Annotated in this window: 108 protein-coding genes, 1 tRNA gene and 1 riboswitch (2 of these 110 only partly in view); of the genes, 67 read left to right on the top strand and 42 right to left on the bottom strand. The window is 66.0% G+C overall.

Annotated elements, in window-relative coordinates; genetic code table 11:
- The 3 genes from AC07PZ_RS19200 to uvrA form a co-directional block, all read left to right on the top strand.
- Positions 1-1,015 carry the 3' portion of an MFS transporter gene (locus tag AC07PZ_RS19200; protein ID WP_495296727.1) on the top strand. It extends 680 nt beyond the left edge of the window, so the window shows 1,015 of its 1,695 coding nt (coding positions 681-1,695); its start codon lies beyond the left edge, outside the window; its stop codon occupies positions 1,013-1,015.
- 109 nt (positions 1,016-1,124) lie between these two features.
- Entirely contained in the window at positions 1,125-1,274 is a 150-nt protein-coding gene (locus AC07PZ_RS19195; protein ID WP_495296726.1) for a hypothetical protein, read from the top strand.
- Between the two features lie 112 nt (positions 1,275-1,386).
- Complete coding sequence (uvrA, locus tag AC07PZ_RS19190) at positions 1,387-7,269, top strand: excinuclease ABC subunit UvrA (RefSeq protein ID WP_495296725.1); 5,883 nt, start codon at positions 1,387-1,389, stop codon at positions 7,267-7,269.
- A gap of 151 nt (positions 7,270-7,420) precedes the next feature.
- Here the strand turns inward: uvrA and AC07PZ_RS19185 are convergent, their stop codons facing one another.
- Positions 7,421-8,113 (bottom strand): Crp/Fnr family transcriptional regulator, encoded by a 693-nt coding sequence (locus AC07PZ_RS19185; protein WP_495296724.1) that lies wholly within the window; start codon positions 8,111-8,113, stop codon positions 7,421-7,423.
- A 35-nt stretch (positions 8,114-8,148) separates the two neighbouring features.
- Here AC07PZ_RS19185 and AC07PZ_RS19180 point away from each other — a divergent pair, with 35 nt between their 5' ends.
- From AC07PZ_RS19180 to AC07PZ_RS19160, 5 genes are all read left to right on the top strand, one after another.
- Positions 8,149-9,294 (top strand): aminotransferase class V-fold PLP-dependent enzyme, encoded by a 1,146-nt coding sequence (locus AC07PZ_RS19180; RefSeq protein ID WP_495296723.1) that lies wholly within the window; start codon positions 8,149-8,151, stop codon positions 9,292-9,294.
- A gap of 8 nt (positions 9,295-9,302) precedes the next feature.
- On the top strand, positions 9,303-9,821 hold the full coding sequence (locus AC07PZ_RS19175; RefSeq protein WP_495296722.1) for a hypothetical protein: 519 nt from the start codon (positions 9,303-9,305) through the stop codon (positions 9,819-9,821).
- Positions 9,818-10,801, top strand: a complete 984-nt coding sequence (locus tag AC07PZ_RS19170; protein WP_495296721.1) for a Bug family tripartite tricarboxylate transporter substrate binding protein — start codon at positions 9,818-9,820, stop codon at positions 10,799-10,801. Before AC07PZ_RS19175 ends, AC07PZ_RS19170 begins: the two co-directional genes overlap by 4 nt.
- A gap of 19 nt (positions 10,802-10,820) precedes the next feature.
- Entirely contained in the window at positions 10,821-11,219 is a 399-nt protein-coding gene (locus AC07PZ_RS19165) for a RidA family protein (RefSeq protein WP_495296720.1), read from the top strand.
- Between the two features lie 159 nt (positions 11,220-11,378).
- Complete coding sequence (locus AC07PZ_RS19160; protein ID WP_495296719.1) at positions 11,379-11,879, top strand: hypothetical protein; 501 nt, start codon at positions 11,379-11,381, stop codon at positions 11,877-11,879.
- A gap of 21 nt (positions 11,880-11,900) precedes the next feature.
- Here the strand turns inward: AC07PZ_RS19160 and AC07PZ_RS19155 are convergent, their stop codons facing one another.
- Positions 11,901-12,479, bottom strand: coding sequence for a TetR/AcrR family transcriptional regulator (locus AC07PZ_RS19155; RefSeq protein WP_495296718.1), 579 nt, complete (start codon positions 12,477-12,479; stop codon positions 11,901-11,903).
- A 141-nt stretch (positions 12,480-12,620) separates the two neighbouring features.
- On the opposite strand from AC07PZ_RS19155, the gene AC07PZ_RS19150 reads away from it, so the two are divergent.
- Positions 12,621-13,814 (top strand): MFS transporter, encoded by a 1,194-nt coding sequence (locus tag AC07PZ_RS19150; protein WP_495296717.1) that lies wholly within the window; start codon positions 12,621-12,623, stop codon positions 13,812-13,814.
- Positions 13,815-13,938: 124 nt separating this feature from the next.
- On the opposite strand, the gene AC07PZ_RS19145 is transcribed toward AC07PZ_RS19150, so the two are convergent.
- Positions 13,939-16,149 (bottom strand): hypothetical protein, encoded by a 2,211-nt coding sequence (locus AC07PZ_RS19145; protein ID WP_495296716.1) that lies wholly within the window; start codon positions 16,147-16,149, stop codon positions 13,939-13,941.
- Positions 16,150-16,401: 252 nt separating this feature from the next.
- Here AC07PZ_RS19145 and AC07PZ_RS19140 point away from each other — a divergent pair, with 252 nt between their 5' ends.
- The 7 genes from AC07PZ_RS19140 (at position 16,402) to AC07PZ_RS19110 (ending at position 23,563) form a co-directional block, all read left to right on the top strand.
- Positions 16,402-17,055 carry a TetR/AcrR family transcriptional regulator gene (locus tag AC07PZ_RS19140; protein ID WP_495296715.1) on the top strand — a complete coding sequence of 218 codons (654 nt, stop codon included), beginning with the start codon at positions 16,402-16,404 and terminating at the stop codon, positions 17,053-17,055.
- Positions 17,056-17,196: 141 nt separating this feature from the next.
- Positions 17,197-18,273, top strand: a complete 1,077-nt coding sequence (locus AC07PZ_RS19135) for an NAD-dependent epimerase/dehydratase family protein (protein WP_495296714.1) — start codon at positions 17,197-17,199, stop codon at positions 18,271-18,273.
- Between the two features lies 1 nt (position 18,274).
- Positions 18,275-19,360, top strand: a complete 1,086-nt coding sequence (locus tag AC07PZ_RS19130; protein WP_495296713.1) for a dihydrodipicolinate synthase family protein — start codon at positions 18,275-18,277, stop codon at positions 19,358-19,360.
- Positions 19,361-19,379: 19 nt separating this feature from the next.
- Positions 19,380-20,150, top strand: a complete 771-nt coding sequence (locus AC07PZ_RS19125; protein WP_495296712.1) for an ABC transporter permease — start codon at positions 19,380-19,382, stop codon at positions 20,148-20,150.
- A gap of 44 nt (positions 20,151-20,194) precedes the next feature.
- Positions 20,195-21,223, top strand: coding sequence for an ABC transporter substrate-binding protein (locus tag AC07PZ_RS19120; protein WP_495296711.1), 1,029 nt, complete (start codon positions 20,195-20,197; stop codon positions 21,221-21,223).
- 56 nt (positions 21,224-21,279) lie between these two features.
- A complete protein-coding gene (locus AC07PZ_RS19115) occupies positions 21,280-22,128 on the top strand; it encodes an ABC transporter ATP-binding protein (RefSeq protein WP_495296710.1) in 849 nt (282 codons plus the stop codon).
- A 7-nt stretch (positions 22,129-22,135) separates the two neighbouring features.
- Positions 22,136-23,563, top strand: coding sequence for an enolase C-terminal domain-like protein (locus AC07PZ_RS19110; protein ID WP_495296709.1), 1,428 nt, complete (start codon positions 22,136-22,138; stop codon positions 23,561-23,563).
- A gap of 15 nt (positions 23,564-23,578) precedes the next feature.
- On the opposite strand, the gene AC07PZ_RS19105 is transcribed toward AC07PZ_RS19110, so the two are convergent.
- Complete coding sequence (locus AC07PZ_RS19105) at positions 23,579-24,310, bottom strand: hypothetical protein (protein ID WP_495296708.1); 732 nt, start codon at positions 24,308-24,310, stop codon at positions 23,579-23,581.
- A 280-nt stretch (positions 24,311-24,590) separates the two neighbouring features.
- Here AC07PZ_RS19105 and AC07PZ_RS19100 point away from each other — a divergent pair, with 280 nt between their 5' ends.
- On the top strand, positions 24,591-26,438 hold the full coding sequence (locus AC07PZ_RS19100; RefSeq protein WP_495296707.1) for a hypothetical protein: 1,848 nt from the start codon (positions 24,591-24,593) through the stop codon (positions 26,436-26,438).
- Here the strand turns inward: AC07PZ_RS19100 and AC07PZ_RS19095 are convergent.
- From AC07PZ_RS19095 to AC07PZ_RS19085, 3 genes are all read right to left on the bottom strand, one after another.
- Complete coding sequence (locus tag AC07PZ_RS19095) at positions 26,404-27,669, bottom strand: HAD-IIB family hydrolase (protein ID WP_495296706.1); 1,266 nt, start codon at positions 27,667-27,669, stop codon at positions 26,404-26,406. The genes AC07PZ_RS19100 and AC07PZ_RS19095 overlap by 35 nt on opposite strands.
- 102 nt (positions 27,670-27,771) lie before the next feature.
- Positions 27,772-29,400 carry a peptide chain release factor 3 gene (locus tag AC07PZ_RS19090; RefSeq protein WP_495296705.1) on the bottom strand — a complete coding sequence of 543 codons (1,629 nt, stop codon included), beginning with the start codon at positions 29,398-29,400 and terminating at the stop codon, positions 27,772-27,774.
- Between the two features lie 117 nt (positions 29,401-29,517).
- Positions 29,518-30,153: a hypothetical protein gene (locus AC07PZ_RS19085; RefSeq protein WP_495296704.1), complete on the bottom strand. Its 636-nt coding sequence runs from the start codon at positions 30,151-30,153 to the stop codon at positions 29,518-29,520.
- Positions 30,154-30,252: 99 nt separating this feature from the next.
- Positions 30,253-30,321: riboswitch (S-adenosyl-L-homocysteine riboswitch) on the top strand.
- A 73-nt stretch (positions 30,322-30,394) separates the two neighbouring features.
- Between AC07PZ_RS19085 and ahcY the strand changes: the two genes are divergently transcribed.
- Genes ahcY through AC07PZ_RS19065 form a run of 4 tightly spaced genes read left to right on the top strand, consistent with a single transcriptional unit; the run spans position 30,395 to position 34,188 of the window.
- On the top strand, positions 30,395-31,834 hold the full coding sequence (gene ahcY / locus AC07PZ_RS19080) for an adenosylhomocysteinase (protein WP_495296703.1): 1,440 nt from the start codon (positions 30,395-30,397) through the stop codon (positions 31,832-31,834).
- Complete coding sequence (locus AC07PZ_RS19075; RefSeq protein WP_495296702.1) at positions 31,834-32,637, top strand: TlyA family RNA methyltransferase; 804 nt, start codon at positions 31,834-31,836, stop codon at positions 32,635-32,637. The genes ahcY and AC07PZ_RS19075 overlap by 1 nt, the downstream gene beginning before the upstream one ends.
- Positions 32,615-33,448 (top strand): methylenetetrahydrofolate reductase [NAD(P)H], encoded by an 834-nt coding sequence (gene metF, locus AC07PZ_RS19070; protein WP_495296701.1) that lies wholly within the window; start codon positions 32,615-32,617, stop codon positions 33,446-33,448. Before AC07PZ_RS19075 ends, metF begins: the two co-directional genes overlap by 23 nt.
- Positions 33,445-34,188: a septal ring lytic transglycosylase RlpA family protein gene (locus AC07PZ_RS19065; protein ID WP_495296700.1), complete on the top strand. Its 744-nt coding sequence runs from the start codon at positions 33,445-33,447 to the stop codon at positions 34,186-34,188. The genes metF and AC07PZ_RS19065 overlap by 4 nt, the downstream gene beginning before the upstream one ends.
- 36 nt (positions 34,189-34,224) lie before the next feature.
- On the opposite strand, the gene AC07PZ_RS19060 is transcribed toward AC07PZ_RS19065, so the two are convergent.
- Complete coding sequence (locus AC07PZ_RS19060) at positions 34,225-35,175, bottom strand: 23S rRNA (adenine(2030)-N(6))-methyltransferase RlmJ (protein WP_495296699.1); 951 nt, start codon at positions 35,173-35,175, stop codon at positions 34,225-34,227.
- Positions 35,176-35,595: 420 nt separating this feature from the next.
- On the opposite strand from AC07PZ_RS19060, the gene rplM reads away from it, so the two are divergent.
- From rplM to mdtD, 4 genes are all read left to right on the top strand, one after another.
- A complete protein-coding gene (rplM, locus tag AC07PZ_RS19055) occupies positions 35,596-36,024 on the top strand; it encodes a 50S ribosomal protein L13 (protein ID WP_495296698.1) in 429 nt (142 codons plus the stop codon).
- A 12-nt stretch (positions 36,025-36,036) separates the two neighbouring features.
- Positions 36,037-36,429: a 30S ribosomal protein S9 gene (gene rpsI / locus AC07PZ_RS19050; RefSeq protein WP_495296697.1), complete on the top strand. Its 393-nt coding sequence runs from the start codon at positions 36,037-36,039 to the stop codon at positions 36,427-36,429.
- Between the two features lie 158 nt (positions 36,430-36,587).
- Entirely contained in the window at positions 36,588-36,959 is a 372-nt protein-coding gene (gene erpA, locus AC07PZ_RS19045; RefSeq protein WP_183027375.1) for an iron-sulfur cluster insertion protein ErpA, read from the top strand.
- A 105-nt stretch (positions 36,960-37,064) separates the two neighbouring features.
- Entirely contained in the window at positions 37,065-38,483 is a 1,419-nt protein-coding gene (gene mdtD, locus AC07PZ_RS19040) for a multidrug transporter subunit MdtD (protein ID WP_495296696.1), read from the top strand.
- Positions 38,484-38,534: 51 nt separating this feature from the next.
- On the opposite strand, the gene AC07PZ_RS19035 is transcribed toward mdtD, so the two are convergent.
- Entirely contained in the window at positions 38,535-39,653 is a 1,119-nt protein-coding gene (locus tag AC07PZ_RS19035; RefSeq protein ID WP_495296695.1) for an anhydro-N-acetylmuramic acid kinase, read from the bottom strand.
- 50 nt (positions 39,654-39,703) lie between these two features.
- A complete protein-coding gene (locus tag AC07PZ_RS19030; RefSeq protein WP_495296694.1) occupies positions 39,704-41,056 on the bottom strand; it encodes a M23 family metallopeptidase in 1,353 nt (450 codons plus the stop codon).
- Between the two features lie 156 nt (positions 41,057-41,212).
- On the opposite strand from AC07PZ_RS19030, the gene tyrS reads away from it, so the two are divergent.
- Together tyrS and AC07PZ_RS19020 are read left to right on the top strand one after the other, a co-directional pair.
- On the top strand, positions 41,213-42,445 hold the full coding sequence (gene tyrS, locus AC07PZ_RS19025; RefSeq protein ID WP_495296693.1) for a tyrosine--tRNA ligase: 1,233 nt from the start codon (positions 41,213-41,215) through the stop codon (positions 42,443-42,445).
- Positions 42,446-42,543: 98 nt separating this feature from the next.
- Positions 42,544-43,413, top strand: coding sequence for a UDP-2,3-diacylglucosamine diphosphatase (locus tag AC07PZ_RS19020; RefSeq protein WP_495296692.1), 870 nt, complete (start codon positions 42,544-42,546; stop codon positions 43,411-43,413).
- A 43-nt stretch (positions 43,414-43,456) separates the two neighbouring features.
- Here AC07PZ_RS19020 and AC07PZ_RS19015 read toward each other — a convergent pair whose 3' ends face one another.
- Both AC07PZ_RS19015 and AC07PZ_RS19010 read right to left on the bottom strand, forming a co-directional pair.
- The gene (locus tag AC07PZ_RS19015) at positions 43,457-44,065 is read right to left on the bottom strand and encodes an OmpA family protein (protein ID WP_495296691.1); all 609 of its coding nucleotides are present in this window, start codon (positions 44,063-44,065) and stop codon (positions 43,457-43,459) included.
- Entirely contained in the window at positions 44,062-44,529 is a 468-nt protein-coding gene (locus AC07PZ_RS19010; RefSeq protein ID WP_495296690.1) for a FecR family protein, read from the bottom strand. Before AC07PZ_RS19010 ends, AC07PZ_RS19015 begins: the two co-directional genes overlap by 4 nt.
- Positions 44,530-44,656: 127 nt before the next feature.
- Between AC07PZ_RS19010 and AC07PZ_RS19005 the strand changes: the two genes are divergently transcribed.
- Together AC07PZ_RS19005 and dtd are read left to right on the top strand one after the other, a co-directional pair.
- Positions 44,657-45,601 carry a cation diffusion facilitator family transporter gene (locus AC07PZ_RS19005; protein WP_495296689.1) on the top strand — a complete coding sequence of 315 codons (945 nt, stop codon included), beginning with the start codon at positions 44,657-44,659 and terminating at the stop codon, positions 45,599-45,601.
- Positions 45,598-46,038 carry a D-aminoacyl-tRNA deacylase gene (gene dtd / locus AC07PZ_RS19000; protein ID WP_495296688.1) on the top strand — a complete coding sequence of 147 codons (441 nt, stop codon included), beginning with the start codon at positions 45,598-45,600 and terminating at the stop codon, positions 46,036-46,038. The genes AC07PZ_RS19005 and dtd overlap by 4 nt, the downstream gene beginning before the upstream one ends.
- 15 nt (positions 46,039-46,053) lie before the next feature.
- On the opposite strand, the gene ybeY is transcribed toward dtd, so the two are convergent.
- Together ybeY and AC07PZ_RS18990 are read right to left on the bottom strand one after the other, a co-directional pair.
- The gene (gene ybeY / locus AC07PZ_RS18995; RefSeq protein ID WP_495296687.1) at positions 46,054-46,506 is read right to left on the bottom strand and encodes an rRNA maturation RNase YbeY; all 453 of its coding nucleotides are present in this window, start codon (positions 46,504-46,506) and stop codon (positions 46,054-46,056) included.
- A gap of 1 nt (position 46,507) precedes the next feature.
- Positions 46,508-47,470 carry a PhoH family protein gene (locus AC07PZ_RS18990; RefSeq protein ID WP_495296686.1) on the bottom strand — a complete coding sequence of 321 codons (963 nt, stop codon included), beginning with the start codon at positions 47,468-47,470 and terminating at the stop codon, positions 46,508-46,510.
- A gap of 30 nt (positions 47,471-47,500) precedes the next feature.
- Between AC07PZ_RS18990 and ruvA the strand changes: the two genes are divergently transcribed.
- Positions 47,501-48,073 carry a Holliday junction branch migration protein RuvA gene (gene ruvA / locus AC07PZ_RS18985; protein WP_495296685.1) on the top strand — a complete coding sequence of 191 codons (573 nt, stop codon included), beginning with the start codon at positions 47,501-47,503 and terminating at the stop codon, positions 48,071-48,073.
- Positions 48,070-49,059 (top strand): hypothetical protein, encoded by a 990-nt coding sequence (locus AC07PZ_RS18980; protein ID WP_495296684.1) that lies wholly within the window; start codon positions 48,070-48,072, stop codon positions 49,057-49,059. Before ruvA ends, AC07PZ_RS18980 begins: the two co-directional genes overlap by 4 nt.
- Positions 49,060-49,093: 34 nt before the next feature.
- On the opposite strand, the gene AC07PZ_RS18975 is transcribed toward AC07PZ_RS18980, so the two are convergent.
- The 6 genes from AC07PZ_RS18975 to AC07PZ_RS18950 are packed head-to-tail and all read right to left on the bottom strand — an operon-like array spanning position 49,094 to position 54,924.
- Positions 49,094-50,032 carry a phosphatidate cytidylyltransferase gene (locus tag AC07PZ_RS18975; protein WP_495296683.1) on the bottom strand — a complete coding sequence of 313 codons (939 nt, stop codon included), beginning with the start codon at positions 50,030-50,032 and terminating at the stop codon, positions 49,094-49,096.
- A 7-nt stretch (positions 50,033-50,039) separates the two neighbouring features.
- Positions 50,040-50,768, bottom strand: coding sequence for a lysophospholipid acyltransferase family protein (locus tag AC07PZ_RS18970; RefSeq protein WP_495296682.1), 729 nt, complete (start codon positions 50,766-50,768; stop codon positions 50,040-50,042).
- Positions 50,765-51,199 carry a hypothetical protein gene (locus AC07PZ_RS18965; RefSeq protein ID WP_495296681.1) on the bottom strand — a complete coding sequence of 145 codons (435 nt, stop codon included), beginning with the start codon at positions 51,197-51,199 and terminating at the stop codon, positions 50,765-50,767. Before AC07PZ_RS18965 ends, AC07PZ_RS18970 begins: the two co-directional genes overlap by 4 nt.
- Positions 51,196-52,536, bottom strand: coding sequence for a phosphatase PAP2/dual specificity phosphatase family protein (locus AC07PZ_RS18960; protein ID WP_495296680.1), 1,341 nt, complete (start codon positions 52,534-52,536; stop codon positions 51,196-51,198). The genes AC07PZ_RS18965 and AC07PZ_RS18960 overlap by 4 nt, the downstream gene beginning before the upstream one ends.
- The gene (locus AC07PZ_RS18955) at positions 52,533-54,290 is read right to left on the bottom strand and encodes a bifunctional alpha/beta hydrolase/class I SAM-dependent methyltransferase (protein WP_495296679.1); all 1,758 of its coding nucleotides are present in this window, start codon (positions 54,288-54,290) and stop codon (positions 52,533-52,535) included. The genes AC07PZ_RS18960 and AC07PZ_RS18955 overlap by 4 nt, the downstream gene beginning before the upstream one ends.
- Positions 54,291-54,318: 28 nt before the next feature.
- A complete protein-coding gene (locus tag AC07PZ_RS18950) occupies positions 54,319-54,924 on the bottom strand; it encodes a CDP-alcohol phosphatidyltransferase family protein (protein ID WP_495296678.1) in 606 nt (201 codons plus the stop codon).
- Positions 54,925-55,062: 138 nt separating this feature from the next.
- Between AC07PZ_RS18950 and ruvB the strand changes: the two genes are divergently transcribed.
- Positions 55,063-56,118 (top strand): Holliday junction branch migration DNA helicase RuvB, encoded by a 1,056-nt coding sequence (ruvB, locus tag AC07PZ_RS18945; RefSeq protein ID WP_495296677.1) that lies wholly within the window; start codon positions 55,063-55,065, stop codon positions 56,116-56,118.
- A 30-nt stretch (positions 56,119-56,148) separates the two neighbouring features.
- On the opposite strand, the gene AC07PZ_RS18940 is transcribed toward ruvB, so the two are convergent.
- The 3 genes from AC07PZ_RS18940 to AC07PZ_RS18930 all read right to left on the bottom strand — a co-directional run bounded on the left by AC07PZ_RS18940 (position 56,149) and on the right by AC07PZ_RS18930 (position 59,514).
- Positions 56,149-57,198, bottom strand: coding sequence for a serine hydrolase (locus tag AC07PZ_RS18940; protein ID WP_495296676.1), 1,050 nt, complete (start codon positions 57,196-57,198; stop codon positions 56,149-56,151).
- Positions 57,137-58,207 (bottom strand): serine hydrolase, encoded by a 1,071-nt coding sequence (locus AC07PZ_RS18935; protein ID WP_495296675.1) that lies wholly within the window; start codon positions 58,205-58,207, stop codon positions 57,137-57,139. The genes AC07PZ_RS18940 and AC07PZ_RS18935 overlap by 62 nt, the downstream gene beginning before the upstream one ends.
- A gap of 575 nt (positions 58,208-58,782) precedes the next feature.
- The gene (locus tag AC07PZ_RS18930) at positions 58,783-59,514 is read right to left on the bottom strand and encodes a hypothetical protein (protein ID WP_495296674.1); all 732 of its coding nucleotides are present in this window, start codon (positions 59,512-59,514) and stop codon (positions 58,783-58,785) included.
- A gap of 92 nt (positions 59,515-59,606) precedes the next feature.
- On the opposite strand from AC07PZ_RS18930, the gene AC07PZ_RS18925 reads away from it, so the two are divergent.
- The 3 genes from AC07PZ_RS18925 to AC07PZ_RS18915 all read left to right on the top strand — a co-directional run bounded on the left by AC07PZ_RS18925 (position 59,607) and on the right by AC07PZ_RS18915 (position 62,213).
- Positions 59,607-61,130, top strand: coding sequence for a DNA primase family protein (locus AC07PZ_RS18925; protein ID WP_495296673.1), 1,524 nt, complete (start codon positions 59,607-59,609; stop codon positions 61,128-61,130).
- A gap of 169 nt (positions 61,131-61,299) precedes the next feature.
- A complete protein-coding gene (locus AC07PZ_RS18920; protein WP_495296672.1) occupies positions 61,300-61,647 on the top strand; it encodes a hypothetical protein in 348 nt (115 codons plus the stop codon).
- Complete coding sequence (locus AC07PZ_RS18915) at positions 61,644-62,213, top strand: hypothetical protein (RefSeq protein WP_495296671.1); 570 nt, start codon at positions 61,644-61,646, stop codon at positions 62,211-62,213. The genes AC07PZ_RS18920 and AC07PZ_RS18915 overlap by 4 nt, the downstream gene beginning before the upstream one ends.
- Before the next feature lie 38 nt (positions 62,214-62,251).
- Here the strand turns inward: AC07PZ_RS18915 and AC07PZ_RS18910 are convergent, their stop codons facing one another.
- Positions 62,252-63,166 carry a reverse transcriptase family protein gene (locus AC07PZ_RS18910; RefSeq protein ID WP_495296670.1) on the bottom strand — a complete coding sequence of 305 codons (915 nt, stop codon included), beginning with the start codon at positions 63,164-63,166 and terminating at the stop codon, positions 62,252-62,254.
- Positions 63,167-63,187: 21 nt separating this feature from the next.
- The gene (locus AC07PZ_RS18905; RefSeq protein WP_495296669.1) at positions 63,188-63,520 is read right to left on the bottom strand and encodes a helix-turn-helix domain-containing protein; all 333 of its coding nucleotides are present in this window, start codon (positions 63,518-63,520) and stop codon (positions 63,188-63,190) included.
- Positions 63,521-64,254: 734 nt separating this feature from the next.
- Between AC07PZ_RS18905 and radC the strand changes: the two genes are divergently transcribed.
- Positions 64,255-64,791 (top strand): RadC family protein, encoded by a 537-nt coding sequence (radC, locus tag AC07PZ_RS18900; RefSeq protein WP_495296668.1) that lies wholly within the window; start codon positions 64,255-64,257, stop codon positions 64,789-64,791.
- 115 nt (positions 64,792-64,906) lie between these two features.
- Here radC and AC07PZ_RS18895 read toward each other — a convergent pair whose 3' ends face one another.
- Positions 64,907-65,596 (bottom strand): hypothetical protein, encoded by a 690-nt coding sequence (locus AC07PZ_RS18895; protein WP_495296667.1) that lies wholly within the window; start codon positions 65,594-65,596, stop codon positions 64,907-64,909.
- Positions 65,597-65,921: 325 nt separating this feature from the next.
- Here AC07PZ_RS18895 and AC07PZ_RS18890 point away from each other — a divergent pair, with 325 nt between their 5' ends.
- The 4 genes from AC07PZ_RS18890 (at position 65,922) to AC07PZ_RS18875 (ending at position 70,573) form a co-directional block, all read left to right on the top strand.
- A complete protein-coding gene (locus tag AC07PZ_RS18890; RefSeq protein ID WP_495296666.1) occupies positions 65,922-67,124 on the top strand; it encodes a TIR domain-containing protein in 1,203 nt (400 codons plus the stop codon).
- A gap of 117 nt (positions 67,125-67,241) precedes the next feature.
- Positions 67,242-68,318: an RES family NAD+ phosphorylase gene (locus AC07PZ_RS18885; protein ID WP_495296665.1), complete on the top strand. Its 1,077-nt coding sequence runs from the start codon at positions 67,242-67,244 to the stop codon at positions 68,316-68,318.
- A gap of 429 nt (positions 68,319-68,747) precedes the next feature.
- Positions 68,748-69,197, top strand: coding sequence for a plasmid mobilization protein (locus AC07PZ_RS18880; protein ID WP_495296664.1), 450 nt, complete (start codon positions 68,748-68,750; stop codon positions 69,195-69,197).
- Positions 69,194-70,573: a relaxase family protein gene (locus tag AC07PZ_RS18875; protein WP_495296663.1), complete on the top strand. Its 1,380-nt coding sequence runs from the start codon at positions 69,194-69,196 to the stop codon at positions 70,571-70,573. The genes AC07PZ_RS18880 and AC07PZ_RS18875 overlap by 4 nt, the downstream gene beginning before the upstream one ends.
- Before the next feature lie 390 nt (positions 70,574-70,963).
- Here AC07PZ_RS18875 and AC07PZ_RS18870 read toward each other — a convergent pair whose 3' ends face one another.
- The 3 genes from AC07PZ_RS18870 to AC07PZ_RS18860 form a co-directional block, all read right to left on the bottom strand.
- Positions 70,964-71,719 carry a hypothetical protein gene (locus tag AC07PZ_RS18870; RefSeq protein WP_495296662.1) on the bottom strand — a complete coding sequence of 252 codons (756 nt, stop codon included), beginning with the start codon at positions 71,717-71,719 and terminating at the stop codon, positions 70,964-70,966.
- A 76-nt stretch (positions 71,720-71,795) separates the two neighbouring features.
- Positions 71,796-72,227, bottom strand: a complete 432-nt coding sequence (locus AC07PZ_RS18865; protein WP_495296661.1) for a hypothetical protein — start codon at positions 72,225-72,227, stop codon at positions 71,796-71,798.
- Positions 72,228-72,274: 47 nt separating this feature from the next.
- Complete coding sequence (locus tag AC07PZ_RS18860) at positions 72,275-72,547, bottom strand: helix-turn-helix domain-containing protein (protein WP_495296660.1); 273 nt, start codon at positions 72,545-72,547, stop codon at positions 72,275-72,277.
- Between the two features lie 129 nt (positions 72,548-72,676).
- On the opposite strand from AC07PZ_RS18860, the gene AC07PZ_RS18855 reads away from it, so the two are divergent.
- The 3 genes from AC07PZ_RS18855 to AC07PZ_RS18845 are packed head-to-tail and all read left to right on the top strand — an operon-like array spanning position 72,677 to position 74,745.
- Entirely contained in the window at positions 72,677-73,462 is a 786-nt protein-coding gene (locus AC07PZ_RS18855; RefSeq protein WP_495296659.1) for a hypothetical protein, read from the top strand.
- Between the two features lie 11 nt (positions 73,463-73,473).
- Complete coding sequence (locus AC07PZ_RS18850; protein ID WP_495296658.1) at positions 73,474-73,893, top strand: hypothetical protein; 420 nt, start codon at positions 73,474-73,476, stop codon at positions 73,891-73,893.
- A 9-nt stretch (positions 73,894-73,902) separates the two neighbouring features.
- Positions 73,903-74,745: a hypothetical protein gene (locus AC07PZ_RS18845; RefSeq protein WP_495296657.1), complete on the top strand. Its 843-nt coding sequence runs from the start codon at positions 73,903-73,905 to the stop codon at positions 74,743-74,745.
- Positions 74,746-74,838: 93 nt separating this feature from the next.
- Here the strand turns inward: AC07PZ_RS18845 and AC07PZ_RS18840 are convergent, their stop codons facing one another.
- The 3 genes from AC07PZ_RS18840 to AC07PZ_RS18830 all read right to left on the bottom strand — a co-directional run bounded on the left by AC07PZ_RS18840 (position 74,839) and on the right by AC07PZ_RS18830 (position 77,173).
- Entirely contained in the window at positions 74,839-76,167 is a 1,329-nt protein-coding gene (locus tag AC07PZ_RS18840) for a site-specific integrase (protein ID WP_495296656.1), read from the bottom strand.
- 80 nt (positions 76,168-76,247) lie between these two features.
- Positions 76,248-76,324: transfer RNA gene (locus tag AC07PZ_RS18835), tRNA-Met, on the bottom strand.
- A gap of 69 nt (positions 76,325-76,393) precedes the next feature.
- On the bottom strand, positions 76,394-77,173 hold the full coding sequence (locus AC07PZ_RS18830) for an enoyl-CoA hydratase (RefSeq protein ID WP_495296655.1): 780 nt from the start codon (positions 77,171-77,173) through the stop codon (positions 76,394-76,396).
- A gap of 127 nt (positions 77,174-77,300) precedes the next feature.
- Here AC07PZ_RS18830 and AC07PZ_RS18825 point away from each other — a divergent pair, with 127 nt between their 5' ends.
- Entirely contained in the window at positions 77,301-77,882 is a 582-nt protein-coding gene (locus AC07PZ_RS18825) for a DUF2325 domain-containing protein (RefSeq protein ID WP_495296654.1), read from the top strand.
- A gap of 6 nt (positions 77,883-77,888) precedes the next feature.
- Here the strand turns inward: AC07PZ_RS18825 and AC07PZ_RS18820 are convergent, their stop codons facing one another.
- Genes AC07PZ_RS18820 through AC07PZ_RS18810 form a run of 3 tightly spaced genes read right to left on the bottom strand, consistent with a single transcriptional unit; the run spans position 77,889 to position 81,610 of the window.
- Positions 77,889-79,727, bottom strand: coding sequence for a M61 family metallopeptidase (locus tag AC07PZ_RS18820; protein WP_495296653.1), 1,839 nt, complete (start codon positions 79,725-79,727; stop codon positions 77,889-77,891).
- Positions 79,727-80,464, bottom strand: coding sequence for a DsbC family protein (locus AC07PZ_RS18815; RefSeq protein WP_495296652.1), 738 nt, complete (start codon positions 80,462-80,464; stop codon positions 79,727-79,729). The genes AC07PZ_RS18820 and AC07PZ_RS18815 overlap by 1 nt, the downstream gene beginning before the upstream one ends.
- A gap of 30 nt (positions 80,465-80,494) precedes the next feature.
- Positions 80,495-81,610: an FAD-dependent monooxygenase gene (locus AC07PZ_RS18810; RefSeq protein ID WP_495296651.1), complete on the bottom strand. Its 1,116-nt coding sequence runs from the start codon at positions 81,608-81,610 to the stop codon at positions 80,495-80,497.
- A gap of 77 nt (positions 81,611-81,687) precedes the next feature.
- Here AC07PZ_RS18810 and AC07PZ_RS18805 point away from each other — a divergent pair, with 77 nt between their 5' ends.
- Positions 81,688-82,569, top strand: coding sequence for an MOSC domain-containing protein (locus tag AC07PZ_RS18805; RefSeq protein ID WP_495296650.1), 882 nt, complete (start codon positions 81,688-81,690; stop codon positions 82,567-82,569).
- Positions 82,570-82,617: 48 nt separating this feature from the next.
- Positions 82,618-83,709 carry a redox-regulated ATPase YchF gene (gene ychF, locus AC07PZ_RS18800; RefSeq protein ID WP_495296649.1) on the top strand — a complete coding sequence of 364 codons (1,092 nt, stop codon included), beginning with the start codon at positions 82,618-82,620 and terminating at the stop codon, positions 83,707-83,709.
- 58 nt (positions 83,710-83,767) lie between these two features.
- Here ychF and AC07PZ_RS18795 read toward each other — a convergent pair whose 3' ends face one another.
- Positions 83,768-85,141, bottom strand: a complete 1,374-nt coding sequence (locus AC07PZ_RS18795) for an MFS transporter (RefSeq protein WP_495296648.1) — start codon at positions 85,139-85,141, stop codon at positions 83,768-83,770.
- Positions 85,142-85,256: 115 nt separating this feature from the next.
- Here AC07PZ_RS18795 and AC07PZ_RS18790 point away from each other — a divergent pair, with 115 nt between their 5' ends.
- The gene (locus tag AC07PZ_RS18790; protein WP_495296647.1) at positions 85,257-85,931 is read left to right on the top strand and encodes a glutathione S-transferase; all 675 of its coding nucleotides are present in this window, start codon (positions 85,257-85,259) and stop codon (positions 85,929-85,931) included.
- Position 85,932: 1 nt separating this feature from the next.
- Here AC07PZ_RS18790 and AC07PZ_RS18785 read toward each other — a convergent pair whose 3' ends face one another.
- Entirely contained in the window at positions 85,933-86,406 is a 474-nt protein-coding gene (locus AC07PZ_RS18785; protein WP_495296646.1) for a YqaA family protein, read from the bottom strand.
- Between the two features lie 197 nt (positions 86,407-86,603).
- Here AC07PZ_RS18785 and dusB point away from each other — a divergent pair, with 197 nt between their 5' ends.
- The 3 genes from dusB (at position 86,604) to purH (ending at position 89,676) form a co-directional block, all read left to right on the top strand.
- Entirely contained in the window at positions 86,604-87,671 is a 1,068-nt protein-coding gene (gene dusB / locus AC07PZ_RS18780) for a tRNA dihydrouridine synthase DusB (RefSeq protein ID WP_495296645.1), read from the top strand.
- Positions 87,672-87,686: 15 nt separating this feature from the next.
- Entirely contained in the window at positions 87,687-87,923 is a 237-nt protein-coding gene (locus AC07PZ_RS18775) for a Fis family transcriptional regulator (RefSeq protein WP_495296644.1), read from the top strand.
- 145 nt (positions 87,924-88,068) lie between these two features.
- The gene (purH, locus tag AC07PZ_RS18770) at positions 88,069-89,676 is read left to right on the top strand and encodes a bifunctional phosphoribosylaminoimidazolecarboxamide formyltransferase/IMP cyclohydrolase (RefSeq protein ID WP_495296643.1); all 1,608 of its coding nucleotides are present in this window, start codon (positions 88,069-88,071) and stop codon (positions 89,674-89,676) included.
- Between the two features lie 23 nt (positions 89,677-89,699).
- On the opposite strand, the gene AC07PZ_RS18765 is transcribed toward purH, so the two are convergent.
- Genes AC07PZ_RS18765 through thiD form a run of 3 tightly spaced genes read right to left on the bottom strand, consistent with a single transcriptional unit; the run spans position 89,700 to position 92,519 of the window.
- A complete protein-coding gene (locus AC07PZ_RS18765; RefSeq protein ID WP_495296642.1) occupies positions 89,700-90,200 on the bottom strand; it encodes a hypothetical protein in 501 nt (166 codons plus the stop codon).
- On the bottom strand, positions 90,201-91,499 hold the full coding sequence (hemL, locus tag AC07PZ_RS18760) for a glutamate-1-semialdehyde 2,1-aminomutase (RefSeq protein WP_495296641.1): 1,299 nt from the start codon (positions 91,497-91,499) through the stop codon (positions 90,201-90,203). It abuts the gene before it with no gap.
- Positions 91,500-91,541: 42 nt separating this feature from the next.
- Positions 91,542-92,519 (bottom strand): bifunctional hydroxymethylpyrimidine kinase/phosphomethylpyrimidine kinase, encoded by a 978-nt coding sequence (thiD, locus tag AC07PZ_RS18755; RefSeq protein WP_495296640.1) that lies wholly within the window; start codon positions 92,517-92,519, stop codon positions 91,542-91,544.
- Between the two features lie 112 nt (positions 92,520-92,631).
- Here thiD and AC07PZ_RS18750 point away from each other — a divergent pair, with 112 nt between their 5' ends.
- Positions 92,632-92,802: a rubredoxin gene (locus AC07PZ_RS18750; RefSeq protein WP_495296639.1), complete on the top strand. Its 171-nt coding sequence runs from the start codon at positions 92,632-92,634 to the stop codon at positions 92,800-92,802.
- A 72-nt stretch (positions 92,803-92,874) separates the two neighbouring features.
- Here the strand turns inward: AC07PZ_RS18750 and AC07PZ_RS18745 are convergent, their stop codons facing one another.
- On the bottom strand, positions 92,875-94,371 hold the full coding sequence (locus AC07PZ_RS18745; protein WP_495296638.1) for a cryptochrome/photolyase family protein: 1,497 nt from the start codon (positions 94,369-94,371) through the stop codon (positions 92,875-92,877).
- Between AC07PZ_RS18745 and AC07PZ_RS18740 the strand changes: the two genes are divergently transcribed.
- From AC07PZ_RS18740 to lhpI, 7 genes are all read left to right on the top strand, one after another.
- Positions 94,370-94,969, top strand: coding sequence for a YqgE/AlgH family protein (locus tag AC07PZ_RS18740; RefSeq protein WP_495296637.1), 600 nt, complete (start codon positions 94,370-94,372; stop codon positions 94,967-94,969). The genes AC07PZ_RS18745 and AC07PZ_RS18740 overlap by 2 nt on opposite strands.
- 11 nt (positions 94,970-94,980) lie before the next feature.
- A complete protein-coding gene (ruvX, locus tag AC07PZ_RS18735) occupies positions 94,981-95,430 on the top strand; it encodes a Holliday junction resolvase RuvX (protein ID WP_495296636.1) in 450 nt (149 codons plus the stop codon).
- Entirely contained in the window at positions 95,427-95,921 is a 495-nt protein-coding gene (gene pyrR, locus AC07PZ_RS18730; protein ID WP_495296635.1) for a bifunctional pyr operon transcriptional regulator/uracil phosphoribosyltransferase PyrR, read from the top strand. The genes ruvX and pyrR overlap by 4 nt, the downstream gene beginning before the upstream one ends.
- Positions 95,922-96,884, top strand: coding sequence for an aspartate carbamoyltransferase catalytic subunit (locus tag AC07PZ_RS18725; protein WP_495296634.1), 963 nt, complete (start codon positions 95,922-95,924; stop codon positions 96,882-96,884).
- Complete coding sequence (locus tag AC07PZ_RS18720; RefSeq protein WP_495296633.1) at positions 96,881-98,161, top strand: dihydroorotase; 1,281 nt, start codon at positions 96,881-96,883, stop codon at positions 98,159-98,161. The genes AC07PZ_RS18725 and AC07PZ_RS18720 overlap by 4 nt, the downstream gene beginning before the upstream one ends.
- 9 nt (positions 98,162-98,170) lie before the next feature.
- Positions 98,171-98,914, top strand: coding sequence for a lysophospholipid acyltransferase family protein (locus tag AC07PZ_RS18715; RefSeq protein WP_495296632.1), 744 nt, complete (start codon positions 98,171-98,173; stop codon positions 98,912-98,914).
- Between the two features lie 67 nt (positions 98,915-98,981).
- Positions 98,982-99,947, top strand: coding sequence for a bifunctional Delta(1)-pyrroline-2-carboxylate/Delta(1)-piperideine-2-carboxylate reductase (gene lhpI / locus AC07PZ_RS18710; protein ID WP_495296631.1), 966 nt, complete (start codon positions 98,982-98,984; stop codon positions 99,945-99,947).
- Between the two features lie 966 nt (positions 99,948-100,913).
- Here lhpI and AC07PZ_RS18705 read toward each other — a convergent pair.
- Positions 100,914-102,305 carry an aminotransferase-like domain-containing protein gene (locus tag AC07PZ_RS18705; protein WP_495296630.1) on the bottom strand — a complete coding sequence of 464 codons (1,392 nt, stop codon included), beginning with the start codon at positions 102,303-102,305 and terminating at the stop codon, positions 100,914-100,916.
- 343 nt (positions 102,306-102,648) lie between these two features.
- Between AC07PZ_RS18705 and AC07PZ_RS18700 the strand changes: the two genes are divergently transcribed.
- The 9 genes from AC07PZ_RS18700 to AC07PZ_RS18660 all read left to right on the top strand — a co-directional run.
- Complete coding sequence (locus tag AC07PZ_RS18700) at positions 102,649-103,131, top strand: MSMEG_0572/Sll0783 family nitrogen starvation response protein (RefSeq protein ID WP_495296629.1); 483 nt, start codon at positions 102,649-102,651, stop codon at positions 103,129-103,131.
- Between the two features lie 16 nt (positions 103,132-103,147).
- Positions 103,148-104,203, top strand: coding sequence for a Nit6803 family nitrilase (locus AC07PZ_RS18695; RefSeq protein ID WP_495296628.1), 1,056 nt, complete (start codon positions 103,148-103,150; stop codon positions 104,201-104,203).
- Complete coding sequence (locus tag AC07PZ_RS18690; RefSeq protein ID WP_495296799.1) at positions 104,166-105,236, top strand: MSMEG_0568 family radical SAM protein; 1,071 nt, start codon at positions 104,166-104,168, stop codon at positions 105,234-105,236. The genes AC07PZ_RS18695 and AC07PZ_RS18690 overlap by 38 nt, the downstream gene beginning before the upstream one ends.
- Positions 105,237-105,250: 14 nt before the next feature.
- Entirely contained in the window at positions 105,251-105,853 is a 603-nt protein-coding gene (locus AC07PZ_RS18685; protein WP_495296627.1) for an MSMEG_0567/Sll0786 family nitrogen starvation N-acetyltransferase, read from the top strand.
- 25 nt (positions 105,854-105,878) lie between these two features.
- Positions 105,879-106,922, top strand: a complete 1,044-nt coding sequence (locus AC07PZ_RS18680) for a sll0787 family AIR synthase-like protein (RefSeq protein WP_495296626.1) — start codon at positions 105,879-105,881, stop codon at positions 106,920-106,922.
- Complete coding sequence (locus AC07PZ_RS18675) at positions 106,915-108,126, top strand: MSMEG_0565 family glycosyltransferase (RefSeq protein ID WP_495296625.1); 1,212 nt, start codon at positions 106,915-106,917, stop codon at positions 108,124-108,126. The genes AC07PZ_RS18680 and AC07PZ_RS18675 overlap by 8 nt, the downstream gene beginning before the upstream one ends.
- 11 nt (positions 108,127-108,137) lie before the next feature.
- The gene (locus AC07PZ_RS18670; RefSeq protein ID WP_495296624.1) at positions 108,138-108,422 is read left to right on the top strand and encodes an MSMEG_0570 family nitrogen starvation response protein; all 285 of its coding nucleotides are present in this window, start codon (positions 108,138-108,140) and stop codon (positions 108,420-108,422) included.
- Between the two features lie 37 nt (positions 108,423-108,459).
- Positions 108,460-109,749, top strand: a complete 1,290-nt coding sequence (locus AC07PZ_RS18665) for an MSMEG_0569 family flavin-dependent oxidoreductase (protein WP_495296623.1) — start codon at positions 108,460-108,462, stop codon at positions 109,747-109,749.
- A 139-nt stretch (positions 109,750-109,888) separates the two neighbouring features.
- Positions 109,889-110,522: the 5' portion of an outer envelope protein gene (locus tag AC07PZ_RS18660; protein ID WP_495296622.1), read on the top strand. 182 nt of this gene lie beyond the right edge of the window; only the first 634 of its 816 coding nucleotides appear in the window; its start codon is at positions 109,889-109,891; the stop codon falls past the right edge of the window.

The raw sequence follows: 110,522 nt of genomic DNA, 5'->3' as shown, positions 1-110,522 counted from the left end.
GAAGATGAAGGCCGAAGGCAAGACGTCGAAGGCACCGCTCGCCGAGTCCTTCGGCCAGTGGAAGAACCTGAAGATCGTGATCCTCGCGCTGCTCGGCCTGACCGCCGGCCAGGCCGTCGTCTGGTATTCGGGCCAGTTCTACTCGCTGTTCTTCCTGACGCAGCAGCTCAAGGTCGACAACACCACGGCCAACCTGATGATCGCGGCCGCACTGCTGATCGGCACGCCCTTCTTCGTGGTCTTCGGCACGCTGTCGGACAAGATCGGCCGCAAGCCGATCATCATGGCCGGCTGCCTGCTGGCCGTCGTGACCTACTTCCCGGTCTTCAAGATGCTGACCGAAGCCGCCAACCCCGACCTCGCGAAGGCCCAGGCCACCGCCGGCGTGACGGTGACCGCCGATCCGGCGACCTGCTCGTTCCAGGGCAACCCGGTGGCACGCGAGATCGACTTCAAGAGCTCGTGCGACATCGCCAAGCGCTACCTGGTGCAGAACTCGGTCAGCTACGACAACATCGCCGGCGCGCCGGGCTCCAAGGCCGTCGTGAAGATCGGTGACAAGACCGTCGAGGCGCCGATCGGCAACGTCGTGAACTCCAAGTTCGACGAAGGTTCGAGCAAGGAAATCGCCGCGTTCAAGAAGGGCGTGGGCGACGACCTGAAGGCCGCTGGCTACCCGAGCAAGGCCGACCCCGCCAAGATGAACAAGGGGATGATGGTCCTGCTGCTGTTCTGGCTGGTGCTGCTGGTGACGATGGTCTACGGCCCGATCGCCGCCATGCTGGTGGAACTGTTCCCGACCCGCATCCGCTACACCTCCATGAGCCTGCCGTACCACATCGGCAACGGCTGGTTCGGCGGCCTGCTGCCGACCACCGCCTTCGCGATCGTGGCGCAGACCGGCAACATGTACAACGGCCTCTGGTACCCGATCATCATCGCGGGCGTCACGCTGGTCATCGGCACGCTCTTCGTGCGCGAGACGAAAGACGTCGACATCTACGCGAACGACTGACCGACCCTTTGCGGAGGGCACTGCCCTCCGTTCAACAAAGAGGCTTCATGCCGCCCTGGCTGCATGAGGCCTTTTTCTTGAACCGCTTTACAACCAGGAGACTTCTCGCATGTGGAAAATCGCCGTCGGCTTCGTCCTTTTCGCCGCCCTTGCCCTGTTCGTGATCATGAAAGCCGGCGACAAGGTCGACATGGGAGGCGAGAAGCACGGGGCGGACGCGCTCCACGCGCCGGAACCGGCGGCCAGCGCGCCGAAATGACGCCCAGGCCGGCCCGGCCGTAGGGCCGGACCGACAGCCAGCTGCGCAAGACCCTGCCACGGCGGTGCCGCGAAGCGGTGCCTAGAATGTTTGCCCCACCCCCAAGGCACGCATGACACAGGGCTCCATCCGGATTCGCGGCGCACGCCAGCACAACCTCCAGAACATCGACCTCGACATCCGCACCGGCGAGATGACGGTGGTCACCGGGCCCAGCGGGTCCGGCAAGTCGAGCCTCGTGTTCGACACGCTCTACGCCGAGGGGCAGCGGCGCTACGTCGAGACCTTCTCGGCGTATGCACGCCAGTTCCTCGACCGCATGGACAAGCCGGCGGTCGACAAGGTCGAGGGCGTGCCGCCCGCGATCGCCATCGACCAGACCAATCCGGTGCGTTCCTCGCGCTCCACGGTCGGCACGATGACCGAGCTCAACGACCACCTGAAGCTGCTCTATGCGCGCGCGGCCCGGCTGTTCGATCGCGACACCGCGCTGCCGGTGCGGCACGATTCGCCGGACACGATCTACGCGACGCTGATGGAGCGCGCCGCCGAAGCGGGCGACCCGCGCATCGTCGTGACCTTCCCGGTGGAGCTGCCGGCCAGCACCACGCCCGACGAGGTCACGCAGTGGCTGTCGGCCAGCGGCTTCACGCGCGTGCAGGCCGAGCGCGAGGTCGCGACGCCGACCGGCCCGCGCAAGGTGCTCGACGTGGTGGCCGACCGCTTCCGGCTCGCAGGCGCCGAGCGCGTGCGCGTGCTGGAGGCGATCGAAACCGGGCTCAAGCGCGGCGTTGGCCGGCTCACCGTGTACGCGATCCCGGCGGAAGAGGGCGCCGAGCCCACCGTCTGGAAATTCTCGACGGGCCTGCACTGCCCGGAGAGCGACATCCGCTACAGCGACCCGATCCCTTCGATGTTCTCGTTCAACTCGGCGGTCGGCGCCTGCGAGACCTGTCGCGGCTTCGGCCGTGTGATCGGCGTCGACTTCGGCCTCGTGATCCCGAACGACAAGCTCACGCTGCGCGCCGGTGCGATCAAGACGATCCAGACGCCGGCCTGGAAGGAAGCGCAGGACGACCTCATGCGCCACGCCGAGACGGCCGGCATCCCGCGCGACACGCCCTGGGCCAAGCTCACGGCCGAGCAGCAGCATTGGGTGATCGAGGGCTCGCCCAACTACACGGGCAAGTGGAACCAGCAGTGGTATGGCATCCGGCGCTTCTTCGGTTACCTGGAGAGCAAGGCCTACAAGATGCACATCCGTGTGCTGCTGTCGAAATACCGCAGCTACACGCCGTGCCCGACCTGCGCCGGTGCGCGGCTCAAGCTCGACAGCCTGCTGTGGCGCATCGGCGGCAAGGCCGACGCGGACGCGGTGCTGGCGCCGTCGAAGCGCTTCATGCCGGTCGGCGTGAAGTGGTCGCGTGAACAGCTGGAGGCGCTGCCGGGGCTGTGCCTGCACGACCTGATGATGTTGCCGATCGAGCGGCTGCGGCGGTTCTTCGATTTGCAGCAGCCCTCACCCCAACCCTCTCCCGCCAGCGGGAGAGGGAGCGGGACGCCGCCCGCGCCACAGGTCGCAGATGCATCCGACTTGCTCCCTCTCCCGCTCGCGGGAGAGGGCCGGGGTGAGGGTCTTCCGCCCGCAGCGAACACCGGCGACACCCAGGCCCTCAAGCTCCTGTTCGAAGAAATCACCACCCGCCTGCGCTACCTGCACGATGTCGGCATCGGCTACCTCACGCTCGACCGCCAGAGCCGCACGCTGAGCGGCGGTGAGGTGCAGCGCATCAACCTCACGACGGCGCTCGGCACCTCGCTGGTCAACACGCTGTTCGTGCTCGACGAGCCCAGCATCGGCCTGCATCCGCGCGACATGGACCGCATCACCCAGGCGATGCTGCGGCTGCGCGACGCCGGCAATACGCTGGTCGTGGTCGAGCACGACCCGGCCGTGATGCTGGCCGCCGACCGCGTGATCGACATGGGCCCCGGCCCCGGCATCCGCGGCGGGCAGATCGTGTTCGACGGCACGACCGACGAACTGCGCAACGCCGCCACGCTGACCGGCGACTACCTCGGCGGCCGCAAGCAGATCGGCATGGGCTTCAAGCGCGCCGTGACCGACGCGACGCCGCGGTTGATCCTCGAAGGCGCGCGCGAGCACAACCTGCAGGACGTGACGGTCGACTTCCCGCTGCAGCGCCTGGTCGTCGTGACCGGCGTGAGCGGCTCGGGCAAGTCGACGCTGGTGCAGGACGTGCTGGCGCCCGCGCTGATGCGCCACTTCGGCAAGGCGACCGAATCGCCTGGCCTGCACGACCGGCTGCTCGGCGCCGACCACCTGAGCGACGTCGTGTTCGTCGACCAGTCGCCGATCGGCAAGACCGCGCGTTCCAACCCGGCCAGCTACGTCGGCGCCTGGGACGCGGTGCGCGAGATCTTCGCGACCGCGGCGCTGTCGCGGCAGCGCGGCTACACCGCGAGCAAGTTCAGCTTCAACAGCGGCGACGGCCGCTGCCCGACCTGCGGCGGCTCCGGCTTCGAGCATGTCGAGATGCAGTTCCTGTCGGACGTGTACCTGCGCTGCCCCGACTGCGACGGCCAGCGCTACCGGCCCGAGATCCTCGAGGTCAGGGTCGAGCGTGGCGGCCGCCTGCTCAACGTGGCCGATGTGCTCGACCTGACCGTGGCCGAGGCCGTGGCGATGTTCTCCGGCGACCGCGACGTGGTTCGCGTGCTGCAGCCGATCGTCGACGTCGGCCTCGATTACGTGAAGCTCGGCCAGCCCGTGCCGACGCTGTCGGGCGGCGAGGCGCAGCGGCTGAAGCTCGCTGGCTTCCTGGCCGAGGCGGCGAAGAACGGCACGGCGAGCCGGCAATCGGTGGCGCGCAAGGGCACGCTGTTCCTGTTCGACGAGCCGACCACCGGCCTGCACTTCGACGACATCGCGCGCCTCATGCGCGCGCTGCGCAAGCTGCTCGACGCCGGACATTCGCTGGTCGTCATCGAGCACAACCTCGACGTGATCCGCGCGAGCGACTGGCTGATCGACCTCGGCCCCGAAGGCGGCGACGGCGGCGGCCAGGTGGTCGCGGTCGGCACGCCCGAACACGTGCGCGAGATGACCGGCACCGCCACCGGTGCGGCGCTGCGCGACTACGAGCTCGCGCTCGGCCCGTCGCGCCATGCGGCGCGCGAACCGCAGCCGCGTGCGCTGCCCGCGATGGGCCGCGACGCGATCCAGATCGTCAATGCGCGCGAGCACAACCTGAAGAACCTCAGCGTCGACATCCCGCGTGGCAAGTTCAGCGTGGTCACCGGCGTGAGCGGCTCGGGCAAGTCGACGCTGGCCTTCGACATCCTGTTCAACGAAGGGCAGCGGCGCTACCTCGAATCGCTCAACGCCTATGCGCGCAGCATCGTGCAGCCTGCGGGCCGGCCCGAGGTCGATGCGGTCTACGGCATTCCGCCGACGGTGGCGATCGAGCAGCGGCTGTCGCGCGGCGGCCGCAAGAGCACGGTCGGCACCACGACGGAGGTCTGGCACTTCCTGCGGCTGCTGTACGTCAAGCTCGGCACGCAGCACTGCATCCACGACGGCGCGGCCGTGCAGCCGCAGACGCCCGACAGCATCGCGGCGCAACTGCTGCGCAACTTCAAGGGCCAGCACATCGGCCTGCTGGCGCCGCTGGTGAGCAACCGCAAGGGCGTCTACACCGAACTGGCCGACTGGGCGCGGCCGCGCGGCTTTACGCACCTGCGGGTGGATGACGGCTTTCTGCCGACCACCAACTTCCCGCGGCTCGACCGCTTCAAGGAACACAGCATCGAGCTGCCGGTGGCGAGCCTCGACGTGTCGGCCGAGAACGAGCCGTTGCTGCGTGCGTCGCTGACCAAGGCGCTGGAACATGGCAAGGGCGTGGTGCACGTGATGAGCGAGCTCGCCGGCCTCGAGGAAGCCATGCTGGCCGGCCTGCCGACCGCGGGCATCGGCCGCACGCAGGTGTTCTCGACACTGCGTGCCTGCCCGATCTGCAGCACCAGCTATGCCGAGCTCGATCCGCGCCTGTTCAGCTACAACAGCAAGCATGGCTGGTGCCCCGATTGCGTGGGCACCGGCGTCAAGCTGACCAAGGACCAGCGCAAGGTCTACGACGACTCGGTGCTGGCCGACGACCAGAAGGGCCGCGAGCAGACCTTTGCCGAACCCGAGGCGGAAGATGTCGGCGACGCGGTCTGCCCGACCTGCGAAGGCACGCGGCTGAATGCGACGGCGCGCGCTGTGAGCTTCGCCGCATCGGCCCATCCGGAGACGCCGGCCGGTGCATTCGGGTCGGCCGGCTCGGGGCCGTACGGCAGCGGCGGCATCGGCATCACCGAGATCGCGCGCATGAGCGTGACCGATATCCGCCAATGGTTCGAAGACCTGGCGCTGGTCGGTCGCGAGGCCGAGATCGCGCGCGACCTCGTGCCCGAGATCAAGAGCCGGCTCGAGTTCCTGGAAGAGGTCGGCCTGGGCTACCTCACGCTGGACCGCGGCGCACCGACGCTGTCAGGCGGCGAGGCGCAGCGCATCCGGCTCGCGGCACAGCTCGGCAGCAACCTGCAGGGCGTGTGCTACGTGCTCGACGAGCCGACCATCGGCCTGCATGCGCGCGACAACCGCATCCTGCTCAACGCGCTGCACAAGCTCGGCGAGAAGGGCAACACGCTGGTGGTGGTCGAACACGACGAGGATACGATCCGCCGCGCCGACCACATCATCGACATCGGCCCGAGCGCGGGCAAGCGTGGCGGCCGGCTGGTCGCCGAAGGCACCGTGGCGGACATCGAGGCCGCCGGCGACTCCCAGACCGGGCGTTACCTGCGCGATGCGATCCGGCATCCGCTGCAGGCGCGGCGGCTCGTGCCGATGCCCGAGCCCGATGCGCCCGATTGGCTGACCGTGCGCGGCGCCGACCTGCACAACCTGCAGGACGTGACCGCCACGCTGCCGCTGCATCGGCTGGTCGCGATCACCGGCGTGAGCGGCTCGGGCAAATCGACGCTGGCGCGCGACGTGCTGCTGGCCAACGTGCAGGCGATCGTGGTCCAGCGCATGACCAAGGCCGGCCGCGACAGCGATGCGGCCGGCAAGCGGCCGGCGTGGAGCGGCTGCCGCGGGGTCGACGGCTACGAGACCATCGACCGCGTGCTCGAGGTCGACCAGACGCCGATCGGCAAGACGCCGCGCAGCTGCCCGGCCACCTACATCGGCTTCTGGGACACCATCCGCAAACTATTCGCCGACACGCTCGAAGCCAAGGCGCGCGGCTATGGCCCGGCGCGCTTCAGCTTCAACACCGGCGAAGGCCGCTGCCCGGGCTGCGAAGGTGCCGGCGTGCGCACCATCGAGATGAGCTTCCTGCCCGACGTGAAGGTGCCGTGCGAGGTCTGCCACGGCGCGCGCTTCAACCCCGAGACGCTGGCCGTGAGCTGGCGCGGCAAGAGCATCGGCGATGTGCTGCAGATGGAGGTCGACGAGGCGGTCGATTTCTTCGCGAGCATGCCGAACATCAGCCACCCGCTGCAGTTGCTGAAGGACGTGGGGCTGGGCTATCTCACGCTCGGCCAGCCGTCGCCGACGCTGAGCGGCGGCGAGGCGCAGCGCATCAAGCTGGTCACCGAACTCAGCAAGGTGCGCGACGACGTCACGCGGCGCGGCCAGAAGGCGCCCCACACGCTGTACGTGCTCGACGAACCGACGGTCGGCCTGCACATGGCCGACGTCGAGAAGCTGATCCACGTGCTGCACCGGCTGGTGAACGGCGGCCACAGCGTGGTGGTGATCGAGCACGACCTCGACGTGATCGCCGAGGCGGACTGGCTGATCGACCTCGGGCCTGAAGGCGGCAACGGTGGTGGCCGCGTGGTGGCGGCCGCACCGCCCGAGGAGGTGGTTCGGCTCGGGACGCACACCGGCGTGGCGCTCGCGCCGGTGCTGGCGCGCTGAGCCTGACCCAGCCGCGGGCCGGGCGGGTGCCAGTCGCCCGACCCGGACCTGAATCTCAGCCGTTGTAAACGGCTTGACATACGGCGCCGCGCGGTCTTCCTAGACTGGCCGCGTGACCACCGCCCTGCGCACCATCCCCCCGGCCAACGCGTCAGACCCCGGCCGTGCGTCCGCGCAGCGCCGGCAGATCGCGCACCACGCAATGCGCACCGGCCTTGGCGATCAGGCCCTGGGCCTGCAGTTCGGCCAGCACGTTCGACGTCATCACCCGGCTCAGGCCGGCGATGTTGGCCATCTCCTGGTGGGTGAAGGGAATGCCGATCACGACGCCGTCCGCCGTGCGTTCGCCGTAGGTGTCGGCCAGTTGCACCAGGTGGTGGATGACGCGCTGTGCCGCGGTGGCCTGGCTCAGCAGCAGGTTCTGGTTGGCGAGCACACGCAGCTTCACGCCCACCAGCCACATCGCCTGCCGCAGGCTCTGCGGATCGTTCTCGAGGCAATGCCTGTACTGGTCGAGTTCGACCTGCTGCGTGACGACGTCCGACGACGCGATGGCCGTGACCGAGTGCCGGCCGTCGAGAAAGGCACTGCACTCGCCGACGAGGCCGTTGGGCCCGACGATCGCCATGTGCTTCTCGTGCCCTGCGGCCGACAGCAGCACGAGCCGGACGCGGCCTTCGCGCACCACATGCACGTGGTGCACCGGCTGGCCTTGCGAGAACACGGTCTGGCCCTTGTCGAAGCGCACCGTGCGCGCGCCGCCGCGCGTCAGCGCGTCCCAACCCATGTGAGGCACCTCGATCCATGCCGACGGCACGGCCGCGGCCGGCATGCCACCGTTCACAGCCACAGATCCTCGCCGCAGCGCGAGGCGACTTCATGACGCATCCATTCACCTCCTACCGGAAACTGTTCCCCATCCTCGCAGAGACCGCGCAGCTGTCCAGCTGCTCGCAGAGCGCCCTGAGCCTGCCGGTGCGCCAGGCGATCGACGACTACCTGACCGTCTGGCAGCAGCGCGGCGCCGACTGGGGCTACTGGATGGAGCAGGTCGCGCTGGCCCGCGCCGAGTTCGCTCGCATGATCCATGCCGATGCGGACGACATCGCCGTGCTGGGCAGCGTGTCCGACGCGGCGTCGAGCATCGCCTCGGCGCTGCGCTTCGGCACGGACCGGCCCGAGATCGTGACCACCACGCTCGATTTCCCCTCGCTGTGCCATGTGTGGCTCGCGCAGCAGCCGCGCGGCGCGCAGATCCGTTTCGTCGAAGCGCAGGCGGGCAACCGCGGAAGCATCGGCACCAGCGAACGGATCGCCCAGGCCATCGGCGCACGGACGGCGCTGGTCTCGGTATCGCATGCCTGCTTCTACGACGGCCAGCTGGTCGACATTGCCGCCACCGGCCAGGCCGCGCGCGAGAACGGTGCGTTGCAGTTCGTCGATGCGTACCAGTCGGCCGGCGCGGTGGCGATCGACGTGGGCGCCCAGCAGATCGACATCCTCGCGGCCGGCGCGCAGAAGTACCTGCTGGGCATTCCGGGCATCGCCTTTCTCTATGTGCGGCGCGAGCTCGCGCGGCAGCTCACGCCCGCGGTGACGGGCTGGTTCGGCCGCGTGAACCCGTTCGCGTTCTCGCCCACGCAACTGGACTTCGCGGACAGCGCCGCGCGCTTCAACACCGGCACGCCGCCGATGATGTGCGCGGCCGTGGCGCGCGCCAGCATGGCGCTGCTCAACGAGATCGGCGTGCCCGCGATCCAGGCCTATCTGGCGGAACTGTCGGCGGTCGCGCTGGACGAAGCGGCGCGGCTCGGGCTCGAGGTCGCGAGTCCGGCGGACCCGGCGGCCAAGGGCAGCAACACGGCGATCCGCGTGCCCGGTGCCGCGCAACTGGAGCCGCGGATGCTGCAGGCGGGCTACGTGGTGTCGGCGCGCAACGACGTGATCCGCATCGCGCCGCACTTCTACAACACGGCCGACGAGGTGGTCGGCGCGTTGCGCGCGCTGCACCGGCTCACGCATTGACACGCCCCATGGCACACGCACTCGACACCCTGCCCGATGGCCCCGGCGTGCACCGCGCCTCGGTGCTGTGCGACGTGCCCGCGCCGCAGGCCTTCGCCTTCCTGGCCGACGGCCTGCAGCTCGGCACCTGGGCGCTGGGCGCGTGGGACACGCAGCCGGCCGGCGACGGCGTCGTGCGCGGGCGGTCGCTGTTCGACGACCAGCCGGGCTGGGTGCGGCCGGTCGGCGATGCGGCGCGGCTGCGCGTCGACTACCACGTCGGCGGCGCGCCCGATGCGCTCACGCCGCGCATCCTGGCCACCATCGAGCCGATGCCGGCTGCTGCAGCCGGCGCCGCCCGTTGCCGCGTCACCCTGCACGCCGCCCGCGACCCCGGCATGGACGACGCGCGCTGGCTGCGCCTGGTGCGCTGCCACGAGGTCGAAGTGCTGCTGATCCAGGGCCGCCTCGCCATCGCCGCAGCGGCGGCCGCCCACACCGAATCCAACCGCACCCCATCCGATTCACCCAGGAGTTCTCGACCATGAAGCGACGTCAATTCGGCCAGGCGCTTGCCGCCGGCCTTTCCCTTTCATCGCTGGCGGCCTGGCCGTTGCGCGCGGGTGCCAAGCCCTACACCGGCACCGTGCGCGTGCTGGTGGGCTTTCCGCCGGGCGGCGCCACCGACGTGGTGGCGCGCGCCATCGTCGACAAGCTCGGCAAGGCGATGGACGGGCAGGTCTTCATCATCGACAACAAGCCCGGCGCAGGCGGCCAGATCGCGGCGCAGCAGCTCAAGGCCGCGCCGGCCGACGGGTCGACCGTGATGCTGTCGATCGACCACACGCAGGTGATCATTCCACTGACCATCGCTTCGGCCAACTACAACGCCGTGACCGACTTCACCGCGATGTCGGGCGTGGCGCGCTACTACAACGTGCTGGCCGTCTCCAACAGCACCGGCGTCACCAGCATGGCCGAACTCGGCGCCTGGGTGAAGGCGCATCCGAACGAGGCGAACTACGGCGTGCCGGCCGCCGGCAGCGTGCCGCAGTTCATCGGCCAGATCCTCGGCAGCGCCTACGGCGTGCCGATGAATTCGGTGCCCTACAAGGGCGGTGCGCCGCTGGTGCAGGATCTGCTGGGCGGCCAGGTGCCGATCGCGATCGCGTCGATGACCGAGCTCATCGAGCACCAGCGCATGGGCAAGGTCCGCATCCTCGCGACCTCGGGCACGGCGCGCAACAAGATCGCGCCGGAGATACCGACCTTCCAGGAACTCGGCTTCAGCGGCATCGACAACCCCTGGCTCGCCTTCTTCGGGCCGCGCGGCATGCCGCAGGATTTCTGCGATCGCTTCGACCAGGCCGTCGCCAGCGTGCTGATGCAGCCCGACGTGCAGGAGCGGCTCGCGAAGATGGGCAACGAGGTCGCGCCCGTTCCCGGCAAGGAGGTGCAGCAGTGGGTGGCGGACGGCACGCGCCATTGGGGCAAGGTCATCCGCGATTCGGGCTTCAAGCCGCAGTAGCCGCAGCGGGACGGACACGATGACGCGACGGTTCATCGACAGCGGCTCGCCCTGGGAAGCGCTCGCGGGCTATTCGCGCGCGGTGGTCGACGGCGACTGGGTCTTCGTCTCCGGCACGGTCGGTGCCGACTTCGCGACCGGCCTGTTCCCGCCGACGGCGCAGGCGCAGAGCGACCGCGCGCTCGACACCATCGCCGCCGCGCTGGCGCAGGCCGGTGCGAGCCTGGCCGACGTGGTGCGCGTGCATGTCTACGTGCCGGACCGCGCCGATGTGCCCGAGGTCAGCCAGGTGCTGAAGCGCCGCATGCAACCCAACCGGCCGGCCAACACGACGGTGTGCTGCGCGCTGGCGGTGGCCGAGGCGAAGGTCGAGATCGAGGTGACGGCCTTGCGCCGGAATCTGCACGTGGCAGGTTGATTCACTTACACGCGCGGTCGCGATGGAGGGCTTTCATGATCGACGCGGTCCTACGTCAAGGATGTAAAGAGGACGCACGCCGGCGGCATGCGCGCTTCTTAGGGTGTCGGGTCGGCGGAAGTGTTCCGCCGCCTGTTCAACACCTAGGAGCCAATGCCCATGAATACCTTCCTGAAGACCTGCGCCCTCACGCTGGCCGCTGCAGCCGTGCTGACCGCCTGCGGTGGCGGCAACGATGACGATCCGACGCCCAGCGATCGCACCGGCGTGCTGACGGTGACCGCATCGACGGTCGACGGTCTGAACGGCGTGTATGGGGATGGCAACGTGAACCTGACCGACGTCGACAAGAAGAATCCCATCGGCTCGGACCCGGAGGTCTGCACCTTCAAGTTCGATGGCTTGAACAAGGTCGCCGGCTCCACCACGGCATTCGGCGATGTGCGCTATCAGCCGAATGCGACCTCGCTGTACCTGCTCTTCATCACCGTGGGCGGCAAGGAATTCAGCAGTGGCGACGGCGCGGACACGGGCGTGGTGCGTGCCAGCGATCGCGTGCAGCTCACCAACAAGCTCCTGACCGCCAGTGACGGCACGGGCGCCACCGTGCGCATCACCGGCCTGATCCCGATGCGTCCGAACCGTCCGACGGGCTGCTGACCGGCACGCCGCCGGTCGCGTTCAGGCCTGCACCGCGGCGCGGGCGGGAACCAGCGCATACAGCTCGTCCACGAGCCGTGTCGCCAGCGCAGGCGGCACGGCGTCCGCGCCGAAGACCAGCCTGAAGACGATGGGCGCGATCACGTGGTCGATCGCCTGCTGCGTCGTCGGTGCAGGCTCTCCGCGCGCCAGCGCGCGCTCGACCAGCACCTGTGCTTCGCGCTTGCGGTTGCGAAGGCAGTTGGTGTCTTCGCCGTTCGCGAGCGCGGCGGCCGCCTTCAGCAGCGAGGTGCTGCAGGGTTGCGAAAGGTGGACGATCAGCTCGCGCGCCCAGGCCGTCAGGTCCTTCTTCAGGTCGCCCGTGTCGGGCAGCGGACGGTCGGGGTCGAGCCGATGGGTCGCCGTTTCGGCAAGCAGCCCCTGCAGGTCGCCCCAGCGGCGGTAGATGCTGGACGCGCTCACGCCGGCGCGTTCGGCGATGGCCGGCACCGTCACGCGTTCGCGGCCGTGCTCGGCCACCAGTTCTTCCAGCGCAGTGCGCACCACGGCCTGCACCTGCGCGCTGCGGCCACCCGGCCGTTTGGTCTGTCCCGTTTTCATACAGCCACTCTAACGCAAATATATTTGCATTAGAAGAGGTGTGATCCTATACTCTCAAACGCGAAAATCATTGCGTTAAGGATCGCCATGGCCTCGAATCTCTCTCCCTGCGTACACGCCTCCCCACCCGCGGCCGTCGTCTTGCCGACAACCGTGTGGCGGCTACCGTCCCACCTGTCCTTCGCCCTGCTCGCGGCCGTGCTGTTCGCCTTCTTCTTCGCGGCCAGCGCACCGTCGCCCTTGTTCGTGGTGTTCCAGCACGCGTGGGGCTTCTCGTCGTCGATGCTGACGGTGGCTTTCGCGATCTACGCCATTGCGCTGATGCTGTCGCTGCTGATCGCGGGCTCGCTGTCGGACCATGTCGGCCGCCGGCCCGTGATCGTCGTCGCGCTGGTGATGCAGGCGCTCGCAATGGGGCTGTTCCTGCATGCGCAGGACATCGGCGGGCTGATCGGCGCGCGCGTGCTGCAAGGCGTGGCGACCGGCATCGTGAGCGGCGCGCTGAGCGCCGCAGTGGTCGAGGCCGCGCCGCCGGCGCGCAAGCAGCTCGGCGCATTGATCGGCAGCGTGTCGCCGCTGGCCGGCTTGGCGGTCGGTGCGTTGCTGACCGGCGTCGCCGTGCGCTTCACGGCTCTCCCGGTGCAATGGGTGTTCGGCATGCTGGGTGCCGTGTTCGCGATCGGTGCGGTGCTGGTGCTGTTCATGACAGAGACCGTCGTGCCGCGTCCGGGCGCGTGGGCTTCGCTGGTGCCGCGCGTGTCCGTGCCTGCGCGGGCACGGCAGGACTTCACGCGCGGTGTCCCGGTGTTCGTGGCGGTGTGGGCGCTCGGCGGCTTGTACCTGTCGCTCGGGCCGTCGCTGGTGCATCACGTGTTCGGCATCGACAACGGCCTGGTCAACGGACTGCTGATCGCCGTGCTGGGCGGTGTCGGTGCGGTCGCGCCCACATTGCTCCGGCGCCTGGCACCGGCGCGTGCGGTCGCGGTCGGCATGGCGGCGATCGTGGTCGGCGTGCTGTTGCTGCTGCTGTCGCTCGCCACGCATTCGATCGGGCTGTTCTTCGCCGGCACGGCGGTCGCGGGTGTCGGCTTCGGCGCCGCCTTCTCGGCGCTGATTCAGTCGCTGGCGCCGATGGCGCAGCCGCACGAGCGTGGCGAGCTGTTCGCCGCGATCTTCGTCGTGAGCTATCTCGCGTTCAGCCTGCCCGCGATGGTCGCGGGCTTCCTGGTCGCACCGCTCGGCCTGCTGGGCACGGTGGAGGGCTACGCGGCCGTGCTGCTGGCACTGTCGGCTGCAGGCCTGACGCTCCAGCTGCGGCGCCGGCCGGGGCGATGAAAAAAGCGCCCGGGCGCTGCATGCACCCGGGCGCTGTCGTTAGCCGGCCGCGAGGCCTGACGCGTTCGCCGGTTCGTCCGCCTCACTCGGCGGCTGCTTTACTCGGCGACTTCACTCGGCAGCTTCACTCGTCCGCGTCGTAGTACGCATAGCCACCATGGGCACCCTGCGCGCAGTCGGCCGCCTCGACCGTGACCCGCAGCGTGTTGCCGGCGAAGCGCTCGAGGTTGGTCAGGTTGACGGCCTGCCAGTCGATCGCCTTCCACTCGCTGTTATTCACGGTGAACGTCTGCCAGCCCGGCCAGCTCGGATCGTTGGCAAAGTAATGGCGTTGGTACAGCACCTCGCCGGTCGTCGTGTTCTCGACCTTGATGTTCACGTAGGGCTGGTCTTGCGGCGGATGGTTCGGATCTTCCAGCACGGCAGCCCAGCTGAAGGCGAGCGCGAAGGGTGCGTTCCCGGCCGGCACGATCACGTCGCGCGTGATGGTGCTGATGTGATAGCTGTCATCGGAGTTGTTCACGCGCGCCGAGTAGTTGCCGAACAGCACCCGTGGAATGGTCGTCGCGATCTCGTCGAAGCCCGGCGTGGCGATCACGCTCTTGTCCGACGGGTTCACCACGTCGGTGCCGAACCACAGGCGGCGCACCGATTCCCACAGCGAGAAGTCGCCCTTCTCGAAGCCCCAGTTCTCGAGCACCGAGCCCGACTTGATCTTGAAGCGCTTGAAGGTGCCGTACACGCCGCTGCTGCTGCGGCCCACGCCGGCCTGGCGGCTGGCCACCATCAGGATCTCGGCGCTCGTGGTGTTGGGCAGCGTCGGCAGCAGGATGTCGAAGCTCGTGCCCGTCAGCGGGAAGCGACCCACGAAGCTGCCGGCGACGTACACGTCGATCGAGTCCGGCGCGGCGTTCGCGTTGCCGGTGCCCAGTGCGACCGAGCCGACCAGGTGCACGTTGGTGCGGTCGGTCACGAGCGCGGTCCGTCCGGTCACGTCGAAGCCGAGGTTGCTGATCTGGATGCGGCCGAACAGCCCGTCCGACCAGCCGGCCTTGGCACCGTCGAAGAGCCCCTGCATGTCGCTCGGTGCATAGATCGACTGGTACGAGTCGTAGGCGAAGGCGTTCGGCTCCGGCGAGAACAGCCCCTGCTTGGTGAGGGTGGTGAAGCCGCTGGCGTTGACGCCGATGCCCAGCGTGTCGTCGCCGCGCAGGTTCGGGTCGTACAGGCCGAAGGTGAGGGTGGCCACGTCGAACTTGTAGGCCACCATGGCCTGCGACCACGACGCGGTGCCCGCGACGTACTGCGGCGACCAGGTCGGATTGCCCCACATCAGGAACACCTGCGGCTTGCCGGTCAGCCAGAGGTTCTGCAGCAGCCCGATGGCGGTCTGCAGCGACGTCAGGCTGCTCTGCTGCCTGGCCAGCCTGGCGGCCCACTGCTGGCTGCTCATGGCGTGGGCGCGCACGATGAGTTCCTCTGCCGTGATGTCGTCGTCGAGGTTGGCCGGATCGCCTTCGATGTAGGTCTGGAACAAGCCCTTGCCATTGTTCTGCGTGGTCTTCGCGCGCTCGTAGAACCAGTCGGCATAGGCGGCCATGCCGAGGCTGTTGCCGCCGGGCGATGAGTAGGAACTGATGTTCGAGCGGAAGAACGAATCCTTCGACGGCAGGAAGCCGGTGTCGATGGTCAGCGTGCCGCTGCCGCTCGTGCCGGTGCCTCCGCCGGCCGCGACCAGCCGCGCACCGAGCCCCTTCATGCCGGCCACGATGTACTTCGAGAAGTGCGCGGTGCGGAAGGTCACCGTGCCGGCGACCGGATCGAAGCCGCTGATGGACATCGCGGCATAGGCGCCGGCACTTTCGTCATAGAACAGCACCGAGGGCACGTCGCCGGACTCGAGCCCGGCCGCGGTGTAAGGCACCGTGACCTCGATCGGCTGGTCGAAGGTGCCGGGCACGCTCTTGGTGATGACGTAGGTCTTGCCCAGAACGGCGCCGCCGCCCGCGACCACGTCGCCCGACAGCGCCATCGGCGGGTTGTCCTCGTAGCCGATGGTGATGTCGACGGTGCCGCCCGCGACAGCGCCGGCCGGCACCGTGACGCGCGTGCCGCGGATCGGGCTCGATGGATCGGTGATCTCGACCACGCCGCCCGCCGCGCTCACCTGATTGGGCGGAACGATCGGTGTGGTTGGCGTGGTCGGTGTATCCGGTGTGGTGGTCGGCGGTGGCGCGGTGCCGGTCGGCGGCGGCGTGCCGTCGTCGTTCGAGCCACCGCAAGCCGCCAGTAGCAAGGCCAGCGAGCTTGCGGCCAGCCATCTGCCTATGGGCATCCTTCTCATCATCTTCTCCAGGGCAAAGTGCAGGGGGACCGCCGCTTCGGTGCGCCGCGGTGACGTGCGGGACACGCTCGCAGGCATGCAAGCCGTCCACAGCCGGGGAGACTAAGAAAGCCGAATGAAAGCGTCCATTTCGCTTTGGCGCTAGGCCGCTGGTCATAGTGCAAGTTGGGGTTGCGCACGGCCGCGCGGATAATCCGCGCTCCCGGCCGCACCCGCGCCCTTCGCTCCCATCGCCCGATCTCCATGCCGCCTTCCCGCCGTGCCGCCGCAATCCCCGACGAAGCCAATGCCGAGCAGAACGCCGCGCGCAACGCCATCCTGGCGGCGGCCCGCGCGGAGTTCTCGGCCAAGGGGCTGGCGGGTGCGCGGGTCAACGAGATCGCTGCGCGTGCCGGCGTCAACAAGCAGCTCATCTACTACTACTTCGGCAGCAAGGAAGACCTCTATCGCACCGCGCTCGAGGTGGTCTACACCGAGATCCGGTCGCTCGAACGCAGCCTGCATCTGGGCGACATGGCGCCTGCCGAGGCGATGGCCACACTCATCGGCTTCTCCTTCGACTATCTGGAGCGGCATCCCGATTTCATCGGCATGCTGAACCACGAGAACGCGCAGGGCGCGAGCCATGTGCGGGCATCGGGCGCGATCCGCGACACCAATTCGCCGCTGATCGAGCTGATCGCCAAGACGCTCAAGCGCGGCATCGCGCAGAAGCTGTTCCGCCGCGGCATCGACCCGGTGGAGCTCTACGTGTCGATCGCCGGCATGTCGTATTTCTTCTTCTCCAACCGGCTCACGCTGTCGTCCATCTTCAGCCGCGACCTGAGCGACGCCAAGGCCGTGGCGGCGTATCGCGAGCACGTCGTGTCCTTCGCGATGGCCGGTCTTCGCCCCTAGCGGGCGCGCTTCCAACGCGCCCTTGAATGCGGCCGGAAAGCCGCCACGCGATCATTCCGATCAATTTCAACCAAACGGTTGACACATGGTGCGGCGCGTCATAAAGTCATTACCGAAACGCTGATCCTCGGAGTGAACCCCATGCAGACATCGCCCCCGCCACGTGCCACGGCCGCCGCCTCCACGCTCGATCCCGCGCACCTGCCGGCGCGCTTCGAATCGGTCGAGGCGCTCGACGACTTCCTCGCCAGTCCCACGCAGGCGCTGATCGACGACCTCGCCCAGGTCGAGGGCGACCTGATGATCCTCGGCGTGGCCGGCAAGATGGGCCCGACGCTGGCGCGCCTCGCGAAGAACGCGGCGCCACACAAGCGCGTGATCGGCGTGGCCCGCTTCAGCGATGTGTCGGTGCGCGAAAAGCTCGAGGGCTGGGGCATCGAAACCATCGCCTGCGACCTGCTCGACCGCGGTGCGCTCGAGGCATTGCCGCGCGTGCCCAACATCGTGTTCGCAGCCGGGCACAAGTTCGGCGCCAGCGGCAACCAGTCGCTGACCTGGGCGATGAACACGCACGTGCCGGCGCTGGTCGCGGAGACCTTCCGCGATGCGCGCATCGTGAGCTTCTCGACCGGCAACATCTATCCGCTCACGCCGGTCGGCCGCCAGGGCGCGAGCGAGCGCACCGCACCGGCACCGATCGGCGAATACGCGCAGTCGTGCATCGGCCGCGAACGCATGTTCGAGTACTTCGGCGGCAAGCACGGCACGCCGGGCCGGCTGTTCCGCCTGAACTATGCGATCGACATGCGCTACGGCGTGCTGTTCGACATCGCCTCCAAGGTCTACCGCGGCGACACCGTCGACCTGGCGATGGGCTACGTCAACGTGATCTGGCAGGGCGATGCCAATGCGCAGGTGCTGCGCAGCCTGCGCCACTGCACCACGCCGCCGACGCCGATCAACTGCACCGGGCCGGAGACGATCTCGGTGCGCTGGCTGGTCCATGAGTTCGCTGCGCGGCTCGGCGTCGAGCCGAAGGTGGGCGGCCAGGAAGGCCCGACCGCGCTGCTGTCCGACACGACCGAGGCGAGCCGCCTGTTCGGCTACCCGGCCGTTCCGCTGGGCGCGATGCTGGACTGGGTCGCCGACTGGGTGAAGCACGAGCGCGAGAGCTTCGGCAAGCCGACGAAATTCGAAGTCCGCGATGGGAAGTTCTGACATGGCTGCCGCCGCTACGCCCCTTGCCGGTGCCGAAGTCGAACGCGTGCGCGCGCTGCTGCAGCGTGGCCTCGCGATCCCCGCGCATCCGCTTGCACTCGATGCCGAACGCCAGCTGGACGAGCGCCGCCAACGCGCGCTGACACGCTACTACCTGGACGCCGGCGTCGGCGGCCTTGCGGTCGGCGTGCACACCACGCAGTTCGCGATCCGCGAGGTCGGTCTCTATGAGCGGGTGCTGCGGCTGGCGGCGGAGACGGCGCACGACTGGGCCGGCCCCGAGCGCGAACTCGCGATGGTGGCCGGCGTCTGCGGCCGCACGCCGCAGGCACTGGCCGAAGCCACGCTGGCGCGCAGCCTCGGCTACCAGGCCGGGCTGTTGAGCCTGGCGGCGATGAAGGGCGAGAGCGAGGACACGCTGATCGCCCACTGCGAGGCCGTGGCCGAGGCCATTCCGCTGATCGGCTTCTACCTGCAGCCGGCGGTCGGCGGCATGGACCTGAGCGCCGCCTTCTGGGCGCGCTTCGCGGCGATACCGAACGTGGTCGCGATCAAGGTCGCGCCCTTCAACCGCTACCGCACGCTCGACGTGGTGCGCGGCGTGGTCGCGGCGCGTGCGGAAGAGCGCGTCACGCTCTACACCGGCAACGACGACCACATCGTGCTGGACCTGATCACGCCTTATGCGGTGTCGCGCGACGATCGGATCGTCACCGTGCGATTCCGTGGCGGGCTGCTCGGCCATTGGTCGGTCTGGACCTCGGGCGCGGTGAAGATGCTCGCGCAGTGCCAGGCGGTGGCCGCGGCGACGGACGGCGCGCAGCGCGATGCACTGCTGTCGCTCGACGGCCGCGTGACCGACTGCAACAGCGCCTTCTTCGACGTCGCCAACGACTTCCATGGCTGCATCGCCGGCTGCCACGAGGTGCTGCGGCGCCAGGGGCTGCTCGAAGGCATCTGGTGCCTCGATCCGGAAGAAGGCCTGAGCCCCGGACAGGGCGAAGCGATCGACCGCGTCTACGCGATGCACGGCGACCTGGCCGACGACGACTTCGTGGCGGCGAACCTCGCACGCTGGCTGGCCTGAAAACTGCACGTTGCACGCCATGCGCAAGTTCAACCAGTCGATCCTCCACTACCTGCCGGCGGCCGGCATCTTCGTCGCCTTCGTCGCGCTGTGGCAGCTCGCGGTGTCGGTGTTCGGCATCCGCGAATACCTGTTGCCGAGTCCGCTGTCGGTGCTGCAGTCCATGTTCGGCGACGAGATCCCGTGGCTGTCGCATGCGTGGATCACCGCGGTCGAGATCCTCGGCGCCTTCCTGCTCGCCGCCATCGCGGGCGTGCTGCTGGGCATGGCCATCGCGTGGTCGCCCGGCATGTCGCGCGCGCTCACGCCCTTCCTGGTGTTCGTCAACACGCTGCCCAAGGTGGCGATCGCGCCGCTGTTCCTGATGTGGCTGGGCTACGGCATCGTGCCCAACATGCTGATCGGCGCGCTGATCGGGTTCTTCCCGGTGGTCATCAACACGGCGGTCGGCCTGACGCAGATCGACCAGGACCTGGTCGACCTCGGCCGCGTGTTCAGCGCGCCGAAGTGGAAGGTGTTCGTGAAGATCCGCGTGCCGAACGCCTACCCGTACATCCTGAGCGCGCTCAAGGTCACCGCGACCTCGGCGGTCGTGGGCGCGATCGTCGGCGAGTTCGTCGCCTCGCAGCGTGGCCTCGGCTACGTGATCATCACCACGCAGAGCAGCATGAACACGCCGGCCGCCTTCGCCGCACTGGTGTGGATCTCGATCCTCGGGCTGCTGCTGTACGGCCTGGTCGCACTGCTGTCGCGGCTGCTCGCGCCCTGGGCCGACGACGGCGCCGCATGAATCCCCTCCCTGTCTTTTTGCATCGCACTTTCAAGGAAGCCACCATGAGATCCAGGATCGCCGTCCCCGTTGCCGCCGCCTGTGCGGCGCTTCTTTCACTGGCCTGGCTGCCCGCGCAGGCCCAGACACCGGCGCCTGCGCGCGAGAAGTTCACCTTCGCGCTCAACTGGTTCGCGGTGGGCGACCATGCGGCCTACTGGGTTGCGCTGGAGAAGGGCTACTACGCCCAGCGCGGGCTCGACGTGAGCATCGAGGCCTCGAAGGGTTCGGGCGACTCGATCGCCAAGGTCGACACCGGCCGCGCCGATGCCGGCCTGGCCGACGCGGTGCCGATCATCTCGGCCGTGTCGCGCGGCGCCCGCGTGAAGATGGTCGGCATGGTGTTCGACAAGACGCCGATGACCTTTTTCAGCCGCAGCGATGCGCCCTTGCTCAAGCCGTCCGATCTCGAGGGCAAGACCGTCGGCGCACCGGCCGGCGACAGCCAGCGCCTGGCGTTCCCGGCGTTCGCGCGGATCAACAAGATCGATCCGAACAAGGTGACCTGGGTCAACATCGAGCCGACCGCCAAGGTGGCGTCGATCGCCGAGAAGCGCATGGACGGCGTGGCCGACTACACCACCGGCCAGCCCTTCTACGACAAGGCGATGGGCGAGGGCAAGGCGGTGCGCCTGGCCTGGGCCGACTACGGCTTCGACCTGTACGCGATGTCCATCATGGCCGGCGAGAAGACCATGGCCGAGAAGCCGAAGCAGCTCAAGGCCTTCCTGGAAGCGTCGTACATGGGCTGGCGCGACGTGATGGCCAACCCGGACGAAGCCCTGGCGATCTACAAGAAGCGCGTGCCCGAGATCGACGTGGCGATCATCAAGGCCAACATGCTGCTCGGCTTCGAGCTGATGCGCACCAGGACCTACGCGGACAACGGCATCGGCTACATCGACGACAAGAAGATGTGCGCGTCGACCGACATCGTCAACACCTACATGGGCCTGCCCAAGAAGGTCGACTGCAAGACGGTCTACACCGGCGAGTTCTTCACCAAGGTGGCGATGCCCCTGCCGGTGAAGTGAGGCGCCCGATCCCCGACATCTCCGATATTCCCGACCTTTCAGAAGTAGCCGAGCGCATGCCGACCCACAGCCCCGCCGCCGCCGCGCCGCCGCGCGCCCTGATCGAAGTCGACCATGCCGGCATGGTCTACCAGGCCGAGAGCGGCCCGGTCGAGGCGCTGCGCGACATCTCGCTCACCATCCGCGAGGGCGAGTTCATCGCGCTGGTCGGCCCGAGCGGCTGCGGCAAGTCGACGCTGATGCGTGCCATGGCGGGGCTCCGGCCGGTCACGAGCGGGCGCATCCTGGTCGACGGCGCGCCGGTGGTGCAGCCGATCCCCAAGGTCGGCATGGTGTTCCAGGCGGCGTTGCTGCTCAAGTGGCGCTCGGTGATCGACAACGTGCTGCTGCCGGCCGAGCTGTCGGGCCTGGACCGCGAGAAATACCGCGAGCGTGCGCACCGCCTGCTGAAGCTCGTCGGCCTCGGCGACTTCGCGAACAAGCGGCCGGGCGAGCTGTCGGGCGGCATGCAGCAGCGCGCGTCGCTGTGCCGCGCGCTGATCCTCGACCCGCCGATCCTGCTGATGGACGAGCCCTTCGGTGCGCTCGACGCGATGACGCGCGACGACATGAACATCGAGCTGCTGCGCATCTGGGGCGAGGACCAGGCGGCGCATGGCGGCCAGCGCAAGACCATCGTGTTCGTGACCCACTCGATTCCCGAAGCCGTGTTCCTGGCCGACCGCGTGGTCGTGATGTCGCCGCGGCCGGGCCGCGTGGCGAACATCCACGAGGTGCACATTCCACGGCCGCGCACGGCGGAAACCCGTGCCGCGCCGGAGCTCGGCCGCATGGCTTTCGACATCTACACCGAACTCTCGGGCAGCGCCGGCCGTGGTGACGGCCGTGCCGGCCCGCACTGGTAGCCCGCACATGACGACGGACTCCCCACGCGTGCGCGTGCTGGCGGTCGACCTGTTCGAGTCGCCCTACACGCTGCGCATGCCGTTCCGCTTCGGCGTGATCACCGTGACCGAGGGCCTGCAGGCGATCGTGCGGGTGCGCCTGCGCCATGCGGATGGGCGCGAGGGCTTCGGCTACGCGGCCGAGGCGCTGGCCGCGAAATGGTTCGACAAAAGTCCATCGCTGTCGGATGCCCAGAACGTTGACCAGTTGCGCTGCGCGCTGCAACTGGCGCGCGACGCCTATCTGTCGTCGCCGCCGATGTCGGCCTTCGACCTGTTCGCCGCGCACAGCCAGCCGCTGCGCGAGGCCGGTGCGGCGCGCGGGCTGCAGCCGCTGGTCAGCGCCTACGGCCCCGCGCTGCTCGACCGTGCCGTGCTCGACGCGCTGTGCCGCATCGAAGACATCGGCTTCTGGCAGGCGATGCGGGCGAACCTGCCGGGCATGCACGCGCGGACCGTCGCCCGCGACCTGGCGGACTTCGACCTGTCGGCTTTCCTGGGGTCGCTCCAGCCGCTGCGCCGGCTCCAGGTGCGGCACACGGTCGGGTTGCTCGACCCCATCGTGGCGAGCGACCAGCCGGCCGGCAGCCGTGTCGACGACGGCCTGCCGGAGACGCTGTCCGAAGTCGCTGCGCGCTACGGCAACCGCTATTTCAAGCTCAAGGTGTCGGGCCGGCTCGATGCCGACCTCGACCGGCTCGAACGCATCGCCTCGGTGCTCGACGCGCTGCCCGAGCCGATCTACGTGACGCTCGATGGCAACGAGCAGTACGACGATGCCGACGCGGTGCTGGCGCTGTGGCGGGCGATGCAGGCGCGGCCGTCGCTGCGCCGGCTGTGCGCGGCGACGCTGCTGATCGAGCAGCCGATCCCGCGCAGCAAGGCCCTGGCCGCGCCCGTGACCGCGCTCGCGGCCTGCAGGCCGGTGATCATCGACGAGTCCGACGGCGAGATCGACAGCTTCCTGCAGGCGCGCGCGCTCGGCTATGCGGGCGTGTCGTCGAAGGCTTGCAAGGGCTTCTACAAGTCGCTGATCAACCTGGCGCGCTGCCGCGTATGGAACGCGGCCGATGCGGCGCATTGCTTCATGTCCGCCGAAGACCTGACGACACAGCCCGGCCTGTCGGTGCAGCAGGACCTGGCGCTGGTGGGGCTGCTCGGCATCACGCACGTGGAGCGCAATGCGCACCACTTCGTCGACGGCTTCAATGGCCGGCCGGCCGGCGAGGCGGATGCCTTCCTGCAGGCGCATCCCGACCTGTACCACCGCGAGGACGGCCGCGTACGGCTGCGGATCGATGACGGCGGCATGGCCATCGGTTCGCTGGCGGCGCCGGGGTTCGGAGGCAGCGTGTCGCCGGACCTCCGGACGACGCGGCCGATGGAGACCGCGTAGCTTCCGTCCGCGCGCTCAACGCCAGCCGCCCGGCGGCTGCCAGCGTTCCGGCGGGCTGAAATCCGAGAAATCGGTGATGAGAAGCTGCTGCGCACCCCCTTGCGCATAGGCCTTGCCGTCGAGGGATGCGGGCGCCACGGTGCTTTCGATGACTTCGGTCGGGTTGATGCAGATGCGTCGATAGACGTCGTAGCGATCGCTGTGCGATCCGGGCGGCAGCGACAACAGGTCGGCGATCCTGGCGGGGGCCTTCATCAGCGCCTCCATCTGCCATCGGGCCAGGTAGTAGACGCTCTCGGACGTCGGTGTCTTGCCTTCGGGCACCACCTTGAAGAGCATCGTGCCGGGTGCGACGGGAATCGATTTCGCGCCCGTCAATCCCGATTCGATGAGCGGACGTGCCTTTCGTTCGGCAGCGGCCTGAGTGAGCGCCAGTCCTTTGTCCGGTGTCTTGTATTTCTGGGCAAGGCGATACCCCGTCGAGGTCTCCGTCACGGGCACCTTGTGTCCGTGCGTCGTGAATCCGGTGGTCGCGGTCGGCGGGGTGTACGAGCGGCCGCCCGGCGGCGGTGACTGGAAGTCGTCCTTTCCGGCGGGGCTGGCCTGGACATTGTCCAGCGTGTGTTTCAGCGGATCCTCGAACTTGTCGATGGAAGACTGCCGATCCTGTCCGGCGGTCGAGCTGAGGTTCTGTACAACCTTGACGACCGAGGCGGGTTGAACCGTGCGCACCAACTTGTTGAACATGTCTTGTCTCCTGATCGAGCGACCGAATGCGATGGGCCGTTTTCAGCTTAGGAGGATTGCCGCAGGCGTCCGCTGCGCAGGCGAAACGGGATCCGGTCCCGCGAAGCGCGCCGTCGACCCGTCGGTGCCCGATCGGTGATTCGCACAGGTCCGGTGCCCGCGCTTCGCTTCTGATTCGGTGGGTTCGCGCGTCTTTGCCTGGGGAGTGCGGTCCTCGCCAGACTGTGCAATGCGCCTATGCAGGAACTGCAGGGGACTTCTTCGACACCGGAAAGCACAGATGCCAATCAACAACGACGGCGTGGCGCGCGGACAGAGTCCGTATGCCAGCACGCCACATATCGCCATCGAATTGCCGTCTCGGCAGCAGGCTGGCCGTTCGACGAGCCTCGGTCATGCGCTGGACAGCCTGAACGATCTGCAACCCAGTCGGAGCGAAGGGGAAATCTTCTATGTGCCGCCGTCGGAGAGTGCGGGGCGTGCGCTGGAAACCGTGGCGATCCAGCTGGGCGTCCCGATGCTGCAGGACCTCGAGAACGAGACGATGAAGGAACACGAAGCGCATGCGCGATGCCTCGACTACCTGGAGCGCCGGTCGTCCGCCGACAAGGTCGTCAACACCATCGCGAATGCGGCTGCCAGCGTCGTGTCGGGTTTTGCGACAGGCGCTCTCAACTTCGGCACGTTCACCACGGTGCTCAACGCGACGTCCAACGCGCTGCTCGGCAGGCCACAAGGCTTCTCCGCGAACGTGGCTTCGGCGGCGACCTGGGACGACACGATCAAGCAGATCGGTGCGTCCCTGGTCGGCGCGATCCCGGCCTCCGCCGCCTACGTCGGTGCCGCCACGGTGTCGCAGTGCGGGATCACCCCCGCGGTGACGAGCCTTGCCCATCTTTTCAACGGCCATCCTCCGCTGCTCGTACCGGCCGATCCCGCGCTGTACTTTCCGAAGCCGCCGTTGTTCGGACCCGATGGCCAGAAAAAGGACGGCACGCAGTACAACCTCGAACTGGCCGAGATGGAGAGGAACCGGGCCGAGATGGCCAGCAGGCAGGCGGCGCTCCTGAATGGCAGCGACATCTCCAATCTCAAGTTCGGCGTGCCGTTCTTCGGCGCGGCCCATTCGTTGCGTATCCTTTATCAGCAACTGATGGCACGCAAGGGCCACGGCTATGGCGCTGCCGGCGTCGGGGGACTCTCGGCGCTGACCTCGGGCTTTGCGACCGCGGCGCTGAACATGGCGCTCATGCTCCAGAAGATGGGTGCCAGGTTCCACATCACGGATGCCAGCGGCACGCGGCGGGACGTCCCGCTGTTTCTGCCGCAGGCCGATCAGAACACCATCCTGAACAAGGCGCCGGTTGGATTCGTCGACAGCGTGAAGGGGAACTTCCGCGCTGCAGCCGACGCCTACCAAAAGGGCATTCCCCGGTTCCAGAAACCGACGCTGGGCGCGGTTGCAATGGGCGGTGCGATCTATCTCGCGACCCTGCCGATCAATACGCTCGTCCCGCTGGGGAACCTGGCTGCGGCTCAGGTCAGGAAGAACCCGGCTGCGGCCGTTGCCGTCTCGAGCCTCGCTGCGTTCTTTGCTTTTGCGACGACCTATGGCGGCGTCGGAAAACTACTGGGCAAGAGCCGGGCGCTGCTGCAGGAGAACGTCGAGGAGCAGATGCGCCAACGCATGGTTGCCGCGTTCGAATCGTCTGTGAATCAGTTCTGCAGCGATCACCCGGAGGAGGTTGCTCAGCTGCTGGGGTCACAAGGCGGCCACCTGGACTCCAGGCAGATGGCGGCCATCTTCGACTTGATGAACCAGCGCGTCGTGCGGGACATGGAACGCGCGGTGCGCGATGGCCTCAACAAGGATCTCGACCCGGGCATCGACCAGCGCATGCTGGACGCCTACATCGAAACCTCGCACGAGGTTCGGGCCACGCTGGTGGCCGCCGCCGGGATCGAATCGGTTCCTTCGGGCGGGCGCAGTGCGCAACAGTGGGCGGTTCTGGAACGGTTCCACGAACTCATGGGGGCATTCTCGGCGTGCGTGCAGGGCGCGCTATCTGAGTTGGAGCACGTCAATCGGACAGTCAATCAACGGTTGCAGAACGCGGTCGGCGTGTAGGTTGCGCGGAAAGCAGGAGGCGCACCAGCTCCGAGAAGCCTGCGCCACGTTCGCCCAGAGTGACATAGCGTGGCTTGTGCGTCAGTTGTGCTTCGAAACGCCGAATGTTCGCGACACCCACGCTGTTCGGCAGATGCTCGAACATGAGTTGATCGTTCGTCGAATCTCCGACGTACACCCATGCGCCCAGCTCGTCGTCCAGCTGACGACCCTCCAACTCCCGCAGGATCCAGCGCGCGCCTTCGAGCTTGTTGTGTTCACCGAACCAGGCGTTGATGTGGATGCTGCTGACCGTCGCATGCAGGCCTTCGCTGCGCATCAACGCGACGACGGCTGCGATCTGCGATTCGTCCAGGTGCACGAACTCGCTGTGGTCGATCGCGATGTCGCATTCGCGGCCGGGCGAGTCGGTGGCGCGCCGTGCACCGGGAATCTCGCGCTCGATGCGTTCGAGCACCTCCTGCATGCGCGCGTGGTTGGCGGTGCGCGTGGCGATGTCCTGCTGATAGCGCTTCGACAACCCGGTCGGGCCGGACGGCGCAGGTGCCGAAGTGGGAACCAGCGCCACCGCGCCGTTCTCGGCCACGATCGCGTCGATCGGCCATGTGGCGGCGAAGGGCTCGCTCCAGCCGACCGGCCGGCCCGTGATGGCGATGACCTGCAGGCCCGCGGCCTTCAGGTCCACCAGTGCCTGCAGCGCGTCGGGTGTGATGGCGCCATCGGTCGTGAGCGTGTCATCGATGTCGGTGAAGACGCCACGGATGCGCTTCCTGTCGGCCAGCGGCCAGTCGGCGAGAGCCCGCATCGACCCTGCGCGCGCCGGCCGGAACACCAGATGGCGCGCGGCGAAGAAGTTCGAGAACAGCCCCGCGCAGCTGCCCGCCATGACGCCCAGCGTGGCGCCGAGGGAACCGCCGATCCAGTGCAGCACCAGCAGGTAGGCGCCGTAGTTGAGTACCGCGCCGCCCAGCATCGAGCCCAGGTAGCGCAGGTATTCCTGCCCGATCGACGTCCGCGGCGCGGCGCCTGCATCGACGAAGGTGAAGCGGCGGTTGAGCCACCAGGTGGCGGTTGCCGCCGCCAGGAAGGACAGCACGCGCGCCGCGTACCAGCCGAGCAGCGGGGCGAGCAGGAAGAGCACGGCGAGGTCGACGAGGAGCCCGGCCACGCCGACCACGCCGAAGCGCAGGAATTGCAGCAGCGAACTGCGGCGGGTGGATCCCGCGTTCATCGTTTCAGCGGGATCGTGGCGCCGACCGATGCTGCTGCGCGTGTGCGGATCGTCAGCATGGTTTCGGCGAACGGGTGCCGCACCGCGTTGCTTTTGCGCGCATCAGCCTGCGGATTGCAGCGCCAACCCGGCGTGCTCGCGCAGCGGATGGAAGTGGATCTTCGGGAAGCGCTCCTGGGCGAGCCGCACGTCGTACGGCGAGGTGCACAGGTAGGCGAGCGTGTTCGCCGCGTCGAGCGCCATGCGGGCCGGATAGGCGTTGACGAACTCGCGCAGCTCGGCCGGCGTGTCGGCCGTGATCCAGCGCGCACCGGTGTACTGGCAGCCTTCGAGCCGCACATCGGCGTCGTACTCGGCCTTCAGGCGATGCTGCACGACCTCGAACTGCAGCTGGCCGACGGCGCCCAGCAGCATCGGGCCGCCGACTTCGGGACGGAAGACCTGGATCGCGCCTTCCTCGCCGAGCTGGGCCAGGCCCTGCTGCAACTGCTTGGTGCGCAGCGGGTTCTTCAGGATCACGGTCATGAAGAGCTCGGGTGCGAAGAAGGGCAGGCCGGTGAACTGCAGATTGGCGCCGTCGGTGATGGTGTCGCCCAACTGCACGCCGCCGTGCGTCGTGAAGCCGACGATGTCGCCGGCATAGGCTTCCTCGACCGCTTCGCGCCGCTGGCTCATGAAGGTCACGACGCTGGTCGGGCGCAGTTCCTTCGACGTGCGCTGCACCTTCAGCTTCATGCCCGGCGTGTACTTGCCGGACGCCATGCGCACGAAGGCGATGCGGTCGCGGTGGTTGGCGTCCATGTTGGCCTGCACCTTGAAGACCACGCCGGCGAAGTCCTTGTCCTCGGGCAGGATTTCCTTCACCACGGGCTGGCGATTGACCAGCGTGGTGCTGATGCGCGACTGCGGTTGGGGCGCCAGGTCGACCAGCGCGTCGAGCACTTCCATCACGCCGAAGTTGTTCACGCCGGAGCCGAAGAACACCGGCGTCTGCTTGCCTGCGAGGAAGGCCGCATGGTCCCAGGTGGGCGAGGCGCCGGTGGCCAGCTCCATGCTGTCCATGGCGTTCTCGAATTCGGCGCCGAAGCGCCTGGTGAGCGCGTCGCGGTCCGACAGCGGGATGGTCTCGAAGTCCTGCGGCAGCCGCTCGCTGCCCGACTCGAACACGGTCATCGCCTGGGTGCGCAGGTTCATGATCCCGCGGAAGCTCTTGCCTTGGCCGACCGGCCAGGTCATCGGCACGCAGGGCATGCCGAGCTCGCGTTCCACCTCGTCGAGGATGTCGAGCGGCTCGCGCACTTCGCGGTCCATCTTGTTGACGAAGGTGATGATGGGCGTGTCGCGCTGGCGGCAGACCTCGATCAGCCGGCGCGTCTGCGCTTCCACACCGTTGGCCGCGTCGATCACCATCAGCGCCGAATCGACGGCGGTGAGCACGCGGTAGGTGTCTTCCGAGAAGTCCTTGTGGCCGGGCGTGTCGAGCAGGTTGATCACGTGGTCGCGGTACAGCATCTGCATGACCGAGGAGGCCACCGAGATGCCGCGCTGCTTTTCGATCTCCATCCAGTCCGAGGTCGCGTGGCGCGAGGCCTTGCGCGCCTTCACCGAGCCGGCGATCTGGATCGCGCCCGAGAACAGCAGCAGCTTTTCGGTCAGCGTGGTCTTGCCGGCGTCCGGGTGGGAAATGATCGCGAAGGTGCGACGGCGGCGGGTTTCGGATTCGAAGGTCATGGCGTGGACGCGGTGCGCGGACGGACAGCAAGCGCGCTGTGCGCACGGCGTGGACTGGCTGAACGCAAAGCCCGCGATTTTAGCGAGCACCCCCGGCGCGCGAGGTGCCCGTTGCGCTTACATCGGCGGCGCGAAGCCGTTGCGGCCCACCAGGATGCGCAGCGCCGTCGGCTTGCCGTCCTTCTCCTGCGCCGTGACGACCACGTTGGCGCCAGGCACCATGAGCGCCGCGGTGCCGGGCTTGAAGGTCACGATCGGCGTGCCTGGCGGCACGATCACGGTCTGTTCGCCATCCTTGTACTTCAGCACCAGCTTCTGGCCGCCCGGCACCGACGCCGGCGCCTCGGACAGCGTGGCGACGGTGGCGTTGGTCATCGTGGTCTGGGGCAGGTAGTCCCAGGTGCGGAAGCCTTCGCCGGTACCGCGCGCGGATTCCGGGAACACCACGATCTGCAGTGCGCGCTGGGTGCCGTCCGGCTGCGGCACGGCACCGGCGCCGACGAAGCTGTCGGGGCGGATGTCGGCTGGCGTGAGCGGCACGATCTCGGAGACGTTCATGTCGGCCGGGCGAACCATCGTGACGACTTCCCCGCTGCGGTCCTTCACGGTCACCGACGTGGCATCTACTTTTTCGATGACGCCGCGCACGCGCACGGTGGGCGTTGCGGGAGCCTGCGCGAAGCCGACGGAAGGCAGCGCGGCGGCGAACGCGGCGATCGCGAGCGCGGAGACCAGATGTTTGGCGTGAGACATGGAGCGGGTGCCGCAGGGGCAGGTTGGGAAGGTCGCCGCAGTCTAGGCCGAAGCCGGGATCGCTGCTGGCGGTGCGCCGCGGGCTCGGGCTAAAATGCCCGTTCCGAGGAGCGTTGCAGCGCCATCAGGCGTGAGGCTCGGACCACATCGCAACCACGCTCACCCGCTGTTCTCGCGGTGAGTCGATTTCCCGTCAGACCCCGAACGCAGTGGCATCTTTCAAACCAGTTTTGGAGTTCTCATGAGCGCCGTTCTCAAGCCCAACCCCGTCTCGACCGCCGACCAGGCCATCGCCGATCTGTCCCTTGCCGCCTGGGGCCGCAAGGAAATCCGCATCGCCGAGACCGAAATGCCAGGCCTCATGGCCATCCGCGAGGAGTTCTCGAAAGGCCAGGCGCTCAAGGGCGCCCGCATCACCGGCTCGCTGCACATGACGATCCAGACCGCCGTGCTGATCGAGACGCTGCAGGCGCTCGGCGCCGAAGTCCGCTGGGCCTCGTGCAACATCTTCTCGACGCAGGACCACGCCGCCGCCGCCATTGCCGAAAAGGGCACGCCGGTGTTCGCGATCAAGGGCGAGTCGCTGAAGGACTACTGGGACTACACCCATTCGATCTTCGACTTCGGCCCCAAGGGTTCGAAGGGCGAAGGCCCGAACATGATCCTGGACGACGGCGGCGACGCCACGCTGCTGATGCACCTGGGCCAGCGCGCCGAGAAGGATCTGGGCGTGCTCGCCAACCCGACCAGCGAGGAAGAACGCATCCTCTACGCCGCGATCAAGGCCAAGCTGGCCGTCGATTCGACCTGGTACACCCGCAAGTCCGCCGAGATCATCGGCGTGACCGAAGAAACGACCACCGGCGTGCACCGCCTGAACGAGATGTCGGCCAAGGGCACGCTGCTGTTCCGCGCCATCAACGTGAACGACTCGGTCACCAAGAGCAAGTTCGACAACCTGTACGGCTGCCGCGAATCGCTGGTCGACGGCATCAAGCGCGCGACCGACGTGATGATCGCCGGCAAGGTGGCCTGCGTGGCCGGCTACGGCGACGTGGGCAAGGGCTCGGCCCAGGCGCTGCGCGCGCTGTCGGCGCAGGTCTGGGTCACCGAGATCGACCCGATCAACGCCCTGCAGGCCGCGATGGAAGGCTACAAGGTCGTGACGATGGAATATGCCGCCGACAAGGCCGACATCTTCGTGACGACCACCGGCAACAAGGACGTCATCACGCACGACACCATGGTCAGGATGAAGGACCAGGCGATCGTCTGCAACATCGGCCACTTCGACAACGAGATCGACGTCGCGTCGATCGAGAAGTACGAATGGGAAGAGATCAAGCCGCAGGTCGACCACATCACCTTCCCGGACGGCAAGAAGATCATCCTGCTGGCCAAGGGCCGGCTGGTGAACCTGGGCTGCGGCACGGGCCACCCGAGCTTCGTGATGTCGTCGTCGTTCGCGAACCAGACCATCGCCCAGATCGAACTCTTCACCAAGCCCGACGCCTACCAGGCCGGCAAGGTCTATGTGCTGCCGAAGCACCTCGACGAAAAGGTCGCGCGCCTGCACCTTAAGAAGGTCGGCGCCATGCTGACCGAACTGACGGACGCGCAAGCCGCCTACATCGGCGTCGACAAGGCGGGTCCGTACAAGGCGGACACGTACCGCTACTGATGCGGGCAGATCAACTGCTCGTCGAGCGCGGCCTGGCCGCGTCTCGTTCGCAGGCCGTCCGGCTGATCGCCGGCGGGCTGCGCTGGCGCGATGCGGGTGCGGACACTGCCGAATGGCGCGTCGTGGGCAAGAACCGCGACGACATTCCCGAAGGCGCGGAGCTCGACCTGACCGATGCGGCCGAGGCGCGCTACGTGTCGCGCGGCGGCCTCAAGCTCGAAGGCGCGCTGAAGGCGGCCGGGATCGACCCCACCGGCCGGCACTGCCTGGACGTGGGCCAGTCGACCGGCGGCTTCACCGACTGCCTGCTGCAGCATGGTGCGGCGCATGTGGTCGGTGTCGACGTGGGCCATGGCCAGCTCCATGCGCGCATGCGCGAGGACGAGCGCGTGACCGCCATCGAGCAGGTCAATGCGCGCGCACTGACGGCGGACGACCTGGCGGATGTCGAGCGCACCGACTTCGACCTGATCGTCGGCGACCTGTCCTTCATCTCGCAGACGCTGGTGTTGCCGGCCGTCGTGCCCTTGCTGGCGGACGACGGCGACCTGCTGATGCTGGTCAAGCCGCAGTTCGAGCTGCAGCCTGGCCAGGTCGGCAAGGGCGGCATCGTGCGCGATGCCGCGATGTACGCAGTGGTCGAGGCGCGCCTGCGCCAGGCCTGTGCCGACCTCGGCCTGCGTGTCGTGCGCTGGTTCGACAGCCCGATCACGGGCGGCGACGGCAACCACGAGTTCTTCATTCACGCCGTCCGCAACGACGGCACATCAGGAGCCGCAGGTGCGTCTTCCCCTGAGCTTTGAGTTCTTTCCGACCAAGACGCCGGAAGGCGCGGTCAAGTTGCGGGCCGTCCGCCAGCAGCTGTATGCGCTGAAGCCGGAGTTCTGCTCGGTCACCTATGGTGCCGGCGGCTCGACGCATGACGGTACCTTCAACGCCGTGCGCGAGATCCTGCAGGAGGGCGTCGATGCCGCCAGCCATTTCTCGTGCATCGGCGCGACGCGTGCCACGGTGCGGGAGCAACTGGCCGAGCTGAAGTCGATGGGAGTGAAGCGACTGGTCGCCCTGCGTGGCGATCTGCCGAGCGGCTATGGCGCCGGCGGCGAATTCCAGTACGCGAGCGATCTGGTCGAATTCATCCGCAGCGAAACCGGTCGCGACTTCCACATCGAGGTCGCCTGCTATCCCGAAGTGCATCCGCAGGCCCGCTCGCCCGAGGCCGATCTGAAGGCCTTCGCGGCCAAGGTCAACGCAGGCGCCGATTCGGCGATCACGCAGTATTTCTACAGCGCCGACGCGTACTTCCGTTTCGTCGACGACACCCGCGCGCAAGGGCTCGACGTGCCCGTGGTGCCTGGCGTGATGCCGATCACCAGCTCGACGCAGCTGATGCGTTTTTCCGACGCCTGCGGCGCGGAGATTCCGCGCTGGATCCGGCTGCGGCTGCAGAGCTTCGGCGACGACACGGCCTCGATCCGGGCCTTCGGGCTGGACGTCGTCACCTCGCTGTGCGAACGGCTGGGCGCCGGCGGCGCGCCCGCCCTGCACATCTACACCATGAACCAGTCGACCGCGCCGCTCGCGCTGCTCGACCGCCTCGGTTGGAACAGATGAGCGTGCCGGCACGCTGCCGTGCGGGGCTGCTGGCCCTGGCATCGGCATGCGTGCTGGTCGGTTGCGCGGTGCCGCCGACGGAGCCGCCGATGGCTGCAGCGGGTGCGGCACAGGCGCAAACCGGTGGCTCGGCGGCCGTGCCCGGCGGGCCGCTCACGCCGTTGGAACGCGACATGGCCGCGCCGGCCGACGCGCCGGCGCGATCCGCGGTGGCGTCGGTGCGCTACGAGCTGACATCGAAGAATGAAGATCTGCCGCTCGACGACGGCGTCCCGGGCGACGCGTCGCCGCTGCAGGAGCTGGAGCGCGGCGGCGCGTCCTGGTATGGCATCCAGTTCCATCAGCGTCGCACCGCCAGCGGCGAGCGCTTCGACATGGGCGCATTGACCGCGGCCCACAAGACCCTGCCTTTCGGCTCCCACGTCTGCGTGCGCAGCCTGGTCAACGGGCGCGAAGTGATGGTGCGCATCAACGACCGTGGCCCCTTCACCGAGGGCCGGGTGATCGACCTGAGCCGCACCGCGGCGGATGCCATCGGCCTGCTGGGCCTGGGCATCAAGCAGGTTGCGCTGTCGGTGGTCCTCAAGGGACAGAAGTGCGGCGACGTCATCAACGAATTCGACGACGTGGATATCACCGAGACGGTGGCGCCACCGTCGCCGAGCGTGCGGCGTGCACCGGTGGCGCGCAAGAAGGTCGTGCAGGCCGCCAAGCGGCCTGTGGCGAAGGCGCGGCGCTAGGTTGCTGGTTGGTCGTGCGGTGCGCCTCGGGTCGGCTCAGCCGCCGGCATCGAGCGTGAAGCCGGCGTGTCGGTCTTGCGCCAGCAGGACCTTGAGCTGTTCCAGCGCGGGCTGCAGCGCGGCCTTCAACGTGAATGGCGGATTGATCAGGAACATGCCGCTCGCCGGCAGGCCTGGGCGCTTGGTTTCGCCGGTGGGCGTGGCGTGCAGCTTGCTCGACTTGATCGTCAGCGTCGCGTGCAGCCAGGGTTTGCCGGCCTTGGTCGCCATCGTCTTCAGCCGGCGTGGCAGGTCGTGCGCTTCGGGCCGCGGAATGATCGGGTACCAGACCGCGTAGGTGCCGGTCGCGAAGCGCTTGAGCGATTCGCCCACCAGGTCGAGCACGCGGCCGTAGTCGCTCTTGATCTCATAGCTCGGATCGCACAGCAGCAGCGCGCGCCGCGACGGCGGCGGCAGGAACTTGGTCGCGCTGCCGAAGCCGTCCTCCCGCAGCACCGAGATCTGCCGGCCCGCTTCGAGCTGGGCGATGTTCGCGTCGAGCGTCTTGGCATCGGTGGGATGCAGTTCGAACAGCTTGAGCTTGTCGTGATCGCGCAGCAGGTGGTGCGCGATGAAAGGCGATCCCGGGTAGACGCGGGCACCGCCCTTCGGATTGAAGTCCTTCAGCACGTCGAGGTAGCGCGCCAATGCGGGGGCGGGCTCGGCCAGTGCCTTGGCGCGTGCGGCGGCACCGGGCGGTGCCTTCGCGCCGGGCTCCGCCGGCACTTCCGGCGTGGGCGACAGCAGCCGCAGCACACCTTCGGCCGCCTCGCCGCTGGTGCCGGCGTAATCGCCGTCGAGCCGGTAGAGGCCGGCGCCCGCGTGGCTGTCGACCACCGTGAGCGCAGCGTCCTTCTCGAGCAGGTAGTCGAGCGTGGCAATCAGCACCGTGTGCTTGAGCACGTCGGCGTGGTTGCCGGCATGGAAGGCGTGGCGGTAACTGAACATGAGGGAATTCCGGATGAGGTCGTCGCTGTCCGATGTGCAACATCGGAAAGGCAACAACTATTTACAAACGAGGGAAACGGTGAGTCCGTGGAATGGGCGATTTTGGGGCCTCGCGGGCCCGGCCGCGATTTTCGCGTGCGAATGCGGGGTCGCGGGCAACATCCCTTCATTGGCGACCGCGTCCGGGCTGCGATCGGTGCGGGGACGAGGCCACCTGCCACCTGTGTCCTCTACCTGTCCCGCCTGAGCACAGGGGCGGCTCACGGTCGGTTGCCTGAATCGGGTGCCGCATCATATAATCGCGGGCTTCGCAGCGTTTTTGGCCCCGCGGCGGAGGAATTCACCCACCTAAGAGATTCCCAGCAGAGGAACACCGACCGTGGAAAAGGGCCAGCCAAACCCTCTTCAAAGAGAAAACTCATGAAAACGTTCAGCGCCAAACCCGCTGACGTGACGCACGAGTGGTTTGTGATTGACGCGACCGACAAGGTCCTCGGACGAGTAGCCAGCGAAGTTGCTCTCCGTTTGCGCGGCAAACACAAGGCCATTTACACGCCTCACGTCGATACCGGTGACTTCATCGTCATCATCAACGCAGCACAGCTGCGCGTCACCGGCGCCAAGTCGATCGACAAGGTGTACTACCGTCACTCGGGCTACCCGGGCGGTATCACGGCGACGAACTTCCGCGACATGCAATCCAAGCACCCAGGCCGCGCCCTGGAAAAGGCTGTCAAGGGCATGCTGCCCAAGGGCCCGCTGGGTTACGCCATGATCAAGAAACTCAAGGTCTACGGTGGCGCAGAGCACCCGCATACCGCCCAGCAGCCCAAAGCGCTGGAAATCTAAGGAGCCTTGAGAATGATTGGTGAATGGAACAATGGCACCGGCCGTCGCAAATCCAGCGTCGCTCGTGTGTTCATCAAAAAAGGCAGCGGCAAGATCACGGTCAATGGCAAGGACATCCAGGCCTATTTCGGCCGGGAAACTTCCATCATGATCGCGAAGCAACCGCTGTTCCTCACGAACAACGTCGAAACCTTCGACATCATGATCAACGTCAATGGCGGCGGTGAATCGGGCCAGGCTGGCGCGGCGCGCCACGGCATTACCCGTGCGCTGATTGACTACGACGCAACGCTGAAGCCCGTGCTGAGCCAAGCTGGCTTCGTGACGCGCGATGCGCGCGAAGTTGAACGTAAGAAGGTCGGCTTGCATTCTGCTCGTCGCCGCAAGCAATTCTCCAAGCGCTGATATTCACCGCTTCGAGTCGACAGAGCCGCCTTCGGGCGGTTTTGTTTTTTTGAAGCCCGCACTGCCATCGACGTCTAATCCGCTGCGCCGGCTTGCAAACGTCGATTGCGATAGCATCTGTTTTCTGCGTCACCGAACGCACCCCACCGGAGTTGATCATGAGTGCTGTTGCCGAAACCATCCAGACCCCGACCCAGATGCCCGAGCCGATCGTCTTCACCGACAGCGCTGCGGCCAAGGTTGCTGACCTGATCGCCGAAGAAGGCAATCCCGAGCTGAAGTTGCGCGTGTTCGTCCAGGGTGGCGGCTGCTCCGGCTTCCAGTACGGCTTCACCTTCGACGAAATCACCAACGAAGACGACACCACCATGACCAAGAACGGTGTGTCGCTGCTGATCGATGCGATGAGCTACCAATATCTGGTCGGCGCCGAGATCGACTACAAGGAAGATCTGCAAGGCGCCCAGTTCGTCATCAAGAACCCGAACGCCACCAGCACCTGTGGCTGCGGCTCGAGCTTCTCGGCCTGATCGGTTCCCGGCGGCGCATGACACCAGCGTCTGTGCCGCATCCATCGAAACCGCCTGAGGGCGGTTTTTTTGCGTCCTGCATCGTCCTCCACCGGCACTTCGCGCATGTCTTCTGAAACCACCGCCCGCAAGAGTTTGCTGTGGCTCGTCGCCGTCGGCTTCTTCATGCAGACGCTCGACGCGACCATCATCAACACGGCGCTGCCGGCCATGGCCGCCAGTCTGGGCGAAAGCCCGCTTCGAATGCAGTCCGTCATCGTGGCCTATGCACTCACGATGGCCATGTTGATACCCGCTTCGGGCTGGATTGCCGATCGCTTCGGCACGCGCCGGGTGTTCTTCGGCGCCATCGTGATGTTCGTGCTGGGCTCGGTGGCCTGTGCGCTGTCGCAGAGCCTTGGCCAACTGGTGGCGTCTCGCGTGCTGCAGGGCCTGGGTGGCGCGCTTCTGTTGCCGGTCGGGCGCCTTTCGGTGCTGCGGACGGTGCCGCGCGACCAGTTCCTTCAGGCGATGAGCTTCGTGGCGATTCCCGGGTTGATCGGGCCGTTGATGGGCCCCACGCTCGGAGGCTGGCTCGTGCAGTACGCGTCCTGGCACTGGATCTTCCTGATCAACGTGCCGGTCGGGCTGCTGGGCTGCATCGCCACCGTGCGCTTCATGCCGGACATTCGCGGTGTGGTGGCGCGGCGCTTCGATGTCATCGGCTACGGCATGCTGGCGGTCGGCATGGTGACCATCTCGCTCGCAGTCGACGGCGTTGCCGAATTGGGGTTGCGGCAGGTGAGCGTGCTGGTGCTGATGATCTTCGGCTTCGCCTGCCTGGCAGGCTACTGGCTGCACGCTGCGCGCCGGCCGGAGCCGCTGTTCTCCCCGCTGCTGTTCAAGGTGCCAACGCTCAGCATCGGCCTGATCGGCAACTTGTTCTCGCGGCTGGGCAGCGGCTGCATGCCCTTCCTCGTGCCGCTGCTGCTCCAGGTGTCGATGGGATATTCGCCGCTGCATGCCGGCCTGATGATGTTGCCCATCGCCATGGCCGGCATGACCATGAAGCGTTTCACGACGCCATTGATCCAGCGGCATGGCTACCGCACCGTCCTGGTCGTGAACACCATGCTGGTCGGGCTCACGATGGCGAGCTTTGCGCTGTCGACGCCCGGTCAGCCCGTGGTGCTGCACATCGTGCAACTCCTGCTGTTCGGCGCGGTCAATTCGCTGCAGTTCACCGCCATGAATACCGTCACGTTGCGTGACCTCGACGGGAGCATGGCCAGCAGCGGCAACAGCCTGCTGTCGATGGTGCAGATGCTGGCGATGAGCCTGGGCGTGGCGGTCGCGAGTTCGGTGCTGGGCGGTTACACGGGCATGTTCGGGACGGCGCTGGCCGTCGACACGCTGCATGCATTCCAGGCGACCTTCGCGACGATGGGCTTGATCACGTTGGCTTCGGCGTTGATCTTCTGGCACCTGCCGGCGGAGGCGCGTGCGGTGCAGCCGTCGCAACCCGAGGTATCCGGGCAGGGCTGACGCCTGCCTCGCCTCGCTGCTGGCCCGGTGCGGCCGCGCAGGCCCTCCGGTTCAGGCCGGATAGATGGCGCCCAGCACGCGATCGCCGCGTGCGCCGGTCACACTGGCGAGGTTGCCTGGCTCGCGCCGAAGCGTTGCACGTGCAAGCCAGGCGAACGCGGCGGCTTCAACCTGCTGCGGAGGCAATCCACGCTGAGCGGAAGACACGACCGTGACGTCAGGAAGCATGGCCTCCAGCCGCGTCATCAGATATGTATTGAGGGCGCCGCCACCGCAGACGACGAGTGTCCGGCAGGCGGGGCCATGGCGCTTCAACTCCGTCGCGCAGGCGGCCGCGGTGAATTCCGCAAGCGTCGCCTGCACGTCGGCCGGCGCTGCCGGCAAGCCGCTCAGCTGCTCGGACAACCAGCCTGGATTGAACAGGTCGCGACCGGTGCTTTTCGGCGGCAGCTTGGCCAGAAAGGGTTCGGCGAGCAGGCGGGCCAGCAATTCCGGCAGTACGCGGCCACTGGCAGCCCAGCGTCCGCTGATGTCGAAGGGTTGGCTGGTATGCCGGTCGCACCAATAGTCCATCAACGCGTTGCCGGGGCCGCAATCAAAGCCCAGCACCGATCCGCCAGCCAGCCGAGCCGGCAATACGCTCAGGTTCGAGATGCCGCCCAGGTTGAGCACCGCGACGGCTTCTGCCGCCTGTCCGAACAGCGCATGGTGGAAGGCCGGAACGAGTGGCGCGCCCTGACCGCCTGCCGCAACGTCGCGGCTGCGAAAGTCGGCCACGACATCGATGCCGGTGCGCTCCGCAAGCAGGGCGGCATTGTTCAGTTGCAGCGTGTAGCCGATGCCATCGAACTCGCCAGGGCGGTGCCGCACGGTCTGGCCGTGCGCGCCGATGGCAGCGACCTCGCCAGCCGGCAACCCTGCCGCTTGCAGCAATTGTGCGGTGACGTGCGCATACACCTCCGCGAGGCCGTTCGACGCCAGGGCTGCGCGATGGAGCTCGTCGCTTCCACGCGGTGCGTTCAGGGCGAGGAGTTCTGCGCGCAGTGCTGCGGGGAAGGGGGCAGTCGCATGGGCCTGCACTGCCATGCGGCCTTCCGAGAAATCGGCGATGACGCCATCGACGCCATCGAGGGATGTACCCGACATCAGGCCGATGAAGTACTCAGCCATGGCGGGATAAAGAGAAAGACGGGGCGCGCCAGCGGATCGGCGCGCCGGCCTCAGTCTGCGCTGGCCTGGATCACCGAGAAGGCCGCGGCCAGTTCGGTGCGCGTGGCTTGCGCCAGTCGATCGAAGGCCGGACGCGACGCCGCTGCGATCGGCGTGCCGCCGCTGTCCTGCTTGGCGACGTTGGCGGGATCGGTGTAGATGCCGTTCACACGGAGTTCGAAATGCAGATGCGGGCCGGTTGCCCAGCCGGTGGAGCCCACGGCGCCGATGAACTGGCTCTGATTCACGACCTGGCCGACGCGGACGTCGATGCGGCTCAGGTGGGCATAGACCGTTTCCTGGTTGTTGCGATGCTTCAGGATGATCACGTTGCCGTAGCCGTTCTGCTGGCCTGCGAATTCCACGGTGCCATCGCCGACGGCACGTACCGCGGTGCCGGTCGGCGCTGCGAAGTCGATGCCCGTGTGCTTGCGCCAGGTGTTCATGATCGGATGCAGGCGCATCGCGAAGCCGCTGGAAATACGCGAGAACTCGACCGGCGAGCTCAGGAAGGCGCGCACCAGACTGTCGCCGTTCGGGCGGTAGTAGGCGCCTTTCTTGCCGGGCTCCTGGAACCACAGCGCCTGATGGATCTTGCCGTTGTTCTCGAATTCAGCCGAAAGCACGCGACCGGTGCGCATGGTCTGGCCGTCGGCCTCGAAGGTCTCGTAGACCACCGCGAAGCGATCGCCCTTGCGCAGGGTACGGAAATCCACATCGCCCGAGAAGACGTCGGCCAGTTGGCTGGCGATGGCGTCCGGGATGCGGGCCTCGTCGGTGGCAGCGAACAGCGAACTGCGGATCACGCCGCTGGCCAGCCGGCTCGCCGACGTGAGCGCGTCGTCTTCGGTGGTCACCGCGAAGGTGCTGCCGGTGCGGCTGACGACCAGGCGCTTGAAGCTGCCGTCCGTGCCGGGCATCCAGCGCGCGCTCAGGCGTTGAAGCGAATTGTCGCGTCCGGCCTCGGCCGTCACGGTGCGGCCGACACGGCTCAGCAGTGCGTTGCGCGCCTCGGCATTCCCGCGCACGAAGGCGGCGGCAGCCGGATCGGCGATGCCCAGGCGCTTCAGCAGCGCTTCGATCGTGTCGCTCGAACGGGTGGTTTCGGTCCGGAACAGGGTGAAATCGTGGGTGTCGAGTGCCTCGGTCTGGTCGGCGAACGGTACGGCGCGGACGGCTTCCAGCACTTGCTTGACCGGGAGGTCGGCTGCGTCAGGGCCCAGCGAGGCCACTGCGAAAGCGCCACCGCCCGCACAAAACAGGAGCGTGCCGATGGCTGCGGCAATGTGTTTGGGGTACGTACGGAAGGTGTGGGCCACGCGTGAAGCAAGCAACTCCTCGGCGGCAAGAATGGCGTTGATCAACGTCTGAAAATCCCGTGTCGATTCGGCAAATCTGTGCTGTAGGACCTCGTGCAACGAGGTGGCAGGACAGTGCGGAAGAAGCGCCGCTTAGAATCCGGCGCTTGAAATGTCGGGCTCAGTATAGCTTCGGCGCTTGAAAATGAGGCAGAAAGCCCAATGAATTCCGAGCCTGTTACACACAAAGAAATCTCCGAACTTGTAGGACGCGCACTCGACATTTCCCTCCGCGGGACTGACGAACTCCTGCCCCAGGAGGAGTGGATCCGCAAGCTCCAGCGCTCCGAGGCAACGGGCACGCCGTTGCGCATCAAACTGGGGTTGGACCCGACTGCGCCCGACATCCACATCGGCCACACCGTGGTGCTGAACAAGATGCGCCAGCTCCAGGATCTCGGCCACACCGTGATCTTCCTTATCGGCGACTTCACCACCACCATCGGCGATCCGTCCGGCCGCGACACCACGCGCCCGCCGCTCACGCGCGAACAGATCGAGGCCAACGCCCAGACCTACTACCGCCAGGCCAGCCTGGTGCTCGATCCGGCGAAGACCGAGATCCGCTACAACTCCGAATGGAGCGACCCGCTGGGCGCGCGTGGCTTGATCCAGCTGGCCTCGCGCTACACCGTGGCACGCATGATGGAGCGCGACGACTTCACCAAGCGTTTCAAGGGCGGCCAGTCGATCGCGGTGCATGAATTCCTCTACCCGCTGATGCAGGGCTACGACTCCGTGGCGCTCAAGAGCGACCTCGAGCTCGGCGGCACCGACCAGAAATTCAACCTGCTCGTGGGCCGCCATCTGCAGCAGGAATACGGCCAGGAACCGCAGTGCATCCTGACCATGCCGCTGCTTGAGGGGCTGGACGGCGTCCAGAAGATGTCGAAGAGCAAGGGCAACTACATCGGCGTGGCCGAGGAGCCGAACGCGATGTTCGCGAAGGTGCTTTCGATCTCTGATGAACTGATGTGGCGCTGGTACACGCTGCTGAGCTTCCGTTCGCTCGCCGAAATCGCCGCGCTGAAGGCCGAAATCGAGGGCGGCCGCAACCCGAAGGACGCGAAGGTCGCGCTCGCCAAGGAAATCACCGCACGCTTCCATAGCGCCGCGGCGGCGGAGGCGGCCGAGCAGGACTTCATCAATCGCAGCAAGGGCGGCGTGCCGGACGAGATCCCGGACGTTGCGCTCTCCGGCGCGCCGCTGGGCATCGCGCAGTTGCTGAAGCAGGCGGGCCTGGCGGCGTCGACCTCCGAAGGCAACCGCCTGATCGACGGCAACGGCGTGCGCATCGACTCTGCGGTCGTGAGCGACAAGGGCCTGAAGCTCGACGCCGGCACCTACGTGGTGCAGGTCGGCAAGCGCAAGTTCGCCCGCGTGACGCTCGGCTGAAGCGCCGCATCCGCGCGGCTGGCAGGCCGTGAGGCTGTCATCGCCGCGTCATGGCGTTGCCACGGGCGGGTCACGCGCCGGCGTGACCATCTCCGTCCATGCAACGCGACGACGCCCTCCTGCGCGCATGGCGCGACACCGCCGAACGTCCTCCGGAACCGGAGGAAGAGCTCACGCGCGCTCCGCTGCGCTTCCGGACGCTCTGGATATCCGACCTGCATCTGGGCACGCCGGGCTGCCAGGCCAAGGCGCTGCTGGATTTTCTGCGGCACACCGAATGCGACACGCTGTTCCTGGTCGGCGACATCATCGACGGCTGGCAGCTCAAGCGTCACTGGTACTGGCCGCAGGCGCACAACGACGTGATCCAGAAGCTGCTGCGCAAGGCGCGCAAGGGCACGCGCGTGATCTTCATCCCGGGCAACCACGACGAATTCGCGCGCAAGTACCTGCAGCACAACTTCGGCGGGATCGACGTCGCGGAGGACTGGATCCACGAGACGGCCGACGGCCGGAAGCTCTGGATCATGCATGGCGACCTGTTCGACGGCGTGATCCAGTGTGCGAAGTGGCTGGCCTACGTGGGCGACTCGCTCTATGAATTCACGCTCAAGCTGAACCGGCACCTCAACTCGCTGCGCGCGCGCATGGGCCTGCCCTACTGGTCGCTGTCGCAATACCTGAAGCTGAAGGTGAAGCGCGCCGTGAGCTACGTCGGCGATTTCGAGAGCGCCGTTGCGCGCGAGGCGCGCAAGCGTGGCGTGCAGGGCGTGGTGTGCGGGCACATCCACCATGCGGAGATGCGCGACATCGACGGCATCCTCTATTGCAACGACGGCGACTGGGTCGAGAGCCTCACCGCGCTGGCCGAGCATGCCGATGGCTCGCTGGAAATCCTGAACTGGGCTGAGCACATGCCCGTCGGCGCGCGCGGCATGCATGGCGCACGCACCGCCACTGCGGCCTGACCTCGTCTGAAACCCTGCCGACGGCCGTCGGCTGGTGGTGCGATCAGCGGACCTCGATCGTCACGCGCCGATTGCGCGGCTCGTTGACGTTGTCGGCGGTCGGCACGGCGAGTTCACGCTTGCCACGGCCGATCGCCTCGGTGCGTTGCACCGGGAAGTTGCGGTCCACGAACAGCTGGCGGACCTGCTGAGCGCGCTGGCGTGACAGCGTGTCGTTCTGCGCGGTGCTGCCGGTGGTGTCCGTGTGGCCCGTCACGAGCAGCTCGCCGCCGCTGCGGGCCAGGGCCGCAGCGAGCGCCTCGGTCATGGTCTGCTGGGATTCGCGTGTCAGCACCGTGCCGCCGGTCTCGAAATACACGGTGAAGCGCAACGGTGCCGGCGGCGCCAGTTCGAACAGCGCGCCGTTCTCGGCACGGATCTTGTCGGGATCGGCGGCGTCCACGGTGGGAGCGCCGGTGGCACCCGACAGCGCGGTGGCGCGCTGGTAGGGCCGGGCGAGGGTTTCCTGTCCACCCTTGGCGCTGACCACCACGGCGGACGGTTTCCCGTCGGCCTGGGGCAACAGGATCACCCGGGTGCCCAACTTGGGCGTCGAACAGGCGGCCAGCAGGGCGGCCAGCAGGCCGGCGGCGAGCAGTCGGTAGAAGTTCATGGCTGGTCGTCCGCCTGCACGATGAAGTCGGTGCCGCGAACGCCGATGGTGGCGGTCTGGGTCTCGACGCGAACTGCCTCGGGATGCGCCTTGCCGATCAGTCCGGTCACCATGCGCAGCGAGCCGCGCAGCAACGTGACGAGCATGCCGCCTTCCTGGGTGGTGGTGTCGAAATGGAAGTCCTTCAGGTCCAGCCGCGAGGAGGGGCCGACGATCAGTGTGGTGCCGTCGCGCAGTACGACGCCTGCGCCGGAATCGACGCCGGTGACGAGCCGATCGATCGGTGCCATCACGTCGCCGGCGGCGGCCGGACGCAATGCGCCGTTGGCATCGAGCATCTGGACGTCGCCGCGCACCGACTTGACGATGCCGGCGACCGGGTCTGCGGACGGGGCCGTCTGCGCCAGCGCTGCGGTGGCAGACAACGCCAAACCGCACAGCAGGGGCAGGATTCGGGATTTCATGGAGCGCTCCGGGGAGATGGACGACGATCGCTGCAGGTTCGGGCGATGTCGGACGGGCGTTATCTTACTTGTGTCGAATCGTGATAATTACGGCGTCCATGTCAATTCGTGAGTTTCGGCTCTGCCCGTGAAGTTATCCACATCCTCTTCGGTTCGCCCCGGCGCCTGGAGCCCCAATGCGCTGCTTCGGCTGTCGATCGCGGTCGCGCTGCTGACCATCGTGCTCAAGGGCTGGGCCGGCTACATCACGCACTCGATGGGCTTGATCTCGGACGCGATGGAGTCGTTCGTGAATCTCGCCAGCGCGATGTTCGCCCTTGCCATGGTGACGATCGCCGTGCGGCCCGCCGATGAAGACCATCCGTACGGACACCACAAGGCCGAGTACTTTTCATCCGGCTTCGAAGGCATCCTGATCATCGGCGCGGCGTTGGCCATCTGCTGGGTCGCGGTCGGGCGGCTGCTCGCGCCGCAGCCGCTGGAGCAGCTCGGCTGGGGCCTTGCGCTGTCGGTGCTGAGTTCGGGCTTCAATGGCGCGCTGGCCTTCTTTCTCTTTCGCGCCGCGCGCCAGCATCGCTCGATCGCCCTGGAAGCCGATGCACGGCATCTCGTCACCGACGTCTGGACCTCGGCTGGCGTGGTCGTCGGCATCGCCGCCGTCCACGTCACGGGCTGGCTCTGGCTCGACCCGTTGCTGGCGATCGGCGTGGCGCTGAACATCGTGCGCGAAGGCGCCCACCTGGTCTGGCGCTCGTCCCAGGGGTTGATGGACGAGGCCATGGAGCCCGACGCGCGCGCGGCATTGCAAGGCACGCTCGACGGTTTCAGCGCGCGGCCGGGCGATGGCGCGCAGCTGCGCTTCGACGATCTCGTGACACGGCGCGCGGGTCAGCGGCGCTTTGCCGACCTGCACATGCACGCGCCCGGCGACTGGTCGCTGCAGCGCGCGGCGGCGCTGCGCGACGAGGTCGAGCTGGCGCTGATGGACGCGGTGCCGGGCCTGCGCGTCACGATCCAGCTGCTGCCCTTGAACATGGAGGCGCGGGCCGTGCAGGCCGGCGAAGACGCATGAAGGCCGTGATCCAGCGCGTGCGCGAGGCGCACGTCGACATCGAGGGCGTGACGGTCGGTGCGATCGGCCAGGGGCTGCTCGTGCTGCTGTGCGCCGAGCGTGGCGACACCGACGCGGTGGCCGACCGCGTGCTGGCCAAGCTGCTGAAGCTGCGCATCTTCTCGGACGAGGCCGGCAAGATGAACCGCAGCGTGCAGGACGTCGGCGGCGGCTTGTTGCTGGTCAGCCAGTTCACGCTGGCGGCCGACCTGAGCGGCGGCAACCGGCCGAGCTTCACGCAGGCCGCGGCGCCCGACGAGGGTCGCCGGCTCTACGACCACGTCGTCCGGCAGGCGCGCGCGGCGCATCCGGTGGTCGCGACCGGCGTGTTCGCGGCGGACATGCAGGTTCACCTGGTCAACGACGGGCCGATCACCATCCCGCTGCAGATGAACTGACGCGGCCTGCGCGTTTCAGTACGGGTTGCGGATGCCCAGGCCCGCGAGGATCTCGGTCTCGTAGGCTTCCATTTCCTCGGCGTCCTGCTCGCTGGTCTCGTGGTCCCAGCCCTGGGCGTGCAGCGCGCCGTGCACCAGCAGATGGGCGTAATGCGCGGCCAGCGTCTTGCGCTGCTCTTTCGCCTCGCGTGCGACCACCGGTGCGCACAGCACCAGGTCGGCCATCACCAGCGGGCTCTGCGCGTAGTCGAAGGTCAGCACGTTGGTCGCGTAGTCCTTGCCGCGGAATTCGCGGTTGAGCTGCTGGCCCTCTTCGGCGTCGACGATGCGCACCGTGATCTCGCCATCCAGCGCGAGCGCATGGCGGATCCAGCGCGACACGCTGTGGCGCGGCAGCGCCGCGCGGTGACGTTCGACGCCCTTGAAGCGCGCGAACTGCAGCGACAGGCTCAGTGCGGGCATGGCCATGTCACTCGTCCCCGGTGGAGCGGCCGTCGGCGCGCTTGCGCTGCCCGTCGTACGCATCGACGATGCGCGCGACCAGCGGATGGCGCACCACGTCCGCGCTCGTGAAGTGCGTGATCGCGATGCCCTTGACGCGGCGCAGCACGCGCTCGGCGTCGATCAGGCCGCTCAGCTGCTGCTTGGGCAGGTCGATCTGGCTCACGTCGCCGGTGACCACGGCCTTGGCGCCGAAGCCGATGCGGGTCAGGAACATCTTCATCTGCTCGGGCGTGGTGTTCTGCGCCTCGTCGAGGATCACGAAGGCGTTGTTGAGCGTGCGGCCGCGCATGAAGGCCAGCGGCGCGATCTCCAGCGCGTTGCGCTCGAAAGCCTTCATCACCTTGTCGTAGCCCATCAGGTCGTAGAGCGCGTCGTACAGCGGCCGCAGATACGGGTCGACCTTCTGCGTCAGGTCGCCGGGCAGGAAGCCCAGGCGCTCGCCGGCCTCGACCGCCGGCCGCGTCAGCACGATGCGCTGCACCGCGCTGCGCTCCAGCGCATCGACCGCACAGGCCACCGCGAGGTAGGTCTTGCCGGTGCCGGCCGGTCCGATGCCGAAGGTGATGTCGTGGCTGGCGATGTTTTCGAGGTACGTCGCCTGCGTCGGCGTGCGGGCGCGCAGGTCGGCGCGGCGCGTGGCCAGCATCGGGCCGACCTCGCCGCTCTCGGTCATGCCCGAGTCGCTCGCCAGCGTGAGCTGGACCACGGCCGGATCGATCGGCCGCTCCGCCAGTTCGTAGAGCGCCTGCAGCACTTCCATCGCTTGGTTGGCGATGGCCTTGGGGCCGTCGATCTTGAACTGCTCGTGGCGGTGGGCGATCTTCACGCCCAGCGTGTCTTCGATGCGCCGCAGGTTGGCGTCCATCGGGCCGCACAGGTGGCCGAGGCGCGCATTGTTCAGGGGCGTGAAGGTGTGGCGAACGATCAAAGGATAATTCCGGCTCTAGAAGGGACACGCATGATAGGCAAATTGACCGGCACGCTCGCCGAACGCAATCCACCGCAGGTGGTGGTCGACTGCAACGGCGTCGGCTACGAGGTCGACGTGCCGATGAGCACCTTCTACAACCTGCCGCACACCGGCGAGCGCGTGTCGCTGCTCACGCACTTCGTGGTGCGCGAGGACGCCCAGATTCTCTACGGCTTCGGCACCCATGCGGAACGTGCGGCCTTCCGGCAGCTCATCAAGATCTCCGGGGTCGGCCCGCGCATGGCGCTGGGCGTGCTGTCGGGGCTCAGCGTGGCGGAACTCGCGCAGATCATCACGCTGCAGGACGCGGGCCGGCTCGTGAAGATTCCGGGGATCGGCAAGAAGACGGCCGAGCGCCTGCTGCTCGAACTCAAGGGCAAGCTCGGCGCCGACATCGCGCTGCCGGCCCACGCCGCCACCGACGACCAGGGCGACATCCTGCAGGCGCTGGTCGCGCTGGGCTACAGCGACAAGGAAGCGGCCGCGGCGCTCAAGGTGCTGCCGAAGGACGTGAGCGTGAGCGAAGGCATCAAGCTGGCGCTGCGGGCGCTGGCCAAGTGAGTCGCCGGGGCGGGTGGCGCACCCGCCTGCGGCACATCGCCGCGACGGCGCGCGCCGTTCATCCGCGCGGCGAAGCGCCGCGCTGGGTGACGCTCTGGCAGCGGCTCGATCCGCGACAGGCGTCGCCCGAAGCGGATGCGCTGCTCGGGCGGTTCGCCTTGCTGTGCAGCGTGCCGATCATGCTGGCGCACGGCGCCGCCGGGCTGGTGTACGGCCACCTGGCCATGCTCACGCCGCTGGGTTTCATCGACATGCCGGGCGCTTGCGCATGGCTCACGGCAACCGGGAGTTTCGCGCTCGCCCTGGCTGCGGCCGACTGGCTCCTGGCCGGCGACCGTCCGGTGCCGCCGCAGCCGCGCAGCGTCATGACCTCGCACACCATCTGGCTGGCGCCGGGGCGGCCGTTGCGGCAGGTCGAACTGAAGACGGCGCTGCCGCCGGTGCCCGCACCGGCGTCGTGGCACCAGCGGCTGCGTGCGGCCTGCCTGATCGTCGCGGCGATCGCCTGCGCCTCGGCGCTGGCCGGGCGAGCGCTGATGGCGCTCGGGCTCGACGCCTTCGCCCGGCCCGTGATCGCCTTCGTGCCACATGCCGAATGGCCGTTGTGGCCGCTGCAGCCGGCGTGGCCCTGGCTGCTTCCGTTCGCGCGTGACGACTTCGTGCTCGGCCTGATCGGCATCGGCGCCGCGTTGTTCTTCTTCTGCCAGTTCCTGGCATGGCGCAAGGTGCGCCGCGCCTGGCTGCCGCTCGGCGTGATCGGTCCGCTGCTGGTCGCGCTGGCCCACCTCGGGTCGGCGGCATACGACTTCTCGGCGGCACGCGGGCTCGGTGGACTGCGCGACGCCGGCCTGCTCGCCGCGCTGGCGAGCGATCCGGGCCGGCACAACGTCTACACCTTCCTCAGCCTGTGGATCGCGATCGGTTGCGTCGGCGTCGCCCTGCCGTTGGGCTACCTGCTGGGCCGTTCCGAGTCACTGGACGATTGAGTGGGCGTCGCGCCGGCGATGCCGTCGGGACGCCTCAGGGCACCCAGCCGTAACGCAGCGCGTGGAAGAACACCGGCGCCGCGAAGATCACCGAATCCAGCCGGTCGAGCATGCCGCCGTGGCCTTCGATCATCGTGCCCCAGTCCTTCACGCCGCGGTCGCGCTTGATGGCCGACATCACGAGGCCGCCGAAGAAGCCCATCACGCAGATCACGAACGCCATCAGCGCCGCCTGCCAGGGCGTGAAAGGCGTGATCCAGTAGAGCGCCGCGCCCATCGCGGTGGCGCTCGCCACACCGCCGATCAGGCCTTCCCAGGTCTTGGACGGCGAGAGTTCGGGCGCGACCTTGCGCTTGCCCAGCAGCTTGCCCCAGACGTACTGCAGCACGTCGCTGCCTTGCACCACGATCACGAGGAAGGCGATCAGCAGCAGGTTGCGGCCTTCGAAGCCGGGGATCGGCAACGTGATCAGCGCGGGCACGTGGCTGATGCAGAACACGCAGATCATCAAACCCCACTGGACCTTGGACGTGCGTTCCAGAAAGCGCTGCGTGTCGCCGCCGACGGCCGCCAGGATCGGCAGCACCAGGAAGGCGTAGACCGGGATGAAGATCGAGTAGAGGCCGTACCACTCGATCCAGATCAGGAAGTACTGCGCCGGCAGCGCGATGAAGAAGGCGACCGCGATGGCCGCATGATCGCCGCGCCGGGTGTAGGCCAGGGTGATGAACTCGCGCAGCGCATAGAACGAGATCAGGTAGAACAGGACGATCACGCCGCCCTTGCCGAAGGCGAAGGCCAGGCCGATGACCGCGACCATCACCCACCACGCGTTGACGCGCGAGTTCAGGTTGTCGATGACCGCATTCGGCTGGCCGTGCGCCACGCGCCACTTGAGCATGGCGCCGATCGCCGAGGCCAGGATCAGCACGGCCGCGACACCGCCGAAGAGCTTGAAGGTCGTTGGATTCATCGGCGTTTCAGGTGGCGGTCTTGTCGTGGTCGGGGCGCAGGTCGAGCATCGCGGCGCGCGCCCGGTCCATGAAGGCGCGTTTGTCTTCGCCGTCGCCCAGCACGAGCGGCGTGCCGTAGCGCACCGAGCAGGCCAGCGGGATCGGCACCAGCGTGCCCTTGGGCAGCACGCGCTTGAGGTTCTCGATCCAGACCGGCACCAGCCGCACCTGCGGGCAGGCACGCGCCAGGTGGTAGAGCCCGCTCTTGAGCGGCAGCATCACCTCGTCGCCGGTGTTGCGCGTGCCTTCGGGAAACATGATCAGCGAGTCGCCGGCATGCAGCGCTTCGGTCATCTGCTCGACCGGGTTGGCGGGCGCCGCGCTGGCCCCGGCCGCGCCGCCGGTGACAGCGCCTACGCCGTTGCCGACGCCGCTGCCGTCGCGCCGGATCATCAGTGCGCGGAACACGTCTTCGCCGATGAAGCGGCGCAGCGCAGAGGCCTCCCAGTAGTCCTGACCCGCGACCGGCCGTGTGAGGCTGCGCAGGTCGGGCGGCAGCGTGGCCCACAGCAGGACGAAGTCGCCGTGGCTCGTGTGGTTGGCGAAGTAGAGCGTCTGTTCGGCCTTGGGCTCGGTGCCGGACCAGATCGCGCGCACGCCGGTCAGCAGGCTCGCCGCGCCGACGATCAGCTTGGCGGCGACCACGGCCGCCGCTCGCCGCGCATGGGTCCGGAAGCCGTGTATGTCGGTCGTCATTGCAGGTCCTGCGTGAGCAGCGCCAGCAGGAACATCGCCGTCTGGCAGGCGACCGCGATGCCGTGGCGCTGCACGATCTGGCGCGTGCCCAATACGCGGTCGTCCAGCGAACGCGGCGTTTCGGGCGCGAGCCGCAGGCCGAGTCGCTGCAACGCGCCGTCGAGCGCCGGCAGCGAGGCGATGCGGCCATCGGCCAGCGCATCGAACAGGCCGATGTCCAGTCGCAGGCGCAGCGCGAGATAGCGTTCCAGCACACCGATGATCACGACCGCGCCGAAGCCCATGCACGACGTGGTCGACAGCGAGCGGCCGGTGAGCGCCAGCACGCCGAAGGCGATGCCGCTCAGCACCAGTCCCCAGACGGCAACCACGCCGGTGGCGCGCAGCAGGCTGGCGGTGGCCGCGCAGAGCGCGCGTTCGGGGTCGGTCATGACGGGTCTTTCCGGGTGGCGTGGTCGAGGGCGGCGCGCCAGGCCGGCCGCAACACGATCTGCGGCCGGGCCTCGCGCACCCGCGTTTCCGCCCGAGTGTGGCTCAAGGCGCCGTGCAGCCGAAGCCAGCCGAGCACCGCCGCCGCGCTGCGCGAGAAGCCGAGCGCGCAGCAGATCCACACAGGTCGCGTGGCGTCGCCAAGGCGCTGCCGTTCGATGGCCGCGATGGCGCGCCGCAACTGTGTGGGCGGCGGCACGACCAGGTCGAGCATCGGCACGCAGCGCGCGTCGGGCACGCGCGGCAGCTGCAGCTCGGCGCAGAGGCCGACCAGCCGCGGTTCGCCCGCGGCGCGCCATTCGGCCGGCGTCGGGATGCGGCCCAGCCGCACGCCGGGCACCACCTCGACCGAGGCCGGCAGCCGGCGTGTCCAGAGCCAGGCATTGAGCGCCGCCCCGGCCCGGTAGGGGCCGAGCAGCCAGCGCGCGGCCCAGCGCATCTGGCCGTGCCGGTCCATCTGGAAGCCGCGCGCGCCGAAGCCGATGTAGTTCAGCGCGACCAGCGCCAGCGACGCAGCCGGCCATCCGAGCCACAGCGCACCGCCGCCCAGCGACAGCGCCACGGCCAGGCAGCCGAGCGCGCCTGCCGCGTACAGCGCACCGAGCTTCCAGCGCTGCGGATCGCGGGTTGTCCGCCAGGCGCATGGCATCGACACGCCGCGTTCCACCGGCCAGAGCCAGACGCAGAACACGCCCAGCAGCGCACCGGTCGGGATGTCGATGAAGTGGTGCTGCCAGGTCGTGAGCACCGACGCGCAGATCGCGAAGGCCCAGACGTGCAGCACCGCACGCGCCCAGCGCGCATGGATGAAGCGGCGGTACCAGTCCCACAGGATCACTGCCAGCGCGATGTGCAGCGACGGTGCCTGGTTGAAGGACTGGTCGAAACTGCGCAGCGCGTCGAACAGGAACGCCGGCGGGCCGCTGACCGGCGGCACGCCGAAGCTGAAGCGCAGCGGCCACAGCAGGAAGCAGCTGACGGCGATCACCGTGGCCGTGACGAGCCGGGCCGCATGGCGATCGAGCGTGTGGCGGTCGCGCGCCAGGAACAGCGACAGCGCATAGAAAGCGTTGATGGTCCAGTACGGAAAGATCGTCCAGGGCCAGAAAGGCACTGCGCGCTCCCACGCGAAGGCCATGGTCGGCACCTCCGCGCGCGAGGCGGCAAACCAGTTGGCGAAGCCGTAGGTCGCATAGAACAGCGGCCCGAGCAGCAGCAGCCATGCGGCGGCGCGTCGCCAGGGGCGTTCGGCGAACCAGCGCGTCGCCGCCGAACTCACGGACCGGTTCTCACGGCCAGCGACACGGTGAAGATGCCCCACTCGTCCACGCGCTGGGCGATCTTGCGGAAGCCCGCGGCCTCGACCAGCTGGTCCATCTCGGCCTGCGTGCGGCGACGCATCACCCAGGCCTCGCCCTGTCGGTGGCTGGTGAGTGCGCGCGCGATCATCTCGAGCTGCGGATGCCAGGGCTGGCCGGTGTAGACCAGGTAGCCGCCGTCTTCCACCGCGTCGCCGACACCGGCCAGCGAGCGGCTCACCATGTCGTTGTCGGGGAACAGCTCGTACAGGCCGGACACGACCGCCAGCGTCGGCCGCGGCGTGATCGCGCCGAGGCTGCGCCGGTCGAAGGCGTCGGCCTGCACGAAGCGGGCGATGTCCTGCAGCTCGCGCTCGGCGATCAGCTTCTGGCCGTCGCGCACGTTGATCTCGCTGTAGTCGCGCAGCAGGATCGAGGCGGTGCGCACCGGGCTCGCCGCTACCGCGTCGAGCACGTAGCGGCCGTGGCCGGCCGCGATGTCGAGCACGCGCACTTCGCGGTGCTTGCGCACCAGGCGTTCCATCGCATCGCGCAGCAGCTCTTCCACATGGACCTTGCGTTGGCGGATACCGCGCCAGCCGATGGAATCGAGATAGGTCCTGTCGATCGAGCGGCCGAGCTTGCCGTTGCCGGCCGGCTGGTTGCGGTAGACGTAGTCGAGCGTGCTGCCGGAATCGAAGCCGGTGTCGTGGCCCAGCTTGACGCCTTGCGACAGCCGGCCGCCGAAGCGCAGGCTGGCGCGCGTGAGTGCCCAGTAGGCGCCGCGCGGCGACCAGGGCGACAGCGGCGTCGCGAGTGCGCGCGACTCCTCCGCGGTCTCGCCGGCAAGGTGCGCCTGGCGCAGGTCGACGGGCGCCGGCGGCGCATCGAACAGCTGCAGCACGAAGGCGCGGATCGCCTGTACGGCGGGCGCGCGGTCCTTCTCGCCGAGCGTGTCGTGGAAGAAGCCGGGCAGCTCGAGCTTGGTCTTGACCGCGCTGCCGAGCCGCTCGAAGAAGCGCCGCTGCGGCTTCTGGTGCACGACCCAGTCGGCGCCCGAGATCAGCAGTTGCACCGGCAGCGTGATCGCGTTGGCATCGGCCACCACGCGGTCGGCCGCCTCGTACAGGCCGAGCAGGATGTTCACTGCGATCGGCCGCGAGATCAGCGGGTCGCGTTCGTAGCTCGCGATGCGTCCGGGGTCGTGCGTGAGGAACTTCGGCTTGACGTAGCTGTTGACGTAGAACAGCCCGCGCAGCTTGTGCATGAGCCCGAGCCCGGTGCGCGCGAAGGGCACGTACAGCTTCACCTTGAAGGCCGGTGACGCGAGCGTCAGGCCGCGCACCTGGGGTGCGTAGTCGTGCGCCCAGGTTGCGACCAGCACCGCGCCCACGCTCTGCGCGACGACGTGGATGTCGGACTGCGGCACGCCATGTGCGCTGCCGATGTGTTCGATGAAGGTCTGCACGTCGCGCACCGAGGTCGCGAAGCTCGGGCTGTGGCCGCGCGGGCCGGGCGACAGGCCGTGGCCGCGGGCGTCCCAGGCGAAGAAGTCGAAGTCGGGCAGGTCGAGCTCGTCGACCAGGTGCGCCATGCGCGCACCGTGCTCGTGGCCGCGGTGGAACAGCACGATCGCACCGCGACGGGACGCGCCGGTGGCCGGCCAGTGCCGATAGAACAGGGAGACGCCGTCGTGCGTCTGGAAGTGATGGTCGTGGGAAGTGCGTGAAGCCATGGGCTCCTGTCTGGGAAAGGTGGAGGGCTCAGTCACCGGCTTCGGCCAGCGCCCGGCGGATGCGGTTGACGACGGTCCAGCCGGCCAGCAGCGCGAGCAGCGGCATCAGCCAGGCGGACCAGGGAGGAAGCGGGCCGCCCAGGGCGATATAGAGCCCGAGCGCGCCGAAGACGAAGGCGCGGTCGCTCTTGCCGAGCGGCCCGTCGTAGCGACGCGAGGCGCCGACCGTCGGGCCGAGTGCACCGGCGAATTCGCCGAGTCCGGCGAGCACGATCACCGTGCCGATCCAGAACGGGCTGAAGGGCGCGACCAGCACGAAGGGCAGATAGAGCGCCGCGTCGGACAGCACGTCGGTCAGCTCGTTGAGGAAGGCGCCGAGCCGGCTCTGCTGCCCATGCTCGCGCGCCAGCATGCCGTCGATGGCGTTGAAGGCCATGCGCAGGAACATCCAGAGCGGTATCAGCGCGAAGGCGGCGCGCGGTGGTGTGGCGAAGAACAGCCACAGGCCCAGTGCCACGGAGATGGCGCAGGCCGCCAGGGTCACCTGGTTGGCCGTCAGGCCCGCGCCGTGCAGCCCGCGCACCAGGGGCCGGAGCAGCGCCTGGAAGCGTGGCTTCAGTGCATAGATCGACAACCGCGTCCCCCTGTTGTTTCTTGTAGGGGGCGGATTCTGCCGCAGCATTTCGCCTGCGCTTGTCGGCGGGCGCCCTATTGCGTGACCCGATGTGACAGCCTTTGGCGGCGACTAAACTCGTTCGACAACGCACCGACCATGACCATCCAGACCGACGACTTTGCCCCGACGCCGCCGCGCGTCGTGTCCGCCGCACCCGCCTCGCCCAACGAGGAGGCGATCGAGCGTGCCTTGCGTCCGCGGTTGCTCGATGAGTACGTCGGCCAGGCCAAGGTGCGCGAACAGCTCGAGATCTTCATCGGCGCGGCCCGCAAGCGCGGCGAGGCGCTCGACCACGTGCTGCTGTTCGGACCGCCCGGCCTGGGCAAGACCACGCTGTCGCACATCATCGCGGCCGAGCTTGGCGTGAACCTGCGCCAGACCAGCGGGCCGGTGCTCGAGAAGCCGAAGGACCTGGCAGCGCTGCTGACCAATCTGGAGCGCAACGACGTGCTCTTCATCGACGAGATCCACCGTCTGAGCCCGGTCGTCGAGGAAATCCTCTATCCCGCGCTGGAGGACTACCAGATCGACATCATGATCGGCGAGGGGCCGGCCGCGCGCAGCATCAAGCTCGACCTGCAGCCCTTCACGCTGGTCGGCGCCACCACGCGGGCCGGCATGCTGACCAACCCGTTGCGCGACCGCTTCGGCATCGTGTCTCGGCTGGAGTTCTATACGGCCGAGGAGCTGGGGCGCATCGTCACGCGCAGCGCCGGGCTGCTCAAGGTGCCGATGGACGCGGCCGGCGGCTTCGAGATCGCGCGGCGCTCGCGCGGCACGCCACGCATCGCCAACCGGCTGCTGCGCCGCGTGCGCGACTATGCCGAGGTCAAGGGCCAGGGCCGCATCACCGAAGACATCGCGCACAAGGCGCTCGCCATGCTCGACGTCGACCCGCAGGGCTTCGATCTGATGGACCGCAAGCTGCTCGAGGCCGTGATCCATCGCTTCGACGGCGGTCCGGTCGGGCTCGACAACATCGCGGCCAGCATCGGCGAGGAGTCGGGAACGATCGAGGACGTGATCGAGCCCTACCTGATCCAGCAGGGGTATCTGCAGCGCACGCCGCGCGGACGGATCGCCACGCTGGCCGCCTACCGGCACCTGGGCGTGGCACCGCCGCAGCGCGACGGGGACATCTTCGGCGCCTGAAGCGCTTGTCGCCCGGGCCGGTCGCGCGCGTCAGCTCCCCGGCAGCGCGGCCTTGCTGACCGCGCGCCCGACGCGCTGGAAAATGCCGCCGGCTTCCTTGTTCTCGTCGAGATCGGCTGCGCAGGTGGTCACGACCACCGCATGCCGGCCGCCGTCCTGCGGGTTGATCACACCCATGTGGCAGGCGCGCCTGTACTGCGTGCCGGTCTTGTGGATGAACTTGACGTTGCGCGGCAGGCCGCCCTGCAGCCGGTAGTCGCCGAGGCTGTCGAAGCTCATGTCGGTGAACAGCACGCGTGTACTTTGCGGCGACAGCAGCTTGCCGCGCACCAGCTGTTCGAGCATGTTTCCGTAGGCTTCCAGCGTGGCCGAATTGACCTCGGTCCGGTAGTAGCGGTCATAGGCCTCGTCGATGGTCTTCGCCTGCAACTGGTCCTTCGGCAGGTTCAGCGTGCGGCGCACGTTCTCGACGCGCTGCGGCCCGAGCGGTGCCGCCGCGATCTGCACCAGTTGCAGGTTGGTGAGCTTGTGTGCGTCCGGATGCATCTGCTCGTACACCTCGTAGCGAACCTCCGCCATCGTGGTGAACTTGTGCACGCCCGGGCCCATCGTGTCCGAGGCCGTGCGGTTCAGGTTGTCCAGGCCGACGGTGCGGATCAGCAGGTTGGTCGCGGTGTTGTCGCTCTCGCGCAGCATGCGCTTGAGCAGCGAATCGATCGGGTACGACGTGCCAGTCTGCTGCCAGGCCAGCGCGCCCGATCCGTCGACCTTGTCGCCTTCCTGCAGCACCAGCTTGTCGCCGAGCTTGAGCTTGCCGGCGTCGACCTGCTTCAGCACCGTGATCGCGACCGGCACCTTCACCGTCGACGACAGGTACCAGAGCTTGTCGGCGTTGTAGTTGAAGCTCGCACCGTCGGCCAGCCGCTTCACGTAGACACCGAGGCTGCCGGGCGATTCGCGGTCGATGCGCTCGATCTCCTGGCGCAGCGTGTCGTCCCAGCCGGCCGCATGGGCGAACTCAACGGTCGGCAGCAGCGCGCACAGGCACAGGGCCTGGAGCAGCATCGCAATGGGGCGCATGGGTGACTCCTTCGGTGAGCAGGCCGGATCGGCAGATGGCGGCACCGACCTGCCGCAAGGCGAGGTCGGCGCGGGTGACGGAAATCTCGTCGCGCGTGCAGGCGACCACGATCACGCGCTGCGTGTGGCCCGGGCGGGTATTGCTCACGATGCCCGAGTCGCAGGTGCGGCGCAGCTGGGTGCCGGTCTTGTGCGCGAAGTTCACCTGCGCCGGCAGTCCGGCCTTGAGGCGGTTCGGCCCGGTCGCGATGCGTTCCATCAGGCCCAGCAGATAGCGCGTCGATGCCGGCCCGATCGCCTGGCCGTTCGCGAGCTTCTCGAGCAGGTCGGCATAGGCATCGAGCCGGCCCGAGTTCAAGCCGCTCGCGTAATACGCCGAAAAGGCGGCGCCGACCGAGCGCACCCGGAACTGCGACACCGGCACGTCGAGGATGCGGCCGAGCAGCTCGGCGCGCTCGGCGTCGGTGCGCTGCTGCTTCAGCAGCAGCAGGTCGCGGCCCTCCAGGTGCCGCGCGGCCGGCGTCATGTAGCCGTAGGCCAGGCGGCGCACGTCGGCCAGGCTCGTGATGCGGTTGAAGCCATCGGGCACCAGCGACTCGACCAGCGCGTTCACCTCGCCGATGCCGACCAGGTCGATCAGCATGTCGCTCGCCGTGTTGTCGCTGTGGATGATCATCTGCTCCATCAGGAAACGGATGCTGAGCTGCGTGCCGACCGGCCGGCTGTTGGTGAGGCCGGCGCCATCGACGTAGTCGCCGGCGCGCAGGGTGAGCTGCGTGTCGAGCGTGAACTGGCCTTGTTCGATGCGGCGCAGCACGGCGATGGCGACCGGCACCTTCACGGTCGAGGCGAGGTACCAGGTCTCGCGCGCGCGGTAGGACGCCGACGCGCCGCTGTCGAGGTCGCGCACATACACGCCGATGCCGGCCGGGTTGGCGGCCTCGACCTTGGCGAGTTCAGCCTGCAGGCGAGGAGCCCAGCTGTCGGTCTGGGTTTGTGCCTGAGCCAAGGGACCCCAAGCCAGGGTCGCCGTGAACGTGAAGGCGATCGAGGCTTTCGCGACAAGCGCGTGGAGCGGACGGCAGGGGAGCTGAAGCGATAGGCGCAATGCGAGGACCATTCGTCGAGTGGGAAGGGTGCGCAGCGGGTGGCGATGGTCGGGGGTCTCGCCGACCGTTGACCCGGGTTCGTGGGCTTCGCCCTGCCTGCACTTGTCTCAAAGCTTGCAATGCAGCGGCGGACGCCGCGGTCGGACAGCGCCTGATTCGACGGTCGGTGTGGTGTTTTGAACGCCATCACTTCCTCCAGGGCTGCGTGCTGCGTGGTCCGCAGCAGGGCGATGTCTTCCAGTGTCTGCTTGCGAGGTGCCGGGAGCGTGCCGCAACTGGAGAGATCCGAACGTTGTTCCAGACAAAACAAAAGGGGTTACGTTCGCACGTAACCCCTTCAATTGACTGGTGGCTCTTCACGGAGGAAAGGCCAAATTCCAGAAAGTCCTTGAATATCAAGTACTTGCGAACCCGTGACGGTCAGAAGTGGTACGGGATTCGTGACACCAACCGTATCACGTTCGCCGCCAATCGGCTAGGCCAGAGCGGCAAGTTCTGCCAGTAGGTAGGCATTCAACATGGGGCCTATCTCCTCAGGAAATTCGTCGCGAACGGCGGCTACCAAAACGCCCTCCAGCATGTACCGGCATCGCGTCTCTGCCTCGTTCTCCGGGAAACGTGGGCAGAGCTTCCACAGGGCGATAACGGCCGTGATCTGCGATTGCGAATAAGCCTTGCCGCTTGCCCGGCTTTGGGCGGTATCTGCGCCTTGGCTTTCAGCGTAAGTGCTGGCGATGACATTAAAGCCCTTCATTGTCAGCAGTTCATCCAAGCTCTTCCATTGATGCAGGTGTGAGGGCAGCATGGAGAGCCACAGACGCATCGCTTTTTCCTTGAAGAAGATGCGCTGCTCCAAGTTCTCGCCGAGGCGCTGGAGTTCCTCGTCAACCACCGCCATGCAGACATCGGCATTCCCTTCCAGAACGGCCCATAACGGAATCTCGTGAGGGCCTACCTCGTAGAAGGCAGTGGTGCCGGGGTACTCCTTCTCGAGCAGCTTGAGCGTAACGGCGCCGGGCTTGCGCCGCTGCTCGGCATACAGACGGAAGTCAATGGTGCTGAGGTCCACCAGATGCGGGGCCTCCCGCATCTCATCGGCGCTCAAGCCGCTTTGCGCTTGCAGATTATTGAACCAGTAGGCCACTCGCATGGCGCTCAGCGCATCCAGTTTGATGCCCGCTGTAGCTCTGGTGCTCGAAGATTTCATTTTTGTCAAGTCGTCCCGCCGAACGGTCGTTTCTGAGGTTTTTCGCTTGTTCTTGAGACATTCGGTTCGTCATCAACAACGAAAGGAACCAAATGACAAACAAGAAAATTATCGACTCACTTCTCCCTGCAACCGTACCTCTGGCGCGGACGAAATCGGAAGATTCCGTTCAGCTCCTGTATGCCGAACAGTGCGCCAAAGACCGCCGTCTCGCGGGCAATGACGGCTTGCTGTACTGCTGGCAAGATGACCACTGGGAAGCCTTGAGCGACCTGAAAGCGCAAGGCACCGCCTTCAACTGGTTGTCCAAGTTTGACCGTAACCGTGCCACTGCGGCCATCGCACAGTCTTGTGTGGAGGCGGCCAAGCTGCTGGTGAGGCAACTGCCAGCATCTCCGAAGCAGAAGGTGACCATCATTCCGTTGCGTGACTGCTGGCTCTTCGTGGATCCGAAGGGGGCCATCACTGCCATTGAGCCGGACATCGGTGTCGGCATCTGCCATCGTATTTCCTGCGACAAGAGCATTCCACCCGGCCCTTACACCCCAGAACCGCTGAAGCCTGATTCGCTGTTCGCGCAGTTCCTGGCCTCCTCATTGCCCAACCAGCAAGTTCAGGACTTCGTGCAGGAGTACATCGGCTACACCCTGACCGGCACCACCAAGTTGCAGGTCGGAACTTTGTGGGTGGGAGCAGGTAGCAACGGCAAATCGCTCCTGCTGAATGTCGTTCGTGCATTGCATGAAAAATCCGTCGCCGTGCGCCTGGACAAGCTCGCCGGATTCGACCTTGCCGGTCTGGTGGGTGCTTCGCTGGCATTCTGCGACGAGACACCTAAATCCAAGATCAACCAGCAGGCCCTGAAGTCGCTGATCAGTGGCGGCGCTGTGCAGGTGGAGCCGAAGTACGGCAAGCCATTCAACTACCGCTCCACGGCGAAGTTCATCATTTGCAGCAACCATCTTCCCAGTGCGACAGACCATTCCGATGGCTGGTGGCGCCGTCTGCATATCGTGGAGTGGAACCAGCAGATCAAGGGGGCGAAGGTTATCTACGACCTGGATCAGAAGATCATTGAGACGGAACTGGACGCGGTGTTGGACTGGGCTTTGCTTGGACTGCAACGACTGCTTGCCCGTGGCACTTTCGCGGTACCCCAGGTCATGGAGCAAGCCAAGCAGGATGCGATGCAAACATCCAATACGGTGTCGTCCTGGACCCAGGATGTCGGTGTGGCCCTGTCCATCTTGCCCAGCCAGATGATGACCAAGGCGGACCTCTATGACCGTTACCGCAATCACTGTCAGCAGCACGGCTTGATGCCCGTGGGAAATGCCGAGTTCTTCAAGCGGATCAAGGTCATTTTCCCGATGGTTCATGAAGACCGTGTCGTGCTGACCGTCAACGGGAAGAAAGAACGCGTGCGCCGTCTCGGACTGATGCTGGGCCACTTTGATGTAAGCGGCACGACGACGACTGCTGACCCGCATGCTGCACTGAATTCCATGCTCACGGCGAACATCCCAACGACTGATCCGAATGCCGACCTGAACGCGATGCTCATGGCGAACATCCCAACGGAAGACGAGGGCTTCGACCCGTTCAAGAACAGGTAAGACATGTCCAAGCTGTCCAGGCTGGCCAGGCATTTCGATGACTTGGCCAGCCAGACAGTGACGACAACTCTCTCATCCCGCTCAGCAGCTTCCACGCGACGAAACACAGAAATTGCCTGACCAGCCTGGACCGGGTGGACACACCAACCCAACTTCTAAGGAAACCAAAATGACACTGAACGAATTCACCCAGGCATTCAATGCCGCCTTCACGCTGCGCCAGACCAGCGGAGGTTATGTCTGCAGCCATGACGATGACGGCTTCGCCTTCTCAGTCACCATCCGCGAGGAAGAGCTGAGCTTCGGCGAGGCAATGGGCTACGGTCGCGAGAAGGAACGACCTGTCATCGACCCGGTCGATGCCATCTATGAAGCCTGCTACTGCGATGGTGACTCGCTGGAGGAAATCTCCATCTACGGCGGCAGCTTCAAAGGTGCGACCGATGCGGAGCAGCTCCGCCATCTTCTGGACATCGCGTTCGCACGAGATCAAGAACAGGTGGAGGACTGGTCATGAGCACGATCATCTGGGCTGAGACCGATTGGCACTGCTGGCGGATGGCGGTGATGGGCTATCCGGCGAGCGAAGCCGATGACTACGAGCCGAGGTCGGCCTTTGATTACCAGCCGAACTTTCGGACCCACACCATGCACAGTGTGCTGACCGATGCCAGTGTGACGAAGTTGAAAGAGGCCGTTCGGCGGGGTGAGAAGCTCAGGAGGTGGCGGCTTCAGCACTTCAGCGACGATCATGCGACGGAGCTTGAAGACCTCCTTAAGGCTGGGGCACTGGAGGAGCCCGATCCCTCATCGGTGGGCCTTGCGATGATCGCTCATCGGCAGTGGATGGAAATGCAAAACCCCCGTGTGGCGAAGGTGCTGGTGCTGTACATGCTTCGATTGCAAATGACCGCCGACGACATCGTGGACGAACTCATGCAGGAGAACAGCATGTTGGGCGAAGATCGCAACGAGCGATTCGCTGCCTTCGTCGCACGCTGCGGCACGGAATTGCGACATCAGAGCTTGTTGGACCGGCTCAAGCCGAAAACTGGCGCCGACGCGAAGAAGGTCAAAATCTGACGTAAGCCGCCGATACCGTTTCCGGCCAGTTCGGCCGGTCAGCTCAGTTCTCGTAGCAATGTAGCCTGGCGCAAGCGAAGGCCTTGGACGCGGGTGAGAAATCGCTGCTCGATTTGGCCGTTCGCCACGACCTTTCCGATCAAGCTTTCGATCGCCTTCAAGCGCGCTTCGGGCTCTTGACTTCCCAATGCATTGATAGACACCCAAAGCTCGTGCTCCCGGCTGCGTTGCACTGCGAGGCGGCCTTGGGAGATCAGAACGCCGGTGACTACTTTATCTTCGGCGGCGCCGTAACTCTGGTCCTTGTGGTACTGGAAGCCATGCCGGTGGACGATCTGCTTTGCTGCCCACAAAAACGAGGGGGTAGCGTTTGTGCCAGACCAAGTCAAATCGTCGACATAGCAACTATCTCGATTTCCATACTTTTCGGCGAGCTCATGAAGTTCGTCGAGCATCGGTTTAGCGGAAAAAAATGCGAGTAATTGGCTGATACAGCTACCTGTCGGCAGATGCTTGTCCACGGTGCACAGCTTGGTTAAGAGCGCTGACACATCGCTGCTACAGCGAAGGGCATCGTGAAAGAAGCGATACACCCTCGAAGATGCTACCGACGGGTAGAATTTCTTGAGGTCAAGCTTGACCATTGGTGCAACGCCGACATGGACTTGCGCGTTCGTGATGTACGAGCGCTTTTTCCGTCCAGAGTGCAAGTACTCCGGCTTCTCGACTCGTTCGAGAAAAGTGAACAGTCGTCTATGAACTCGCTCAAGCGCGCGCTTCGGCACCTCGACGCGTCTCTTCTTATCGCCCTGCGTGATGTCGAAGCAGAGGTAGTTGGTTGTCCTGTTCGCGAGAGTTTGAAGGACGCCGGCGTCAAAGCCAACCAGCTTAGCCAGCTCTTTTCTGCTCGCCATCTTGAACAGGGGGGACTGATTCAATGGGTAGCTCTTCATAGCGGCAATGCCAGTTCCTGATTACGCCTCGTCCTTAGCCGCAACCCAAGACAGCATCTTTGCAACTTTTCCAGCGACTGCAACGCGCGCGCGCTCAGCTTTACTGCCATCGACCTGCTCTGCAAAGAACATGAGAGATGACATGGGAATATTGAAGACCTCGGAGTATCGTTCGAGGAGTTCCAAGGTCACCTTCTTCTTCTCACCCTTTTCGATCTCACTGAGATAGGACTTGGAAATCTTTAGCTTGCCAGCCAAGTCCGTCTGAGACATGTCGTGGAAAACTCGCACCAAGCGAAGAGCGTCGTTCTGCACAGACATCTCCTTGCAAAAAATAAAAAGTCCAGAGGTCATCTTTCAGCTTGTGCCAAAGGCTCCAGAGGAACAGCGCAAGTCGACCGACTCGAATCGCTCCTTTGAGAAACCGGGGTCGAAAAAACAACCAACCCCACACATTCTTCTTCGATGCCTGCCGGCGGCTTGGACGCTTTCGCTTTTTTTCAGTCATGTTCTGACTCCTTCTTCAACACGGCCTCACGGAATGTGAAACCCTCGTCTGTCCTGAAGAAAGTGGGAGAACGCCGGCAGTTTTACCTCTGGGCCATTAAAACGGTTCCAGCTCGTCTGGAACCGTCTGCGCTACACAGACACACATCACCACGTACCAAGTCAACACGATCACGCGAGCGGCATTGCTGTCGTCGGCATCTCGGGAACTGGTGCACTAGGAAACACGTGCTGGGCAGAAGTCAGGAATCTTGCGATTCCCACGAGCGACGTTGCCGCCGCTCCGTTTTTGACAAAGCACCCTATAGCCCAAGCAAGGCCGAGTATACAGATGGTTTCGCCATGAGCAAGAAAAGTTCGCTGACAGCGAACAATCTAGGGGCGCTTAAAGTCAAAACACAGGTGACGTTGGGGGTGGGCGGGCTTGCTGTTCCCTTTCACCGTAGCACGTCGTTCTCGCTGTCAAGGTCGGCGGCTGCTGCGCATCCTTGCGTCGTACCGCCGTCTGCGAACCCTGACAACTGCGCTGCGGCGTGCTGCTTCCGGTCTCGGGCAATTCCGCCTGATTCACGGAGCCGACCATGGCACACGATCTCTTCGCTTCGCTTGACTCATTCACCACGTCCTACGCTGACACTTCGGCACTGCTGGTGCGCGATGTCGCGGGCAGCTACCGTCCAGCAGGCGACGATGAAATCCTGAAGGCCGCTCAATGCCTGCTGGCAAGCCGAGTGCGTGGCACCGATACGCTGTCGTCGCCGCAGATGGTCAAGGACTTCCTCAAACTGCGCCTGGCCGGTTTGGAGCACGAGGTGTTCGCAGTCCTGCATCTGGACTCGCAGCATCGGGTCGTGGAATACGCGGAGATGTTCCGGGGCACGGTCAGCCAAACTTCGGTCTATCCGCGCGAGGTGGTCAAGGACGCGCTGAAGCTCAACAGCTCGGCGGTCATCTTCGTGCACAACCATCCTTCGGGCAGTGCGGAGCCGTCGCGGGCGGACGAGATGCTGACTCAAACGCTGAAATCGGCGCTGTCGCTGGTGGATGTCCGGGTGATTGACCACATCATCGTGGCGGGGTGTTCAACGTTGTCCATGGCGGAGCTTGGCTTGCTGTGAGCAGGTGGGCTTTCGGGCTCTTGTGCAGCGTCAGAAACCGCTCAACAGGACGAACGGTTGCCGTTTCGCGCTGCGTCTGGGCGCTCAAAAACCGTGGCAATTTTGCGGCGCGCGATCATCGCTTCTCATGAGGCAAGCGGATCGCTCTAGAAAGAATTGTGCGCGCATTCTCGTGCCCTTGTGGCACCTCTTCTCTCGGAACTGTAAACGGTCCTATTTTGGCCTCCAAGAAGTCGTACCACTTCCGCCCGAGGTCATCGACAAACTCCACAAGAGAATCATTGGCGCGCCCGCTGTATGAAGGCATCCACAGAAGCCGTGGGACGTCACTAGCATCTACCTCCACATAACGATTGACCGTCATGTACAAGAAGCAGTCGATCGAAGAATAGGAGTTGGCTAGAAGATCACAGGCAAGTGCACGAACAAAATGGGGCTCAAGCTCTGTGAACCCGTCGTTCACGAATACAAGCATCCCCGTGGGTTCACGAATCCCGAAATGGATTTTCGTCTCTCGAATTTGCCGGTTGGCCTTCTTCAGTACGCGAGAAACGGCTGGACGAAAAAGCCGGACAAACTCACCAGAGAACCAGCTTGGATACTCGCCGGAACCACCGAGCAAGAGAGGACGCCAGTTCGGGTCCTCCTTAATCACACGCCCGATCAATGCTCGGCAGCCCTCGCGAACTGCGGAGGATCGAGCAAACTCTGTCTCGACCTCCTTTAGTTCGGCGACCATCGGGAGACTGTGAAACAGGAAGTCGGCGTTCTCGAATGTCCGAGGCTCTGGGAGAAGCTCTTCCACAACAGCTCCTCCAACCGACCGAACAAACTCTTGCCAACTCTCTTCAACAGCGATTGGGTCGTGTGGTCCGGACTCCCAAAATCCGGGGATTGATGGCATGCTATCTACAGCCCAATAACGAAAACGCGCTTTTTTGCTTCGCTGCTCATACGAATCTGTCCATCTTAGTTTGCCGTGTGCGCTAGCATGCTCGGCATCTGTCCTAGGCGCAAGTGGCGTTTACGGTACGAGGGCGAAGTTGATATTTGCGAGGGGCAAGCTCTGACCGAGCGATGGGGAACCGGCTGCTGGGTGTAAGCGAACGCATAAGACTTAGGAGGTCGCCATGCTGAAGGTGTTTCTGAATCATGCTTCTGAAGACAGAGCACTCGTCCTGCCCTACTTCAACAGGCTCAAGGCGCTAGGCCACGCCCCCTGGATCGACAAGAAGCTCCTCCCTGGTCAAGATTGGGACGAGGAAATTCAACGGGCGTTTCACTCATCAGATGTGGTTCTCATTTTTATGACGCCACGCAGTGTACGAAAACGAGGCTATGTTCAGAGAGAGATTCATGATGCGATAGAACGCCTGAAGTCACTTGTCCCCGGCGACATCGGAGTTATTCCCCTGATGCTTGAAGAGTGCGAGGTACCGAGCCAGATTGCACGTAGGCTTCAATACATCAGACTTCCCAGTGAATGGCATAAGGTTGTGGAGTCGCTTACCCTCGCTGCGGAGCAGCGTGATATCGCTGTCAACAACGGCCTCTCTTTGGGACCTTTCCGCGTTTTTCCACGTAAAGAGGCGCATGAATGGAAGGGAAGTCCTGGGTACAACCTTGATCTGCGACTCCCTCATTTTGAGTCGTCAAGACTTTCAAACACCGCTTTCGAGTTAAACGAATACGTGGCCGCACGACGCTTTGAATGCTTGCTAGAGTCAAGGCGAGCAATGTTGGAGCAAGAGCCGGAGCGATTCGTACATTGGTCTACATCGCAAGCTGACACACCGACCAACTCGTTTGACTATGCTATGGAGCCGGTTTTAGTCAGCGAGGCGATCCTAAGCCTCGTATCGTATGAGGCAGGATATTATGCCGGTGCTGCTCACGGATTTCACAGCACCAGCACTCATAACTTTGTCATCAGAGATGACTCCCTCGTGAAGCTGAAGCTTGAAGACTTCTTCGCCGACCCGTATTCGGCCTCTGCACAGTTCACTGACCTCTGCATTCAAAAAATTGCTCGAGAGTGGGAGGAGCGATATGAGCGTTTACCAAACGGGGAGGATCAAAAATCGATAAAGGATGCGTTTCCTGCGGAGTGGGCCACTTACGCCCGCTTCTCGCTTAGTTCAACAAGTGTCAACGTCCACTTTCCACCCTATACCCTAGGTGGATACGCAGCAGGGTCTTGGTTTGCTGAATTTTCGTTCGATGAATTAGGACCTATGCTCAAAATGAACGGGCCGCATTCTCTCGCAAGGAAAGCTGTCGCCGTGGAGCTTCCTTCGCAGGATGGCGGCGCGCCTCGGTGGGAGCACGAATGAGCGACGTCGAGTACGTGCCACGGACTTTTTTTCTCACCCCGATCGCCAATCAAGCCGGGGCGAACCGCTAGCTTGCAAATTGATTGCCTCTGACATGGCCGACTGAGGATGAATCGGATGAAAACGACGAAAGACCACGACCACACCGTTCTTCTTTGTTCAGACTGCTTTGTGGATGAGGGCCTTCGTATCGACGCCCACAAGCATGGCCTTGAAGCGGAAGGCGAATGTCCGAAGTGCAAAAGCCCGAGCGGACGGAAGCTGACCAAGGATCACATCGAAAGCTTAGCTTGGCGATTTTTCGTCAGCGGGACAACGCTCCGTGGGGACTATGGTGGCGCTCCGGTCATCCAGTTCAATGAGTACCACTACGGTAAAAGCGACATTTCCCCATCGCCTTGGCTCAAAGGCGACATCAAGCTGATCGAGGACGCGGCGAAGATCGGATTTTTTCATTATGGGCCTCGACTCTGGATGGTGGGTGAAGTCGAACCTTTAAAGGACCTTGAAAATCCAACGACGCGCTCAGAAGTCATCGCGCGAATTCTGAAAGAGTATCCGGAAAAGACACTTGCGAAGGACTCCACCTTTTATCGCCTCCGTATCGGCCCTCGACGGCCCGCCGACCCCAGTGAGTACGACAGCCCGCCTAGCGAATTTACCGGCAAGGGGCGACTTGACTCTATCGGCTTTCCCGTGCTGTACGGGTCGCAGGACGTCGACATCTGCATTCACGAGTGCCGCGCGACCGCCGAGGATGAGATATTCGTCGCTACATTGAAGCCGGAGCGAGACATGGCCCTGCTCGATCTGACGCACGTCCTTAAGGAAGACGTCACGGAGTTTGAGAGCTTGGACATGGCCATCCACATGCTATTCCTTGCACGCTCTCACTCCTACGAGATTTCCCGCACGATTGCACTGGCAGCGAAGGCTGCTGGCTACGATGGAGTGATCTACCCGTCGTTCTTCAGCTTGATACGGACGGGCGGGCGCCCGTTTGAAACGGCGTACGGCCTTTCGTTGCGTCGATTCCATCCTCAGGCTGAGGAGTATGGCCGCGCATTCACGATTCCAAACTTCGCTTTATTTGGGCGCCCGATAGAGAGCCTTTCTGTGCGCGTGCATTGCATCAACAGGTTGATGCTCACGCAGATCGGCTACTTAGGTCACTTTGGACCAGTGGTCTATTGAACCAGATTTCGTGCATTCAGCTTCAGCGTTCCGCCGAGCCATCTAACCGTCAATCGCATCGCATGGTTTCGGGTACGTGCTTCCTACGGCGCTTCAGCGAAATCGCTCATCTAGCCTGGACACGTTGGACGGATATCTGTACCAACCATTGAGCCGGACCGCACATCCTTAGAACGCGCCATTCATCGGAAACAGGTCACTGGCACTTGCATTCCCATCGTCACCTGCTTGAATGAAATCAGGGAGTGCGAGAAGAAGAAGAAGAAGAAGAAGAAGAGAGAAACAAGGTCAACATTTCCGCCGAAGGCGAACATGTCCTTGAAGGGGCTCCGCCCCTTACCCCATCTCAACGCTTCGCTTTCACCCCCACCCGCTGGCGCTCAAGCAGTGCGCCGGCACGGCACAACAACAAGAAGAAAGGACGCCGCCATGTACATCATCACCATTCCGCCCGCAGACCATCACGAGGTCGCCGACACCATCCTCAAGCAACAGCCCGGACAGGCTGGACACGATGGACAGCAACATCTACGCACCCGCCGCGTAGAAACCAGAGTCTCGCCCGACGAGCACGCCACCATCTGTGCCCGCGCCTTGTCGCAGGGCTTCGGCAGCGTCGCCCAGTATGTTCGCCAGCAAGCCGTCCACGGCAGTGATGCCGACTCACCATTCAGCAGTCAGCACATCCTGTTGGCTTGCCAGGCCGAACTCAACGACATCGCCGGACATGTGAATCAGATCGCGCGCCACCTGACCGAAGGCGAGCCGTTGGACGAGGAAATGCTCATGATCATGATGCAGGTCCTGGACCTCGCCGAAGAAAACCTGAAGCGCATCACGAAGGAGAGCACCGCTGCGGCTACTGCGGAGGCAGCGTGATCGTCCGCATCTTCAAGTCGGGCACTTCCAATGGCGAAGCGCCGGTGAACTACCTGCTCAGCATGAAGGATCACGCGGGCGAGCCTCGCGATGTCGCTCCCGAGGTTCTGGAAGGTCATCCCGCCACGACCATTTCCGTTATCAACGCCATCCAGCGCAAGCACCGTTATGTGTCCGGCGTGCTGGCATTCCGTGACGATGAGAAGCCGACCCGTGCGCAGTTGTACGAGGTGATCGATTCGTTCAAGAAGACCGTGGCGCCGGGCCTGTCTGATCGTCAGTTCAACAGCTTGTTCGTCCTGCACAGAGAGAAGGGGAACACCGAAATTCACTTCGTCGTGCCGATGGTGGAGTTTGCCAGCGGTCGCGGGAAACGCCTCAACGTGCATCCGCCCGGAGCCCGTAACCTCGCCCTGTACGAAGCATTCACTCAGGTGACGAACCACAAGCTGGGCTATGGACAGGTTGTTCCCGACACGATGCGCGCCGCCATTTCGGTGACCGACCGCAAGCTACCCGGCAGCAAGGGCAAACGGCGTTCCGCCCATCTGCTTCAACAGGAAATCGTCCAGGCGGTCCAGGCCGGCCAGGTGAATAACAGGAAAGAGTTGGTGCAGTGGCTGGATGACGCACTCGGCGTGACGGTCACCCGGCAAGGGCAGGACTACCTCTCGGTCAAGATGCCCGGCGCGACCAAGGCGATGCGGCTTCGCGGCCCGTTGTTTGAAGCCGGCACCGACTACCGTTCCTTGGCTCCGCCAACGAACGGGAAGCCCGGCACCGTCATGCTGACCGTGCCCGAATATCAAAAAGCCCTGGTCAGCCTGGACACCCTGGTCAGCGAGCGGCGAGCCTTCAACATCAAGGCTTACCTGACCCCTCGCACGTTCCCGAGAACCCAAGGCGCCGGCAGCGCCTCAGCCTCGCTGAAACCTGCCAACTTCACAAGAGCAACAACAAAGGAGAAACCCATGCCCATCAAGAAGACACCTCACACCGAACGTATCGTGGAAGATGCGATGACCACCGCGAAGCAGGCCGACGACGAACATGTCAAGAAGCCCGTCATCGCCACCACCGAACAGGCGACCCAGCGGATGAAGGCCATGCGCGACAGCGGAACGACGGTCTACACACCGACACCATCTACGGCCATGGACACGATCAACAGCATTCAGGCTGCCATCGGTGTCTTGCAACAGTCCATCAATGCTGCCGTGGCCGACATGGCGAATGCCACGACACCGGACGAAGCCAAGAAGGCTCAGCAGCGATTGATGGCGCTCATGGAGCAGATGGCGAGGCTGGAGCAGCAGTTGCAGGAGGCCAAGGTCAGGCAGATCAATGAGGCGCCGGTTATGAAGCTGAAGGTGTAGGGCAGCAAGACCTTATCGCTCAGGGCGTGGTTGCCTTCCACGCTCTCAAGTACGATGCCGAAGCCATGAGCGCAATGCGGTACCTCGGCCATCGTTGCGCCAGAAATTTTCTGGAAAAACGTACTCTCTCAGGTAACGCTCTATCAAGCGGCGACCCAACAAGTGTCGTGCCATCGAAGGTGTGCTAGAGTACGGCCTCAGCCTTTGTGCCGGGCCGTCTCGACAATGCTTCAAATATTGAGAGCTTTTGGACGAGTGTAAGTGATGGATGGTATATGGGAAATACCCTGAGTTCGACTCAAGTGGTCACTCCTATATATTGCCGCAGCGGGTGGGATAACGCAAAGCGCAACGCAAATAGCGGGAACGATGAAGGTCGGTTCCCGCTTTTCATTTGTGGAAGTCATTGCTGAACATGTTGACGTGGGTCCGATTCACGATGTCTACCCTCTGTCCGTGGCAGTTTTTGAAGATGGCCGATATGCGATCGCCATCGTTGTCGCCATCTGTTACGTTGAAGTGACGCTGATCCTCAAGTCTCTTTCCAAATCGAAATATGCCATTTAAGTGGCAAATGACCTCATGGTCACGACCGGTTTCGAATCGAGAGTGCTCCTCGAACCCATAGCAGAAGTGATGTCCGACATCGTCCTTGAAATAACGATCAGGATACTTTGAGCGCACGCGCGGTCCCCGTCGCTCGACAATTTGTCGAATCAGTCCGGACGATCGCGAATGAAAATCACTTTTCCCGGTGCTTTCTTTACACAGGATCGCAAGTTCGCGCAATTCCACCGCATCAAAATTGCGCAGCGGCAAGATCGCAGCTTGGAAAAATGTTGCGTCCTCCAGGTCGATCAGTAAGAGCCCGAAGTTTCTTAAGAGGCGAGCGGCGTGGCTAGATAGCAAATTCTGTAAATTTGGGGCATACGTGGTGAAGTCCACCTGTCCTATAAAGATCGCAGGATGTAAGTGATCGGCTTCGTGCGCAAACGGCGCGTCCAAAAAGAGCGCTACCGCATCGACTCCAATGCTCCACTCCAGCAAAGTATCAGTAAGACTCTTTTCCTCAAGACTTGGGTTGTAGACCTTCGGTTCAAAGCTCACACGACCCTGGATTCCCTTCGGCAAAAAATCGCCGTTCAAGATCTGGTCACTTCGATTGACGAAAAGCTTACTTGCTAGGCTATTGCGAGTCGCCAAGGCAACGAGAACCCGCATCTCAGCGAATGGAGACGAGCTTAGTGATCACAGACGCCGGCAGCATGAGATTTGGAGCATCGTCGGCAGCGAACGCTAGTACACGGAAAAACGTTGCTACGTCCTCCGGTGTGATTCCCGCCTCGGGCGGCGTGCGAACGTCGAAATCAAATTCGAACGGCACATCCAAGGGGACGAGGGCGAGCTTGGCCCGCAACGTTGGGTGTTCGACAAGCCTGCACCCATAGGTTGGGCCAAAGTCCTTAACAAACTGCTTCAAGGTCTGGCCGCTGAGGGCACCCTTGTAGTCTCCAGCATCGCGAGCTTCCAGTAGCTTCGGCAACGCGCTTAGAAAGACAGGTTGGCGTCGCTGCTGCCAGTGGTCGTCGGCGATGCTCTTGAGGGCTGCCCCCAGGGTTTGTGGATCCATATCTCTCGCGTAAAGGTTGTTCAAGCGTTCATTCTCGTGCTTCGAGAGTCACGTCGGGCGGCCGTGGACTGCTACCTTGACTTGCTCTTCTTCGCTGGCTTGTCCAAGTCCTTGAAGAACTCCGATGGTTGGATGCCCAGCGCGTTGACAATCTTCAAGATGTTGACCAGCGCCAAGTTGTGCTCGCCGCGCTCAATGCCACCCATGTAGCTGCGGTCAATCCCGCAAGCATCACCGAAACCCTCCTGAGAGTAGCCCAGTTCCTTGCGGCGGCGGCGCACGGCCTCGCCGAAGGCGACCAGTTCGGGCACCTTCGGTTTGTCCGGAGAGACGGGCTTGACCATTTCCTGATGGTCCGCGTCTCATGTATAAAACTCCACAGGGAAAGATAAGCCGGGATATGGTTACCATTTCGAGCTACGATCCTTCGGCGGGTTGGCATGGGGCCGCCCCAAGCTTGGAAGGAAGCTCAGATGAAGAAGACAGTTTTTGGGAGGGCAGCAGCCCTGGTGTTCTTGGCTGGCACTGCACTCGTGCTCGCGGCATGCGGAGGTGGCGGTAGCGATGGAGGCTCGTCCGCTACGGTGGGCACCGCGCCGGAAGTCACCACTCCGGTCACCGACCCAACGAACACCCCAGAACCCGCTGCGCCGGTGGCGACTGCCCCGACCGTTCCTGATGCCGAAGTTCTCGCGCTCGCCGATGCCACCAACATCGCCGGTTCAGGTTTTCCGTGGAGTGGTCGTTTTGCTGGCGCGGTGAAGCGCTGGGCACTGCCAATCCCCGTGAAGACCAACGGCGAGCCTCGTGCTGTGGCAGCCATGGACGCGATTGAAGCGAAGCTCGGCTACGTCGTCTTTGACCGAACCAGCATCGCTGCTGCCGACGAAGCAACAATCACACGCGGCATCGTCTTCCGCCAAGGCACTTCCTATCTGCCTGCCGGTGCCAATCCGCAGTCCTACTGTGCCAACGTCGCCCGTGCGCCGTTTGAGGGCGGCTACCCCTCCACCTTCATGTATGCGCCGGGCGAAATCTCGGCCCGGCTCTACGTGAACTTGGACAACCCCCAGTGCACGGCGTCTGCCGACATCGTGATTCACGAACTCGGTCATGCCCTCGGCATGGGTGCGCACTTCGCTGGCTTCGGCGACGACGACGCCATCGGTCCGGCGTTCTGGCCCGTGCTTGCCACCCTCTACGCCAACCCCATCGGCACGCCCAAGGCTTCGGTGGTCATCAAGCAAGTCAAGAATTGAAGGAGGACACCATGAAACTGATTGAAGGCAAGCTCAAGCGGTTGGGCGAATCCACCGTGAATCTGAAGAACGAGATCGTGAAGTACTCGCTCATCCAGATCGGCGACAAGACCCTGACCAACGTGTCGGTCGACCGCAAGCTCAACAACTTTTTGGCCGATGGCATTGAGACGGACCAAACCACGAAGCTCTGGCTGCTCAACGGCGGCAAGATCGTCATGGGCGTGCAGGTCGGCGGTGACACGCGGTACTACGGCACGATCAACCCGTTCTTCTATTTCGCGATGCTGTTCAACGTCGTGTTCACCTGCATCGTGTTCACGTATCAGCCACTCGGAGCGTTGGCGTGGGCTGTGGTCATCTACGCCATTGCCGGACGCAGGTGGGTTGACTACCGCAGGGTGGCGGCGGTTGGCGGCATGAAGGTCTGAGAAGTCGCCATGCCCAAATCCCTGTATGTGAGCTTCGGCAAGAAGGTGACGGATCGCCTCGGACCGATCAACGCCACGATGTTCATTGGAACGGGGGCGCTGGTGCCCGTGATGGACTTCGTTCGGCCGCACTTCCCGTACATGAACCACGTGGCGGCTGTCGTGGTGCTGTTCTTCGTCGCGCTGCTGGTGCTGAAGTTCGTCAACACGCCGGCAAACCGTGCCATTCCGGCGAGTATGGTGCTGTGCGCCGGGGTTTGTGCCGGCGCGTTCTCAGTGGGTGCCGTTGCCAGCTCAAGGCATGCGGCACAAGGTGGCTACATCGCTGCGACCTCGGACGACGCGAGAGCGCTGCAATCCAATCTGTTGCGGCTGGAGCAGCAAGCGGGCGACATCAAAAAGACGCTCAATTGGATTGAAGCAGGCAAGAGCGATGACCCACGGGTTGAGCTTCGCAACATCGGGGTGGAGTGGAGCGAGGACGGGCTGCGCAAAAGCTCACGCATCGGCGATCTGCGAGCGCTGGAGCTTTTCCTGCGCGGTGGCATGAACATCTATTCCACCCACGACAGCAGCCGCACCTCGTTTGCCGTGTCCGTCATCGCGAACAGGTCGCCTCGCATGAAGGAACAGTTGGAACTGCTGGTGCAGCACGGCTACGGTTTGAACGAGGCGACCACCGTGCAGGCCAAGGCCGATCCTGCCGCGCCGCCGAACCTCTACGTTTATGCGAAGGACATCGGCAACGAAGAGGCGGCGCAGCTTCTTGCCAGCATGGGCGCCGATACGGGCGTTTATGAACCGTGGAAGGCTAAGAAGCCAAAGCCCGTGGTACTGCCGGGGATCTTGTAGTCGGACATCAGGGCGACGGGATACGCCAACCGTCCCAGAAGCAAGAAGCCCGCAATCGCGGGCTTCTTCATTTGCCGGAACGGAACGCCAGCTTCAATGTGCTGCGAACTTGATGTCGTACTCCAACTTGTCAATGGCCTCTTTCAAAATCTCCATCGGCTTTTTCTTCTGATAGTTCGCAAAATGTGGGCTCGAAAAATCAATGCGCTTCTGTTCGTAGTGCCCCACGATGCCCATAAGGATGGCTGGATGCACGCCTGTATTGGTCATCCGGTTGATGAAGGTCACGCGGAACGAGTGGAAGACCTTGCGTGACTCCTTGATGCCGACGAGGTCAAGGTACTGGCCGAATCGGCGCGAGCAGTTGCGCGAGTAGCCATTCTTGCCGGGCGTAATGTGCGGGAACAATTGCACGTGTCCCGCAGCCTTGACTGTCTCCACGTACTTCAGAAAACCAGACTCCAAGACGCGTTCGTGCAGTGGAATCTTTCGGATGGAGTTGAGGTTCTTATCCTTGTCAATGTCCAGCAACCAGACCCCGTCTTCATTCTGAATCTGCGAAACCTTGAGGTTGGCGAGTGTCTCAATGCGAGCGCCCGTGTACAGCCCAAGAAACGGTACCCACAGGTAGTCCGGTTCGTTCATGTATTCGGCATAGCCGGGGTTCTCAAAAATGAGCCTCAAGTCGCTGTCAGTGAACTCGCGATAGCTTTGCGTTGCCGCCTGAATCTTGGCTTTGCTGGAAACTCCGAGCTTGTCAAACGGGTTCGCACTGAAGTACAGCTTGTTCCTGATGGCATAGCTGAAGAGGTCCTTCATGTACGACAGCTTCTTGTTGATGCTCGGTGGCTTCGCGCCATCGGAGATCATCCTGTTTTTGAAGCTGGTGGCCTGCTCGTCGCTCATGGAGTTCATGTCGGCATCGGTGAACAGCCGTGCGTACTCGTTGTAGGTGGACTGCTTCTCCTCAATGGTCTTGCGCGTGTTGTCCAGCTTCTTCTCAGCGAGGTAGAGGCCGACGACTTCACTGAAGATTTTTGTTCTTGCCTTGGCAGGGGCAACCGGAGCTGGCGGCACCGGCGCCGCGGCTTCCGTCGGTGCGATTTCAAGGTGCGCCTGCGCATCAGCAATGCGCGCAGTACTTTCCTTCAGAAACTGCTGCACATCGCCGCGCTCAAGCAGTTCCTTCAACCGTTCAAAGTCGTCTGCCGTATGGACGTTGGTGATCTTGAAACCGGAGGGGAATTCAACGTCAAGCTTGCGAAGGGGCATGGCGCGGCCAAGGTGGAAATTCAGAGCCAGCAGTTTAGCTGTGGCCCAGTCCTTGGTGCGGAGGGAGGTGCGCACCTCGCTGCCGTTGCGATAAGTGCGGAGGTAGTAGACGCCGTGCCGAGATTTCAGCACGTTCGGTAGTCTGTTCATTGGGGAGACCGTGTCACTGACCGTCTCACCTAACGAATCAAGTCTTGATTTTTCCCTTTAAAATCAACGACTTACCAAAATGGTGGCTCTTCACGGATTCGAACCGCGGACCTGTGGATTATGATTCCATCGCTCTAACCGACTGAGCTAAAGAGCCGAGCCTCAGATTATATCGTGGGTTTTTTCAGGCTTTCAACACCCACGTGCAGTTTTCGTCGTATTCCAGTTACTGGTGCGTGAACTTCGCCTTGCGCTTGCCCAGGAAAGCGTCCATGCCTTCCTTCTGGTCCGACGTGGCGAACAGCGCGTGGAACAGCCGGCGTTCGAACATCACGCCGTCGCTCAGGCCGCTCTCGAAGGCACGGTTCACCGATTCCTTGGCGGCCATCACGGCGATCTGCGAGAAGTCGGCGATCTGCAAGGCCGCGCCGAGCGCTTCGTCGGCCAGCTTGTCGAACGGCACGACACGGCTCACCAGGCCGGCCCGCTCGGCTTCGGCGGCGTCCATCATGCGGCCGGTCAGCGCCATGTCCATCGCCTTGCTCTTGCCGACCGCGCGCGGCAGGCGCTGCGTGCCGCCGGCACCGGGAATCACGCCCAGCTTGATCTCGGGTTGGCCGAACTTCGCGTTGTCGGCCGCAATGATGAAGTCGCACATCATCGCCAGCTCGCAGCCGCCGCCCAGGGCGAAACCGCTCACGGCCGCGATCACGGGTTTGCGGATCGAGCGGATGGCTTCCCAGTTGCGGGTGATGTAGTCGCCCTTGTAGGTGTCGACGAAGCTGTACTTGGCCATCGCCGCGATGTCGGCGCCGGCTGCGAAGGCGCGTTCGCTGCCGGTGATGATCATGCAACCGATGGCCTCGTCGGCGTCGAAGGCCTTGAGCGCGGCGCCCAGTTCGGTCATCAGTGCGTCGTTGAGTGCGTTGAGCGCCTTGGGGCGGTTCAGCGTGACGATGCCGACCTTGCCGGCTTCGGTGCGCACTTCGATGTTCTCGTAGCTCATGGTGTCTCCGTGAGGATGGTGAAAGGGGATGCGAGTCACTATACCCACCCTCGGTGTGCGGCGCTGTCTCCTGCTTTCCATTTAAGAATAATTCTCATCTAGAATGGATTTTCAACCGGAGTTGCCCATGGACGAACACGCCGTTCTGTTGCGCGCCTATGCCAAGGCCCAGGCGCGTTGTTCCCAGCTGCTGGCCGATCAGGCTGCGCAGATCGTGCGTTTGCGCGCGGCCGTGATCGTGCGCGATTCGGCCTTGTCCATGGTGCGTGACGAACTGGCGGCGCGCAGCGCGCAGGGCGCGGCGCTGCCCAAGCGCCTGCAGGGCCTGCTGGCGCCCGATCGCCAACGGCTGCGCGCGACGCCGCGGACCGCAGACCTGCGTGAGAAAGCGGTGCTTTGCATCGGCCGGGCTGCGGAATCGGCCGCGCTGGCCCAACAACTGGTGGAAATCGCGGGCGGCCGCTATCTGCATCACGACGGCCAGGACGAGCCCGATGCCGCCGCGCTGGAAGCCAGCCTTCGCGCGGCCGACCTGGTCATCTGCCAGACCGGCTGCGTGAGCCACGGCGCCTACTGGCGGGTGCAGGACCACTGCAAGCGCACCGGCAAGCCGTGCGTGCTGGTCGGGCAGGCGCAACCCATCCACGTCGTGCGGCGCGGTGCGGCGAGCGAGACCTTGCCGCAGGACGCGCAGCGCTCCGAGGCCTGAGCGCGCTCAGTGCGCCGCCGGGGTGTGCGACGCGGCTGGTGCGTGTGCCGCAGGCGGCACCAGCCAGGCCGACAGCTTGGCGGCATCCTGCGAAAAGAGCCGCCAGGTCGTGACCCCGGTCGGCAGCGTCAACGTCAGGCGAAGCAGGCGGCGGTCGCGGGCGACCAGCGCGGTCATCTTCTTCTGCGGGCCCAGATACAGGGCCAGATCGTCGAGCTTGCTCAGGCGCCAGCCTTGCGGCGTTTGTCCCTTGGGGGCCGGCAGTTCGATGCCGATCCATTCGTCGTTGGCGGAGAACCCGGCCTTTTCCGCCGCGCCGCCACGCATCACCACCTTGACCTGGACGCTGCCGTTGGCCTCGGCCACGCGCAAACCCAGCTCCTGGGCGCGCTGGGCAGGGTCGTCCAGCGTGGACACGCCGTGCGCCCGCAGCAGTTCGGACAGCGGCAGATCGTCGGTGCCGTGGACCCAGCGCGCGATCTCCGGCGCATAGGAGCGGCCACCGACGGTCTCGAGCGCCGCCGCCACGTCGGCCTCGCTGATCGGGCCGCCGTCGCTCCGCGTCCACAGCAGGCGCATCACGTCGTCCAGCGAGCCCTTGCCTTCGCTGCGCAGCGTGAGGTCGAAGCACATCGCGACCAGCGAGCCCTTCGTGTAATAGCTGATCGTGCTGTTGGGCGTCTGCTCGTCCTGGCGGTAGTACTTGACCCAGGCGTCGAAGCTCGCATCGGCCACCGACTGCACCAGGCGGCCTGGCGCCTGCAGCACGCCGTTGATGGTCTTGTTGACCAGACGCAGGTAGGTGGCATCGTCGATCCGGCCGGCGCGGCGCAGCAACAGGTCATCGTAGTAGCTCGTGAAGCCCTCGAACAGCCACAGCAGTTGCGTGTAGTTCTCCTGTGCGTAGTCGTAGTGGGCGAACTCCGCCGGCCGCAGCCGCTTGACGTTCCAGGTGTGGAAGTACTCGTGGCTGATCAGCCCGAGCAGCGTGGTGTAGCCCTCGGGCTGCTTCTTGGCGGCCAGTTGCGGCAGGTCGCGGCGGGTGCAGATCAGCGCGGTCGAATGGCGATGCTCCAGTCCGCCGTAGCCGTCGTCGACCGCGTTCAGCATGAACACGTAGCGGTCGTGGGGCGGCTTGGGGCCACCGCGCTTGCCGACCTTGTCGCCGTGCCAGAAGCGCATCTCGGCCTCGCAGATCGCCTGCGTGTCGGCGATCAGCTTCTCGCCGTCGAACGAGGCGGTCGCGCCTGCGACGACGAAGCGGTGCGGGACGCCGCACACGTCGAAATCGGCGCTCCAGAAGGTGCCGAGCTCGACCGGGCTGTCGGCCAGTTCATCGTAGTGGGCGGCCCGGTAGCTGCCGAAACCCTGCTTGTCGACATCGACCGGCACCAGCGCGGTCGCACATGACCAGCGTCCCCGGCCGGCGATGGCCGGCGGTGCCACGATGTCGATCGCATGCGGCGCATCGGCCTGGCCGTCGACGCGCAGGCACAGGCTGGTGCCGTTGAAGAATCCGCGATCGTCGTCCAGCCAGGCGGTGCGCACCGAATGGTCGTAGGCGCAGACTTCGTAGCGCAGCACCAGCGGCTTGGCCGGTGCGCAGTCGATCTGCCAGCTGTGCTTGTCGAGTTGCGTGAGCGCCAGCTTGCGGCGCCCCTGTGTCGCGCGCAGGCCCTGCAGGTTCTTGGCGAATTCGCGGATCAGGTAGCTGCCCGGTATCCAGACCGGAAGCGACACCCGCTGCAGCGCGGCGGGTGCATCGATGGTCAGCGTGACGGCGAAGAGATGGGCGTGGCGGTCCGCGCATTCCACGCGGTAGTGGATTCCGGGCGTGCTCGACATCAGTTGGCGGCGGTGAGTTGCTTCTCGACCTGCGCTGCCGGAATGGCGCCCGGCGTGCGCGTCCCGTTGCTGAAGATCAGCGTCGGCGTGCCGGTGATGTTGTAGCGCTGGCCGAATTCACGGTTGCGCTGCAGCGCCGCGGTGTCGCATTCGGCGGTGGCCGGCATCGTGCCCTTCGTCATCCAGTCGCTCCACGACTTGGCCTTGTCCTTGGCGCACCAGATGTTGCGCGACTTCACGACCGAATCGGGGCCGAGCACCGCGTAGAGGAACAGATGGATCGTCACGTTGTCGACGGTCGCCAGCTCGCGCTCGAACTGCTTGCAATAGCCGCAATTCGGATCTTCGAAGACCGCCAGCTGCCGCTTGCCGTTGCCGCGCACGATCTTGAAGGCGTCCTTGACCGGCAGCTTGTCGAAATCGATCGCGGTGAGCTTTTCGGTGCGTTCCTCGGTGAGGTTCTTGCGCGCCTTCACGTCGAAGAGACTGCCCTGCAGCAGGTAGTTGCCCTGTTCGTCCGTGTAGTAGATCTCGGTGCTGTTGATGCGCACCTCGTAGAGGCCTGGCATCGGCGCCTTGCTGATCTCGTCGATCTTGGCGAACTGCGGGATCTGTGCGGCGAGGTTCTTTCGGATCTCGGCTTCGCCCGCGAAGGCAGCGAGCGATGCGCCCAACGCCGCAGCAGCCAGAACGATGCGTGCGATGCAGGTGAGTGGGGCGGACGTGCGTGCGTTCATGTGTATTCCAGTGCCGGCGCGAAGCCGGTGTCAGAGGCCCATGGCCTGGCGGGCGACCCAGCGCTTGACGAAGCGGCTGCGGTCGAAGCCCCGCATGCCCCAGTTGCGCAGGGCAGGCAGCGGGTCGGTGTTGTGGGCGAAGAGCTGTTGCAGGCCGTCGGTGGCCAGGCTCATCGAGAGCACGTCGGTGCGGCGCGCGCGTTCGTAGCGGCGCAGCAGCCGTGCGTCGCCGACGCTGCGCCAATAGTCGCGGTTCTTGATCACGTCGGCGAGCGCCGCCGCGTCGGACAAGCCCAGGTTCAGCCCCTGGCCCGCGAGCGGATGCACGGTGTGGGCGGCGTCGCCGGCCAGCGCCCAGGCCTTGCCGTCGGCCAGGCGGCCGGTCCAGCGGTCGGCCACCGCGCGTTGCAGCGGCCAGGCCGTGCGTTCGCTGGCAAGGGTGAGCACGCCGACCGCATCGTGGCTGGCGTCGCGCACGCCGGCAGCGAAGGTGTCCGCGTCCTGCGCCAGCAGCGCCGGCGCACGGAACTGGTCGACCGACCAGACCAGCGCGAACGAGCGGCCGGCCACGCCGCCGAGCGGCAGGAGCGCGAGGATCTCGCCCTTGTCGTTGAACCACTGGCGGGCGATGCCGCCGTGCGGATGTTCGGCCTCGAGCCGAGCGGCGATCGCGTGCTGCGGATAGCGCGTGACCTCGTAGCGCACACCGATCGCATCGCGCGTGCTGCTGGCCTTGCCTTCGCAGACGACCGTGAGCGCTGCCGACACCGGTGCGCTCACGATGTCGATCTGCGGCTGAAAGCGCACTGCGTCGGCCAACTGCCGTTCGAGCGCCGGCACGTCGACGATCCACGCCAGGGCGTCGACCTTCTGCTGTGCCGACTGGAACTGCACCTCTCCGCCTTCGTCGCCGTGCACGTGCATCGCATGCACCGGCGTCGCATGCGTCGCGTCGGGCCAGGCGCGCAGCGACTCGAGCAGATTGCGCGACGCCGCGTTGAGCGCATAGGCGCGCACGTCTTCCTTGGTGTTGGCGGCGGGCGGCGCCACCAGCGCGACGCGCACACGCTCGCGGGCGAGCAGCAGGGCCAAAGCGTGGCCGACGATGCCGGCGCCGCGGATGCAGACTTCAGGGGGGAGGGCCATCGGGGCATTGTAGAGAGCCGATCCGCAGGCGACGCGGCTGCGGGACAATCGCAGATCACCGCAAAAGGAACCGTTTCGTGACCGCTACCGCCTTCGACCTCCAGGCCACCATCGCCCGCCTGTTCGTCTATCCCATCAAGTCGTGTGCCGGCGTCGAGCTGCCCGAGGCCTTGCTGACCGAAACCGGGCTCGAGTTCGACCGCGCATGGATGGTCGTCGCCGCCGATGGCGTGTTCGTGAGCCAGCGCGAATTGCCGCGCATGGCGCTGATCCAGCCGCAGCTCAAGCAGATGGAGATGGTGCTGCGCGCGCCCGGCATGCTGGCGTTGCACATCGCTTTCGATCGCGTCGAGAAGCCGGTCCGCGTGAAGGTCTGGCGCGACGAAGTTGCCGCCTACGACATGGGCGACATCGCCGCACAGTGGTTCAGCGACTTCCTGTCGGAGCCCGGCAAGCCGCAGACGCTGCGGCTGGTGCGCTTCGACCCCGAGCACAAGCGCCTGTCGAACATGACCTGGACCCGCGGCGTCGAAGCGCCGAATCTGTTCTCCGACGGCTTCCCGCTGCTGGTGACCAGCGAGAACTCGCTGGTCGAACTGAACGACAAGCTGATCGCGGCTGGCCACGAAGCCGTCGGCATCGAACGCTTCCGACCGAACATCGTGCTGGCCGGCATCGAGGCGCAGGACGAGGACCGCGTCGAAACGATGCACATCGACACCGCCGAAGGCGAGGCGCAACTGGAGCCGTCCAAGCCCTGCCCGCGCTGCCCGATTCCGGACATCAACCCGGCCACCGCCATCTCCACGCCCGAAGTCAACGACACACTGCGCACCTACCGCGCGAATGCACGGGTCGACGGCGCCATCACTTTCGGCATGAACTGCATCGTGGTGCAGGGCGTGGAGCACATGCTCAAGGTCGGCCAGACGGTCGGCGCCAACTACCGCTTCGAGTGACGACAAACCCCGCTCGCTAAAATCGCGGGTTGATTCCAGAGGACCTCCATGAGTTTGCAATGCGGCATCGTCGGCCTGCCCAACGTCGGTAAATCCACCCTTTTCAATGCGTTGACCAAGGCCGGCATCGCAGCGGAAAACTATCCGTTCTGCACGATCGAGCCGAACACCGGCGTGGTCGAAGTGCCGGATCCGCGGCTCGGCCAGCTCAGCGAGATCGTCAAGCCCGAGCGCATCGTGCCGGCGATCGTCGAGTTCGTCGACATCGCGGGCCTGGTGGCTGGTGCCAGCACCGGTGAAGGCCTGGGCAACAAGTTCCTCGCGCACATCCGCGAAACCGACGCCACGGTGAACGTGGTGCGCTGCTTCGACGACGACAACGTGATCCACGTGGCAGGCCGCGTCGACCCGATCTCCGACATCGAGGTGATCCAGACCGAACTCTGCCTGGCCGACCTGGCCACGGTCGAGAAGGCGCTGCATCGCCACACCAAGGTGGCGCGTTCGGGCGACAAGGACGCGCAGAAGCTGGTCGGCCTGCTCGAGCGCTGCCAGGCCGCGCTGAACGAGAACACGCCGGTGCGTGCGCTGTCCTTCACCAAGGAAGAGCAGCCGCTGGTCAAGTCGTTCACGCTGATCACCGCCAAGCCGGCCATGTTCGTCGGCAACGTGGCGGAAGACGGCTTCGAGAACAACCCCTACCTCGACCGGCTGCGCGAGTACGCGGCCAAGCAGGGCGCACCCGTGGTCGCCATCTGCGCCAAGATCGAGGCCGAGCTGTCCGAGATGGACGACGAGGACAAGACCATGTTCCTCGCGGAAATCGGCCAGGACGAGCCGGGCCTGAACCGGCTGATCCGCGCGGCCTACAAGCTGCTGGGCCTGCAGACCTACTTCACCGCCGGCGTGAAGGAAGTGCGCGCCTGGACCATCCGCATCGGCGACACCGGCCCGCAGGCGGCCGGCGTGATCCACGGCGACTTCGAGAAGGGCTACATCCGTGCCCAGACCATTTCCTTCGACGACTACATCGCGTTCAAGGGCGAACAGGGCGCGAAGGACGCGGGCAAGATGCGCGCGGAAGGCAAGGACTACGTCGTCAAGGATGGCGACGTGATGAACTTCCTGTTCAGCAGCTGAGCGGACGCGGCCCTTCGGGGCCGTTTTCTTTTGCAGGCGTTCGTCGCTTGCGCGCCGGCTATTTCGCGACGACCAGCCGCAGCCCGCTGGCCACGCTTGCCACGGCGGCGAATGCTGCACCCAGCCACAGCGCATCCGCTGCACCGTGCACGCCCGCCAGGCTGAAGCACAGCGCCGTCAGCGCCGCCCCGGTCGCCTGCCCGAGCAGGCGCGAGGTCGCGATGGTGCCGCTTGCGCCGCCCGAACGCTCGGGTGGCGCGGCCGCCATGATCGCGCGCAGGTTCGGTGCCTGGAAGAAGCCGAAGCCGGCGCCGCAGATCGCCATGCGGATGGAGATGTCGAGCACGCTCGGCTCGGCCGGCAGCAACGCCAGCGACACCATGCCCACGCTCAGAACTGCCAGGCCGATGCCACCGAGCAGGCCCGGCGGATAGCGGTCCGCCAGCCGGCCCGCGAGCGGCGCGGCCAGCGCCACCACCAGCGACCACGGCGACATCAGGAAGCCGGTGTCGACCTGGCTGCGATGCAGCACGCCCTCGAAATAGAAGGGCAGCGAGACGAAGGCGAGGCCCTGCGCCGCGAAGGTGCAGATCGAGGTGATCGACGAGAGCGCGAAGGCCGGCCGCCGAAACAGGTCCACCGGCAGGATGGGCGACGGCCGGCCATGCTCGCGCCGCACCAGCAGGACGCCGAACAGCAATGCGACGGCGAGCGCGCTCAGCCACCAGCCGATCGGTTCGCGCTGTGCGGCCGATCCCAAGGCGAGGATCAGCGCGGCGAAGGTGATCACGTTGAACGCGGCGGCGATCTTGTCGAAGCTGTGGGTGCTGCGCGGCGATGCCGGCAGCGACGGGATGGCGATGGCGAGCGCCGCAAACCCCAGCGGCACGTTGATGCCGAACAGCCAGGGCCACGGAGCGACGCTCAGGATCAGCGAGGCCACGCTCGGCCCGACGGCGAACCCGATGCCGACGATGAGCGCATTGAACCCGACGCCGCGGCCGAGCCGGTGCGGCGGATAGATGAAGCGCAGCAGCGCGGCGTTCACGCTCATGATCCCGGCGGCGCCCAGGCCCTGCAGCGCGCGTGCCGCGGCGAGCGTCGGCAGCGTGGTGGCCAGCGCGCATGCCAGCGACGCGATCGTGAACACCGCGAGCCCGCCGATGTAGATGCGCCGGTGCCCGACGATGTCGCCCAGCGCCGCCAGCGGCAGGATGGTCGCGACCATCGCGAGCTGGTAGGCGTTGATGACCCAGACCGAGGCGGCCGGCGCGGCCAGCAGGTCGGCGGCGATCGCGGGCAGGGCGGTATTGGCGATCGCGGTGTCGAGCGTGGCGAGCAGCACGGCGACCATGAGTGCGGCCACGGCGCGGCGGTTGCGGGACGAGAGCGCGTCGGTCGACGCGAGGCTGGGATTCGGCGAGCGGTCCATGGGCACGTGTGGTGCGCGAGCGGAGCGTCGCGGCAGCGGCCGATGGTAGCGGCGTTGCATCGGGCGCGCTGGCGAACGATTGTTTAGACTGCCTCGACACTCAGGATCCTCACCCATGCTCACCGTTCACCACCTCAACAATTCCCGCTCGCAACGCGTGCTCTGGCTGCTCGAGGAGCTCGGCTTGCCCTATGACATCGTCCGCTACGAGCGCGACGCGAAGACCATGCTGGCGCCGCCCGAACTGCGCCGGGTGCATCCGCTGGGCAAGTCGCCGGTGGTGACGACCGACGATGGCCTGACGCTCGCCGAGTCGGGCGCGATCATCGAGACCGTGATCGAACGCTACGGCCAGGGCCGCCTCGCGCCGGCGGCGGGCACGCCGGATGCGCTGCGCTACCGCTACTGGATGCACTTCGCCGAGGGCTCGGCGATGTCGCCGCTGCTGCTGAAACTGGTGTTCGACAAGATCGAGAGCACCAAGATGCCGTTCTTCGCCAAGCCCATCGCCAAGGCGATCGCCGGCAAGGCGAAGTCCAGCTTCGTGATGCCCAACATCACCGCCCACCTCGACTACATGGAGAGCGAACTCGCGAAGAGCGAATGGTTCGCTGGCGACGCGTTCAGCGGCGCCGACATCCAGATGAGTTTCCCGGTGGAGGCTGCGGCCGCCCGCGGCGGGCTCGATGCCAGCCGGCCGAAGCTGATGGCCTGGCTGAAGCGCATCCACGATCGTCCGGCGTACAAGCGCGCGCTCGAACGCGGCGGCCCGTACGGCCTGCTCAGCTGAGTCAGGGGGTCGGCCAGATGTACAGGAGCGCGACCGTCATCGTGATGTAGCGCGCGAACTTGCCGATGGCCATGTAGGCAAGGCAAGGCCAGAAAGGCAGCTTGAGCCAGCCTGCGACGGCGCACAACGGATCGCCCACCAACGGCAGCCAACTCAGCAGGCAGGCCTTGGGCCCCAGCTTTTCCAGCCAGCCCAGCACCCGGGTGTGGTGCTTCGAATGGGCATATTTGTCCGCCACCTTGTGGGCGCCGTAACCCATCCACCAGTCGACGGCGCCGCCCAGCGTGTTGCCGATCGTCGCCACGATGATCGCCGGCCAGAACATGTCGGGGTTGAGCTTGAGCAGTCCGAAAAGGAAGGGCTCGGAGCCGACCGGCAGCAATGTCGCGGAAACGAACGCGGCGATGAAAAGCGTCGACAGCCCATATTGGGGGAGCGCGAGAAGCGCCATCAGGGAATCGAGCCAGGCTTGCATGTAGCGCGAGTATAGGAAGCGGACGCGTCGACGGGTGTGGAAGTGCAGGCCTTGACTGCTTGTCGGCGGCGGTCGAGGCGCCGCGTGCGATCTTCGTTCGGTTGGGTGCAAATCGTTTCAACCCGCGAAATGCAGCCTCGCTACAATCGTGCCTCATTTTTCAGCAGCCCCGCGCTCGCCTCTTCCCTCCCTCGACCATGCAGATCGGCCCTATCGCGCTGGAAAACCGCCTGTTCGTCGCGCCCATGGCCGGCGTGACGGACCGGCCTTTCCGCATGCTCTGCCGCGCGCTTGGCGCCGGTTACGCGGTGAGCGAGATGGTGACCTCGCGCAAGGAGCTCTGGAACACGCTGAAGACCTCGCGCCGTGCCGACCATGTGGGCGAGCCCGGCCCGATCTCGGTGCAGATTGCCGGCACCGACGCAGCCATGATGGCCGAGGCCGCTCAGTACAACATCGACCGCGGCGCGCAGATCATCGACATCAACATGGGTTGCCCGGCCAAGAAGGTCTGCAACAAGTGGGCGGGGTCTGCGCTGATGCGCGACGAGCCGCTCGCGCTGGAGATCGTGCAGGCCGTGGTTGCGGCTGCCGCGCCGCACGGGGTCCCGGTCACGCTGAAGATGCGCACCGGCTGGAGCGCCGATCACCGCAATGCCGTCAAGCTGGCGCGCGACTTCGAGTCCGCCGGCGTGCAGATGCTCACCGTGCACGGCCGCACGCGCGAGCAGGGCTACAAGGGATTCGCCGAGTACGACACCATCGCCGCCGTCAAGGCCGCGGTGCGTGTGCCGGTGGTGGCGAACGGCGACATCACGTCGCCCGAGAGGGCGCGCGACGTGCTGGCCGCAACCGGCGCCGATGCCGTGATGATCGGCCGTGCGGCACAGGGCCGGCCCTGGATCTTTCGCGAGATCGGCCATTTCCTCGACACCGGCATGCACCTTGCACCGCCTCTGGTGTCGGACGTGCGGCGCCTGCTGGTGGAGCATCTGCAGGAACACTACGCCCTCTACGGCGAATACAGCGGTGTGCGTACGGCGCGCAAGCACATCGGTTGGTACGTGCGCGCGCTGCCCGGCGGCGAAGCGTTCCGCAGCGAGATGAATGCGATCGAGGACTGTGCGCTGCAGTTGCGCGCGGTCTCGGATTTCTTTGAAAACCTGTCGATCGACATGGACCGCCTGCCCGAAGAACAGACCGCCTCGCCGCGGCTGGAACTGCAGGCGGAAGAAGATGAGGAGGCGGCAACCGCCGCTCAATGAGAAGAAGAGAAAGTCATGAGCAAGAAGAGCATCGAAGACTGCGTCAGGTCCAGTCTGGACAGCTATTTCAGAGACCTGCACGGCACCGAGCCTGACGGCATGTACGAGATGCTCGTGCGTGTCGTCGAAAAACCGCTGCTCGACGTCGTGATGGCGCGGGCAGAGGGCAACCAGTCGAAGGCTGCGCAGTGGCTGGGACTGAACCGCAACACGCTTCGCAAGAAGCTGGTCGACCACAAGCTGATCAAGTGAAGATAGGCAACCCCCCAGGCTTGCTCGCTTCGCGTAGCCGCCAACCCCCCTGCTGGGGGCAACACCTGCGGCCCGGCGGAGCCGGTTCCGCGGTGTTCCACGACCGGATGCCGCTGCTGAACATCGTTATTAACCAAGAAACCCCATGGCACTGACTGCACTGATTTCCGTCTCCGACAAGACCGGCATCCTTGAATTCGCCCAGGCGCTGAACGCGCTCGGCATCAAGCTGCTGTCCACCGGTGGCACCGCCAAGCTGCTGGCCGACGCCGGCCTGCCCGTCACCGAGGTGGCCGACCACACCGGCTTCCCCGAAATGCTCGACGGCCGCGTGAAGACGCTGCACCCGAAGATCCACGGCGGCCTGCTGGCGCGCCGCGACCTGCCGGCCCACATGGCCGCGATCCAGGAACACGGCATCGACACCATCGACCTGCTCGTGGTGAACCTCTACCCGTTCGAGGCCACCGTCGCGAAGGCCGGCTGCACGCTGGAAGACGCGATCGAGAACATCGACATCGGCGGCCCGGCCATGGTGCGCAGCGCGGCCAAGAACTGGAAGGACGTCGGCGTGCTGACGGACGCGTCGCAGTACCCGGCGGCACTCGCCGAACTCCAGGCCCACGGCAAGCTCAGCGACAAGACCAAGTTCGGCTTCTCGGTGGCCGCGTTCAACCGCATCGCCGACTACGACGGCGCCATCAGCGACTACCTGTCGGCGATCGACTTCGACGCCAGCATCGGCCAGCCCGCGCCGACGCGCACGCTGTTCCCGGCGCAGAGCAATGGCCGCTTCGTGAAGCTGCAGGACCTGCGCTACGGCGAGAACCCGCACCAGCAGGCCGCGTTCTATCGCGACCTGTACCCGGCGCCGGGTTCGCTGGTCACGGCGAAGCAGTTGCAGGGCAAGGAGCTCAGCTACAACAACATCGCCGACGCCGACGCGGCCTGGGAATGCGTCAAGAGCTTCGACGTGCCGGCCTGCGTCATCGTGAAGCACGCCAACCCATGCGGCGTGGCCGTCGGCGCCGATGCGCTCGAGGCCTACAGCAAGGCCTTCAAGACCGATCCGACCTCGGCGTTCGGCGGCATCATCGCCTTCAACCGCCCGGTCGACCTCGCGGCTGCGCAAGCCATCAACAAGCAGTTCGTCGAAGTGCTGATGGCACCCGGCTACACGCCCGAGGCGCTGGAGGTGTTCCAGGCCACCAAGGCCAAGCTCAACGTGCGGATCCTCGAGATCGCGCTGCCGGCCGGTGGCGCCACCGACTGGGACAACGGCCGCAACATGATGGACATCAAGCGCATCGGTTCGGGCCTGCTGATGCAGACCGCCGACAACCATGAGCTGGCCGAGAGCGATCTCAAGGTCGTCAGCAAGAAGCAGCCGACGCCCGCACAACTGCAGGACCTGCTGTTCGCCTGGAAGGTCGCGAAATACGTCAAGAGCAACGCCATCGTGTTCTGCGCGGGCGGCATGACGATGGGCGTCGGTGCCGGCCAGATGAGCCGTCTCGACTCGGCGCGCATCGCCAGCATCAAGGCCGAGCATGCGGGCCTGTCGCTGTCGGGCACGGCGGTGGCGAGCGACGCGTTCTTCCCGTTCCGTGACGGCCTCGACGTGGTGGTCAAGGCGGGCGCGACCTCGGTGATCCAGCCGGGCGGTTCGATGCGCGACCAGGAAGTGATCGATGCCGCCGACGAGCACGGCGTGGTGATGGTGCTCTCCGGCGTGCGCCACTTCAGGCACTGAAATCCGCCGCTTCGGGACCGGGCTCAGTCTCCGAAGCGGTATTTCAGCTGGAAGGTGAGCGCGCCGTAGAGGCGGTTCTTGATGGTCGGGATCACCGCAACGTTCAGCCCCCAGTGCTTGCCTTCGATCGCCGCGGTCGGGATCAGGGAGGGAAACCAGTTCCCGTTGCGGTAGTTCGGGTAGCCATCGAAGCCGCCGACCACGGCGCCGAGCTTCACGCCGTGAAACTCGAAGGGCATCACGTACAGCCCGATGTAGCGTGAGCGCTCCCGGTCGCTGTTGCGGAACAGGCCTGCCGTCAGCGAGTAGGTCTCGTTGATCGGCCACTCGACCCCGAGGCCGGGGTTCTTGTCTTCCAGGCCCTTGTTGCGGTCGTAGTGGTACGAATAGAAGCCGGCGTTGAACCAGACCTTGCCGACGTCGAAATCCGGCTCGGCCATGGCCAGCCCGGGAATACCGAGCAAGCCCAGGCAGGACAGCAGGCCGCGCAGCGGTCGATGGGTTCCCTTGGCGGCGGACCTCACTCAGAGCGCCCTGAAGATCTCGCGCGCGGCCTCGACCGTCGCCGCGATGTCCGCCTCGCTGTGCGCCGCGCTCACGAAGCCGGCCTCGTACAGCGCCGGTGCGATGTAGATGCCGCGTGCCAGCAAGCCATGGAACAGGGCGTTGAATTTCGCGTTGTCGGTCTTCATCACCGTCGCGTAGTTCTGCGGCAGCGCGTCCATCAGGAAGAAGCCGAACATGCCGCCTTCGCTGTCGGCGCTGAAAGGCACGCCTGCGGCTGCCGCGGCTGCCGTCAGGCCGCCCGTCAGCGCGCGCGTGCGAGCCGACAGCGATTCGTAGAAGCCGGGCTTCGAGATTTCCTTCAGCGTGGCCAGTCCGCAGGCGGTCGCCACCGGATTGCCCGACAGCGTGCCGGCCTGGTAGACCGGGCCCAGCGGCGCCAGCTGTTCCATCACCGCGCGCTTGCCGCCGAAGGCCGCCAGCGGCATCCCGCCGCCGATCACCTTGCCCATCACCGTCATGTCGGGCTCGAAGCCGGGAATGAGCTTGGCGTAGACGCTCTGTGCGCCGCCGAGCGCGACGCGGAAGCCGGTCATCACCTCGTCGAACACGAAGAGTGCGCCGTGTTGCGTGCAGAGCTCGCGGCAGCGCTTCATGAAGGGCACGCTTGCGCGCACGAAGTTCATGTTGCCGGCGATCGGCTCGATGATGATGCAGGCGACGTCCGCCCCATGGAGCGCGAAGGCTTCTTCCAGCTGCGCGACGTTGTTGTATTCGAGCACCAGCGTGTGCTGCACCACCTCGGGCGGTACGCCGGCCGACGTGGGATTGCCGAAGGTGGCAAGGCCCGAGCCGGCCTTGACCAGGAGTGCGTCGGCATGGCCGTGATAGCAGCCCTCGAACTTGATGATCGTCTTGCGGCCGGTGGCGCCGCGTGCCAGGCGGATCGTGCTCATGCCGGCCTCGGTGCCGGAGCTCACCAGCCGCAGCATCTCGATCGACGGCACCAGCGAGATGATGGCTTCGGCGAGTTCCACCTCGCGCTCGGTCGGGGCGCCGAACGAGAAGCCGTCGAGCGCCGCTTTCTGAACGGCCTCCAGCACGGCCGGATGACCATGGCCGAGGATCATCGGACCCCAGGAGCCGATGTAGTCGATGTAGCGCTGGCCGTTGGCATCCCAGAAATAGGCGCCTTCGGCACGCTCGATGAAGCGCGGCGTGCCGCCGACGGCCTTGAAGGCGCGCACGGGCGAATTCACGCCGCCGGGAATCACGGCGCGGGCGCGTTCGAAGAGACGTTCGTTGTGGTCAGTGGTCATGTCGGTTGAGCAGGAAGGGTGCGATGCGGCCGTGGCCTGGCATCAGTGCTTGGTGTCGTGTGGCGGCAGCGCGAAGTCGCCCGGTTCCGGTGGCCTGCCGTCGGCGTCGTCCTCGTCTTCGTCGTCCTCGGGCTGGGCCCAGAAAAGACGGTCCGGCAGCACGTGGCCCATGCCGGGTCGGAAGCCGGCGTCGAGGCAGCGATCCATGTAGCTGAGCGCCTCGCTCGTCGCGGCCACGAGGTCGGTGCCGCCGGCCAGCAGCGCGGCGAGGGCCGCCGACAGCGTGTCGCCCGCGCCGGCGAACACGGCTTCGAGGCGTTCGAACTTCTCGCTGCCGAGCACCGACTGCGGCGAGGCCAGCACGTTGTCGATGAACTGGTCCGGCAGCACGATGCCGGTGACCAGCGTGTAGGCCACGCCGTATTCGCCGGCCGCCCGCGCGATGTCGCGCGCGCTGGGCGGGCGCTCGCCGCTCCAGTCGGGCAGCAGCCAGCGCCACAGCGTGCTGTGGTTGCCGACCAGCACCGTCGCCTGCGGCAGCAGCAGTTCGCGGAAGGCGTCGAGGTAGGCGTCGATCTGGTTCTCGTCCCACCACGACAGGTTGGGCATGTAGGCGACCAGCGGCACGTCGGGGTAGTCGGTCGCGGTCTCGGCGACCGTGCTGAGGATCTCGGGCGAGCCGACGAAGCCGACCTTGATCAGCCGGACCTCCACGTCCTCGAGGATCGCGCGCGCCTGTTCGGCCACCGCTTCCTCGTCGAAGGCGAAATGGTCGAAGACTTCGGCCGTGTCGCGCACGTAGGTTCCAGTGACGACCGGCAGCATGTGGCCGCCGACCGAGGCGATCGTCAACGCGTCGCCGCTCAGGCCGCCCGCGCCGCTCGGGTCGCTGGCATTGAAGACGAGCACGCAGGGCGGATTCAGGTCGCCTTCGATGGCGCCGTCCTCGATGTCGTCGATCGACTCGCCGGAGTCGCGGCTGCCGCCTGCCGGCGAAGAAGAGGTCGGGGAGGTGTTCATGTGCCGTTCGAAGCCTTCATGCAAGGTGGCAGAGCGAAGAGGGCGATCGCCCTCCGCAGGAACACGCTTGAATACAATCGTTGCATTGTAAGAACAGGGATTTTGAGCTGCGATGAATACCAAGACCTGGATGTGCCTGATCTGCGGATGGATCTACGACGAAGCCGTGGGTGTTCCCGAAGATGGCATTGCCGCCAACACCGCCTGGGCCGATGTTCCGATGAACTGGACCTGTCCTGAATGTGGTGCGCGCAAGGAAGATTTCGAGATGGTTGAAATCTGAAGCATGGCATAGGTTCGCGTCAGCGTGCCGCGGACTTGTGACACGGTGCGATCAGCCGCCGCCGTGGCCTGGTCAGTGCGATGGGCCTGACACCGGTTTGCGCGCCGCGCCATAGCGCTGGAGCGTGCGCTCGCGCGCCTCGGCATGGTCCACGATCGGTGCCGGGTAGTTCTTGCCGAGTTCGACGCCAGCCGCCGCAAGCTCGAGCGGCCCCGCATCCCAGGGCGCATGGATCGCCTTGTTCGACAGCTTGGCCAGTTGCGGCAGATAGCGCCGGATGAACTTGCCTTCCGGGTCGAAGCGTTCGCTCTGTGTGACCGGGTTGAAGATCCTGAAATAGGGCTGTGCGTCGCAGCCGCTCGAACTGGCCCATTGCCAGCCGCCGTTGTTCGACGCGAATTCGAAGTCGTTCAGGTGCGTGGCGAAGTACGCCTCGCCGCGGCGCCAGTCGAGCCCGAGGTCCTTGCACAGGAAGCTCGCGACCACCATGCGCAGCCGGTTGTGCATGTAGCCGCTCTGGTTGATCTGCGCCATCGCGGCGTCGACTAGCGGGTAGCCGGTGCGCCCCTCGCACCAGGCCTTGAAGAGGCCGTCCGCATGCTTGCCGTGGTGCCAGACGATCTTGTCGTATTCCGGCCGGAAGCTCTTGCCCTCGGCCACCTGCGGATGGTGCGCGAGCACCTGGAAATAGAAGTCGCGCCAGATGAGCTCGCCCAGCCAGGTCGCCGCGCCGCGGTTGCCTTCGAGCGACAGCCGGTGCGCGATGCCGGCCATTCCGCGGATCGACACCGTGCCGAAGCGCAGGTGCACGCCCAGGTAGCTGGGCCCGCGCACCGCCGGAAAGTCGCGCGTGGCGTCGTAGCGGTCGATGCGCTCGAAGAAGTCCTCGAACAGCGCCGCACCCCCCTGGCTGCCGGTCGGAATCTCCAGCGATCCCAGGTTGGTCTTCTCGAAGCCGAGCTCCGCCAACGCCGGCACGGCGGCGTCGTGGCTGGCCGGCGGCGGGATCAGCGCGTCGGCGTAATGCCGCACCGGATACGCCTTCAGATAGAAGTCGTCGACCTTCGCGAGCCAGGCGCGCTTGTAGGGTGTGAACACGGTGTAGGGCTGGCCGGTCTTGGTCAGCACCTCGTCGCGTTCGAAGATCGCCTTGTCCTTGGCGACCGTCATCAGGATGCCGGCATTCGCCAGTGCGCCGAACACCTGGGCATCGCGTGCGACCGCTTCGGGCTCGTCGTCGCGGTTGGCGAACACGGCCTGCACGTCGAGCGCTTTCGCAATCTCGGGAATTTCGTCCTCCGCGCGCGCATGGCGCACGATCAGCCCGCCGCCCAGCGCGCGCAGCTCGGCATCCAGGGCGACCAGCGATTCGCGGATGAACTCGACGCGGCGGTCGGCGCGCGGCAGCGGCTCCAGGATGTCCGTGTCGAACACGAACACGCAGACCACCTGGCGGCAACTGCGCAGCGCCTGCCACAGCGCCGCGTTGTCGTCGACGCGCAGGTCGCGTCGGAACCACATCAGGCCCTTGGGGTAGATCTTGTCGACGGCAAGTAAAATCGGTGGCATGGCTTCCGATTCTGCCCCGATGAACCTCACGCATCACTTCCTGATTGCGATGCCAGGGCTGGAGGACGAAGCGTTCAATCGCAGCGTCGTCTATCTCTGCGAGCACAGCGCACGCGGCGCGCTCGGCCTCGTGATCAACAAACCCAGCGACATCAACCTCAGGGTGCTGTTCGAGAAGATCGAACTTCATCTCTCCCGCCCCGAGATCGGCAATGCGCCGGTTTTCCAGGGCGGCCCGGTCCAGACGGAGCGCGGCTTCGTGCTGCACGAACCGGTCTTCACCGAAGCCGACAAGCCCGAGGAGTCGGTCTACGCGTCGACCATGACGATCCCCGGCGGGCTGGAGATGACCACGTCGAAGGACGTGCTCGAAGCCCTGGCGACCGGCTCCGGCCCGCGCAAGGTGCTGGTGTCGCTCGGCTATGCCGCCTGGGGCGAAGGCCAGCTCGAATCCGAACTCGCGGAGAACAGCTGGCTCACCGTGGGCGCCGACCCGGCGGTGATCTTCGACACGCCGGTCGAGCAGCGCTACGACAGCGCATTGCGGCTGCTGGGCCTCGAGGCCTGGACGTTGTCGCCCGACGCCGGTCACGCCTGAGCGCCGCAGCGATGTCCGACAGCCCGACCGTGCCCGTTTCAGCGCCCGTCCCCCACGTTCCTGCGCCCGTCCCCGCCCACTTCCAGAGCTTTCTCGCCTTCGATTACGGCAAGAAGCGCACCGGTGTCGCCACCGGCAACCGGCTGCTGCGCACCGCGTCGCCGCAGCCGACGATCAAGGCTGAAGGCGACGCGCGCTTCGCCCAGGTCGAGGCCCGCATCCGCGAATGGCAACCCGACGCGCTGGTGATCGGCGTGCCGCTGCATCCCGATGGCGCGCCGCACGAGAACACGCGCGCCGCGCAGAAGTTCGCGCGCCAGCTGCGCGGCCGATTCAACCTCTCCGTGTACGAGGTCGACGAGCGCTACAGCACGACCGAGGCGCTCTCGTCCGGCGCGCGCGACGCCGACGCCGCGTCGGCCTGCATCATCCTGGAACAGTTTCTAAGGAGTCTTCCGTGAGTTCCATTCCCGAAGCCGAAGGGCTCTACCTCGCCCTGCTGCAGGGCGTGAAGGCGCTGCTGCGCCCCGACACCCGGCTGGTCGGCGTCACCTCCGGCGGCGCCTGGCTGGTCGAGCGGCTGCAGAAAGACCTGGGCCTGCCCGGCGCGCCCGGCGTCATTTCGTCGGCCATGCACCGCGACGACTTCGCGCGGCGCGGCCTGTCGTCGAGTGCCCAGACCGCGCTGCCCTTCGACGTGAACGGCGCCGACGTGCTGCTGCTCGACGACGTGCTCTACACCGGCCGCACGATCCGCGCGGTGCTCAACGAGCTGTTCGACTTCGGCCGGCCCGCCAGCGTGCGGCTGGCCGTGCTGGTCGACCGTGGCGGCCGCCAACTGCCGGTGGCGGCGGATTTCGCCGCCGCGCAACTTGCGCTGCCGGACACGCAGTCGCTCGCGCTGGCGCGCAGCGAATCGGGCGCCTTCAGCTTCGACGTCAAGGAGGCCTGAGTGCTCTACAAGCGCAATCCGCAGCTCAACAAGAACGGCGAGCTGATCCATTTGCTGTCGATCGAGGGGCTGCCCAAGAGCATCCTCACGCACATCCTCGACACCGCTGCCAACTTCACCAGCGTGAGCGACCGCGAGGTGAAGAAGGTGCCGCTGCTGCGTGGCAAGAGCGTGTTCAACCTCTTCTTCGAGAACTCGACGCGCACCCGCACGACCTTTGAGATCGCGGCCAAGCGGCTGTCGGCCGACGTGCTGAACCTGGACATCGCGCGCTCTTCGGCGAGCAAGGGCGAGTCGCTGCTCGACACCATCGCCAACCTGTCCGCGATGGCCGCCGACATCTTCGTCGTGCGCCACAGCGAGTCGGGCGCGCCCTACCTGATCGCGCAGCACGTGGCGCCGCATGTGCATGTGGTCAACGCCGGTGACGGCCGCCATGCGCATCCGACGCAGGGGCTGCTCGACATGTACACGATCCGCCACTACAAGAAGGACTTCGCGAACCTCACGGTCGCGATCGTCGGCGACGTGCTGCATTCGCGCGTCGCGCGTTCCGACATCCATGCGCTGACCACGCTGGGCTGCGCCGAAGTGCGCGTGGTCGGCCCCAAGACGCTGGTGCCGGCCGACATGGCCGCGATGGGTGTGCGCGTGTGCCACACGCTCGAGGAAGGCATCAAGGATTGCGACGTGGTGATCATGCTGCGCCTGCAGAACGAGCGCATGAGCGGCGCGCTGCTGCCGTCGAGCCAGGAATTCTTCAAGACCTACGGCCTCACGCCGGAGAAGCTGCAGCTCGCCAAGCCGGACGCGATCGTGATGCATCCGGGCCCGATCAACCGCGGCGTCGAGATCGACTCGGCGGTGGTCGACGGCAAGCAGAGCGTGATCCTGCCGCAGGTCACTTTCGGCATCGCGGTACGCATGGCCGTCATGAGCATCGTCGCGGGCAACGAAGCATGAACATCCTCATTTCAAACGGCCGGGTGATCGATCCGGCTTCGGGCCTCGACGCGCTGGCGTCGGTCGCGATCGCCGATGGCGTGATCGTGGCGATCGGCGACGTGCCGGCCGGCTTCAATGCCGAGCGCGTCATCGATGCCGCAGGTTGCCTCGTCACGCCCGGCCTGGTCGACGTCGCGGCGCGGCTGCGCGAACCGGGCTACGAGCACGAAGGCATGCTCGAGAGCGAGACGGCCGCTGCGGTGGCTGGCGGCATCACCAGCCTGGTCTGCATGCCCGACACCGACCCGGTGCTGGACGAGGCCGGCCTGGTCGAGATGCTGCAGTTCCGCGCGCAGAAGCTGCAGCGCTCGCGCATCTTCCCGCTGGGCGCGCTCACCCGCGGTCTGGCCGGCGAGGTGCTGACCGAGATGGCTGCGCTGATCGAGGCCGGCTGCGTCGGCTTCACCCAGGCCGACGTGCCGCTGGGCAGCACGCAGGTGCTGCAGCGCGCGCTGTCGTACGCCAGCACCTTCGGCTACACCGTGTGGCTGCGCCCGCAGGACCGCGACCTCGGCAAGGGCGTGGCGGCCAGCGGTCCGCTGGCCACGCGGCTCGGCCTGGCCGGCGTGCCGGTGTCGGCCGAAACGATCGCGCTCTTCACGATCTTCGAGCTCATGAAGGGGACCCGCGCACGCGTGCACCTGTGCCGCCTGTCAAGCGCGGCGGGCGTGGCGCTGGTGCGTGCGGCACGCGCCGAAGGCCTGGACGTGACCTGCGACGTGAGCATCAACTCGCTGCACCTGACCGACAACGACATCGGCTACTTCGACAGCCGCGCGCGGCTCAATCCGCCGTTGCGCCAGCAGCGCGATCGCGATGCGTTGTCGGCCGCGCTGGCCGACGGCACGATCGACGCGCTGGTGTCCGACCACACGCCGGTCGATGCCGACGCCAAGACCTTGCCTTTCGCCGAGAGCGAGCCCGGCGCCACCGGCTTCGAGCTGTTGCTGCCACTCGCGCTGCAATGGGGCGAGCAGAGCGGCGCCGGTCTGTTGCGTGCGCTCGAGGTCGTGACCTCGGCGCCCGCTGCGCTGCTGGGTGCGCCGGGCGCCGCTTTGGGCCGGCTCGCGGTGGGCGGCCCGGCGGACCTCTGCGTGGTCGACCCGTCGGCCGAATGGCAGGTCGTGCCCGAGGCGTTGAAGAGCCAGGGCAAGCACACGCCCTTCGCCGGTTATGCGATGCGCGGCCAGGTCCGCACGACGCTGGTTGGCGGCCGGATCGTCGCGCAGCGCTGAGGGCGGCCGATGAACGCGCTTTCTGCATGGTGGAGGCTGCTGCGCGCCATCGGGCACGCGTTCGGCGGCTGGTTCACGATCCGCTTCGCCTTCCCCAAGCTCACGCAGGCCGAGCGCGAAGCACGCGTTCAGGCCTGGGCGCTGGGGATGCTCGCGATCATGGGCGTCCGGCTCACGGTGCAGGGCACACCGCCCGCGCAGGGGCCGCTGCTGTTGGTCGCCAATCACCTGTCGTGGCTGGACATCCTCACCATCCATGCGGCCCGCCACGTGCGCTTCGTGTCGAAGTCGGGCGTGCGCCACTGGCCGCTGATCGGCACGCTGTCGGACGGCGCCGGCTCGCTCTACATCGAACGCGAGCGCCGGCGCGACGCTCTGCGCGTGGTGCACCACATGACCGATGCGCTGCGCAAGGGCGACCTGATCGCCGTTTTCCCCGAAGGCACGACGAGCGATGGCCGCGGGCTGTTGCCATTTCACGCGAACCTGCTGCAGGCTGCGATCTCGTCCGGCGCACCGGTGCAGCCAGCCGCGATCCGCTACGCCGATGCGGCGACCGGCGAGACCAGCCAGGCGCCGCGCTACATCGACGACGACAACCTGGCAACCTCGCTGTGGCGCACGCTGAGGGCGCCGCCGCTGCTGGCGATCGTGCGCTTCGGCGAGCCGCAGCCGTCGTTCGGCCAGGAGCGGCGGGCGTGGGCGCAGTCGCTGCACGCCGACGTGCAGGCGTTGCGTCGCGACACGCATTGACGGCACTGGCGCATCCGTTCGCCAGCAGTCTTTCACCAACGGTCGATCCACGGTCAACGAGGCCATCATGCAATTCATCGATGCCACCGCAACGCGCGAAGCCTTGCCATTCGACCGGCTGATTCCCGCCTTGCGCGACATGTTCGCGAGCGGTTGCGAAGTGCCGCTGCGGCACACGCACACGCTGCCGACGGATGCCGGTGCCAGCGGAACGGTGCTGATCATGCCGGCCTGGCAACCCGGCGCGTACCTGGGCATCAAGACGGTCAACATCTTTCCCGGCAACGCGGCGCGCGGGCTGCCGGGGCTGTTCTCGACCTATGTGCTCTACGACGCGCAGACCGGCGTGCCGCTGGCGCAGATCGATGGCGACGAGATCACGTCGCGCCGCACCGCGGCGGCTTCGGCGCTGGCGGCGTCGTATTTGGCGCTACCCACGGCACGCAGCCTGCTGGTGGTGGGCGCGGGCCGGGTCGGCAGCCTGCTGGCAGAGGCATACCGTGCCGTGTTGCCGATCGAACAGGTGACGGTCTGGGACCGGACGCCGGCCAAGGCCGAAGCGCTCGCCGGCAAGCTGCGGCTGGGCGGCGTGGACGCTGTCGCCGCGACGGACCTGGCAGCGGCTGCAGCCCGCGCCGACATCGTGAGCTGCGCGACGTTGGCCACGAGTCCGGTGGTGCAGGGCGCATGGCTGGGTCCTCGCAGTCACCTCGACCTGATCGGCAGCTTCACGCCGCAGATGCGCGAGGCCGACGACGCATGCTTTGCGGGCGCGCGGATCGTGGTCGACACGGCGGAGGCGCTGCAGAAGAGCGGTGAACTGCTCGGGCCGATGTCGCGCGGCGTGTTCGATGCATCCTCCGTGGCGGGCATGCTGGAAGACCTGGCGCGTGCGGTGGTGCAGGGACGCGGCGCTGCGACGGGGCGGACCGTGTTCAAGTCGGTCGGTACGGCGCTGGAGGATCTGGCGGCGGCCGTGCTCGTGTTCGAGCGTGTGGGGGCGCAGGGGCTCGTGGCGTTGAGCGAGCGATAGGGCTTGTCTCATTGCTGTCGCTGCTCATCGTGCATCGTGCGATATGGGTTGTGAGCGGCGTTGACGTTGTGTAGCGCTGTTGGCTTGTGGCGTCCCCCGGACGTTGGGGAGCGCGCCCGGCATGCGGTGCAGTCCAGGCGACCCGCTGTACCGGCCCTTCGGGCTCCCTTGCGGTGCTCGCCTTCCGCGGGGTCCCGCCCAAACTCGCTGCGCTCAAACAAGGGCGAGCCCTGATCCGCGGAAGGCTGCGCTCCTCAGCGGTACAGAAGGGAATCGCCTGGACTGCACCGCATACCGGGCGCTTGAGGGTGTTCGACGGATGTGTGCGCCTCGACGCAGTAACCAACAGTCCAACAGCCGCAGCGTCGCGGATGCCCAACGCCGGTGTCGGGCGTCGGTGGGTGGGATGTCTTGGGGCGGCTGTCCGGCTCCGGCGAGCACCGCAGTGGAAGGCGGATGAGGGCCGCAGCTGTTTGAGTGGAACGCAGTGGAGCGAGTTCTGCGGACCCCGCCTGGAGCGAGGAGCAGCAGCGAAGTCCGAAGGACCGGAGCCGTCTGCCGCCCCAAGACATCCCACCCGCCGACGCCTCTCCACAACCGCAACGCGCTCCGAGCAACCCGCAACCAGCCGTACGGATCACAGCCAAAAAAAAGCGCCCCGAAGGGCGCTTTGCAACGACGCAGCAAGTGCGCCGGGAGGAGGAACCGTCGCCTCAAAGGATGCCGAAGACCTTCAGACCGATGATGACCACGAGCGGTACGCCGCAGAGCCAGAGAACGATGCTTTTCATGAAGGTCTCCCGAATAGGTTTGGTGAGCCTTCAGGCTAAACGCAGGCCGAGGAGCGGGCGTGCGGGATCAGGCACGCTCGGCGTCGTCCGCAACCTACGCTTGCCTACAACCTTGGTGGAGTGCAGTCCAAGGGACGCCATCCAGGGCGCTCCATGACGTGCTACCCGTAAAGCGCTACATCACCGTCGCATGCGGATGCAGTGGATGGGCGAGCGTGTCGGCGATCAGGCGCAGCGCGTCGTTGCACTCGTCGCGCGACATCGGTCCGCCCAGGCAGATGCGCACGGCTTCGGGCGGCATGCCGTCGGTCGAGAACGCCGCGCTCGCCACCACGCCGACGTTCTGCGTGCGCAGGTACGACGCGAATTCGACCGTGCTCCAGGCCGACGACAGCGGCAGCCACAGGTGAAAGCTCTCACTGGGCGCGGCCACGCCATAGCTGCCCAGATGCCGCATCGCGAGCGCGATGCGCGCGTTCGACTCATTGCGCACCGCCTGCAGCATCGCGTCAGCCGTGCCGTCTTCCACCCACAGCGTGGCGAGTGCGTTGGTGATCGGTGACGCCATCACCGTGGTGGCGCGCAACGCGCCGGCCAGCCGTTGCGACTGGCGTGCGCTCGGCGAGCGCACATAGGCATTGCGCAGCCCGGCGCCCAGCGTCTTCGAGAAGCCGGTGATGTAGTAGGTCAGGTCGGGCGCCATCGTCGCGATGGCCGGCGGCATCTGGCGCGGCAGCAGTCCGTAGGCGTCGTCTTCGATGATCGGAATGGCATAGCGCAGCGCGATGTCGGCCAGCGCTTCACGGCGCGCACGAGAGATCGTGGCAGTCGTCGGGTTGTTCAGCGTCGGGTTCACGTAGAGCGCCTTCGGCTTGAGCGTCTTGCAGGCGTGCTCGAACGATTCGCCCATCGGGCCTTCCTCGTCCAGCGGCAAGGCATGCAGCTGGATGCCGAGCTGCGTCGCGATCGCCTTCACGCCAGGGTAGGTCAGCGCCTCGACACAGATCAGCTCGCCCGGCCGCGCCAGTTGCGAGAACAGCGCGGCCAGCACGCTGTGGATGCCGGGGCACACCAGCATCTGGTCGAGCCGGCAGTCGGGCAGGCGCGGCCGCAGCCACTGCATGGCTGCCTCGCGGTCGCGCACGCTGCCGCCGAAGTCCTGGTAGCGCAGCAGGTCGTACATGTCGGTGTCGGCCATGAGGCGCGATGCACTGTCCTTCATGCGGTCGATCAGCGCCGCGTCCTGCGGCTCCGGTGGCAGGTTCATCGTCATCTCGGCGGTGCCGCCACCGCGCAGCGGCAGCGCGGGACTGGTGCCGCGGATGAAGGTGCCGGTGCCCGCGCGCGAGTCGATCAGCCCGCGCTTGCGCGCCTCCGCGTAACCGCGCGCCACGGTCGTGTAGTTGAGCCGCAGATCGGCCGCCAGGTCGCGCAGCGTGGGCAGCCTGTCGCGGGCCGTGAGGCGGCCGGTGCGGATGTCTTCGGCGATCAAGTCGGCCAGTAAGAGGTAAGCCGGTTTGTCACTGGTTTCAAGGCGTTTCTGCCACAGCTGGATGTGCTTGTTCATGGTGACTTGATCGCATTCATTGATTGCATTGATCTGATGGGATGAACGCATGTTCCGTGCCGCGTACAGAGGGCAGAAATGCATGGATCGCGTGCACGACGATCCATTGATCGGGTGCATTGATCGCACGATCAATGCCTCTTTCGGGTGCGAAAACGCGCGGTCAGGCGTCTGTCGACGCCGACTTTTCGGGGCCGAAAATTTTTTTCATCGGCCGCATGGCGCACCGCATCTGATTGATCGCGAGTTGATCGGATCAAGGCCGTCGGCGGGTGGCACATCGCATGCGAAGGAGAAGGGCGCGCAACACCTTCATCCCTCGTTCATTCACTGGAGCCACCCCATGCCCAAAGTCACCAAAGCCCCGAACGTCACCGGCGACCACCTTGTCGACTACGAAGAAAAAGTCTTCGAGGACGTGAAGGCCGAGCCCGGCGAGAAGGCGCTCGTCACCTTCCACACCGTGGCCTTCGAAGGCTCGATCGGCTTCGTCAACCTGCTGCAGGCCACGCGGCTCAAGCGCAAGGGCTATGAAACCTCGGTGCTGCTGTACGGCCCCGGCGTCACGCTCGGCGTGCAGCGCGGCTTTCCGACGCTGGGCGACGAAGCCTTCCCCGGCCACCAGAACTTCAACAAGCAGATCGTCAAGTTCATGGAAGAGGGCGGCAAGGTCTACGCCTGCCGCTTCGCGCTGCAGGCGCTGTACGGCCACGGCGAGGGCGCGTTGATCCCGGGCATCACGCCGATCAACCCGCTCGACGTGCTGGACATCGTGCTGCTGCACAAGAAGGCCGGCGCGGTGATCCTCGACACCTGGACGCTTTGAGCGCACGAGGCCTGCCATGAGTGCATCACGCATCGTCCGCGCTGCCGCAGTCCAGATCGCGCCCGACTTCGACAGCCACGACGGCACCTTGAACAAGGTGTGCGAGGCCATCGACCAGGCCGCCGCGAAGGGCGCGCAGATCGTGGTCTTCCCGGAGACCTTCGTGCCGTACTACCCCTACTTCTCCTTCGTGCAGCCGCCCGTGCTGCAGGGGCCGGCGCACATCCGGCTGATGGAGCGGTCGGTGGTGGTGCCGGGCCCGGTCACGCAGGCCGTGGCCGAGCGCGCGCGCGCCCGCGGCGTGGTCGTGGTGCTGGGCGTGAACGAGCGCGACCATGGCAGCCTCTACAACACGCAGTTGCTGTTCGACGCCGACGGCACGCTCGCGCTCAAGCGCCGCAAGATCACGCCGACGTACCACGAGCGGATGATCTGGGGCCAGGGCGATGCGGCGGGGCTGAAGGTGGTCGACACCGCGGTCGGCCGCGTCGGCGCGCTGGCCTGCTGGGAGCACTACAACCCGCTCGCGCGCTACAGCCTGATGGCGCAGCACGAAGAGATCCACTGCGCGCAGTTTCCCGGCTCGCTGGTCGGGCCGATCTTCGCGGAACAGATGGAAGTGACCATCCGCCATCACGCGCTCGAATCGGGCTGCTTCGTCGTCAACGCGACCGGCTGGCTCACCGATGCGCAGATCACCGCCATCACGCCCGATGCCGGCCTGCAGAAGGCGCTGCGCGGCGGCTGCCACACGGCGATCGTCTCGCCCGAAGGCAAGCACCTCGCGCCGCCGCTGACCGAAGGCGAAGGCATGGTCGTCGCCGACCTCGACATGGCGCTCATCACCAAGCGCAAGCGAATGATGGATTCGGTCGGCCACTACGCGCGGCCCGAACTGCTGAGCCTGGCCATCAACGAGCGCCCCGCCGCGACCACCTTCGCGATGCCTGCGGGCGCACCTCTTTCCACCACCTCGACCGGGAGCCTCCATGACCACCGCAACGCCGCCGACCCATCCGTCCAGCCGCCAGTTGATGACCGAGTTGCAGTCCTTCGGGTTGCGGCTGGTTGACCCTTCGGCCGGTGCGGCCAGCCGCCGCGGCGGCGCAGGCCCGTCCGACCACAAGGCCGTCACGGTCGACGGCCACACGATCATGGTGCCGGTGCACACGTCGACCGCGTGGAACTCGCCCTTCACCGCGCAGGCGCCCGACGCGATGGGCAACAGCACGATCACGCGCGGCAGCATTCCGATCGCCAGCATCAGCTTTCCGAAGCAGCCGCGCTTCACGAAGATGCAGACCTTCGATGGCGTGCCCTACGGCCACATCGCCACGCTGCACGGCAGCGATGTGCTCGCGACCACGGTGCTGCAGACCTGCATCCGCTACGAGAGCCGCAAGAAGACCTGCAAGTTCTGCGCGATCGGCCAGTCGCTCGCGGCCGGCCGCACCGTGGCACGCAAGACGCCCGAGCAGCTCGCCGAGGTGGCGCGCGCCGCGGTGCTGCTCGACGGCGTGAAGCACATGGTGCTGACCACCGGCACGCCGAACGCGACCGACCGCGGCGCACGGATCCTCTGCGAGAGCGCCTTCGCGATCAAGGCCGCGGTCGACATTCCGATCCAGGGCCAGTGCGAGCCGCCGGACGACGACCAGTGGTTCCATCGCATGAAGGCCGCCGGCATCGACACGCTGGGCATGCACCTCGAAGTGGTGACACCGGCCGTGCGCGAGAAGATCATGCCGGGCAAGGCCAGCGTGCCGATCTCGCGCTACATGAGCGCCTTCGAGGCGGCCGTCGCCGTGTTCGGCCGCGGACAGGTCAGCACCTACATCCTGGCCGGGCTGGGCGACACGCGCGAGGCGATCCTCGATATCTGCGACCAACTGCTCGCGCTGGGCGTGTACCCCTTCGTCGTGCCTTTCGTGCCGATCAGCGGCACACCGCTGGAAGACCATCCCGCGCCGACGCCGGAGTTCATGAAGTCGATCCTGCAGCCGCTCGGCGAGCGCGTGGCGGCGGCCAACCTGCGGTCGAGCGACATCAAGGCGGGCTGCGGCAAGTGCGGTGCGTGCTCGTCGCTTTCGGTCTACGAGTCCTGAACCGGGAGCACGCCATGAGCTGCATCGATGACGTCGTCGACCCGGTCGTGCACTACACGCCGGTCGAGTTCCTGGTGCGCGAGGCCGCGCAGCAGTGGGAGCGCGACGAGGCGCACGCGCTGCGTCGCGCGGTGTTCTGCATCGAGCAGGGCATCTTCGTCGGCGACGATCGCGATGCAGTCGACGACCAGGCGCAACTGCTGGTGGCGATGTCCTGCATCGGCGGCATGCCGGACCAGGTGGTCGGCACCGTGCGCATCCATGAAGCCTCGCCCGGCGTGTGGTGGGGCTCGCGGCTCGCGGTGCATGCCGCCTTTCGCAGCCAGGGACATCTGGGTGCGACGCTGATCCGGCTGGCGGTGACGCGCGCGCATGCACAGGGCTGCCACACCTTCATGGCGCACGTGCAGGCGCAGAACGAGGCACTGTTCCACAAGCTGCATTGGCGCACGACGGGTATCTTGAACATCCACGGCCGCCCGCATGCCGAGATGCAGCCCGACCTGTCCTTCTACCCGCCGTGCCATGACCCGGTGAGCGGCTTCGTCTCGCGCGCACGTTCTTCTTTTCCCTCTCCGTCCGGGAGAGGGCAGGGTGAGGGCGGCAGCCGTGGATAAGGCAGCTGCACCCATTGAAGGCCCGATGCCCTCACCCCAACCTTCTCCCGGAGGGAGAGGGCGCAATGCAACGGCGCTCCAGGAGATCGCCACCGCACTGCGCGAGAGCCGCGGCTTCGCGCACAAGCGCGACATCAGCGACATCGTCGCCGCGCTCGGGCAGTCGCTGCCCGGCGGCGCGGGAGACCTGGCCCAGGCCGTGCCGGTCGGCGACGACTGCGCGGCCATTCCCGACGGCCACGGCGGCTACCTGCTGTTCGCCATCGAAGGCCTGGTCGAGGACTTCATCGAGCGCATGCCCTGGTTTGCCGGCTACTCCGGCGTGATGGTCAACGTCAGCGACATCTATGCGATGGGCGGACGGCCGACCGCGGTGGTCGACGCGATGTGGAGCGTCGGCATGCAGCCGGCCGACCAGATGCTCAAGGGCATGGCGGATGCATCGGCGAAGTACGGCGTGCCGATCGTCGGCGGCCACAGCAACAACCGCAGCGCGCGGCCCCAGCTGGCCGTCGCGATCCTGGGCCATGCGAAGAAGCTGCTGACCAGCTTCGCTGCGCGGCCGGGTGACCTGCTGGTGATGGCGGTGGACCTGCGCGGTGCCTACCAGGAGCCCTTCCCGTACTGGAACGCATCGACCACGGCGCCCGGCGCGCGCCTGCGGGCCGATCTCGAACTGCTGCCCGAGCTGGCCGAGGCCGGACTCTGCGATGCGGCCAAGGACATCAGCATGGCCGGCGCCGTCGGCACCTCGTTGATGCTGCTGGAATGCTCGAAGGTCGGCGCAACGATCGACCTCGATGCGATCCCGCGGCCCGAAGGCGTGCCGATGCTGCGCTGGCTCACGTCCTTTCCGAGCTTCGGCTTCGTGCTGAGCGTGCGGCCCGAAAAGCTCGGCGCGGTGCTCACCCGCTTTGCGGCGCGCGACATCGCCTGCAACGTGATCGGCGAGGTGAACGACACGCGCACGCTGGTGCTGCGCCAGGGCGACGACCACGCGCTGCTCTGGGACCTGAAGCAGGACGCGTTCATCTGCGAGCCGGAAGAAGGGCAGGTGTCCCGTGCCTGAGACCGCCGCAGAAAGACCGCTGCGCATCGGTCTGCTGACCCACTCGGTCAACCCGCGCGGTGGCGTGGTCCACACGCTCGAGCTGGCCCACGCGCTGCACGATGCAGGCCACGACGTGACGGTGATGGCACCGGCGTCGCCCGGCCAGCGCTTCTTCCGACCGGTGCGCTGCGCGACCCGGCTGATCCCGGTCGGGCCGACGCCGCGCGACATGGTGGAGATGGTCGGCACGCGCATCGATGCCTTCACCGCTTCCATCGGCGAGCTGCTGCAGACCACGCACTTCGACGTGCTGCACACGCACGACCCGATCGGCGGCAATGCGCTGGCCAACCTGCGGGCGGGCGGGCTGATCGACGGCTTCGTGCGCACCGTGCATCACCTCGAGGTGTTCGACGACCTGCAGCTCATGCGCTGGCAGTCGCGCGGCTTTCGTGCGGCGCGCCAGGTGTTCTGCGTGAGCGGCCTCTGGAAGGACATCCTGGCGCGGCGTCACGGCGTCGATGCGCAAGAGGTGCGCAACGGCCTGCAGCAGGGGCGCTTCAGTCCCGTTCGCGCACCGGGTGACGCCACGTTGGCCGGGCGCCTTGGCGTGCGCACCGGTGCGCCGGTGGTGCTCGCGCTGGGCGGCGTGGAGGAGCGCAAGAACACGCTGCGCCTGCTGCAGGCCTTCGTGCTGCTGCGCGCCGCCTGTCCCGATGCGCAGCTCGTGGTCGCGGGTGGCGCGAGCCTGCTCGATCACGCGCAGTACGGTCGCGACTTCGCCGCGCTGGCGCAGGCGAGCGACCTGGCCATCGGCCCCGGCCGCACGATCGTGCTGACCGGTGCGCTGCCCGACGACGACATCCCAGCGCTCTACCGCCTGGCCGATGCCGTGGCGATGCCGTCGCTCAACGAGGGCTTTGGGCTGGTGACGCTGGAGGCGCTGGCGAGCGGCGTGCCGGTGGTCGTGTCGCGCATCGCGCCTTTCACCGAATACCTCGATGACGGCGACTGCCACTGGGCCGAGCCCACGCATGTGGCATCGATCGCCGAGGCGCTGCGGGCCGCCCTGGCCGATCGGTCACCGTCCCGCATCGCCGCATCGGCCGCGCGCCTGGGCGAGCGATTCAGCTGGGTCGCGAGTGCGGCCCGTCATGCGCAGCTCTACCGCGATGGCCTGCGTGGCGCCGCCGCGGACACCCTGCGCACCCACCATCGTTGAGGAGCCTTTTCATGCCCGTCATGCATTTCCACGTCCGCTGGCCCGACCAGAGCGAAACGCGCTGCTATTCGCCGTCGCTCGTCGTGCAGGACTTTCTCACCCCCGGCGAGCGTTATGCGCTGCCGGACTTCCTCGGGCGCACACGCGAGGCGCTCGGCATCGCGTCGGAACGCGTGCGCGCCAAGTTCGGCTTTGCCTGCTCGCAGGCGATGGACCAGCTCGCGGAGATCGAACACATCGCGGCGCGCTTCAGCGACCAGACCGATGCGCAGGTCATGGTCGTGGCCTTCGACTGATCCGCCCGCGCCCTTCATTCCCACCGAAAGAGACACCATGACTCCCAAGACAACCCACTACAGCGTCGTCATCGTCGGCGGCGGCCAGTCCGGCCTGTCGCTCAGCCATTGCCTGCAGCAGCGCGGCGTCGACCACCTCGTGATCGAGAAGCGCACGCTCGTGCATTCGTGGCGCACCCAGCGCTGGGACTCGTTCTGCCTCGTCACGCCCAACTGGCAATGCAACCTGCCGGGCTGGTCGTACACCGGCAGCGATCCGCACGGCTTCATGGTGAAGGACGAGATCAACACCTGGCTCGCCGGCTTCGTCGAGCAGGTGCAGGCGCCCGCGCTCGAAGGCGTGACGGTCGACAAGGTGTCGCGCGTTGCAGGTTCCGGCGAGGCATCGCACTACACCATCGACACCAGCGTTGGCCGCTTCACGGCCGATCAGGTCGTGGTGGCGTCGGGCGGCTATCACAAGCCGGTGGTACCGCGCATGGCCGAAAAGCTGCCGGCGTCGATCGTGCAGTACCACTCGGCGCAGTACCGCAATCCGGCCCAGTTGCCCGAGGGCGCGGTGCTCGTGGTCGGCTGCGGCCAGTCCGGCTCGCAGATCGCCGAAGACCTGCACCTGGCGGGCCGCAAGGTCTACCTGGCCACCGGCAATGCGCCGCGCTGCGCGCGCTTCTACCGCGGCAAGGACGTGGTCGACTGGCTGGCCGACATGAACTATTACGACATGCCGGTCACCGAGCATCCATTGCGCGAAGGCGTGCGCGACAACACCAACCACTACGTGACCGGCCGTGACGGAGGCCGCGACATCGACCTGCGCCGATTCGCGCTGGAAGGCATGGAGCTCTATGGCCTGATGACCGGGCTGGACGGCGACACGCTCGAGTTCAAGCCGAACCTGCGCGACAACCTCGACCATGCCGACCGGATCTTCAACGGCATCAATGCGTCGATCGACAAGTACATCGCCGCGAAGGGCATCGACGCGCCGCCGGGCGATGTCTACCAGCCGGTATGGACGCCGAAGGACGAACGCACCACCTTGAGCCTGCGTGCCTCGGGCATCACCAGCGTGGTGTGGTGCATCGGCTTCCTGCCGGACTTCGGCTGGGTCGACGCGCCGGTCTTCAACGGGCGCGGCGAGCCGGTGCACCTGCGCGGCGTGACGGGTGTGTCCGGGCTGTACTTCCTCGGTTTGCCCTGGCTGCACACGTGGGGGTCGGGACGCTTTTCCGGCGTGGCGCGCGACGCCGAATACCTTGCCGAATGCATCGCCGCGCGCCGTGTGGCTGCGCCGGCCGGGGCGGCCGCGACGGCGGTTTACATCTGAAAACATCTGGGCACGCTTGTTGCTGAGCGACCGTGCGCGGCGGAGTGCGAGGGTCGGGACGAGGGAGGATGAGAGCCGTGGACATCGGACGCCGCGTGTGGACTTGCATCTTCAACAAACTCAACACCCAGAACTCACGATGAAATCCCACATTGCAGTACGCGCATTGACCTCCCTGGCCCTGGTGGTCGGCCTGCAGCAGGCCCAGGCCGTCGAATGGAGCGACACCTCGATCGGCTACCGATACGGCACCGACTTCCAGGAGCCCTACAACGGACAGGACATCAAGAAGAACATCATCAACCTGACCTACGCCAACGGCTACAAGTACGGCAGCAACTTCTTCAATGTGGACCTGTTGAATTCGGACGGCACGGACAGCAATGCACAAGAAGCCTATGTGGTGTATCGCCATACGCTGGACCTCGGCCGCGTGACCGGCAAGGACTTCAAGTTCGGGCCGGTGCGCGGACTTGGCCTGACCGCCGGCTTCGACTGGAACACCAAGAACGACCCGGGCTATTCCTCGCGCAAGCGGATGCTGGTGGTCGGGCCGACGTTGTCGATGGACGTGCCGGGCTTCCTGACCGTGAGCCTGTTCGCACTGAGCGAGAGCAACCAGCCGGTCGGCATCACCAAGCGCTACACCTACGACACGCATGCGATGCTGAACCTGGCATGGGGCATTCCGATCGGCAGCACGGGTCTGTCGTTCGAGGGCTACATGAACTACATCGCCTCGAAGGGCACGAACGAATTCGGCGGCCCGACGG

It is taken from the genome of Variovorax sp. GW821-FHT10B04, assembly GCF_059415645.1.
Note: the sequence above shows the minus strand (reverse complement) of the source record. Positions and strands in the feature narration are given on the sequence as shown.

Bases quoted from the DNA above. Each gene is read 5' to 3' on its own strand.
- AC07PZ_RS18840 (WP_495296656.1), bottom strand. From the start codon at position 76,167: ATGAACAGACTACCGAACGTGCTGAAATCTCGGCACGGCGTCTACTAC.
- AC07PZ_RS19095 (WP_495296706.1), bottom strand. From the start codon at position 27,669: ATGAACGCGGGATCCACCCGCCGCAGTTCGCTGCTGCAATTCCTGCGC.
- AC07PZ_RS18850 (WP_495296658.1), top strand. From the start codon at position 73,474: ATGAAACTGATTGAAGGCAAGCTCAAGCGGTTGGGCGAATCCACCGTG.
- AC07PZ_RS19090 (WP_495296705.1), bottom strand. From the start codon at position 29,400: ATGACCTTCGAATCCGAAACCCGCCGCCGTCGCACCTTCGCGATCATT.
- erpA (WP_183027375.1), top strand. From the start codon at position 36,588: ATGAGTGCTGTTGCCGAAACCATCCAGACCCCGACCCAGATGCCCGAG.
- lhpI (WP_495296631.1), top strand. From the start codon at position 98,982: ATGCAATTCATCGATGCCACCGCAACGCGCGAAGCCTTGCCATTCGAC.
- AC07PZ_RS19180 (WP_495296723.1), top strand. From the start codon at position 8,149: ATGACGCATCCATTCACCTCCTACCGGAAACTGTTCCCCATCCTCGCA.
- AC07PZ_RS18820 (WP_495296653.1), bottom strand. From the start codon at position 79,727: ATGTCGAGCACGCCCGGAATCCACTACCGCGTGGAATGCGCGGACCGC.
- AC07PZ_RS18740 (WP_495296637.1), top strand. From the start codon at position 94,370: ATGGCTTCCGATTCTGCCCCGATGAACCTCACGCATCACTTCCTGATT.
- ruvB (WP_495296677.1), top strand. From the start codon at position 55,063: ATGACCATCCAGACCGACGACTTTGCCCCGACGCCGCCGCGCGTCGTG.
- AC07PZ_RS19015 (WP_495296691.1), bottom strand. From the start codon at position 44,065: ATGAACTTCTACCGACTGCTCGCCGCCGGCCTGCTGGCCGCCCTGCTG.
- AC07PZ_RS19105 (WP_495296708.1), bottom strand. From the start codon at position 24,310: ATGTTCAACAAGTTGGTGCGCACGGTTCAACCCGCCTCGGTCGTCAAG.
- rplM (WP_495296698.1), top strand. From the start codon at position 35,596: ATGAAAACGTTCAGCGCCAAACCCGCTGACGTGACGCACGAGTGGTTT.
- AC07PZ_RS18690 (WP_495296799.1), top strand. From the start codon at position 104,166: ATGACCGAGTTGCAGTCCTTCGGGTTGCGGCTGGTTGACCCTTCGGCC.
- AC07PZ_RS19065 (WP_495296700.1), top strand. From the start codon at position 33,445: ATGAGCGTGCCGGCACGCTGCCGTGCGGGGCTGCTGGCCCTGGCATCG.
- AC07PZ_RS18975 (WP_495296683.1), bottom strand. From the start codon at position 50,032: ATGAATCCAACGACCTTCAAGCTCTTCGGCGGTGTCGCGGCCGTGCTG.
- AC07PZ_RS19125 (WP_495296712.1), top strand. From the start codon at position 19,380: ATGCGCAAGTTCAACCAGTCGATCCTCCACTACCTGCCGGCGGCCGGC.
- AC07PZ_RS18970 (WP_495296682.1), bottom strand. From the start codon at position 50,768: ATGACGACCGACATACACGGCTTCCGGACCCATGCGCGGCGAGCGGCG.
- AC07PZ_RS19195 (WP_495296726.1), top strand. From the start codon at position 1,125: ATGTGGAAAATCGCCGTCGGCTTCGTCCTTTTCGCCGCCCTTGCCCTG.
- AC07PZ_RS19175 (WP_495296722.1), top strand. From the start codon at position 9,303: ATGGCACACGCACTCGACACCCTGCCCGATGGCCCCGGCGTGCACCGC.
- AC07PZ_RS18815 (WP_495296652.1), bottom strand. From the start codon at position 80,464: ATGAACGCACGCACGTCCGCCCCACTCACCTGCATCGCACGCATCGTT.
- AC07PZ_RS19120 (WP_495296711.1), top strand. From the start codon at position 20,195: ATGAGATCCAGGATCGCCGTCCCCGTTGCCGCCGCCTGTGCGGCGCTT.
- purH (WP_495296643.1), top strand. From the start codon at position 88,069: ATGGCACTGACTGCACTGATTTCCGTCTCCGACAAGACCGGCATCCTT.
- AC07PZ_RS18830 (WP_495296655.1), bottom strand. From the start codon at position 77,173: ATGAGCTACGAGAACATCGAAGTGCGCACCGAAGCCGGCAAGGTCGGC.
- AC07PZ_RS18925 (WP_495296673.1), top strand. From the start codon at position 59,607: ATGACAAACAAGAAAATTATCGACTCACTTCTCCCTGCAACCGTACCT.
- AC07PZ_RS19010 (WP_495296690.1), bottom strand. From the start codon at position 44,529: ATGAAATCCCGAATCCTGCCCCTGCTGTGCGGTTTGGCGTTGTCTGCC.
- AC07PZ_RS19020 (WP_495296692.1), top strand. From the start codon at position 42,544: ATGCAACGCGACGACGCCCTCCTGCGCGCATGGCGCGACACCGCCGAA.
- AC07PZ_RS19035 (WP_495296695.1), bottom strand. From the start codon at position 39,653: ATGGCTGAGTACTTCATCGGCCTGATGTCGGGTACATCCCTCGATGGC.
- AC07PZ_RS19155 (WP_495296718.1), bottom strand. From the start codon at position 12,479: ATGAAAACGGGACAGACCAAACGGCCGGGTGGCCGCAGCGCGCAGGTG.
- ruvA (WP_495296685.1), top strand. From the start codon at position 47,501: ATGATAGGCAAATTGACCGGCACGCTCGCCGAACGCAATCCACCGCAG.
- AC07PZ_RS19140 (WP_495296715.1), top strand. From the start codon at position 16,402: ATGCCGCCTTCCCGCCGTGCCGCCGCAATCCCCGACGAAGCCAATGCC.
- AC07PZ_RS18680 (WP_495296626.1), top strand. From the start codon at position 105,879: ATGCCCTCACCCCAACCTTCTCCCGGAGGGAGAGGGCGCAATGCAACG.
- uvrA (WP_495296725.1), top strand. From the start codon at position 1,387: ATGACACAGGGCTCCATCCGGATTCGCGGCGCACGCCAGCACAACCTC.
- AC07PZ_RS18720 (WP_495296633.1), top strand. From the start codon at position 96,881: ATGAACATCCTCATTTCAAACGGCCGGGTGATCGATCCGGCTTCGGGC.
- AC07PZ_RS18860 (WP_495296660.1), bottom strand. From the start codon at position 72,547: ATGGTCAAGCCCGTCTCTCCGGACAAACCGAAGGTGCCCGAACTGGTC.
- AC07PZ_RS18890 (WP_495296666.1), top strand. From the start codon at position 65,922: ATGCTGAAGGTGTTTCTGAATCATGCTTCTGAAGACAGAGCACTCGTC.
- ahcY (WP_495296703.1), top strand. From the start codon at position 30,395: ATGAGCGCCGTTCTCAAGCCCAACCCCGTCTCGACCGCCGACCAGGCC.
- AC07PZ_RS18955 (WP_495296679.1), bottom strand. From the start codon at position 54,290: ATGGCTTCACGCACTTCCCACGACCATCACTTCCAGACGCACGACGGC.
- AC07PZ_RS18905 (WP_495296669.1), bottom strand. From the start codon at position 63,520: ATGACCTCTGGACTTTTTATTTTTTGCAAGGAGATGTCTGTGCAGAAC.
- AC07PZ_RS19170 (WP_495296721.1), top strand. From the start codon at position 9,818: ATGAAGCGACGTCAATTCGGCCAGGCGCTTGCCGCCGGCCTTTCCCTT.
- AC07PZ_RS19085 (WP_495296704.1), bottom strand. From the start codon at position 30,153: ATGTCTCACGCCAAACATCTGGTCTCCGCGCTCGCGATCGCCGCGTTC.
- ybeY (WP_495296687.1), bottom strand. From the start codon at position 46,506: ATGGCCATGCCCGCACTGAGCCTGTCGCTGCAGTTCGCGCGCTTCAAG.
- AC07PZ_RS18910 (WP_495296670.1), bottom strand. From the start codon at position 63,166: ATGAAGAGCTACCCATTGAATCAGTCCCCCCTGTTCAAGATGGCGAGC.
- AC07PZ_RS18685 (WP_495296627.1), top strand. From the start codon at position 105,251: ATGAGCTGCATCGATGACGTCGTCGACCCGGTCGTGCACTACACGCCG.
- tyrS (WP_495296693.1), top strand. From the start codon at position 41,213: ATGAATTCCGAGCCTGTTACACACAAAGAAATCTCCGAACTTGTAGGA.
- AC07PZ_RS19075 (WP_495296702.1), top strand. From the start codon at position 31,834: ATGCGGGCAGATCAACTGCTCGTCGAGCGCGGCCTGGCCGCGTCTCGT.
- AC07PZ_RS18885 (WP_495296665.1), top strand. From the start codon at position 67,242: ATGAAAACGACGAAAGACCACGACCACACCGTTCTTCTTTGTTCAGAC.
- AC07PZ_RS19145 (WP_495296716.1), bottom strand. From the start codon at position 16,149: ATGCCCATAGGCAGATGGCTGGCCGCAAGCTCGCTGGCCTTGCTACTG.
- AC07PZ_RS18705 (WP_495296630.1), bottom strand. From the start codon at position 102,305: ATGAACAAGCACATCCAGCTGTGGCAGAAACGCCTTGAAACCAGTGAC.
- AC07PZ_RS19135 (WP_495296714.1), top strand. From the start codon at position 17,197: ATGCAGACATCGCCCCCGCCACGTGCCACGGCCGCCGCCTCCACGCTC.
- AC07PZ_RS18825 (WP_495296654.1), top strand. From the start codon at position 77,301: ATGGACGAACACGCCGTTCTGTTGCGCGCCTATGCCAAGGCCCAGGCG.
- thiD (WP_495296640.1), bottom strand. From the start codon at position 92,519: ATGAACACCTCCCCGACCTCTTCTTCGCCGGCAGGCGGCAGCCGCGAC.
- AC07PZ_RS19165 (WP_495296720.1), top strand. From the start codon at position 10,821: ATGACGCGACGGTTCATCGACAGCGGCTCGCCCTGGGAAGCGCTCGCG.
- dusB (WP_495296645.1), top strand. From the start codon at position 86,604: ATGCAGATCGGCCCTATCGCGCTGGAAAACCGCCTGTTCGTCGCGCCC.
- AC07PZ_RS18750 (WP_495296639.1), top strand. From the start codon at position 92,632: ATGAATACCAAGACCTGGATGTGCCTGATCTGCGGATGGATCTACGAC.
- AC07PZ_RS18785 (WP_495296646.1), bottom strand. From the start codon at position 86,406: ATGCAAGCCTGGCTCGATTCCCTGATGGCGCTTCTCGCGCTCCCCCAA.
- AC07PZ_RS19110 (WP_495296709.1), top strand. From the start codon at position 22,136: ATGACGACGGACTCCCCACGCGTGCGCGTGCTGGCGGTCGACCTGTTC.
- AC07PZ_RS19130 (WP_495296713.1), top strand. From the start codon at position 18,275: ATGGCTGCCGCCGCTACGCCCCTTGCCGGTGCCGAAGTCGAACGCGTG.
- AC07PZ_RS18790 (WP_495296647.1), top strand. From the start codon at position 85,257: ATGCTCACCGTTCACCACCTCAACAATTCCCGCTCGCAACGCGTGCTC.
- AC07PZ_RS18920 (WP_495296672.1), top strand. From the start codon at position 61,300: ATGACACTGAACGAATTCACCCAGGCATTCAATGCCGCCTTCACGCTG.
- AC07PZ_RS18775 (WP_495296644.1), top strand. From the start codon at position 87,687: ATGAGCAAGAAGAGCATCGAAGACTGCGTCAGGTCCAGTCTGGACAGC.
- dtd (WP_495296688.1), top strand. From the start codon at position 45,598: ATGAAGGCCGTGATCCAGCGCGTGCGCGAGGCGCACGTCGACATCGAG.
- AC07PZ_RS18915 (WP_495296671.1), top strand. From the start codon at position 61,644: ATGAGCACGATCATCTGGGCTGAGACCGATTGGCACTGCTGGCGGATG.
- AC07PZ_RS18810 (WP_495296651.1), bottom strand. From the start codon at position 81,610: ATGGCCCTCCCCCCTGAAGTCTGCATCCGCGGCGCCGGCATCGTCGGC.
- AC07PZ_RS19115 (WP_495296710.1), top strand. From the start codon at position 21,280: ATGCCGACCCACAGCCCCGCCGCCGCCGCGCCGCCGCGCGCCCTGATC.
- AC07PZ_RS18745 (WP_495296638.1), bottom strand. From the start codon at position 94,371: ATGCCACCGATTTTACTTGCCGTCGACAAGATCTACCCCAAGGGCCTG.
- AC07PZ_RS18700 (WP_495296629.1), top strand. From the start codon at position 102,649: ATGCCCAAAGTCACCAAAGCCCCGAACGTCACCGGCGACCACCTTGTC.
- AC07PZ_RS18695 (WP_495296628.1), top strand. From the start codon at position 103,148: ATGAGTGCATCACGCATCGTCCGCGCTGCCGCAGTCCAGATCGCGCCC.
- ruvX (WP_495296636.1), top strand. From the start codon at position 94,981: ATGTCCGACAGCCCGACCGTGCCCGTTTCAGCGCCCGTCCCCCACGTT.
- AC07PZ_RS18965 (WP_495296681.1), bottom strand. From the start codon at position 51,199: ATGACCGACCCCGAACGCGCGCTCTGCGCGGCCACCGCCAGCCTGCTG.
- AC07PZ_RS18795 (WP_495296648.1), bottom strand. From the start codon at position 85,141: ATGGACCGCTCGCCGAATCCCAGCCTCGCGTCGACCGACGCGCTCTCG.
- AC07PZ_RS18855 (WP_495296659.1), top strand. From the start codon at position 72,677: ATGAAGAAGACAGTTTTTGGGAGGGCAGCAGCCCTGGTGTTCTTGGCT.
- AC07PZ_RS18665 (WP_495296623.1), top strand. From the start codon at position 108,460: ATGACTCCCAAGACAACCCACTACAGCGTCGTCATCGTCGGCGGCGGC.
- mdtD (WP_495296696.1), top strand. From the start codon at position 37,065: ATGTCTTCTGAAACCACCGCCCGCAAGAGTTTGCTGTGGCTCGTCGCC.
- rpsI (WP_495296697.1), top strand. From the start codon at position 36,037: ATGATTGGTGAATGGAACAATGGCACCGGCCGTCGCAAATCCAGCGTC.
- AC07PZ_RS18845 (WP_495296657.1), top strand. From the start codon at position 73,903: ATGCCCAAATCCCTGTATGTGAGCTTCGGCAAGAAGGTGACGGATCGC.
- AC07PZ_RS19100 (WP_495296707.1), top strand. From the start codon at position 24,591: ATGCCAATCAACAACGACGGCGTGGCGCGCGGACAGAGTCCGTATGCC.
- ychF (WP_495296649.1), top strand. From the start codon at position 82,618: ATGAGTTTGCAATGCGGCATCGTCGGCCTGCCCAACGTCGGTAAATCC.
- AC07PZ_RS18940 (WP_495296676.1), bottom strand. From the start codon at position 57,198: ATGCGCCCCATTGCGATGCTGCTCCAGGCCCTGTGCCTGTGCGCGCTG.
- AC07PZ_RS19060 (WP_495296699.1), bottom strand. From the start codon at position 35,175: ATGTTCAGTTACCGCCACGCCTTCCATGCCGGCAACCACGCCGACGTG.
- hemL (WP_495296641.1), bottom strand. From the start codon at position 91,499: ATGACCACTGACCACAACGAACGTCTCTTCGAACGCGCCCGCGCCGTG.
- AC07PZ_RS18880 (WP_495296664.1), top strand. From the start codon at position 68,748: ATGTACATCATCACCATTCCGCCCGCAGACCATCACGAGGTCGCCGAC.
- AC07PZ_RS18670 (WP_495296624.1), top strand. From the start codon at position 108,138: ATGCCCGTCATGCATTTCCACGTCCGCTGGCCCGACCAGAGCGAAACG.
- AC07PZ_RS18715 (WP_495296632.1), top strand. From the start codon at position 98,171: ATGAACGCGCTTTCTGCATGGTGGAGGCTGCTGCGCGCCATCGGGCAC.
- radC (WP_495296668.1), top strand. From the start codon at position 64,255: ATGGCACACGATCTCTTCGCTTCGCTTGACTCATTCACCACGTCCTAC.
- AC07PZ_RS18930 (WP_495296674.1), bottom strand. From the start codon at position 59,514: ATGAAATCTTCGAGCACCAGAGCTACAGCGGGCATCAAACTGGATGCG.
- AC07PZ_RS19160 (WP_495296719.1), top strand. From the start codon at position 11,379: ATGAATACCTTCCTGAAGACCTGCGCCCTCACGCTGGCCGCTGCAGCC.